We start from the raw sequence: 113,490 nt of genomic DNA, 5'->3' as shown, positions 1-113,490 counted from the left end.
GCCGCCAGGGCACGTATCAGGGAGCATGGGCACGTGTTGGATGAATGGATTTCCGCTGTCAAGGACGAGCTGGGGCTCGATCTGGACGTCGACACCGGCGTTCTGCTCGACCTCGCTCGTGATGCCGCCCACGGAGTGGCGAGGCCCGCGGCGCCGCTGACGACCTTTCTCGTCGGGTACGCGGCCGCGCAGGCCGGGGGCGGTCCGGAAGCCGTCGCCGAGGCCGCCCGCAAGGCCGTCGCGCTCGCCCTGCGTTGGGCCGAGGAGGACGACTCCGAGGCCAAGCCCGCCCCGGACGCCGGGTGACCGCCCGGACCGGTGGGAACGCCGAGGACACCGACTTCGACGTCGAGGAGGTGCTCGCGCTGGTGAGGGATCCCGGCAGTCGTACTCCTGCTCCCGCATCCGCTCCCGCTTCCGGCGACGGCGTGCCCGCCCCCGCCGGATCTGGCGCCTCGCGTGATCAGCACGCGGCTTCGCACAAGGCCACCGCCTGGGCCGAGGCCCGGGCGATCGCCGCGCGGGCCGCTCGGGCCGGTGGGCGGCGGGCTCCCGTTTCCGTGCGGATCGAGGGCGCGCTCGGGCTCACCCTGGCCGCCCCCCTCACCGCCCTCACCGACCTGCCCTCCTTCGACACCTCGGCGATGGACGGCTGGGCGGTCGCGGGGCCCGGTCCCTGGGACGTACGGGACGAGGGCGTGCTCGCCGGGCACGGGGAGCCGGCGCGGCTCACCGACGGGGAGGCCGTGCGGATCGCCACCGGTGCGCGGATCCCGTCGGACACCACGGCCGTGCTGCGCAGCGAACACGGTCGTACCGACGACAAGGGCCGCCTGTACGCCGGGCGGGATCTCCAGCACGGCCAGGACATCCGGCCGCGGGGGCAGGAGTGCCGCTCCGGGGATCAACTGGTCCCGCTGGGCACACTCGTGACCCCGGCGGTGCTCGGACTTGCCGCGGCCGCGGGGTACGACACCCTCACCGCCGTACCCGCTCCCCGCGCCGAAGTCCTCGTCCTGGGTGACGAGTTGCTCACCGAGGGGCTGCCGCGCGAGGGGCTGATCAGGGACGCGCTCGGGCCGATGCTGCCGCCGTGGCTGCGTGCGCTGGGCGCCGAGGTCGCGGCGGTTCGTCGGATCGGTGACGACGCCAAAGCCCTGCACAAGGCGATCACCGGCTCCGACGCCGATCTGATCGTGACCACCGGCGGTACCGCCTCCGGGCCCGTCGACCACGTCCACCCCACCCTGCAGCGCATCGGCGCCGAACTCCTCGTCGACGGCGTCAAGGTGCGACCCGGCCACCCCATGCTGCTGGGCCGCACCAAGGAGAACCAGCACCTCGTGGGCCTGCCCGGCAACCCCCTCGCCGCCGTCTCCGGACTGCTCACGCTCGCCGAGCCCCTGCTGCGGACCCTTGCGGCCCGCCCCGCACCCGAGCCGTACACGATGCCGATCCAGGACGCGGTGCACGGCCATCCGCACGACACCCGGCTGATCCCCGTCGTGCTGCGCGGTGACCACGCCGTTGCGCTGCACTACAACGGTCCGGCGATGCTGCGCGGCATCGCGGCGGCCGATGGCCTGGTCGTCGTACCACCGGGCGGTGCTCGCGCGGGTGAGGAGCTCGAACTGCTCGATCTGCCCTGGGCGTTCGCCGGGATCGGGGTGTGTTTCACGTGAAACTTCCGGGCCATGACGCGATCGCCCGGCAGGCGGACGAGCATCTCGTGACCCATCGGGTGAAACTCCCGAAGAAGGTCGTCGAGCGCCCCATCCAGCAGGTTCTGAGACGCCTGCTCATGGCTTTGCTGGTGCTGGCCGCCACCGCCCTGATCGTCTGGATCGACCGTGACGGCTACAACGACAACTCCGACGGGTCGGTCGACTTCCTCGACGCGGCGTACTACGCGACGGTCACCCTCTCCACCACCGGGTACGGCGACATCGCCCCCGTCAGCGACGGTGCCCGGCTCACCAACATCCTCGTCATCACGCCGCTGCGGGTGGTCTTCCTGATCATCCTGGTCGGCACCACGCTCGAAGTCCTCACCGAACGGACCCGGGAGGAATGGCGTCAGAACCGCTGGAGGTCCACCTTGCGCGATCACACCGTCGTCATCGGCTTCGGGACGAAGGGGCGTTCGGCGATCCAGACCGTCTGCGCGACCGGGCTGAAGCAGGAGCAGGTCGTCGTGGTCGACCCGAGCGCCAAGGTGATCGAGGCCGCGACCGCCGACGGGTTCGCCGGGGTGGTCGGGGACGCGACCCGCAGCGAGGTCCTGGTGCGGGCCGAGGTGCAGCGCGCACGGCAGATCATCATCGCGACCCAACGGGACGACACGGCCGTGCTGGTGACCCTGACGGCCCGGCAGCTCAACCGCGGCGCCAAGATCGTGGCCGCGGTCCGCGAGGAGGAGAACGCGCCGCTGCTCAAGCAGTCCGGCGCCGACGCCGTCATCACCAGCGCGAGCGCGGCCGGGCGGCTGCTCGGTCTGTCCGTGCTCAGCCCCGCGGCCGGCATGGTGATGGAGGACCTCATCCAGCAGGGCAGCGGGCTCGACATGGTCGAACGGCCCGTCATAAAGGCCGAGGTGGGCAAGAAGCCGCGCGAGACCGACGACCTGGTGGTGAGTGTCGTACGCGGGCACCGGGTGCTCGGATACGACGATCCGGCCGTCGGGACACTGCAGTTGACGGACCGGCTGATCACGATCGTGCGGGCGTCGCCGGGCGCGCAGATCGCACCCGACGTCCGCCCGATGCCCCGGCAGTGACCGTGACCATCTGGACCGCCCGGACTACTTGCGGTTGTACAGCCGCATCGTGATCGGGCCGAAGACCAGGACGAACAGGCCTGCCCAGCCCAGTGACCAGGCGACCTCGGCGGCCGGCCAGTCGCCGGCCATCAGGTCGCGCACCGCCGACGAGACGTGGGTGATCGGGCTGTTGTTGACGAAGGCCTGGAGCCAGCCCGGCATGGTGTGCGGGTCGACGAAGACGTTGGACAGGAAGGTCAGCGGGAAGATCACCATCATGCTGACGCCCATCACCGACTTCTCGGTGCGCAGCAGCAGCCCGAACATCGTCCAGATCCACGAGAACGCGAACGAGAAGACGACGAGCAGCACGATCCCGGCGAGCACTCCGGCGACCCCGCCGTCCGGGCGGTAGCCCAGGATCATGCCGACGGTGAGCATCACGACCGAGGCGATCGTGTAGCGCAGGGCGTCGCCGAGCAGATAGCCGACCATCACCGCCGGCCGCCAGATCGGCAGCGTGCGGAAGCGGTCGAAGACGCCCTTCTCGATGTCGGTGTTGACCGAGACGCCCGTGTACATGGTGATCATCACGACCGACATCACCAGGATGCCCGGCAGCAGGAACTGGATGTACTCCTTCGGCGACCCGGCCAGGGCGCCCCCGAACAGGTACGTGTACATCAGCACCATCATGATCGGGAACGCGGTGACGTCGAAGAGCTGCTCCGGCACGTGCTTGATCTTGAGCATGGCCCGCCAGCCGAAGGTCAGCGAGGCGGACAGGGCGCTGGGCCGGGGCGGTCGCTCCCCGCCGATCAGCAGCGCGGCGAGCGACTCGGCGCTGACCGGGGCGAGGTCCTTGGTCTCGGTGCTCGTGACGGTACTCATGCGACGGCCTCGCTCTTCTGGGTGCCCTGCTCCGCGGTGTCCTGCTTCGCCGAGTCCTGCGTGTCATGTCCGGTGAGGGCGAGGAAGACCTCGTCCAGGCTGGGCTGGCCCAGCGAGAAGTTGTCCACGGTGATGCCCGTGCGGGCCAGTTCGCCGAGCGCGCGGGCGGCCTGTTCGGCTGCCGTGTCGCTCGCCGCCGCGCCCACGCGGGCGGTCAGCGCGACCGGGTCGGGCTCCAGCTGCACCTGCGCGTCCAGGGCCCGCCGCAGCACCTCGGCCGCCTCGGGCCGCTGCCCCGCGTCCCTGAGGCGCAGGTGTACGGAACCGGCGCCGACGGACGCCTTGAGCTCGCCCTTCGTGCCCTCGGCGATCACCTTGCCGCGGTCGATGACGGCGATCCGGGACGCCAACTGGTCGGCCTCGTCCAGGTACTGCGTGGTCAGCAGCACCGTCGTGCCCTGCGCGACGACCGCGCGGACGATGTCCCACACCTGGTTGCGGCTGCGCGGGTCGAGTCCCGTGGTCGGCTCGTCCAGGAAGAGCAGGTCGGGGGTGTTGAGGATGGACGCGGCGATGTCGATACGCCGCCGCATGCCGCCGGAGTAGTGCTTGACCTGCTTTCCGGCCGCGTCCGTGAGCCCGAAGGCCTCCAGGAGCTGCGCCGAACGCTCCCGCGCGGCCTTCTTGGCCTGGCCGAGGAGGCGGCCCAGCAGGATCAGGTTCTCGGCGCCGGTGAGGTCCTCGTCCACCGACGCGTACTGGCCGGTGAGGCTGACGCGGGCGCGGACCTCGTCGGCCTCGCGCACGACGTCGTGGCCGAAGACGTGCGCCTCGCCGTCGTCCGGGCGCAGCAGCGTGGCCAGCATCTTGACTGTGGTGGTCTTGCCCGCGCCGTTCGGGCCGAGGAGGCCGTAGACCGTGCCGGTCGGGACGGCGAGGTCGACGCCGTCCACCGCCCTGGTGTCCCCGAACGTCTTCACCAGGCCCGCGGTCTCGATGGCCAGGCCGGTCGTGTGCTGGCTCATGGTGGGTTTTCCTTCCATGCACTTGGTTTCTGCATGGTGAGACCTTTACCTTCGCTGGAACTCATCGGTGATCACACACTTCTTTCGGTACGGACCCGGCGGACGGGAGCGGCGCGGTACCGAGGGGTAGCGTCCTTCACATGTATGCGATCACGATTCCCGAACCTGGTGGGCCCGAGGCGCTGGTGTGGGACGAGGTCCCCGATCCGGTGCCCGGCGAGGGCGAAGTGCTGGTCGAGGTGGTGGCCGGCGCCGTCAACCGCGCCGACATCCTGCAACGGCAGGGCTTCTACGACCCGCCGCCCGGCGCCTCTCCGTACCCCGGCCTGGAGTGCTCGGGCCGGATCGTCGAGACCGGACCCGGCGTCTCCGCCTGGGCGGTCGGCGACGAGGTGTGCGCGCTGCTCGCGGGCGGCGGATACGCCGAGAAGGTCGTCGTTCCGGCGGGCCAGCTCCTGCCCGTGCCCGAGGGCGTCGACCTCAAGAGCGCCGCCGCGCTGCCCGAGGTGGTCTGCACGGTCTGGTCGAACGTCTTCATGGTCGCCCACCTGCGGCCCGCCGAGACGCTGCTCGTGCACGGCGGCTCCAGCGGCATCGGCACGATGGCGATCCAGCTGGCCAAGGCGGTCGGCGCGAAGGTCGCCGTGACGGCCGGTACGAAGGAGAAGCTCGACCGGTGTGCCGAGCTGGGCGCCGACATCCTGATCAACTACCGCGAGCAGGACTTCGTCGAGGAGGTCAGGAAGGCCACCGACGGGGCGGGCGCCGACGTCATCCTCGACAACATGGGCGCCAAGTATCTGGACCGCAACGTCCAGGCCCTCGCCGTCAACGGGCGCCTCGCGATCATCGGCATGCAGGGCGGCCTCAAGGGCGAGCTGAACATCGCCGCGCTGCTCGGCAAGCGGGGCGCCATCAGCGCGACCTCGCTGCGCGCGCGTCCGCTCTCCGAGAAGGCGGCGATCGTCGCCGCCGTACGCGAACACGTCTGGCCGCTGCTTGCCGCCGGGCACGTCCACCCGGTCGTCGACCGCGAGATCCCGATGCCCGACGCGGCAGCCGCTCACCGGGTCGTGGAGGAGAGCGGTCACGTGGGCAAGGTGTTGTTGGTGGCGCCCTAGGGGCGGGGAACGCGGGCGGGCCGCGCGGCGCAGGACGGCCATGCCCGAGCCACGCTCCCTCGGCCGGACAGGCTCTACCCGCGCCGCAATCGCAGGCCCGCGAACGCCAGGCCCAGACCGAGGCCGATCAGGACCAGGCCGCTGCCCAGCGGCAGGATCCGCAGGACGGGCTCGGTCGGGGCCTCGGCGTGCGTGACGGGCCGGTGCGCCGGTCGGCCGAGGGGCGTGGCGGGTGGACGGGCGGCGAGCCCCGGCGTCTCGGAGGCCTGCACCGACTCGGTGGCGTCGGGTGAACTCCCGTCGTCGTCCTCCTCGACGTACCCCGAGTCCTCCTCTTCCGCGTCCCCGTCCTCGTCAGCAGGCGCCGACGTCTCCGCCCGCCCCGGCCGTTCCCGCCCTTCACCTGCAAGGCTTCCGGCGCGGGAGGGTTCGGCGGAGCCGTCGGGAGCCTCGGGAGACGGGGAACCGGACGCCTTCGTGCCCGTCACAGCCGCGGGCGCCCCTGGAACAGGGGCGTGCGAAGCAGTCACCCTGGGGGCAGGGGCATGCGAAGGGGTCACCCCGGGCGACGGCACCGCCCCATAAGACGGCGCAGCCGCCCCGCACCACAGGACGAGTACCCCCGTCCCCGTCCCCACCACCCGTCCCGTCGCCCGTAGCGTGCGTAGCCATGGAGTCACGTCTCCAGGCTCACACCGGCCTCGCAATCAGGCATTCCGGGTTCCGCCAGAGGGTCGAAGGGGCGCGGGGTGGTTGCACAATCCAGGTATGTCGATACGCCACGGACTGCTCGCGCTGCTGGACCGCGGCCCCCGCTACGGCTCCCGGCTGCGCACCGAGTTCGAGGCGCGTACCGGCGGCACCTGGCCGCTCAACATCGGGCAGGTCTACACGACCCTCGGCCGCCTGGAGCGGGACGGGATGGTCGTCCAGGAGGGCGCCGACGAGGCCGGCCGGGCGCTGTACGCGCTGACCGAGGCGGGCCGGGCCGAGCTGCGGGCCTGGTTCGCGGGACCGGTCGAGCGGGCCGGGGCGCCCCGCGACGAACTGGCGATCAAGCTGGTCCTCGCGGTCGGCGCGCCCGGCGTGGACGTACGCCGGGTCGTCGAGGCGCAGCGCCGGCACATGGCGGACGCGCTGCACGAGTACGTACGACTGCGGGCGCGGGCGTTGACCGGGGCGCCCGCCGAGCATCCGGACGAGCTGGCCCGGCTGCTGGTCCTGGAGCAGCTGATCTGTCACGCGGAGGCGGAGATCCGCTGGCTGGACCACTGCGAGACCCGGCTGCTGCGGATGGTCCGCGGCACGCGGCCGGAACCGCCGCCCCCCTGATCGGCGGGACCGACATCGGACAGTCCGCGGCGCGATTCCGCGAAATCCCCCGCACCGCCCCTGCGGAGTTCCCGCCCCGCAATCGTTGGATCACCTTTCACCGGGGGCGCCACGGTGATGAGATGCACGGGTGCGAGAGAATGGCGGCATGGAGATGCCGAGGAACGAACGGTCGCCGGACAATCCGCAGATCCTGGTCGTTGGCCAGGACGGTATGGCGATTGGCGGCGGCGGAGACGAGGACTCCCGCGAGATTCCGGTGACGGAACAGGTCGAGCAGCCGGCCAAGGTGATGCGGATCGGCAGCATGATCAAGCAGCTTCTCGAGGAGGTGCGGGCGGCTCCCCTCGACGAGGCGAGCCGGGTGCGGCTCAAGGAGATCCACCGCAGCTCGGTGAAGGAGCTGGAGGACGGGCTCGCGCCGGAGCTGGTCGAGGAGCTGGAGCGGCTCTCCCTGCCCTTCCGGGACGAGGGAACCCCCAGCGACGCGGAACTGCGCATCGCGCAGGCCCAGTTGGTCGGTTGGCTGGAGGGTCTCTTCCACGGGATCCAGACCACGCTGTTCGCCCAGCAGATGGCCGCGCGGGCCCAGTTGGAGCAGATGCGCCGCGCCCTTCCGCCGGGTGTCGGCGGCCAGGAAGCGGGCGAGGACGGTCATCCGGGCAGCCGGGTGGGCGGACCGTACCTGTAGACATCCGAATTCAGACACCCGAACGCGAAGGGGCCCGGCAGTTCGACTGCCGGGCCCCTTCACCTTCGGTCAGGACGGCGGGTTGCCCGTCGAGACGCCCAGCTCGATCTCCGGCATGTTCTTCGGGTCGACGTCCGTGTCCGCGGACGGGAACTGGTTGATGACCGCGCCCTGTCCGTACGTGTTCTCGTCGACGTTCTTGGTCGCGACCTCCCAGCCCGCCGCCTGGAGGCACTCCTTGACCGACTTGATGTACTTGAAGCGGAAGTCGGGCAGCCGGATCTTGTCGGGGTCGTTGTACGACTCCTGCGGTTCCGAGCACTCGGAGGAGTCGATCGTCTTCGAGGTGTCCGGACCGCGGTACCCCGACACCTTGGTCGCCGACGCGCTCGCGCTGCTGTCGCCACCCTTGCCCTCGTCGCCGCTGCCGCCGCCGTTGTTGAGCGCCAGCGCCGCGATCAGACCGCCGACGGCGAGCACGGAGACGACGATCGCGCCGATGATCACCGGACGGTTGCCCTTGCCGCCGCCCCCGGAGGCCGGGCCGGGCTGGGGCGAGAGGTTGTACGGCGGCGGGGTCTGCGGCTGCTGCCCGTACCCCGCGGGCGTCGGGTAGCCGCCCTGCTGCGGGTAGCCGTACGCCGGAGAGGGGGTGGGCGTGCCGTACGGGTTGGGGTTGGGGGTCGGCTGGTACGGCGTCTGGACCGGGCCGGGGGGCGCCGGGGCCGCCTGGTCGACCGGTGGGAACACCGCGGAGCCGACGCCGGCGCCGCTCGGGGTGGGCGCGCCGGGGACGATGCTCGGCGGGGTCGCGTGGAAGGACGCGGCCACGCGCAGGCACTCGTCGCGCATGGCGACGGCGCTCGGAAAGCGCTCGTTCGGGTTCTTCTTCAGCGCGCGGGCGACGAGCGCGTCCACCGCCGGAGGCAGCGCCCGGTTGACCGAGGACGGAGCGACCGGCTCCTCCTGCACGTGCGCGTACGCGATGGCCAGTGGCGAGTCCGCGTCGAACGGCAGCCGCCCGGTGACCAGTTGGAACAGCATGACGCCGACCGAGTAGAGGTCTGAGCGCGCGTCCACCCCACGGCCCAGCGCCTGCTCGGGCGAGAGGTACTGCGGGGTGCCGACCACCATGCCGGTCTGCGTCATCGAGGTGACGCCGGACTGCATGGCGCGCGCGATGCCGAAGTCCATCACCTTCACGACACCGCGCTTGGTCACCATCACGTTGCCCGGCTTGATGTCCCGGTGGACCAGCCCCATCTCGTGGCTGATCTCCAGCGCGGCCAGCACGTCCGCGGTGACCTTGAGCGCATGGTCGGCTGACATCGCGCCGAACCGCCGCACGTCCTCGTCCAGCACCGAGCCGAGCGGCCGGCCCTCGACGTACTCCATGACGATGTACGGCATCGTCGAGCCGTCCAGCTCGTCCTCACCGGTGTCGAAGACCGAGACGATGTTGGTGTGCGTGAGCTTGGCCACGGCCTGGGCCTCGCGGCGGAAGCGCTCGCGGAAGGCCTGCTCGCGGCCGAGTTCGGTGTGCAGTGTCTTGATCGCGACCTGCCGGTCGAGCACGGCGTCGTACGCCAGGTGCACCGAGGCCATGCCGCCCTCACCGAGCAAGTCGCGCAGCTGATAGCGGCCGGCGGCCAGCGCCCGCCCCGCGTACCGGCCCTGTGCGCCGTCCTGGCTCATGTTCCGTGTCCCCCATCGGCCTTCAGAAGCCGGCCCGACCGCCGTTGATCTACTGACTCATTACCGGCCAAGTCTGCCCGAGGGCACTGACACGTCAAGTTCGGTGCCCGATCCGTGACCGTACGCGAAAGAAGCAGCGCGAGAGCGTTACAGAGGCTGTACGGGCGGTACACACAAGTTGCACCACTGAACGGTTCGACGGTTGGATGGCCGGTCCGTCCTGATGCGGTTCGCGGCGCCCGTCCCGGACCGGAGGCTTGCGTTGAGGCTGTAGCGTGGCCGACGGAGACCGTAACAACACCGCGCGCACCGCGGGCAGAAACGACGGCGAGGACTGATGGCACAGCAGCACGCTCAGGGCCCGTCCGACCCCGAGGCGGCTGGTGGCGGCGGAATGTCGGACGCACCGGAGCTGTGGGGCAACGGCGGACTGGTCGGCGACGGCCGGTACCGGCTGACCCACAGACTGGGCCGGGGCGGTATGGCCGAGGTTTTCGCGGCCGAGGACGTACGGCTCGGGCGCACGGTCGCGGTCAAGCTGCTCCGTTCCGACCTGGCCGAGGACCCGACGTCCAAGGCCCGCTTCACGCGCGAGGCCCAGTCGGTTGCCGGCCTCAACCACCACGCGATCGTCGCCGTGTACGACTCCGGCGAGGACTACGTGGGCGGCATGTCGGTGCCGTACATCGTCATGGAGATCGTCGAGGGACGGACGATCCGCGACCTCCTCCTCAACGCCGAGGCGCCCGGCCCCGAGCAGGCCCTGATCATCGTCTCCGGGGTCCTGGAGGCGCTCGCCTACTCGCACCAGCACGGCATCGTGCACCGTGACATCAAGCCCGCGAACGTGATCATCACGCACAACGGCGCCGTCAAGGTCATGGACTTCGGCATCGCCCGCGCGCTGCACGGCGCGTCCACGACGATGACGCAGACCGGCATGGTCATGGGCACGCCCCAGTACCTCTCCCCGGAGCAGGCGCTCGGCAAGGCGGTCGACCACCGCTCCGACCTGTACGCGACGGGCTGCCTGCTGTACGAACTCCTCGCGCTGCGGCCCCCGTTCACCGGCGAGACGCCCCTGTCGGTGGTCTACCAGCACGTCCAGGACATCCCGACCCCGCCGTCCGAGGTCTCCGAAGCCTCGCCGCCGGAGCTCGACGGCCTGGTCATGCGCTCGCTGGCCAAGGAGCCCGACGACCGCTTCCAGACCGCCGAGGAGATGCGCGGCCTGGTCCAGTACGGGCTGCAGATGCTGTACGACCAGGGCGGCCACACCGGCACCTGGAACACCGGCCCGGTCGGCATGCACGACGGCCGGACCCCGGTGGCGGGCTACGGCGCCACGTCGGTGCTGCCCGCCGGCGACTCCTCCGGTACGACGCAGATCCCGCAGCCGATCCTGCCCGGCGGCTACGGCAACGGCGACGACGGCGGATTCGAGGGACACGGCAACCGGGGCGGCGGCCGCGGCAAGCTGTGGATCCTCGCGGTGCTCGCGGTGATCGCCATCGCGGCGGGCGTCGCGCTGGCGCTGAACAACGGCGGTTCGGGCGACGGCGGTTCGAGCCCCTCCAAGTCGCCGTCCCAGTCGGCGTCCACCGAGGACGACTCGGTCAGCGAGACGCCGAGCGACGACACGTCCGAGGAGCCGACCGACCAGCAGACCGACGACGGCAGCGGCACGAGCTCCGGCTCGAACTACACGCCGTCGTACACGCCCTCGTACACGCCGTCCCAGAGCGCGACGAACGAGCCGACCGACGAGCCCACGGACGAGCCCACCACCGAGGAGCCCACGGACGAGCCGTCCGCCACCGCGACCCAGCCCACGGGCGAGCCGACGGACCCGGGCACGGACGGCGGCGTGGAAGGCGGTGTGGGCTCGGGCGTTCTCGGCTGACCCCAGGATCACCACGGACACGGAAACGCGCGCGTAGAGCCGGAAACGGCCTCTACGCGCGCGTGCTGTTTTCCGGACGTCGGCTACGACGCCCAGGCGTACGGCGTTCCGGCTACGACGCGAACGCCTCGCACACCGTCTCGTACTCCCGGGTCCACCACACGGCCAGCGCCGAGGCGGCCGGGAACTGGGGATCCGCTCGGGTGTCGCCGCGCTCGTAGTGCCAGCGCAGCATCCAGAAGTCGTTGAGGCGCTCCCACCACACGCGGTGCACGGCCGCCGCGAGCTGGGAGGGCGTGGCGCCGGCCGTGCGCCGGTACGCGTGCGCGTACGCCCGTACCTTCGGCAGGTCGAGCGCGCCCGCGGGGCGTACGAAGAAGATCGCGGCGGCGCGTACGGCCTCCTCCGCGCGCGGGCGCAGGCCGAGCCGGTCCCAGTCGACGATGGCGGCGGGCGCGTCGCCCTTGTAGAGCAGGTTGAACGGGTGGAAGTCGCCGTGCACCCAGCCGACGCACGCGCCGTGCGGGGGGCGCCGGTCGGCGTGCTGCTCAAGCAGCGCCCGGCGTTCCAGGAGGCGGTGGCGGGCCAACTCGTCGAAGGAGTCCGCCGGATGGTGGCGCCGTACCCGGGTGAGCAGGTCGTCGATCAGGGTGAACGTGTCCTCGGGGTCGGCGCTGTCGGCCGGCTCGTCGCACGCGCGCGTGGGGCGCGGCATCACGCGCTCCAGGCTCGCGTGCACCACCCCGAGCAGCGCCCCGAGGCGCTCGCACTGGGTGGTGGTGAGCTGGCCGCCGTTGCGGTGCCGCCCCTCGATCCACGGGTGCAGGGCGTAGGCGTGGCCGCCGACGACGGCGACCGTACGTCCGTCCCGGCCGGTCAGTGGTGGGGCCACCGGGACGCCCAGGGCGGCCAGGCGCTGGGTGGCCCGGTGCTGGCGGGCGATGGCGACCGGGTCGGCGGTCTCGGGGTCGAAGTGGTGCTTGAGGAAGTAGCGGCCGCGGGTCGTGCGCAGCCGGTAACCACGGTTGAGCAGGCCCTGTTCGACGGGCTCGCAGGTGACGGCGGAACCGGCCGCGTACTGGCGCAGCAAGGGCTCCAGCGGGGGCGCGTGAGGCAATGGGGGTGGTAAAGGGGAGCGCGGCACGCGCCAGATGCTAGGGCACGAGCCGGTGCCTTGACCTGGGCTTTGTCACATTCAGTCGCAATCGGTCACAGTGTGTGATCGAAGTGGCGTTCAAGGCCGCCGCCGGTCGAGTGCACGGTACCGAACTGCGGCTCGACGCTCAGATAGACGGGCTCGTACGGCTCGCCGTCCACCAGGCGGGGCGCCGGCCCGAACCGCTCGGTCTCGGCGTCCGTCGGCTCGTACGCCTTGCAGGCGCCCACGACCTGCACGGTCCACAGGCTCTCGCCCGGCCGCGCGAAGCTCAGGTTGTCCGAGCCGTACGCCACCACCGCGCCGGCGCAGGCCCGGTCGTAGCCGCAGCTCCTGGGCAGTCGCAGCAGTACCCGGCCGTTCTCGACGATGTGCCGGGCGAAGGCGAGGAAGGGCAGGGCACGCATGCTGGTGGCGATCCGGCCGTAGTCGGTCCGGGCGAGCAGCTCGACGGCGAGCTTTTCGGCGGAGAGCACGTCGGTGGGCGCGTCGGAGGGCATGCGTTCACAGTGCGGGCGGGGAAACCGAGATAACAGGGACATAAGTCCTCAATGCGAGATCACTCATGTGCGATCACCGCTCGGCGGTTCTCCGCTCAGTGCCTCTCCGCCTGCATGCGCGCCACGTACGCGGCTGCCTGGGAACGCCGCTGCATGCCGAGTTTGGACAGCAGGCTCGATACGTAGTTCTTGATCGTCTTCTCGGCGAGGTGCAGCTGTTCGCCGATCTGGCGGTTGGTGAGGCCCTCGCCGATGAGGTCGAGGATGCGGCGCTCCTGGACGGTGAGCCGGGCGAGCCTTTCGTCGCCCCGCGCGGTGCCGCCGTCGCGCAGCCGCTCCAGCACGCGCGCGGTGGCGACCGGATCGAGCAGGGACCGGCCGGCCGCGACGTCCCGTACGGCGGTCAGCAGCTCGGCGCCGCGGATGGCCTTGAGGACGTATCCGGAGGCGCCCGCCATGATCGCGTCGAAGAGGGCCTCGTCATCAGCGAACGACGTCAACATCAGGCACCGCACCGACTCGTCCTGTGAGCGGATCTCCCGGCACACCTCCACGCCGCTGCCGTCCGGCAGTCGTACGTCGAGCACCGCCACGTCGGGCCGGGTGGCCGGAATTCGCACCAGCGCGTCGGCCGCCGTACCGGCCTCGCCGACCACCTCGATGTCGTCCTCGACCGACAGGAGCTCGTGGACACCGCGCCGGACCACCTCGTGGTCGTCGAGCAGGAATACTCGGATTTTTCCCTCTTCGCGCACATACGCAGTCTCACACGGGGCCTGAAGTCCCGCCCGAGGGGAACTCTTCCCGTGACCTGGGTCACCGAGATAACGTGCCGTTGTTCCGGCCCCCTGCAAGGCTGTGACCAGGAAGAGTTCCCGACTTTCGCGATTTACTTGGATATCCAAGCAAAATCGCAGGTCAGGAGGGGTTTCACAGAAATGTGGAGCACTGGGTAACGTGCCTTCTGCAGGGCGCTCGCCGGGGCACCTGTCACGCCTGTACCCCAGAAGGCCGCACCCACCCCGTGCGTCCGTGGGACACAGGTGAGCCGCACTGGCGCCCGGCGAACCCGGGTAGCCGGACCGACGGAGGAGCACACGTGACCGTGGAGAGCACTGCCGCGCGCAAACCGCGACGCAGCGCCGGAGCCAAAAGCACGGCCGGCAAGCGAACGACCGCAAAGAACGCGCCGAACGCCGAGCCGGAACTCGTCCAGCTGCTGACGCCCGAGGGCGAGCGCGTAAAGAGCACCGAGTACGACAAGTACGTCGTCGGCGTCACCCCCGAGGACCTGCGCGGCCTGTACCGCGACATGGTGCTCACGCGCCGCTTCGACGCCGAGGCCACCGCCCTGCAACGCCAGGGTGAGCTGGGCCTGTGGGCCTCGCTGCTGGGCCAGGAGGCCGCCCAGATCGGCTCCGGACGGGCGCTGCGCGACGACGACTACGTCTTCCCGACCTACCGCGAGCACGGCGTCGCCTGGTGCCGCGGCGTCGACCCGACCAACCTCCTGGGCATGTTCCGCGGCGTGAACAACGGCGGCTGGGACCCCAACGGCAACAACTTCCACCTCTACACGATCGTCATCGGCTCCCAGACGCTGCACGCCACCGGCTACGCGATGGGCATCACCAAGGACGGCGCCGACAGCGCGGTCATCGCCTACTTCGGCGACGGCGCCTCCAGCCAGGGCGACGTCGCCGAGTCGTTCACCTTCTCCGCGGTCTACAACGCCCCGGTGGTGTTCTTCTGCCAGAACAACCAGTGGGCGATCTCCGAGCCGACCGAGAAGCAGACCCGGGTGCCGCTCTACCAGCGCGCGCAGGGCTTCGGCTTCCCGGGCGTGCGGGTCGACGGCAACGACGTGCTGGCCTGTCTCGCGGTCACCCGGTGGGCGCTGGAGCGGGCCCGCAGCGGCGAGGGACCGACGCTCGTGGAGGCGTACACCTACCGGATGGGCGCGCACACCACCTCCGACGACCCGACGAAGTACCGGGCCGACGAGGAGCGCGAGGCCTGGGAGGCCAAGGACCCGATCCTGCGCCTTCGCCGGTACCTGGAGGTCTCAAACCACGCGGACGAGGGATTCTTCGCGGAACTCGAGACCGAGAGCGAAGCGTTGGGCAAACGAGTGCGCGAGGCGGTCCGTGCCATGCCGGACCCGGACCACTTCGCCATCTTCGAGAACGTGTACGCGGACGGGCACGCGCTCGTCGACGAGGAGCGGGCCCAGTTCGCCGCCTACCAGGCGTCGTTCGCGGACGCAGAAGGGGGCAAGTGACATGGCGGCCGAAAAGATGGCCCTGGCCAAGGCGATCAACGAGTCGCTGCGCCGCGCCCTGGAGACCGACCCCAAGGTCCTGATCATGGGCGAGGACGTCGGCAAGCTCGGCGGCGTCTTCCGCGTCACCGACGGTCTGCAGAAGGACTTCGGCGAGAGCCGCGTCATCGACACCCCGCTCGCCGAGTCCGGCATCGTCGGCACGGCGATCGGCCTCGCGCTGCGCGGCTACCGCCCGGTGGTGGAGATCCAGTTCGACGGCTTCGTCTTCCCGGCCTACGACCAGATCGTCACCCAGCTCGCCAAGATGCACGCCCGTTCGCTGGGCAAGGTCAAGATGCCGGTCGTCGTGCGCATCCCCTACGGCGGCGGCATCGGCGCGGTGGAGCACCACTCCGAGTCCCCGGAGTCGCTGTTCGCGCACGTGTCGGGCCTGAAGGTGGTCTCCCCGTCGAACGCGTCGGACGCGTACTGGATGATGCAGCAGGCCATCCAGAGCGACGACCCGGTGATCTTCTTCGAGCCCAAGCGGCGCTACTGGGACAAGGGCGAGGTGAACGCGGAGGCGATCCCCGGCCCGCTGCACAAGGCCCGGGTCGTGCGCACCGGCACGGACCTCACGCTGGCCGCCTACGGCCCGATGGTGAAGCTCTGCCAGGAGGTCGCCGACGCGGCCGCCGAGGAGGGCAAGTCCCTGGAGATCCTGGACCTGCGCTCCATCTCCCCGCTGGACTTCGACGCGATCCAGGCGTCGGTGGAGCGCACGCGCCGGCTGGTCGTGGTGCACGAGGCACCGGTGTTCTTCGGCTCCGGCGCGGAGATCGCCGCACGCATCACGGAGCGCTGCTTCTATCACCTGGAGGCACCGGTCCTCAGGGTCGGCGGCTACCACGCCCCGTACCCGCCGGCCCGCCTGGAGGACGAGTACCTGCCGGGACTGGACCGGGTGCTCGACGCCGTCGACCGCGCCCTGGCGTACTGAGGAGAGGGTCGTGACGACGATGACTGACGCGTCCGTACGCGAATTCAAGATGCCGGACGTGGGCGAGGGGCTCACCGAGGCCGAGATCCTCAAGTGGTACGTCCAGCCCGGCGACACGGTCACCGACGGCCAGGTGGTCTGCGAGGTCGAGACGGCGAAGGCGGCCGTCGAACTGCCCATCCCGTACGACGGGGTGGTCCGCGAACTGCGCTTCCCCGAGGGCACGACGGTCGACGTGGGCACGTCGATCATCGCGGTGGACGTGTCGGGGGGCGGGGCGGCTCCTACGGAGGCTCCGGCCGAGACTGTGGTCCAGGCCCCCGCCGAGATTCCGGCCGAGGTGACGGAGGAGGAGGCGAAGCCGGCGGCCCGCACGCCCGTGCTGGTGGGCTACGGCGTCTCCACGTCCTCCACGAAGCGGCGCCCGCGGAAGGGCGCGGAGGCCACGGTTCCGGAAGCCGCGGTCCCGGAGGTCACCGCCCCGCCGGCCACGGTCCCGGCGCCCGCCCAGGCGATCCAGGCCGAGCTGAACGGCCACGGGCCTGCCCCCACGGTCGAGGGGTCCCGCCCGCTGGCCAAGCCGCCGGTGCGCAAGCTGGCCAAGGACCTCGGCGTCGACCTGAACACGGTGACCCCGTCGGGCCCGGACGGCATCATCACGCGCGACGACGTGCACGCGGCGGTGGCCCCGGCCCCCGTCGCGCCGGCCGCCACCCCGGCTCCGGTCACCGTGCCCGCTCCCGCGCCCGTGGCGACGTACGACACGGCCCGTGAGACCCGTATCCCGGTCAAGGGTGTGCGGAAGGCGACGGCCGCGGCGATGGTGGGTTCGGCGTTCACGGCGCCGCACGTCACCGAGTTCGTGACGATCGACGTGACGCGGACGATGAAGCTGGTCGAGGAGCTGAAGCGGTCCGACGAGTTCGCGCTGGAGGGCCTGCGGGTCAACCCGCTCCTCCTGATCGCCAAGGCCCTGCTGGTCGCCATCAAGCGCAACCCGGACATCAACGCGTCCTGGGACGAGGCGAACCAGGAGATCGTGCTCAAGCACTACGTCAACCTGGGCATCGCGGCGGCGACCCCGCGCGGTCTGATCGTCCCGAACATCAAGGACGCCCACACCAAGACGCTCCCGCAACTGGCGCAGTCCCTGGGCGAGTTGGTGTCGACGGCGCGGGAAGGCAAGACGTCCCCCGCCGCGATCCAGGGCGGCACGGTCACCATCACCAACGTCGGCGTCTTCGGCGTCGACACCGGCACCCCGATCCTCAACCCCGGCGAGTCCGCGATCCTCGCGGTCGGCGCGATCAAGCTCCAACCGTGGGTCCACAAGGGCAAGGTGAAGCCCCGCCGGGTCACCACCCTCGCCCTGAGCTTCGATCACCGTCTGGTGGACGGGGAGTTGGGCTCCAAGGTGCTGGCGGACGTGGCGGCGATCCTGGAACAGCCGAAGAGGCTGATCACCTGGGCGTGAGCCGAGGATGATGCCGGGGCCGTCCGTCATGGCGGCCCCGGCATCGTCGTATCAGAGGCTCTACGAGTCAGAGGCTCGACGAGGGCTCTGGGACTCCAAGTCGAGCCGCAGCCGCAGCCGCAGCCGCACGTAGTCGGCGTCACGCGGACCTGGTCGGCGGTGACCGTCCGGCCGCCAACCGCGGTGGGCGTAGAAGGCCTGGGCCCGGCTGTTGCGCTCCCACGCTTCGAGCACGCCCACGCTCAGCGAACCCTCCCGCAGGAGCCGCACGAAGCGCTCGTGCAGCCGGCTGCCGATGCCCGCTCCCCAGCTGCCCGGCCTGACATGGATCTGGAACAGCTGGCCGACCGTCGTGGGATCGACGTCGGCGTCCGCGGGCGGGCCCATCGACACCACGCCCGTCACTTCGCCGTCCCGCACCGCACAGGACACCGCCCGGTCGTCGGCCTCGATCGCCCGCCGCCACGCCTGCCTCCGGCTCGCGCGGGCCTCGACGGAGGTGAGCTCGGACTCCCGCAGGCCACCTGCCCGGTAGTACTCGACACGGGCTCGGGTGTGGATGTCCGTGATGGCGTCGAGGTCGTCGAGAGTCGCGGTGCGCAGGATAGGAGGAGAGGTCATCACGGGCGTACGGACGCGGCGGTCGCGATCCGCAGTTCCCTGAGGCATGGGCCCGGACATGGAAGGGGCCCCGCCGTGAGCACGGCGGGGCCCCTTCTTCATGTCAGTGGTGCGTCAGCTGATCTTGGCGTAGCCGTAGTTGATCAGCTTCTTCACGTCCGCCGTGCGGTTGGCGGCGTTGGAGGACGCGAGGACCGCGCCCATCACCGACTCGCCGTTCTTCGTGGCGGCGAAGACGAGGCAGTACTTGGCCTCGGTGCCGGAGCCGGTCTTGATGCCGAGCGTGCCGTTCCAGCCGAGCAGGGTGTTGGTGTTGGTCCACGTCGCCATCGTGCGCGTGGAGCCGGTCTTCGTGATCGTCTTGGCCTTGTACGACTTGGTCTTGACGACGGACTTGAAGGTGGAGCTCTTCATGGCGCTGCGGGCGAGCAGCGTCAGGTCCCGCGGCGTCGAGCGGTTGGTGCCGTTGCTGATGCCGTCGAACGAGTCGAAGTGCGTGTTCGTCATGCCCAGGCTCTTGGCCATGGTGTTCATCTTGCCGATGAAGTTCGACACGCGCTTGGCGCGCGTGGAGCCGGTGCCGAACTTGTCCGCGAGCGCGTACGCGGCGTCGCAGCCGGACGGCAGCATCATCCCGTAGAGCAGCTGGCGGACGGTGACCTTGTCGCCGACGATCAGGTGCGAGGACGAGGCGCCCTTCGACACGATGTAGTCGCTGTAGGCCTTCTGGATCGTGACCTTGGTGTTGAGGTTGAGGTTCGACTGCGAGAGCACGACCTTCGCGGTCATGATCTTCGTGGTGGAGCCGGTGAGCCGCTTCGTGCTCGCGGTCTTGCTGAAGAGGCTCTTGCCCGTGGCGCTGTTCATCAGGTATCCGCCCTTGGCGGTGATGGTGGGCGTCGTGACAGCCTGCGCCGGTGCCGCGGTGAGGGCTCCGGTGGCGAGCACTGCGCCGGCCGTGACGGCGACGGCTGCGGCTCTGCGGACGCGGAGACCCTTGATGGCGGTTATCAACTGAAATACCCCGATACGTCGAATGCCCCTGAAGCGCGGCCGAGTTGGAGGGGGAAGCAAGTGAGGCCGCACGTGTCTGACACGTATGTAGCACGGATGGTTGTGCGACAGCTGGGGCGGGCCTGCTTCCGTGACGCGGTCATTACAGAAGTGCGGTCATTGCAGAAGCGGCGACTGCGCGCCGGTCCGCATGATGGACCCACGCTCCTCATGCGTACGTGTTGTATCTAAGATGTGCCCATGGCTTCCGCACCACCCGTCCCGTCCCCCACCGTCAAGCAGCCGCCCGCCGCCGACCGCGTCTACGCCCATGTCAAACAGGGCGTCCTGGAGCGCCGCTACGAGGGCGGCACCCTGCTCACCGAGGGCGAACTCGCCGAAGCCGTCGGGGTCTCGCGGACCCCGGTGCGCGAGGCGCTGCTGCGCCTGGAGGCCGAGGGGCTGATCCGGCTCTACCCGAAGAAGGGCGCGCTGGTCCTGCCCGTCTCCTCGCAGGAGATCGCGGACGTGGTGGAGACCCGGATGCTCGTGGAGCAGCACGCGGTCCGCAAGGCCGTACCGGCGTCACCGACCCTGATCGCCCGCCTTGAGGAACTCCTCGCCCGGCAGAAGGAACAGGCCGCCGCCGGGGACCTGGCCGGCGCCGCCGTCACCGACCGCTGCTTCCACGCCGAGATCGTCCGCAGTGGCGGCAACGAGATCCTCTCCCGGCTCTACGACCAACTCCGCGACCGGCAACTGCGGATGGGCGTCGCCATCATGCACTCGCACCCCGACCGCATCGCCAAGACGCTCACCGAGCACGAGGCGATCCTCGACGCACTGCGCAAGGGGGACGCCGAGGCGGCCGCCGGGATCGTCCACCGGCACGTCGACTGGTTCTCCCACCTGGCCCGGGGCGAGGTCCGATGAGCGGCGGCAGTTCGCGTTCCGCGCTGTCCCTGCCCGGTGATCCGCCCGGCGGCCGGCGCGCGATCGCCGTCTGGGGCATCGGCGTCTCCGTCTACTTCGTCGCCGTCATCTTCCGTACGTCGCTGGGGGTCGCGGGCCTCGACGCGGCCGAACGCTTCCACGTGGGCGCCTCGGCCCTGTCGACCTTCTCGATCCTCCAGCTGCTGGTCTACGCGGGCATGCAGATACCCGTCGGCCTGCTGGTCGACCGGCTCGGCACCAAGAAGGTGCTGGCCATCGGCGTGGTGCTGTTCACGGCGGGCCAACTGGGCTTCGCCTTCTCGCCCTCGTACGGCACCGCCCTCGCCTCCCGTGCCCTGCTCGGCTGCGGTGACGCGATGACCTTCATCAGCGTGCTGCGCCTGGGCACCCGCTGGTTCCCGGCCCGGCGCGGCCCCCTGGTCGCGCAGCTCGCGGGACTCGCGGGCATGGCGGGCAACCTGGTCTCCACGCTGGTGCTGGCCCGGCTGCTGCACGGCATCGGCTGGACGGCCGCGTTCGCGGGCAGCGCGTTCGCCGGTGTGATCGTGTTCGTGCTGCTGCTGCTCTTCCTCAAGGACCACCCCGAGGGCCACGAGCCGGAACCCTTCCCGCACCAGGGCGCCGCCTACGTCCGCCGCCAGATCGCCGCCTCCTGGCGGGAGCCGGGCACCCGGCTCGGCCTGTGGGTGCACTTCACCACCCAGTTCCCGGCGATGGTGTTCCTGCTGCTGTGGGGCATGCCGTTCCTCGTCCAGGCACAGGGCCTGTCCCGCGCCACGGCCGGCGAACTCCTCACCCTGGTCGTCCTGTCGAACATGGCCTTCGGCCTCGTCTACGGCCAGGTCGTCGCCCGGCACCACGCGGCACGGCTGCCGCTGGCGCTCGGCACGGTCGCGGCGACGGCGACGGTGTGGGCGGTGACGCTGGCCTACCCGTCCGAGCACGCGCCGATGTGGCTGCTGATCGTGCTGTGCGCGGTGCTCGGCGCGTGCGGACCCGCCTCGATGCTCGGCTTCGACTTCGCCCGCCCGGCCAACCCGCCCGAGCGTCAGGGCACGGCCTCCGGGATCACCAACATGGGCGGTTTCGTCGCCTCGATGACGACGCTGTTCGCGATCGGCGTGCTGCTGGACGCGACGGACGACGACTACAGCATCGCGTTCTCCGTGGTCTTCGTCCTCCAGGCCCTCGGCGTCAGCCAGATCCTGCGCCTGCGCAAGCGGGCGGCCCGTCTGGAGCGGGAGCGGCTGGTGGCCAGCCGGGTGGAGACGGTGCACGTACCGGCGTGAGCCGGGTGGAGACGGTGCGCGTGCCCGTCCGCCCGGCTCGCGGCATGCGGCTGTGGCTGCTGCTGTGGCCGACGGTTACTGCGTCACCGTGAAGTTCCGCAGGATCGCCCCCGTCAGCTCCGGATCGCCCTCCGCCTTCACCCGGTCCGCCGCCGCGTCCAGCGAGACCCGGCCGCAGGCCAGGCGGACGTACGTCTCCCAGTCGAGGGTGAAGGTCGCGGCGGGGCCGAGGGCGGGGGCCGTCTCCAGGGTGCCGCGGCCCTGGATGTCGACGCGGATGGTGCGCAGGAACTCGATCGGACCGTGCACGTCGAAGACGATCGCCGAACTGCGCGGCGCGTTCGCCTTCTCGGCCACGATCGCGGGGAGCGCGTCGAGCAGCACGTCCCGGGCGACCTGCGCGCCGGGGGAGTCGAGGTTGCCGGGCCGGCCGAGGGCGGCGCGCAGATCCTGCTCGTGCACCCAGACGGTGAACGCGTGGCCCCGCATGGACTCTTCGAGGGTGAGCTCGGTGCTGAACGGGGCGCGCACCTTGGTGCCCGGGTCGCGCGACTCGTTCCGCAGCTGCCGGTTGCGGCGGATGATCACGTACTCCAGCTCGGAGGTCATCTCCGGTGCCGTGTGGTGGCGGCGGACGTCGACCTGCATCTCCATGTAGCGCTGCTGGTCGTTGGTGACGTGGTACAGGTCGCGCGGCAGGGTGTGGATGGGGCGCGGGTCGCCCAGCATCTCGCAGTCCAGCCCGATGACATGGGAGACCACGTCCCGCACCGACCAGGCCGGGCATGGAGTCCGGCGGTTCCACTCGCCCTCGGCAAGCGGCTGGACCAGCTCGGATATCGCATCGATGGAGTGGGTCCAGGCGTCGGCGTAGGGCTGGAGAGTGGGATGCAGACTCACGGAAACGGGACCCCTCGGCGGTCGGTACACGGGCTGGTTGGCGTCGTTGCCAGTGGGAGGTGGCTGCTCTGGGCGGGTGTCTTGGAACTCCCCCAGTTCTCGACTGCGCTCGAGTCTGGGGGGACCCCCAAGTTACGCTGCTGTGAGGCACCCCGGCAGTGCTTTCGTGTGACGATCGTAGGCCCGTGTGAACGGCTCGAATGCCAGGACGGTGGTAGTGTGCGCGCCTCTCTGCTCCAAGTCGCCGTAGACCAGGGCGAATCGGTCGATTCACGCCGACGTCGAGTGGCGTCTCTGGTACGGGACCAGGCCGGGGCGGATCTCGTCGTACTGCCGGAGCTGTGGACCACCGGGGCGTTCGCCTACGAGGAGTTCGCGAGCGAGGCCGAACCGCTGACGGGACCCACGTACGAGGCGATGGCCAAGGCGGCGAGCGACGCGGGCGTGTGGCTGCACGCGGGCTCGATCCCGGAACGCGCCACGCCCGAGGGCGACTTCGCGGCGGCCGGCGGTGACTTGAGGGCCGGCGCCGACCCGGCGTCCGATGCTGACCCGGCGTCCGCCGAGGGGCCGCTCTACAACACGTCTCTCGTCTTCTCCCCCTCCGGTGAACTGGCCGCGACCTACCGCAAGATCCACCGCTTCGGCTTCGACAAGGGCGAGGCCGTCCTGATGGGCGCGGGGCGCGAGCTGGTGACGGTCCGTCTGCCGGACACGGTCCTTGGCCTGGCGACCTGTTACGACCTCCGTTTCCCCGAACTCTTCCGTGGGCTCGTCGACGCGGGCGCCGAGACCCTGGTGATCCCGGCGGGCTGGCCCGAGCGCCGCCGCTCCCACTGGACGCTGCTGGCTCAGGCGCGGGCGGTGGAGAACCAGTCGTTCGTCCTTGCGTGCGGAACGGCCGGGACACACGCCGGAGTTCCGCAGGCGGGTCACTCGATCGTGGTGGATCCGTGGGGCGAGGTCCTGGCGGAGGCGGGCGCCGGCGAGGAGGTCCTCACCGTCGAGTTCGACCCGGCGAAGGTGGGCGTGACGCGGGAGCAGTTCCCGGCGCTGAAGGACCGGTTGCTGGGTCTGGACCCGCCTCGACGCTGAACGGGCCTCGACGCTGACCGCGCCTGGGTTGGTGACCGGCCCTCGACGCACCCGGGCACCGAGCCCTCACACCCCGTCGAGCAGCGCGGCGAGCCCGTGCTCCAGGGCCGGTCCCACCGCCTCCGCGCCCGGCTCGGTCACGGTGTACGACCGCAGCAGGAACCGGTGCAGGTCGGCCTTCCTGAACCGCATCATGGCCACCCCGTCCGGCGTGTGCAGTTCCACGATCGTGTCCGTCGGCCCGCACGGCCAAATGTGCACGCTGCCAAGGCCGGTGGCGATGCCCAGCCCCTCCTCCAGCAGCGCGCGGGCGAAGGTCCACGTCACCGGCTCGCCGTCGAGCGCTATCCAGGCCGGGAACGCGAAGTGCACGGCGAGCGGGTCGTCGGAGCTGTAGCGCAGGGTGACGGGGACGGCCAGCTCCTGATCGCGGGTGATCAGACGGGCGCCGGTGGGCTGTTCCAGGGCGACGTACACAGGTGGTCTCCAAGGCGGGCGGTGGGTCGGCGAGTTGGTGGCGCCGATGGATGGCGCCGAATAACTGGTGCCGATGTCTTCTCGACCGTCAGGAGGGGCATCTGATTACGCGGTTTCACGAGTGACCGCTGTGACCTGCGTCACCTTTCATCTCGGCCGCAACTTTAATTGAAACTTCTGTCATCTAGGGTGACAAAACCTTTGGGCCATCCCCCAAGCAGGCAACTGGAGTTCCTGCCATGAACGACGGTTCCACCGCCGCGTACGCCCGCGTCTACGCGGAGCAGCAGCCTCGCCTCGTCGCCTACGCGCGCTCGCTCACCAGGAACTCCTGGACCGCCGACGACATCGTCGCCGAGGCCCACTTCCGGGTCTGGCGGCGGCTGTCCGCCGGGCACGAGATCGACAACGTGCCGGCGTACCTGATGACGACGGTGCGGCGGCTGGCCACCGCGGCCGGCGGCGCCGGCCGCGAGACTCCGCAGGATCCGCAGGCCGACGAGCGGGCCGAGGCGGGCGCGCACGGGCACGACCCCGCGGAGCGGGTGTCCTCCGTCGACCTCCTCACGCGCGTGCTGGGCGAACTCCCCGAACGCTGGGTCAAGGCGCTGTGGTTGGCGGAGGCGGAGGGCCAGCCGCTCGCCGCGATCGGACCGCAGCTCGGTACGCGCGAGGGGGCGACGGCGGTCCTGCTCCATCGCGCGCGTGAAGGCATGCGGCAGGCCTTCCTGCGCACCCAGACCGGCGCCCCCGACGATCCCGCGTGCCAGGTGCACTGGGCGCGGATGCCCGCGTACGTCCGCGGCAACGCGACGGCACGCCAGTCCGAACGGCTGCTCGGCCACGTGGACGCGTGCGACGACTGCCGCGAACGGCTCGCCCTCTTGATGCAGACCAACAGCAAGCTGCCCGCACTGGTCGGACCGGCGCTGCTGGTGTTCGTCGTGGGCGGGGCCGGCCGGTGGCTGCTTTCGGGTGCGGCGGGTGCGGCGGGTGCTGCGAGTGCGGCCGGAGCCGCGGTGGGGACTGCTTCGGGTGCCGGTGCCGGTAGCGGGGCTTCAGCGGGCGGGTCCGGTGCCGCGTCTGCGGGAGCGGCAGGTGGGCACGGTGGTGGGCTGTTGCACGGGGTGAAGTTGAAGTCCGCCGTGGCCGGAGGTGCGAAGACGCCGGTGGCGGTGGCTGCCGGGGCGGCGGTGGCCGGTGCCGTGGCGATCTGCATCGCGCTCGGGTCGGTCGACGCGGGTCCGGTCACCGTGGACAAGGGGGCGCGGCAGACGCCCGTGGCCCAGGAGCCGGTGGCGCAGCCGGAGAAGGACGGCGAGAGCGCCGCGCCCGGCACTGCGGAGGGCGAGCAGGCGCCGAGGGACGGTTCGGCGGCATCCGACGTGCCGGTCCTGGCCTCGTACGACGTCGACGACTCGGGACAGGGGGCTTCCACGCCGGTCCCGGTGCCGCCCCCGATACCGACGCCCATACCTACGCCGGAGCCTTCGGACCCGGGCACGCCGGCCCCCGAGCCGACGTCACCCGAGCCCACCTCCCCGGAGCCCTCGACTCCCGAGCCTTCGGCCCCTGAACCCACGTCACCCGAGCCCACCTCGCCCGAGCCCACGACCCCCGTCGACGAACCGACGGACCCCACGCCGTCCACGCCCCCTACAGACGACTGCGGGGACGAGAACGGGAACGGGAACGGGGCCGAGATCGGGAACAGGGACGAGAACGGGGACCGGACCGGCCAGAACCAGCCCGTCGGCGACGCAGCCCCCGGACAGACAGCCCCCGCACAAACAGCCCCCGCACCCGCTGCCTAGTCCTCCCGCTCCTTCTCCGCCAGGTGGATCACGCACACCGCCACCGCGATCAGCAGCGCCGGATCCGCGTCGTCGCGGACGACGTCGACGCCGTACGTCTCGCGGATGTGCATCCAGCGGCGGGAGATCACGGCCAGGAGTTCGTTGTCGTACTCGACGGCGAACTCGCGGTCCAGGATCTTGCCGCTGACGTCGAGTTCGGTGCCGTCCACGAGGGCCACGCGGTAGTGGTTGCGCAGGAGGGACAGGCGTTTTCGCTTGATGCGGGCGAGGGGCTCGCCGTCCCGTTCGATCACCATCGTGTCGCGCAGGGCGAGCATCTTCTTGTGGATGTCGATGAGGACGCGCCCCCGCGTGTCCTTCAGCTCGAAGGTGTCCCGCAGCCGCATGGCCTTGCCGTCTACGAGGAACACCTTGTTGCCGTGTTCGTCCTCGATCCAGTAGTCGTCACCGAAGCCGAGGAGCCGGTCGCGCACGAGGAATCTCATACCGTCACGGCTTCCCCGGTCGCGGCTCCGCGACGCCGCCGGTAGGCCGACGGGCTGACTCCGCCGGGGTGACTGTCAGTGGCGGGTGGCACTCTTGGCCCATGAGCGACTCCACTCCCCGACGCGTCCGCGTCCGCGCTCCCGAGCTGGTCGGCAAGGGCGGCTGGCTGAACACGGGCGACAAGCGGTACACCCTCGCCGACCTGCGCGGACGCATCGTGGTCCTGGACTTCTGGACGTTCTGTTGCGTGAACTGCCTGCACGTCCTCGACGAGCTGCGGGAGCTGGAGGAGAAGCACGCGGACACCGTCGTGGTGATCGGGGTGCACTCGCCGAAGTTCGTCCACGAGGCGGAGCACGCGGCGGTGGTCGACGCCGTCGAGCGGTACGGGGTGGCGCATCCGGTGCTGGACGACCCGGAGCTGGCGACCTGGAAGCAGTACGCCGTGCGCGCGTGGCCGACGCTGGTCGTGATCGACCCCGAGGGGTACGTCGTCGCACAGCACGCCGGCGAGGGCCATGCGCACGCCATCGAGCGGCTGGTGACGGAGCTGGCGGCCGAGCACGAGGCGAAGGGCACGCTGCGGCGCGGCGACGGGCCGTACGTGGCGCCGGAGCCGGAGCCGACGGTGCTGCGCTTCCCGGGCAAGGCGATCGTCCTGCCGGGCGGGACCTTCCTGGTCAGCGACACCACCCGGCATCAGCTCGTCGAGCTCGCCGAGGACGGGGAGAGCGTCGTACGGCGGATCGGCACGGGCACGCGCGGGTTCGCGGACGGCGGCCCGGACACCGCCGCCTTCAGTGAGCCGCAGGGGCTCGCGCTGCTCTACGACGGTTCCGTGGTCGTCGCCGACACGGTGAACCACGCCCTGCGCCGCCTCGACCTCACGACCGGCGAGGTCACCACCCTGGCGGGCACCGGGCGGCAGTGGTGGCAGGGGGCGCCCACCTCAGGTCCGGCCCGCGAGGTCGACCTGTCCTCGCCGTGGGACGTTGCCTGGTGGGACGGCAAGGTGTGGATCGCCATGGCCGGCGTGCATCAGTTGTGGGCCTACGACCCGGTGGAGCGGACCGTCGCCGTCACGGCCGGGACCACCAACGAGGGGCTGGTCGACGGGCCCGCTGCCGAGGCCTGGTTCGCGCAGCCGTCCGGGCTGGCCGCGACGCCCGAGCGGTTGTGGCTCGCCGACTCAGAGACGTCCGCCCTGCGCTGGGTCGGCCTCGACGGCACCGTGCACACGGCGGTGGGCACGGGGTTGTTCGACTTCGGTCACCGTGACGGGGCCGCCGAACAGGCGCTGCTCCAGCACCCGTTGGGCGTCACGGCGCTGCCCGACGGCTCGGTCGCGATCAGCGACACGTACAACCACGCGCTGCGGCGCTTCGACCCCGCGACCGGCGAGGTCACCACCCTGGCCACGGATCTGCGGGAGCCGAGCGACGCCGTGCTCGTCGGCGACGACATCGTGGTCGTCGAGTCGGCCCGCCACCGGCTGACCCGGCTGCGGCTGCCGGAGGAGGCGGTACGGGTGGCCGCGGTCGCCCATCGGACGCAGCGTGCCGCCACCGAAGTCGCCCCCGGCAAGCTGCGGTTGGACGTGATCTTCCAGGCGCCCACCGGTCAGAAGCTCGACACGCGCTACGGCCCCTCGACCCGGCTCCTGGTCTCGGCCACCCCGCCCGAGCTGCTGCTCGCGGGCGAGGGCGCGGACACCGACCTCGTACGGGACCTGGAACTCGACCCGGCGATCGGGGAAGGCGTCCTGCACGTCTCCGCGATGGCGGCGTCGTGCGACGACGACCCATCGAACGAGTACCCCGCCTGCCATGTGCACCAGCAGGACTGGGGCGTTCCGGTCCGCCTCACCGAGGGCGGGGCGGACCGGCTGCCGCTGGTCCTGGCCGGCATGGACGAGCGGGACGCGTGAGGGCCCCGAAAGGGCCTCTCAGGGCTCCGAATTCTTCACGCTATTCACACAACTGAACAAGCCGACTTCGATCGCAGTTGTTCGCGATTGCCCGTTACACGCCGTATCCGCCGCCGTAGCCGTCGCGGCGGCGGTTCGGGTCCTCGTCGATCACCGAAGTGGTCGGCGGTACCACCACGCGCCTGCGCCTGGCGATGCTGCTGAACGTGCTCACACCGATGAGTCCGACGGCCATGAGGATGACGCCGACCAGGTCGAGGTTCACGCCCTTCATGTGCCAGTCGGTCGCGAAGGTGAGGATGGCTCCCGAAGCGATCAGGATGATGCATCCACCGAGGCCCATGAGTGTCGCCTCCCGTCCGGCCCGGTCCTTCCGGTCCGGACTTCCGGGTACCCCGGCGTACAACACCCATGCGCCATCGCGCCGTTGACAACCCCGCCGGCTATCCCTCCAGGAACGCCACCAGCGCGTTGGCCAGCAGATGCGGGTCGTCCGCGCCGCACAGTTCGCGGGCGCTGTGCATCGACAGGATCGCGGCACCGATGTCCACGGTCTTGATCCCGTGCCGGGCCGCGGTGATCGGACCGATCGTCGTGCCGCAGGGCATGGAGTTGTTGGAGACGAAGGACTGGAAGGGGACGCCCGCCTTCTCGCAGGCGGCGGCGAACACCGCGCGGCCCGAACCGTCCGTCGCGTAGCGGTTGTTGACGTTGACCTTGAGGATCGGCCCGCCGTTGACCCGCGGGTGGTGCGTCGGGTCGTGCCGCTCGGCGTAGTTGGGGTGCACCGCGTGGCCGGTGTCGGAGGAGAGACAGACGGTGCCGGCGAAGGCTCTCGCCCGGTCCTCGTAGGAGCCCCCGCGGGCGAACACCGAACGCTCCAGCACACTGCCGAGCAGCGGCCCGTCCGCACCCGTGTCCGACTGCGAGCCGTTCTCCTCGTGGTCGAAGGCGGCGAGTACGGGGATGGAGGGCAGGTTCCCGACGGAGACCGCGGCGAGCGCGGCCACGCCCGCGTGCACGGAGAGCAGGTTGTCCATGCGCGGGCCCGCGACCAGGTCCTTGTCGCGCCCCAGGTAGGCCGGCGGTTCCACGGAGTGCACCATCAGGTCCCAGCCGGTGACCTCGCCGGCCGCGAGCCCGGCCGTCTCCTCCACGAAGGCGATCAGGTCGCCGTCGCGCACGTCGTTGCCGAGGCCCCACACCGGCTGCAGATGCCGCTGCTTGTCGAGCTTGAGACCCTCCGCGGACACCGAACGGTCCAGGTGGATGGCGAGTTGGGGCACCCTGAGCAGCGGCCGGTCCACGTTGACCAGGCGGGTCGAGCCGTCCCGCAGGGTCAGCCGGCCGGCCAGGCCCAGGTCACGGTCGAGCCAGGAGTTCAGCAGCGGTCCGCCGTAGATCTCCACGGCGACCTGGCGCCAGCCGTGCGCCCCGGTGTCCGGCAGCGGCTTGACCCGCAGGTTCGGGGAGTCGGTGTGCGCGCCGACGATGCGGAACGGCGTGTGGGGCGCCGCGCCCTCGGGGACGTACCAGGCCACGATCGCGCCGCCGCGCAGCACGTACTTGCCGCCGGTCGTCCCGTCCCAGGCGTCCGTCTCCACGACCTGCCTGAACCCTGCCTTCTCCAGCCGCTCGGCGGAGCTCGCCACCGCGTGGAACGGCGACGGGCTGGCGGTCAGGAAGGACATGAGGTCGTCGGTGTGGCCGCGGTCGAAGCGGGGGGGTTCGCTCATGGGGTTCACCTTAACGACGTACGAGGGCCCACTCCGCGTGCTGGGGAGCGGGCCCTCGGGAGGCGATGTGGAGTTCTGGCTACCCAGATCCCGGGCCGCTGGAACCCCGGCCGGGACCGGGTGACCGGTCTCTCATCGGAACGGGAACGCGGCCTCGTCGAACTCCGCGGAACGTGTGGATCTAGAAAGCTGCTTCGTCGAGCTCCATCACGTCCAGGTCGACGTTCTCGGCGAGCTTGCGGGCGCCGGTGACGCCGGGCAGGACGTTGGCCGCGAAGAACCTCGCCGCCGCGATCTTGCCCTGGTAGAACGCCACGTCCTTGGTGGACGCCGTCTCCAGCTTCTCGGCGGCGATCGCGGCGCCCTTGAGGAGCAGGTAGCCGACGATCACGTCGCCGGAGGCGAGCAGCAGGCGGGTGGTGTTGAGGCCGACCTTGTAGATGTTCTTGACGTCCTGCTCGGTGGCCGCGAGGTCGGTCAGCATCAGGCCGACGATGGCCTCCAGCTCGACGGCCGCCTTGGCGAGGTGCTCGCGGGCGCCGGCCAGCTGCTCGCCGCCGGTGCCGAGCGCGAGGAACTTCTTGATGTCCTCGGCAAGGGAGTTGAGGGCCGAGCCCTGGTTGCGGACGATCTTCCGGAAGAAGAAGTCCTGGCCCTGGATCGCGGTCGTGCCCTCGTACAGGGTGTCGATCTTGGCGTCGCGGATGTACTGCTCGATCGGGTACTCCTGGAGGAACCCGGAGCCGCCGAAGGTCTGCAGCGACTGCGCGAGCTGCTCGTAGCCCTTCTCGGAGCCGTAGCCCTTGACGATCGGCAGGAGCAGGTCGTTGAGCGCGTGCTCGGTCTTGGCGTCCTCGCCGTTCGTCTCCTTGACCTGGATCGCGTCCTGGACGGAGGCGGTGTACAGGACGAGGGCGCGCATGCCCTCGGCGTACGCCTTCTGCGTGATCAGCGAGCGGCGCACGTCGGGGTGGTGGGTGACGGTGACCTTGGGCGCGGTCTTGTCACCGAAGGCCGCGAGGTCGGAGCCCTGGACGCGCTCCTTGGCGTACTCCAGCGCGTTCAGGTAGCCCGTCGACAGCGTGGAGATCGCCTTCGTGCCGACCATCATGCGGGCGAACTCGATGATCCGGAACATCTGGCGGATGCCGTCGTGCCGGTCGCCGATCAGCCAGCCCTTGGCGGGGTGCTGGTCACCGAAGGTCATCTCGCAGGTGTTGGAGGCCTTCAGGCCCATCTTGTGCTCGACGTTGGTGGCGTACACGCCGTTGCGCTCGCCCAGCTCGCCGGTCTCGAAGTCGAAGAGGTACTTCGGTACCAGGAAGAGGGACAGGCCCTTGGTGCCGGGACCGGCGCCCTCCGGCCGCGCCAGCACGTAGTGGAGGATGTTCTCCTCCATGTCGTGCTCACCGGACGTGATGAAGCGCTTGACGCCCTCGATGTGCCAGGAGCCGTCCTCCTGCTGGGTCGCCTTGGTGCGACCGGCACCGACGTCCGAGCCCGCGTCGGGCTCGGTGAGCACCATGGTGGAGCCCCAGGTCTTCTCCACGGCGATCTTCGCGATGTGCTTCTGCTGCTCGGTGCCCTCGTCGAAGAGGATGCGGGCGAAGGCCGGACCGGAGGAGTACATCCACACGGCCGGGTTCGCGCCGAGCACCAGCTCCGCGTACGCCCAGATCAGGGACGGCGGCGCGGTCGTGCCGCCGATCTCCTCGGGCAGGCCAAGACGCCAGTACTCCGCGTCCATGAAGGCTTTGTAGCTCTTCTTGAAGGACGCCGGGACCGGTGCGGTGTTCGTCTCCGGGTCGAAGACCGGCGGGTTGCGGTCGGCGTCCGCGAAGGACTCCGCCAGCTCGTTCTCGGACAGGCGGGTCAGCTCGTCGAGGATGCTCTTCGCGGTCTCGGCGTCCATCTCCTCGAACGGCCCGGTGCCGTACAGCTTGTCGCGCCCGAGTACCTCGAAGAGGTTGAACTCGATGTCCCGAAGGTTGGACTTGTAGTGCCCCATGGCGACGGCTCCCGGCTCCGTAGAGAGATCGGCGAGGCACTGGATCCTCGCGCTGGTTCACGTATCAATACGTAGCTAAGATGATGCTACCCGTCGGTAATAAGAAGCAACCCCGATTGGGTCATCTGTGACTCAGTACTCTTTGGGGCATGTACGGCTACGACCAGGGTGTGGGCGCTCAGCAACAGCAGTACGCCCAAGGACAGCAGCAGATGCCGGGCGGGTACGGCCAGCAGCCGCCGCTGTACCCCGAGCCGTCCCCACCGTCCCTCGCGGACGCGGTGCGGGCGTTCACCACCGGCCAGTTGGCGGCGGAGGACTTCCAGCAGGTCTTCGCCACGTCGAAGGTCTACTGCCCACGGGGCGACAACCCCGGGTTCCTGGCTCTGCACAACACGCAGCAGCCGGTGATCCCGATGTTCACCTCGCTCAAGGAGCTGCGGCGGTACGCGGGCAAGGAGTCCAAGTACTTCGTGATCACCGGCGCCGAGGTGATCGACCTCCTGCCCACCGGCTACGGCTTCGTCCTCGACATGGAGGGCGAGCACAGGATGGTCTTCGACGCGAAGGCGGTCGAACAGATGGTCGACTTCGCCATGCGTCGCATGTACGGCTGATCCACATCCCGAACCTGGAGGCCCGGAGGGAATGCCCTCCGGGCTTTCTCTGTTAGGGGTGGCAGAAAGTTCAATGCTCAACTAAACTGGCCGCACAAGGAGGTACCGACATGCCTGCAGTGACCGTCGAGAACCCGTTGACGCTCCCGCGCGTGACCACCCCGGTCGATGCCGTGGCACGCCCCGTGCTCGGCGTCACGACCGCCCCGAGCGGATTCGAGGGCGAGGGCTTCCCGGTGCGCCGCGCCTTCGCCGGGATCCACTACCGCCACCTCGACCCGTTCATCATGATGGACCAGATGGGTGAGGTGGAGTACGCGCCGGGCGAGCCCAAGGGCACTCCCTGGCACCCGCACCGCGGTTTCGAGACCGTCACCTACATCATCGACGGCGTCTTCGACCACCAGGACTCCAACGGTGGCGGCGGCACCATCACCAACGGCGACACCCAGTGGATGACGGCCGGCGCCGGTCTGCTGCACATCGAGGCTCCGCCGGAGTCCCTCGTGGTGTCCGGCGGTCTCTTCCACGGTCTGCAGCTGTGGGTGAACCTCCCGGCCAAGGACAAGATGATGGCCCCGCGCTACCAGGACATCCGCGGCGGCAACGTGCAGTTGCTCACCACCCCCGACGGCGGCGCGCTCCTGCGGGTCATCGCCGGTGAGCTGGACGGTCACGCGGGCCCCGGCGTCACGCACACGCCGATCACGATGATCCACGCGACCCTGGCACCCGGCGCCGAGCTGACCCTGCCGTGGCGCGAGGACTTCAACGGTCTCGCGTACGTGCTGGCCGGCAAGGGCACGGTGGGCGCCGAGCGCCGGCCGATCCACCTGGGCCAGACCGCCGTCTTCGGCGCGGGTTCCTCGCTGACCGTCCGCGCGGACGAGCAGCAGGACTCGAACACCTCGGACCTGGAGGTCGTGCTCCTGGGCGGGCAGCCGATCCGTGAGCCGATGGCGCACTACGGCCCGTTCGTCATGAACAACCAGGCCGAGCTTCAGCAGGCGTTCGAGGACTTCCAGAAGGGCCGCCTGGGCACGATCCCGGCGGTGCACGGCATGTCGGAGAGCGGCCCCCAGGGCTGACCCTCCCGTCCAAGGGCCCTGCCCGGTCGCACCGACCGGGCAGGGCCCTTCCGTCTGCCCTTCCACCTGCCAAGGCGCCGCCGAATGCCCGGCAACCGCATGACCTGCTGACGGTCCGTCACCCGGACGGGGTGTTCGGGCGGGACGCGGGGTTCGGGGCGTGGTCGGCTGGGCGTGTGCAGCTGCTTCCCGAGCCCGTCCGCCGGTTCGCCGCCTGGTGTGCCGTCCTTCTGCTCCTCGCTGGGGTCGTCTACGTCGGGATCCGGCTGTGCGGGGAGCTCAAGACGGCCGTCACGCCCGTGCTGCTCGCGCTGCTGGGCACGGCGCTGCTCGGGCCGCTGTACCGGCGGCTGGTGAAGGCGCGGGTCAACCGGTCGGTCGCCGCCGGGCTCACCTGTGTCGCGGTCGTCGCCGTGGTCGGCGGGGCCGTCTACATCGTGGTCGCCGCGCTGATCGACACCGGCGACGAGATCGTCGCCTCCCTCAAGGACGCGGCCACTTCGCTGACCGAGCACTTCGGGGCCGCCGGGACCTCGCTGGACGACCTCGCCTCCAACGCCAAGGAACTGCTCACCAAGTTCGGCGGCACCGCCGCCTCCAACGTGATCAGCGGGGTCAGCGTGGTCGGCGAGGTCATCGCCATGGCCGTCCTCGCCCTGCTCCTGGTCTTCTTCTTCCTGCGCGACTCCGACCGCGCCGTCGGCACCCTGCGCTCCATCGCCCCGCGCGGCACCGCCGACATCGTCGAGGCCATGGCGCGGCGGGCCTTCGAGGCCGTCGAGGGGTTCATGCGCGGGACCACGCTCATCGCGCTCATCGACGCCCTCTGCATCACCGTGGGCCTGCTCGTGCTCGACGTCCCCGGCGCCGTCGGGCTGGGCGCGCTGGTCTTCGTCGGCGCCTACATCCCCTACCTCGGCGCCTTCCTCTCCGGCGCCGTCGCCGTCCTGGTCGCGCTCGCCGACCGCGGCTTCGTCATCGCCCTGTGGGTCCTCGGCGTCGTGCTCGCCGTGCAGGTCCTTGAGGGGCATGTGCTGCAGCCGATGATCCAGAGCCGGACGGTGCAGATGCACCCGGCGGTGGTGATGCTGGCGATCACCGCGGGCGCCTCCGTCGCCGGCATCCTCGGCATGCTGCTCGCCGTACCGCTGACCGCGGCCGCCTTCGGGGTCCTGCACGAGCTGCGGACGCTCTACGGGGCGCCGCCGGAGTCCCCCGGATCGCCGGGGCCGGCGGAGTCGCCGGCGCCCTCGGGTTCGTAGCCGCCGGTCCCGTACCCCTCGGCGTCCTTCGGCTCGGGCTCGTGGAGTTCGAACCAGATGCTCTTGCCCTCGCCCCGCGGGTCCACGCCCCAGGTGTCGGCGAGGAGCTCGATGAGGACCAGGCCGCGGCCGGAGGAGGCCAGCTCGCCGGGGCGGCGCTTGTGCGGGAGGTCGTCGCTGGTGTCGGTGACCTCGATGCGTATCCGGCGCCCGTCGACCTCGTCGCGGACTTCGGCCAGCAGCAGCGCGTCGGCGTCGGTGTGCACGAGGACGTTGGTGAGCATCTCGGACAGCAGCAGGACCGCCGAGTCGATCTGGTCCAGCGAGGTCCAGTCGTGCAGCAGCTCGCGCAGCTGCTGCCGGGCCACCGCCACCCGCTCCGGTTCCGCCTGCGCGACCGACATCATGGTGCGCCGGACCGTTCGCGCCGGTATCACCCCGGCCGGCGCGTTCTCGGAGCCTTCCGCCGCCGGGCGGGACAGCAGCAGCACCGCTATGTCGTCCTCGCGGCGGTCGGCGAGCGGGCCGGTGGTGTGGTGGGAGGAGGGCCCGTGCACGCCCTGCACCAGGGCGTCGGCCAGCTCCTCCAGATCGCCCTCGTGCTCTTCGAGGATCGTACGGATCCGCTGCCAGCCCGTGTCCAGGTCGTGGCCGCCGGTCTCGATCAGGCCGTCCGTGCAGATCAGCATGGTCTCGCCGGGTTCGAGGGTGATCCGCGTGGTCGGGTAGTCGGCGTCCGGGTCGATGCCCAGCGGCAGCCCGCCCGCCGTCGGCCGGGCCAGCACCGTGCCGTCCGCCATCCGGATCGCCGGGTCCGGGTGGCCGGCCCGGGCGATGTCCAGGGTGCCGGTGACCGGGTCGGCCTCGATGTACAGGCAGGTCGCGAAGCGCAGGTCGGAGGCGTCCTCGGGGGAGCCGTAGGTCATCCCGTGCAGGAAGCGGGAGGCGCGGGAGAGCACCGCGTCGGGGCGGTGGCCCTCGGAGGCGTAGGCGCGCAGGGCGATCCGCAGCTGGCCCATCAGGCCGGCCGCCCGCACGTCGTGGCCCTGGACGTCGCCGATGACCAGGGCGATCCGGCCGCCCCCCGCGGTGCTGCCGGGCAGCGGGATCATGTCGTACCAGTCGCCGCCGACCTGCAGACCGCCGCCGGTGGGTACATAGCGGGCGGCGACGTTCATGCCCGGTATTCGCGGGCCCAGGGTCGGCAGCATGGAGCGCTGCAGGCCGTCGGTCAGGGCGCGCTCGCTCTCGGCGACGCCGGCCCGGGAGAGGGCCTGGGCGAGCATGCGGGCGATGGTGGTCAGGACCGAGCGTTCGTCGGGGGTGAAGGCGACGGGATAGGCGAAGGACGCCATCCAGGCCCCCATCGTGCGGCCCGCCACCGTCAGCGGCAGATACGCCCAGGACTCGCGGCCGAGGTGCTCTATCAGCTGCCACATGGCCGGATAGCGGTTCTTGTAGTCGCCGGGGGACGAGAGGTAGACGGCTCGACCGGTGCGGATCACCTCGGCGGCCGGATAGTCCGCCTCCAGGGCCATGGGGGAGAACGGGTCCTCGTCGCCGGGCTGGTACCCGTGCAGGCCGATGATCGACAGACGGTCCCCCGCGACCTCGAAGACCGCGAGCCCGTCCGGGGAGAAGCCCGGCATCGACAGGCCCGCCGCGACCCGCAGCACCTCCGCCGTCGACCGCGCCTCGGCCAGCGCCCGGCCCGCGTCCAGCAGGAACGCCTCCCGGGAGCGCCGCCAGTCGCCCGTGACGGCACTGCGGCCCGCCGGGCTGCCCGGGGTCGGCTCGGTGACCTCCTGGAGGGTGCCGATCAGCTGGAAGGCATGCCGTTCGGGGTCGTACGACGGCTTGGAGCGGGAGCGCACGACGCGGATCACCCGGCCGTGCTCGTCCATGACCCGGACCCGCACCTCGGCGAGGGTGCCCTCGGCGACGGCGAGGCCGACGATGCCGGCGATCTCGTTCCAGTCGACGGGGTGCAGTCGGGCCCGGGTCTGGGCCTCCGTGAGGGTGGCCGCCTTCGCGGGCAGGCCGAGCAGACGTGCGGCCTCGGCGTCCACCGAGACCGCTTCCGTGGCGGTGTCCCAGAACCACAGGCCGGTCGCGAGGGCGGCGAGAACCTCCCCCACGGCGGGCAGAGGCTCACCAGTGCGCATTGCCCTACTTTAAGAAAAGGTGATCGATGAGTGCCACCGATCGGCATGTGAGAAGTGTTCCGGGAGCCGAAATGGTGGGGAGCCGATCTTTGGGTCCCCGGTAGGCTTGGCCGGGTGTTTCACGTGAAACACCCCGAAACTCAGACCCGCACAGCCTGACACAGCCCCACACAGACTCCGATTCGCGAAGACTGGATGAACGACGATGCATCGGTACAGGTCCCACACCTGCGGCGAGCTCCGCGCCTCTGACGTCGGCTCCGACGTCCGGCTGAGCGGCTGGCTGCACAATCGCCGAGACCTGGGCGGCATCCTCTTCATCGATCTGCGCGATCACTACGGCATCACGCAGCTCGTCGCCCGCCCCGGCACGCCCGCCTACGAGGCGCTGGACAAGGTCACCAAGGAGTCGACGGTCCGCGTCGACGGCAAGGTGGTCTCCCGCGGCACGGACAACGTGAACCCGGACCTGCCGACCGGTGAGATCGAGGTCGAGGTCGGCGAGGTCGAGCTGCTCGGCGCCGCCGCCCCGCTGCCCTTCACGATCAACACCGAGGACGGGGTCAACGAGGAGCGGCGCCTGGAGTACCGCTTCCTGGACCTGCGCCGCGAGCGCATGCACCGCAACATCATGCTGCGGTCCTCGGTGATCGCCGCGATCCGCTCGAAGATGGTCGCCCTCGGCTTCAACGAGATGGCGACGCCGATCCTGTCCGCGACCTCCCCCGAGGGCGCCCGCGACTTCGTCGTCCCGTCCCGGCTGAACCCGGGCAAGTTCTACGCCCTTCCGCAGGCGCCGCAGCAGTTCAAGCAGCTGCTGATGATCTCCGGCTTCGACCGCTACTTCCAGATCGCGCCCTGCTTCCGTGACGAGGACGCCCGCGCGGACCGCTCGCCGGGCGAGTTCTACCAGCTCGACGTCGAGATGAGCTTCGTCGAGCAGGAGGACGTGTTCCGTCCGATCGAGCAGCTCATGACCGAGCTGTTCACGGAGTTCGGCGGCGGCCAGGAGGTCACCTCCCCCTTCCCGCGCATCCCGTTCCGCGAGTCGATGCTGAAGTACGGCTCCGACAAGCCGGACCTGCGCGCCAAGCTCGAACTCACCGACATCACCGACATCTTCGAGGGCTCGGAGTTCAAGGCCTTCGCCGGCAAGCACGTGCGCGCCCTTGCGGTGCCGGACGTCTCGGCCCAGCCCCGCAAGTTCTTCGACCAGCTCGGCGACTTCGCGGTGACGCTCGGCGCGAAGGGCCTGGCCTGGGTGCGCGTGACCGAGGACGGTTCGCTGACCGGCCCGATCGCGAAGTTCCTGACCGAGGACAACGTCGCCGAGCTGACCAAGCGCCTGTCGCTGGCCGCCGGGCACGCCGTGTTCTTCGGCGCGGGCGAGTTCGACGAGGTCTCGAAGATCATGGGCGCGGTCCGCGTCGAGGCCGCCAAGCGCGCCGGGCACTTCGAGGAGGGCGTCTTCCGGTTCTGCTGGATCGTCGACTTCCCGATGTACGAGAAGGACGAGGAGACCGGCGCGATCGACTTCTCGCACAACCCCTTCTCCATGCCGCAGGGCGGTCTCGAAGCCCTGGAGACGCAGGACCCGCTGGACATCCTGGGCTGGCAGTACGACATCGTCTGCAACGGCGTCGAGCTGTCCTCGGGCGCGATCCGGAACCACGAGCCGGACATCATGCTGAAGGCGTTCGAGATCGCGGGCTACGACCGCGACACCGTCGAGGAGAAGTTCGCCGGCATGCTGCGCGCGTTCCGCTTCGGCGCCCCGCCGCACGGCGGCATCGCCCCCGGCGTCGACCGCATCGTGATGCTGCTGGCCGACGAGCCGAACATCCGCGAGACCATCTCCTTCCCGCTCAACGGCAACGCCCAGGACCTGATGATGGGCGCGCCGACGGAGCTGGAGGAGGCCCGCCTGAAGGAGCTGCACCTCCAGGTGCGCAAGCCGCAGGCGAAGTAGCGCAAGCGGTCTGAGCGGTAGCGAAGGGCTCGAAACCGGCGTCGGTTTCGAGCCCTTTCGTCTGCGCACCACGATTCACAGCTCTTTCAGATGTTCCTGCCAAGCGGCCCACGCCTACGTTCGGTGACCATGACGGACACTCAAACACCCGAAGACAGAGGGACGTTGGCCCGCCGTACGGTTCTGGTGGCCGGTGGCGTCGCGGTGACCGCGGCCGGCGTCGGCACCGCCCTCGCCACCGGCGCATCCGCCGAGGAGGGCGGCCCGAAGCCGGGCGCCCCGGAGGACACCTGCTACACGCTGACCTCGGAGCTGGTCGAGGGGCCGTACTACATCGACGCCGACAAGATCCGCCGGGATGTCACGGAGGACCAGGAGGGCGTCCCGCTCGCCCTCCGGCTCAAGGTGATCGACGCCGAGACGTGCAAGCCGGTCCGGAACGCGGCCGTGGACATCTGGCACTGCAACGCCACGGGCGTGTACTCCGGTTACGAGGACATGGGCAGCGGCGGCGGGGGCGGCGGCCCGACGGGTCCTCCGCCGACCGACACCCCGACCGGCACGCCCACCGGCACCCCGACCGGCGGTCCTCCCCCGGGCGGCGGCCACCAGGAGCCGACCGACGACGAGCGCTATCTGCGTGGGACCTGGCGCACCGACCGGCACGGCGAGGTCACCTTCCGGACCGTCTTCCCCGGCTGGTACCAGGGCCGTTGCGTCCACATCCACGTGAAGGTCCACGTGGACGGCACCTGGACCGACGCCGGCTACGAGGGCGGGCACGCCTGCCACACGGGCCAGCTGTTCTTCGACGAGAAGTCGGTGCTGCTGTCCGCCGAGGTGGAGCCGTACGCGAGCAACACCACTACGCGCGTCACGCTGGACGAGGACTCCATCTACCCGGACAACGGGCACGCGGGCGGCCTGCTGTACCTCAAGTACGACCGCAGGCACTTCGCCAGGGGCGTCCACGGCCGCCTGACCCTGGAAGTGGCCACGGACGAGACGAACGACGGCTGAGAAAGAACGACGGCTGAGAAAGAACGACGGCTGAGATACGAGGGTTGAGGGCGCCCGGGAACCTGGCAGTGAGGTTCCGGGCGCCCTCGGGCTGTGTGCGGGGGCACGTCAGTCGTTACTGGCCGGAGCCTTGCCGGGTGCCTTGTGGGTGCGGCGGCGCAGGGCCGGGCCGAGGCGGACCAGGAGGCGCCTGTCGATGCCGGTGACCCGGCGCTCCACCGCGCCGAGGCGCTTGGTGGCGGCGGCCAGTTCCTTGCGCAGGGCGTCGAGTTGGCGGGCGGTCTCGCTCGCGCGCTTCTCGGCGGCGGCGAGCTTACCCCGCAGTTCCTTGTTCTCCTTGGCCTGCTTGGCGGCACGTTCGCCGGCCCGGGTGTCGGCCGCGGTGATGCGCTCGCGGAGGCTGCTCATGCGGTAGCGCAGCTGGCCGTCGTCCGCGCCGTCCCAGACGAGCATCGACGCGGGGAGGTCGAGCGCGGCCATGCGGGCGTCGAAGGCGGCGCCGCCGTCGCCGTGGGTGTAGGTGTTCTCCAGGTCGTTGCGGTCGAGGAAGCCGATGATGCGCTCGAAGCGCTCGCCGTGGCCCTTGAGCATCGCGGAGAAGTCGGCGCCCTCGTACAGGTCCCGCGGGTCGGTGTCGGCGCTCAGTTCGGTGAGCGGGCGGTGCGGGATGTCGAAGTAGCGGCAGAGTTCGAGGGTGCGCGAGTCGTGGGTGAGGACCACGCTCGGGGTGCCGGCCAGCAGGGCGGCGACGTTGCCGTGGATACGGGTGCCGTAGGCGAAGTCGTACGCGCGTAGTTCGTCGATCCAGGTCGCCGGGTCCAGCGGCATGCGGACCTTGTTCTCCTGCAGCAGGGCGTGGCTGAGCTGGAGCGGGAAGGGGTCCTCGTAGCCGGACTCGGGGGTGGTGTCGCCCCACATCAGCAGTTCCGCGTCGGCGGTGTTCTGCGCGTAGTAGGTGAGGTCGGGGTAGCGCTCCCACGCGGTGCGGGCGATGCCCGCGATGTCGCCGACGGGTATCGCGTCCGGCGAGAGGTTCAGGGCTATGCGGGAGTCGGAGGTGAGCTCCGAGGCCCGTATCTCCGGGAAGGTCGCGCCGGACAGGAACATCGACGGGCAGCCGATGATGTCCACGTCGTGGAAGCCGAGGTCGCGCAGGTAGCCGGCGGTCAGTTCGCCGCGGACGCCGATGGAGGCGGAGCGCTCCAGGACGGCGCGGGCGAAGCGGCGGACGGAGTCCGCCATCGGCTTCAGCCACTCGGTGTCGTAGTCCGCGGGGGCCTGGGCGCCGACGCCGAACACCACGACGGGGATGGTGAGCTGTTCGATCAGCGTCGACAGGCGGTCGAGCGAGCCCCGGAAGGCGGGGCGGAAGGCGTTGGCGAGCGGGACGACGAAGACGTCGTACTGCTCGTTGATCTCCGCGGCGCGAGAGATTGCCCGTGTTCGTCCCGATCAGGTCCTGCTGGATGAACTCCGCCGGAGTGGCGACACGGTAGGGGCTCTTTCCGGAGCGGATCAGGATTCTTTTCACGAACAGAACCCCATAGCGAGGTAAATGTGGAGTGAAGAGAGTGCAAGAGATGGATCAGTGTGATGAACGGCAACCTTTCTTGACCCCGCGGCCACTCATGAGTCGAAGGAACCCTTCACCGGGGCTTCACACCCAGCACGTGTCTCTTCGCACCAGGTAAGGACTCATCCGTGGCCTCTGCCTCCCACCGCCGGTCCCTCCGCGCGCGGCGCACCGCCGTCGTCTCCGCGGCGGCCGTGGCCGCCGTCGTCGGCGCCGGTGTCGTCGTACTGAACGCGAACGCCGGTACGACCGCCGACCTCTACCACCAGACGCTCGCCGCCAAGGACGGCTGGGCGTCGTCCGGGACCGGCACGACCGGCGGCACGAAGGCGGACGCGGCGCACACCTTCACCGTCTCCACCCGCGCCCAGTTGGTGAAGGCGCTCGGCTCGGCCTCGGACACGACACCGCGGATCATCAAGGTCTCGGGCCCGATCGACGCCAACACCGACGCCGCCGGCAAGAAGCTGACCTGCGCCGACTACGCGTCGGGCACCGGGTATTCGCTGACCTCGTACGTGAAGGCGTACGACCCCGCCACCTACGGCCGCTCGAAGCTGCCCTCCGGCACGCAGGAGACGGCGCGGGCCGCGGCCCAGGACAGGCAGGCCAAGAACGTCGTGCTCAGGGTGCCGGCCAACACCAGCATCGTCGGCGTCCCCGGCACCAAGGCCGGCATCACCGGCGGCATGCTCCAGATCCAGAACGTCGACAACGTCATCGTCCGCAACCTCACCTTCGCCGCCACCGAGGACTGCTTCCCGCAGTGGGACCCGACGGACGGCGACGACGGCAACTGGAACTCGGAGTACGACTCCGTCACCCTGCGCGGCGCGAGTCATGTCTGGGCGGACCACAACACGTTCACCGACGCGGCGCACTTCGACAGCGCGAACCCGACGTACTACGGCCGCGAGTACCAGATCCACGACGGCGCCCTGGACATCACCAAGGGCTCCGACCTCGTCACCGTCGAGCGCAACCAGTTCACCAACCACGACAAGACGATGCTGATCGGCTCCAGCGACACCGACAGCACCGGCAAGCTGCGCGTCTCCATCCACCACAACGTGTGGAAGGGCATCGTCCAGCGCGCCCCGCTGGCCCGCCTCGGCCAGATCCACCTCTACAACAACGTCTACGACACGACCACGCTGAACGGCTACGCGCCGCAGTACAGCATCAACTCCCGCGCAGGCGCCCAGGTCGTGGCCCAGAACAACTACTGGAGGCTGCCGACCGGCGGCAAGGTGGCCAAGCTGCTCAGCGGCGACGGCACCGGCTCGGTCGCGGGCTCCGGCAACCTCGTCAACGGCACGGCGACGGATCTGGTCGCCGCGTGCAACGCCGCCGCGTCGAAGAAGATCAAGACGTCGGTGAACTGGACGCCGACGCTGACGGCCGGTCTTGAGACGTCGGCGAAGAACCTGCTGACGGAGCTGGCGTCGACGACGGGGGCGGGCGTGCTGTCGTAGGGCAGCCCCCAGGACAGGCGTGAGGCCCCGGGATGTTCACGGGTCCGGGGCCTCACGCCGCACATCAATACGCCGTCACGTTCAACACACCGTCACGTCGTCACGCGGGCTCGCCGCCGAAGCGCTCCTTGTAGTTCTCCAGGTCCTCGTCCGTCAGCTTGGCGAAGAGGACCGGGGGGACGGTGAAGGGGGTGCCGGTGGGGACCGAGTCGAGGGCGCGGGCCTCTTCGGGGGTGACCCAGGTCGCCGTGTCCTCGGTGAGGGCGAACGCCTGGCGCATGGCCTTCGACGTCGTCGGGATGAGGGGTTCCGAGACCACCGCGTAGAGATGGATCAGGTTCATCGCCGTACGGAGGGTGAGGGCGGCGGCGTCCTTGTCGGTCTTGATCTCCAGCCAGGGGGCCTTCTCCTCCAGGTAGGAGTTGCCGGCCGACCACAGGGCGCGGAGCGCTGCCGCGGCCTTGCGGAACTGGAGGGCCTCCATCTGGGTCTCGTACTCGGCGAGGAGTTCCGCGATCTGTTCGCCGAGCCTCGTCTCCGCCTCGCCCGCCGCCGCGCCCGCCGGGACCTCGTCACCGAAGCGCTTCTTCGAGAACGACAGGACGCGGTTGACGAAGTTGCCGAGGGTGTCGGCCAGGTCCTTGTTCACCGTCGCCGTGAAGTGCTCCCAGGTGAAGGACGAGTCGTCCGACTCCGGGGCGTTGGCGATGAGGAAGTAGCGCCAGTAGTCCGCCGGGAGGATGTCCAGGGCCTGGTCGGTGAAGACACCGCGCTTCTGGGACGTGGAGAACTTTCCGCCGTAGTACGTCAGCCAGTTGAAGGCCTTGACGTAGTCGACCATCTTCCAGGGCTCGCGGATGCCGAGTTCCGTGGCCGGGAACATCACCGTGTGGAACGGGACGTTGTCCTTCGCCATGAACTCCGTGTAGCGGACCGGGTTCTCGCCCGCGTCGGACTCGTACCACCAGGACTTCCAGTCCCTGTTCTCCGGGTCCTCGTCCGACCACTCCTTCGTCGCGCCGATGTACTCGATCGGGGCGTCGAACCAGACGTAGAAGACCTTGCCCTCCGCCGCCAGCTCCGGCCAGGTGTCCGCCGGGACGGGGACGCCCCAGTCCAGGTCGCGGGTGATCGCGCGGTCGTGCAGGCCCTCGGTGAGCCACTTGCGGGCGATGGAGGACGCAAGCTGCGGCCACTCCTCCTCGTGCGCCGCGACCCACTCCTCGACCTCGTGCTGGAGCTTCGACTGGAGGAGGAAGAGGTGCTTGGTCTCACGGACCTCCAGGTCCGTGGAGCCGGAGATCGCGGAGCGCGGGTTGATCAGATCGGTCGGGTCCAGGACTCGGGTGCAGTTCTCGCACTGGTCGCCGCGGGCCTTGTCGTAGCCGCAGTGCGGGCAGGTGCCCTCCACGTAGCGGTCCGGGAGGAAACGGCCGTCGGTCGGGCTGTAGACCTGGCGGATCGCGCGCTCTTCGATGAAGCCGTTCTCGTTGAGGCGGCGGGCGAAGTGCTGCGTGATCTCGCGGTTCTGCGGGGAGGAGCTGCGGCCGAAGTAGTCGAAGGCCAGCGCGAAGCCGTCGTAGACCGCCTTCTGCGCGTCGTGCGCCTGCGCGCAGAACTCCGCTACGGGGATGCCCTGCTCCTTCGCGGCCAGTTCCGCCGGGGTGCCGTGCTCGTCCGTCGCGCAGATGTAGAGGACGTCGTGGCCGCGCTGGCGGAGGTAACGGGAGTAAACGTCCGCCGGGAGCATGGACCCCACCATGTTGCCCAGGTGCTTGATCCCGTTGATGTACGGAAGGGCGCTGGTGATGAGGTGTCGAGCCATCGGGGGGCTGCTCCCAGGTCGGTCTGCTGGTGTGTTCTGTGTCTTGCGAACCTTGAAATCGTAGCCGACACGGGTGTGCCGCCCGCCTCCCGTTTTATGGGGTGGGAAGCGGGCGGCACAGGGAGGAGCGGTTACGGGCGCCAGTCGATCAGGACGCCGTCGTAGAGTTCCGCGTCCGTGAGTTCCAGGGGGGTCGGGCCCGCGTGGAAGAAGGCCGTGTTGGCGGTCTTCAGCTTGCGGAGGTAGTCGAAGGCCTTGTTGTCGTGGTCGCCGAACGCGACGAACGAGAAGAACACCGAGGCGTGGGACTTCGCGGCGTCCGTGAGGGACTGGGTGGCGGGGGTCTTCGCGTCCGGGGCGCCGTCGGTCTGGAAGACGACGAGGGCGGGGGTGCCGGGGGTGGCGTGCTCGTCGTAGTGCGCGAGTACGGCTTCCACGGCGGCGTGGTAGCTGGTGCGGCCCATGCGGCCGAGGCCGGCGTGGGCCTTGTCGATCGCGTCCTCGGGAGAGGTGGGGGTGAGGTCGGTGGTGCCGTCCACTTCCGTGGAGAAGAAGACGACGTGGACCTTGGCCTCGGGGTCCAGGGCGCCGGCCAGGGCTACGGTTTGGTCGGCGAGGGCCTGGGCCGAACCGTCCTTGTAGTACGGGCGCATGCTCGCGGAGCGGTCGAGGACCAGGTAGAGCTTGGCCTGGGTACCGGTGAGGTTGGCCTTGGCGAGAGCGGTCCCTACGGGGTCGTTCGCGTGGACCTCGGCCTCGGCCTCGGCTTCGAGGGTGTTCCCATCCGCACCACCCGTGACAATCTCGTTGTCGGGTGCTGGTGGCCCCTGTGGGGCGGATTCGCCGTCGGCGTCTGCCGGTTCGGGGGTGGCGGCCAGGTCGGTCGTGGGAGCCGTCGGGTCGGTGTCCGGTGCCGGTTCGAGCACGGTGATCACGATTGCCGGTTGGTCCACCGTGGCCGCGGCCGGTTCCGGAGTCGACTCGGACTCGACGGTCGGCTCGGGGGTCTCGGGTACGGGCTCCTCGACCACCGGCACTACGACGACGTCCACGACCTCGGCGACAGGCTCCGCCTCGGGCTCGGGTGCGGTCTCCTCGACCACTGCCACTGCTTCCACGACGACCGGCTCAGGCGTCGGCTCCTCAGCCACCGCCTCTTCCTCCGCCACCACCGGCGTCTCGACCGGCACCACCAGCGGCTCGGCCTCGGCAACCACCGGCTCGGGCTCCGCCACCAGCGGTTCCGGGTCCTCGGTCACCGCCTCCGCCGCGGTCGTCTCCTCCTTGCCGGAGACCTGCTCCTCGGCGGTCCGTTCCTGTGCGGCCCGTTCCTCCGCGACGACTTCCTCGACGACCCGCTCACCCTCCACCGGCGAGGCCGGCTTCGGGACGGCGACCTTGTTGAAGGCCGCGGCCACCAGGTCGTGTTCGTCGGAATCGGAATCGGAAGACGGCGCGGAAGTGGAGCCCGCCTCGTCCCTCGGTTCGGGGACCTGGGCGGTGGGGGACTGTGCGGGGACCGTCGGCTGCGGAGCGGGAGACGTCGGCTCCGGTGTGACCGGTGTCTCCTCCGTCCGCTGCGAAGGGGTTCGGTCCGCACCCTCTGCTTCGGCGGCACGCCCCTTGCGTGACCTGCCGAACGCGTTCCGCAGGAGAGTGAGAATGCCCATGTGCGCAACCCTTCGCGTGAGTTGAAGCCCGTCAATCCCTGGCCAGGACGGACACGTAAGGTTAGCGGCCCCGGGAGGCGATCTTGGGCAGGGTCGGTTTACGGCAACGATCCCCGCTCCAACGAGTACGTCGGTGACGTCATCGCCGGTGCCCTCGGGCGCCGTTCGATGATGCGGGCCGCCGCTGTCGTCACCGTCGCCGCCGCGGCGGGCTCGGCCGGCGTGGCAGGTGCCCGTCCCGCGCAGGCCGCTGTGGCGGAGTCGGCCACGGAGTCGTCCAAACACCGCAAACCCCAGGGCAGGGCCGCGCGCGGGCTGCGGTTCGGGGCCGTCGCCCCCAACACCGCCGACGCCGTCGTCATCCCCGACGGGTACGCGCAGAACGTCGTCATCCGCTGGGGCGAGCCCATCCTGCGCGGTGCCCCCGCCTTCGACCCGGAGAACCAGACGGCCGCGGCGCAGGCCGGGCAGTTCGGGTACAACAACGACTTCCTCGCGCTGCTCCCGGTGCCCGGTGAGCACCGGCGGCAGCTGCTCGTCGCCAACCACGAGTACACCGACGAGGTGTTGATGTTCCGGGGGTACGACCCCGCCAGTCCCACCCGTCAGCAGGTTGAGGTCGCCTGGGCCGCGCACGGGCTCGGTGTCGTGGTCGTCGAGGAGGACCGGCGCACCGGCGCTCTGAACCCCGTACCCCGGCATCCCCTCAACCGGCGCGTCACCGTCACCACCGAGTTCAAGGTGACCGGGCCCGCCGCCGGCAGCGAGCTGCTGAAGACCTCCGCCGACCCGACCGGCCGCAAGGTCCTCGGCACGCTCAACAACTGCTCGGGCGGCACGACCCCTTGGGGCACCACCCTGCACGGCGAGGAGAACTTCAACCAGTACTTCGCCAACGGCGCCCGGGCGACCGACAAGCGGTACGGGCTCGTCGCCGGGCCCACCGAGCGCAAGTGGGAACGGTTCGACAAGCGGTTCGACGTCCTGCAAGAGCCCAATGAGTCGCACCGCTTCGGCTACGTCGTCGAACTCGACCCTTACGACCCCACCTCCACGCCCCGCAAGCGCACCGCCCTCGGCCGCGTCAAGCACGAGGGCGCGACCGTGCGGCTCACCGACGACGGGCGTCCCGTCGTCTACACCGGGGACGACGAGCGGTTCGACTACTTCTACAAGTTCGTCGGCAGCAAGCGGATGAAGCAGGGGAGCAGCCGGGCCGCGCGCGAGCACAATCTCACTCTGCTCGATGAGGGGACCCTGTACGTGGCCAAGCTCACCGGTGACTCCCCCGCCATCGAGATCGACGGGACAGGGAAGCTGCCCGCCGACGGTGAGTTCGACGGGAGCGGTGAGTGGATTCCGCTGGCCACCGCCACCGCGAAGGGTGCCGTCTCGCATGTCGAGGGGATGACGGCCGAGGAGGTTCTCGTCTTCACCCGGCTCGCCGGTGACAAGGTCGGCGCGACCAAGATGGACCGGCCCGAGGACATCGAGCCCAACCCGCACACCGGCAAGGTCTACGTCGCCCTCACCAACAACACCAACCGCGGCGTCGGTGCGAACGCCCCCTCCGACGAGGCCAACCCGCGCAACGCCAACAAGCACGGGCACATCCTGGAGCTGACCGAGCGACGGAACCGAGCGGACAGCACGCGGTTCGCCTGGTCGCTGTTCCTCGTCGCCGGTGACCCGAAGGACCCCGCGACCTACTTCGCGGGCTTCCCCAAGGACGACGTCAGCCCGATCTCCTGCCCGGACAACGTGGCCTTCGACCCGCACGGCAACCTGTGGATCTCCACCGACGGCGCCCAACTCGGCTCGCACGACGGGCTGTTCGGCGTGGCGACCAAGGGCCCGCGACGCGGTGAGCTCAAGCAGTTCCTGACCGTGCCGAACGGCGCCGAGACCTGCGGTCCGCTGGTGCAGGACCGGCGCGTGCTGGTGGCCGTGCAGCACCCGGGCGAGATCGCCGGCGCGACCGTCGAGAGCCCGGCCAGCGTCTGGCCCGACGGACCCGGCAGGATCGTGCGCCCGGCCGTCGTCGCCGTGTGGCGCAAGGACGGTTGCGACATCGGCGTCTGATCCTTCTGCGCTAGGGGAGGGCTGGGGCGGGCTCGGGTCTCAGGCCCCCGCCGTCGGGCAGGGGTCTCGTACCCTCGCGTTCCAGCCACTCCCGGTACGCCGGTGCCTCCCGGGCCGCCTCCCAGTACGCCTCGCGCAGTGCGGGCAGGGCGCCGTCCAGGTCCGTCTCCGTGCGGGCCGCGAGGAGGAGCCGGACGCCCAAGGGGTCGCCGTGCAGGCGGCGTACGGCCATGTCGGGGCGGGGCAGGCAGGACGGCTGGCAGACGGTGACGACCTCGCCGGTGGCGACCAGGGCGGCGGCCGTGTGGTAATCGCCGTGCAGGACATGGGGGTTGATGCCCGCCGTGCGGAACATGTGCCGCACGGCGTCCCACTCGCCGTCCACCGTGGGGTCGATCATCCAGCGGTCCTGGGCCAGTTGGGAGACGTGCACCGCGGGGTGCGCGGTGGCCGGGTGGTCGACGGGCAGGGAGACGAACTGCGGTTCGCGCTCGATCAGGACGCGCAGGGGCAGGCCCTCGGGGATGCGCAGCGGGGAGCCCTCGACCTCGTGCACGAAGGCGACGTCGAGTTGGCCGTCGGCGACCATGCGCAGCAGGGCGTTCGGGGAGACGTTCATGTGCAGGGTGGGGTCCTGGCCGCGGGCGCGCAGCCGGCGCAGCCAGCCCGCCAGGGCCCGGCTCGCGGTGGAGCCGACGCGCAGTTCCTGGCCGCCCGTCGCGGCGGCCCGGGCCTCGCTGACCAGGGAGCGCATTTCGGCCACCAGCGGGCGGGCGCGGCTGAGCACAAGGCGGCCCAGCGGGGTGGGCCGGCAGCCGGTGCGGGCCCGGACGAAGAGCGGGCCGCCCAGCTCCTGTTCGATCCGGCGCAACTGGGTACTCAACGACGGCTGGGCGACTCCCAGTTGGCGGGCAGCCCGGTGCAGGCTGCCGGTGTCGGCTATGGCGCACAGTGCGCGGAGGTGCCTCACCTCTAGGTCCATGCAAACGGAGCGTAAAGCGGAATCACACGTTTCACCAGACGCACAAATCCCGCCTGTCGTACACGAATTGGGCTGCCGATAGGGCGGTGCTATCGGCAGCTGCCATCATCACAGCCGGGCCACAGACACAGAAACTCCTCGGTGACGACTCACCCCCACCTAGGAGTCCTCGATGAACAAGTCCATGTCCCTGCATGCCCGTTCGGCGGTCGCGACCGGTATCGGTCTCGCGGTCCTCGGTCTCGGTACGGCGGTTCCGGCCGCCGCCGCCGTGACGTCGGCGCCCGCCCCGCACTCCGGCGCCAGCGGCTACTCGGCCTACACCGGCTCGGCCGCCGAGGCCGACGCCAACCAGGCCTTCTTCCAGGCCGTCCTGAAATCGGTCGCCGAGAAGCGCGCCGCCCACCCGACCCTCGCCGCAGCCGTGACCGTCGTCTACGACGCCTCCCGCGCCCCCACGTTCAGCGCGCAGATATCCCGCAGCGCCCAGATCTGGAACAGCTCGGTGTCCAACGTCAAGCTCCAGTCGGGCACCGCGTCGAGCGCCGACTTCAGCTACCGCGAGGGCAACGACTCCCGTGGCTCGTTTGCCTCCACCGACGGGCACGGCAGCGGGTACGTCTTCCTCGACTACGCGCAGAACCAGCAGTACGACTCGACCCGCGTGACCGCCCACGAGACCGGGCACGTGCTCGGTCTGCCGGACCACTACACGGGCCCGTGCAGCGAGCTGATGTCCGGCGGCGGCCCCGGCACGTCCTGCACCAACTCGAACCCCGACGCCAACGAGCGGGCCAGAGTGAACCAGTTGTGGGCCAACGGCCTCGCGGGCGTCCTCGACGAGGTCACGACCGGCAAGGCCGCGAGCGACAAGGTCATGGAGAAGTCCGGGAGTTAGGACCTGACCTGACGCCCGCCGCCTGAGAACCACCACCCCACACCCACCACCCCCCACCCGGTGCGGGTCGCCTTCTGCACGAGGCGGCCCGCACCCACCTGTGTTCGGCAGGCGTGGGTAGGTCGGGTCAGTGCGGCGAGGCGATGGCCCGGGCCGCCGCCACCTCCTGGCGCAGCGGCTCCAGCACGCTGCCGGCCGGCCCGGTGAGGTCGGTACGGACCTCCACCAGCACCTCCGACTCCCGTACCCCCTCCGCCAACTCCCCCAGCTGAAGCGCCACTTGGCGGATCTCCGCGGCGGACGGCGGAGCCGCCCCGTGTCCGACCCGCACCCGGGCCGCGGTCGTCGCGTCCACGATCCGTTCCACGGCGACGACCAGTGGCCACCAGGCGGCGGCCCGGCGTCCGGTCGGCGGCGGTTCGGTGAGCGCGCGCTGGAACTCGGTGCGGATGACGGACAGATCGCGGTAGAGGCGGCGCCGCATCCGGGCCCGGGCGGCCGGTTCGGTGTCGTCGCCGAAGGCGGTCTCGACGTAGCGCGCGGTGTCGGTGACCGCGTCCGCGAGGCGGTCGCCGACGCGGGTGTGCCAGCTCTCCGGCCACAGCAGATAACCGGCGACCAGGGCGATGCCGCAGCCCATGAGGGAGTCCAGCAGCCGGGGCAGGAGCAGGGCGGTGCCCTGGTGGTTGAGGACGTCGGACAGGAGCAGGATCACCGGGGTGATGGCGGCGGTCTGATAGCCGTAGCCGCGTGGCGTGAGCAGCGGGATCAGCGGTGCCAGGCAGAGCAGTACGGCCACGTCCCACCAGCCGCGCGGTACTTGGGAGAGCACCGCCGCCGCGACGAGCAGCCCGGCGACCGTGCCGAGGGCGCGCAGCAGGGCGCGGGAGAAGACGGAACCGAAGTCCGGCTTCATCACGAAGGTGATGGTGAGCGCGACCCAGTACGAGCGCGGCACGGGCACGATCGAGACCAGCGCCTGGGCGATGCCGATGCACAGGGCCAGGCGCAGTCCGTAGCGCCAGGAGGCGGCGGAGAGGGTGACGTTGCGCAGGGCGCGGGCGGTGCGGATGCCGAGGGCGGCGGGCCGGCCGAGGCGGTCGTCGATGCCTCGCGGGTCGACGTCGGGCCGGGCGACGACCTCGGCCGCGTGGCGCAGGGCGTGGTCGACGGCGCGGGCGGTCTCCGAGGCGGGCGCGGGGAGTTGGAGCCCTGTCGGTCCGGTGTAGCCGGTCTCCACGGCGTGCGCGAGATGGCGGACCGCCGCCGGGATCTCCGGCGGCATCGGGCTGCCGCCGAGGTGGGCGGCGGGGGCGGCCTCCACGACCGGGGTGATCGCGTTCAACTGGGCCAGCAGCCGCGTCAGTTCGGTGCTGCGGCCGTGGTGGCGGGCCCGCCGGGCCAGGATGAGGTCGTACGACTGGTTCAGCGACTGGGTGACGGCGTGCCGAGCCTCGTCGTACTCCTCCCGCCCGCAGGCCGCCATCAGTTCGGCCACCTGCCGGTACGTCCCACCGACCGCCGCCCGCTCCGGCACCCCCGACCTCAACGGCCAGGCGAGCAGCGCGAGAAGCAGCACCAGCAGCCCGCCGCCGGTCATCAGCAGCGGCGCCAGCCACCACTCGCCGGGCAGCGGCAGGCCCGCGCCGATCACGCAGTTCAGGAGCAGCAGCAGTCCCGATACGGAGGCGACCGCGCCGATCGTCGAGATCATCCCGGAGGCCAGCGCGACAGCGGTGACGGCGGCGACCGCGAGCCAGCCGTGGCCCTGGACCAGAGAGCCCAGGGTGACGCCGATCGCGCCGAAGAGCTGCGGGATCGCGATCTTGAGCAGCCGCATGCGGTACGCGTCGGCGGTGTCGCTGATGACACCGGACAGGGCGCCCATGGACGCGAGCGCGCCGTACGCGGGCTGGTCCGCGGCGAGGCCGATCAACAGGGGCAGGGCCATCGCGATCGCGGCGCGGGCCACGGCGGGGCGGTTGACGGGGGTCTGCTGGGCTCGGAGGTTCCGCACCAGCCAGTCGGGAGGGGTGAGGCCGATGGGGAACTCGCGGTGCATGCGCCCATTATGGGCACCCCGCCTCGGTCAACCGCGCTGGTGGAGCGTGATGTCGACGACCAGGGCCCGGTGGTCGGTGTCGGCCGGCGTGAGGAACCTGGCCTTGCTCGCGGAGAAGTCCCGGGAGACCAGGACGTGGTCGATCTGCGCGCCGATCACCCCGGCCGTGCGCGAGGGCCAACTGGGCGTGCGGTCGTGACCGGCGAGCCGGGCCGCGTCGCGCAGCCCGGTCCCGAGGATGTCGCGGAAGGCCGCGTGGTCCTGGGAGGCGTTGAAGTCCCCGGCCAGGATGGTGGGGACGTCCCGGTCGGCGGCGGCCACGTCCCGCAACCGCCCCAGCTCCCGCTGCCAGACGTCGACCTGGCCGGGCAGCGGGGGCATCGGGTGCGCGAGTTGCAGCCGTACGGACTCGCCGCGCACCTCGGCGACGGCTCCGGGCATGCCCATCGTGCCGGGGACTTTGTCGGTCGCGCGGAGCGGGAAACGGCTGAGGATGATCGACCCCGTCGAGCCGCCGGCCCGGACGGCCTGGCGGTAGGGGTATTCGGTGCCGAAGGTGCCCTCCAGCGTGTCCTGACAGGTGTACTCGCACTCCTCCACGAACACGATGTCCGGCTGCTCGCGGCGCAGGACGGACACGAGGGAGCGGGCGCCCTGTCCGAACTCCACGTTCGAGGTGAGCACCCTGAGCTCGGCGACGGGTGTTCCGTCGGGCTCGTCGGCGCTTCCGTACGGCTCGATGAACCAGGCCAGCAGGCCGAGCAGGACGATTCCCCACACGAGCCCGATCCGCCAGCGGGCCAGCAGCGCGAGCAGCAGGGCGAATCCGGTGGGGGCGAGCAGCCAGGGCAGGAAGGCGAGGACCTGGGGGACGGGGGTGAAGCCGTCACTGTCCAGGACGCGACAGCCGACGACCAGGCTCAGGGCGGCGAACAGGAGCCCTGCGCACCAGGCAGCGAGGCGCCGACCGCCGTGCCGCTCGGGTGTGTCACCGGAGACCGTCCACTCCGCAGCCGCAGTGTCCAAGTCCCGGCCTTCCGCTCAGGGATGGGTTGTCCGAATCATCCCACGCGCGCCAGGAATCTCCCCAACGTCTCGTTGAACTCCCCGGGCCGCTCCAGGTTCGGCAGATGCGCCGCCCCCTCGATCACCCGCAACGTCGAGTCGGGCAGCGCCGCGTGCATCGCCTCCGCGTCGGAGACCGGGGTGTACCCGTCGTCGGCGCCCACGACGACCAGGACCGGGACGGTGACGCGGGTGAGCTGGTCGCGGCGAAGCGGGCGGAGGTGGGGCGTCGGCAGCGGCTGCTCGTCGAGGTGCTCGGCGGGTTCCGGGTGCGGTCGGATCCGCGGGCGTACTTCGCGTGGTGGGAGCTGCCGGCCCCCTGGCGCGCGGACACCTTCACGGCGGTCGCCGCTGCCCACGGCATCGCCGTCACCCCGGGTTCCGCCTTCGCCGTCGACCCGCGCCGCACACCGGACGCGGTCAGGCTTGGACTCGGGTCGGCCGGTTTGCCGGATCTGGAGCGGGCGTTGCGGGTGCTCGGCGGCGTCGTACGAGGGGCAGGACGAGGTGTCCCCAGCGGGCCGTCAGCCAAGTGATCGCGGCGACCGTCAGGCCCAACGCCAGCAGGAGCCAGGCCGTTTGGCGCAGTGTCGTGGTGAGGGCGTCGTAGATCGCGGCCGCCGCGGGGCGGTGGGTCTCGTCGGGGAGGTCGGTGAGGGTGAGGTGGCGGCCCAGGGCCACGGCGAGGCCGAGGGCGGCTCCGCCGAGGGCCGTGCCGAGGGCGGTCGCGGTGAGGGCGCGGCGGCGGCAGGCGGCGAGGGCGATGCCGGCCACGGCGAAGACGACGGCCGCCAACGGCAGCCAGAAACCGGCGACTTCCAGCACGTGGAAACCCTTTCGGAGCCGGTCCAGTTCCTGGGCCGGGAGGACGGCGACTCGGGTGTGCTCGACGGGGATGCCGGCCGCCAACGGCACGTGGTCGGCGGAGAGTTGGCGCTTGAGCTGGGCGGTGACCGGCGCGAGGTCGACGGTCACGTCGTCGCGGTCGGCCTGGTCGCGCAGGGCGGTCAGTACCGCGTCGTGGACGGTCCGGTTGCCGGTGTCCCAGGCCGTGCGGAAGGCCTCGGTCCTGGTGAACGAGCGGACCGCGTCCCGTACGAAGGGGCGTACCGCGGCGCGCACCGGGCCGACGTCGGTCCGGTCGTCGACCTCGTGCATGATCCCGGCCCCGACGGAGTCGGCGATGGCGTCGCGCACCGCCGGGTCCGCGGCCAGCGGCGCCATCGTGGTGACGTACCGGCCGGTGTCGGCGAGCCCGTACGCGGCCCAGGCCGCCAGCGCGCCGAACGGCGCGAACAGGCAGGCGAGGGCGATCAGAGCGGCCGACAGGGCGCTCCTGAGGCGTGAGGGCACCCTTTCAGGCAAAGGGCTCGGGGCCGGGGGCGCGAGCGCGGTGACTGCATATGGGTGCACGCTGCAAGCCGAACGGGCGCTGTGCGTCGGAAACCGTGGCGGAGCTGGGCATTCCGCTCTCCGGTGGAGGGTTCACCCGAACGGGTGTTTCCTGGTGCTGGGGAGAAGGAGGCCGATCAATGCGCACCACTCCGGCCCTGCGGACCCTGGCCGCGGTACTGCTCACCGGTGGCACTCTCGTCGCCGCGGCGGCGGGTACCACGGCTGCAGCCGCTACCTCGCCGACGTACGCCGACGGTCATGGCGGCGGTGGCGGATCCGGCGGTCCGATCTGGGGCACCATCGTCTCCCGCTCCGCACTGAACGTGCGGTCGGGTCCCACCGTCAACTCCTCCGTCGTCGACCAGCTCTCGCCGGGCAGTCAGGACCGTGTCGAGTGCATGGTCCAGGGCCAGAGCGTCAACGGAAATCCGTACTGGTACTGGCTCGTCGGCGCCCAGGGCTGGGCGAGCGCCGCCTTCGTGGACACCGCCGGGCAATGGGTGCCGACCTGCGCGGACCCGTGTCCGCAGTGGCGGGACGGCAACTGGTCCAACGCCGACTGGAACGACCCGAACTGGAACGACGGCTCCTGGGCCACGTCGAGTTCCGGTTCCTGGAGCGCCTCGGGCTCGTGGAGCTTCAGCGCCTCTGGATCCTCGTCGTCGGCCTGGGACTGGCTGCCTTGGTGAGCCTGCCTCGGTGAGGTGAGGGAAACCGAGGGAGAAACCGAGGGAGTCAGAGAGAACGCGTGGGCCCCGGCGGATTTGCTCGCCGGGGCCCACGCGTGTGCCGGTGCCGTCCGTCAGCGCAGGCGGTTTCCCGCGCCGTCCTCGCGCGTGTAGTAGCGGTAGAAGAAGACGCCGAAGACGGCCGCCGTGACGACGATGCCGAGCGCCACGGACCGGTAGACGGACTCGCCGGTCTGGCTGTAGAGGAAGCCGACCGCGGCGCCCGCGAAGCCGGACTTCACCAGCGAGTGCAGTTCGCGCTTCAGCAGCGGGGCGAACGTCGCGACCGCCAGGCACAGCACGATGAACGCGGCCGCGGTGACGAAGCCGAACAGGATGTTCCAGCCGGTGATCTCGCCGCCGCCGCGCCGGTTCGCCGCGGCCCAGTAGCCGTAGACGAGTCCGAGGATCACCGGGATCCCGTAGCGGGCCGCCCTGTGCACGCGGTCGTCGAAGATGTCGGGCGTGTGGATGGGCCGGATCGTCCTGCCCCGCATGCCGGCCGTCCTGCCCCGCGTCCCGCCGGGCGTGGGTGCCGCTTGAGCCATGAGAGTGCTCCTCTCTCTCCTCGCCCCCGACTTCCAGAGCACACCTGGGGAGGGGGGCTGGCAAGTCGGCGGACAGTGTCTGTAGAGGTCTTTCGGGCCGCCGGTGCCCGGATGCGGGTGGCGTGGGGCCGTGTTTCGCTGGGCCGCATGAAACTCGTACTGTTCGGCGCCACCGGCATGGTCGGCAGCCGGGTCGCCACGGAGGCGTCGGCGCGGGGGCACCAGGTGCTGGCGGTGAGCCGTTCCGGGCAGTCGCCGATCCCCGGGGTCACGGCCGCGGCGGCCGACGCGGCGGATCCGGCGAAGGTCGCGGAGCTGGCGCGGGGCGCCGACGCGGTCGCCTCCGCGTGCGTGCCGCCGCGCGACGGCAGCGACCCGCGCGAGCCCTTCCTCGCCCTGAACAAGGCGCTGGTGGAGGGCGTGCGGGCGGCCGGTGTCGGACGGCTCGTGGTGGTCGGCGGGGCGGGCGGCCTTGAGGTGGCGCCCGGTCAGGCGGCGGCCGACCAGCCCGGCTTCCCCGAGGCGTACCTCCCCGAGGCCCTGGCCCACCGAGACGTCCTCGCCTTCTACCGCACCCTCGACGACCTCGACTGGACCTACGTCTCCCCGGCCGCCGAGATCGCCCCCGGTACCCGCACGGGCCGCTTCCGCACGGGCGGCGACGCCATGCTCACCGACGCCGACGGCCGCAGCCGGATCAGCGCCGAGGACTACGCCATCGCCTTCGTCGACGAACTCGAACAGGACGCCCACCCACGCAGCCGGATGTCGGTCGCGTACTGAGGCCGTGGACGACGGCGGTCGGGGCGAGGGGGCTGGGTGGCCCGAGGACGGCGGGTGGTCCGAAGACACCGGTGGCCCCCAGGACGTCGGCCGGCCTGCCTTGCTCGGACGGTTGTCGCGGGTGGGGCACGGGGATGACGCGGTCGCTCGGCATCAGGTGTTGCGGGTGCGCGGGCGGAGCGTGGCCTGGGTTCCGCCCCTCGTCCTGTTGCTCGCGATCGCCGCCGTGGACTGGAACACCACCGGCGAGTTCCGGATCATCTCCTGGATCGTGCTCGTGCCCGGGATCGCCGCCGCGATCTGCGGGGTGTGGGGCACCGCCGTCATCTCCGTACTGGCCGTCCTGACCTACGTCATGGTCGACAGCGCCTGGCCCGGCGAGTACCAGGCCGGCTGGCCCGACTTCGTGCTCGTCGTCATCGGCGGCATCCTCGCCACCCTCGCCTGCGCGGTCCGCCTCCGCGGTGAGCGCCGCATGCTGCACATGCGGGACGTCGCCGACACCACCCGCCGTACCGTGCTGCGCCCGCTGCCCCCGCACTGGGGCGGCCTCGACCACGCCGCCGTCTACCTCGCCTCCGACGTCGAGGCGCGCGTCGGCGGCGACTTCTACGACATCCAGCCCGGCCCGCACGGCACCCGCGTCCTCGTCGGTGACGTCCAGGGCAAGGGCCTGGGCGCGGTGGAGGCGGCGGCCGCGCTGCTGGGCACGTTCCGGGAGGCCGGATATCACGAGGCGGACCTCGGCACGGTCGCCGAGCGGCTGGAGATACGGATGCTGCGGCATCGGCGTCGTACCGCTGCCCTTGGTTTGGGCCAGGGGGCGGCTGCCCTCTCCGAAAGGGCGCCCGGCACTCCTCCGGACAGCGACCGTTTCGCCACCGCCGCCCTGGTCGGCTTTCCCGACGACGACCCCTGCGCCGTGGACGTGATCCTTTTCGGCCACGAACCCCCGCTGCTCGTCGGCCCCTACGGCGTACGTCCCCTGCCGCCCGGCGACGGCCTGCCGCTCGGCCTCGGTGAACTCGCCGTCGACGGGCCGCCGTCCGTGCACCGCGTGCCGCTCGCGCCCGGCGAGACGCTCCTGCTCACCACCGACGGAGTGACCGAAGCCCGGGACGCCCAGGGGGAGTTCTACCCGCTCGCCGACGACGTGGCCCGCGCCGTCGCCGCCGACCTCCGCACCGCCGAACCCCGGCGCCTGGTCGCCTTCGTACGGGACCGCACACTGCGCCACTGCGGCGGGCGCCTCGTCGACGACACCACGGTGTTCGCGGTGCGGCGTGGCGGGGAACAGGGGGAACGGGTGGTCAGAAGCGGACGTTTGCAGTCCTGAGACCCACCTTTGCAGCCGCAGCGGTTACGGTGCTGCGTACGTGATCGTCGGGGGATGGGGAGGGAACGATGCCCGGAACCGTGCTGCTGCTGGCCGCTTCACCGGTCGGCAAGGGGTGCCTGGTGGACGCGGCCTCGGTGCTCCCGGTCCTCGCCGCCGTCCCGCCCGCCGTGCTGTCCGGCACCGACACCGCCAACGTCGTCGAACTCGCCGACCCGCTGGAGCCGCAGGCCGTCCTGACCCGGCTGCGCGCCGCGGCGACCGCGCCGGGTCCTTTGACCCTCTTCGTCACCGGCCAGCTCCAACTCGACCGCCGACAGCGGCTGCCGCACCTCGCGCTGGCCCGCACGACTCCGTCCACGGTCCGTTACACCGGACTGCCCTGGCAGTGGATCCGCGAGGAACTGCGCCTGCGGCCGCCCGGTGCGACGACGATTCTCTTCGATCTGCACGCGGACGTGGAGACGTGGGAGTGGTTGCGTTCGGCCCCCCTCGACTGCGGGCGCAACAACGCCGTCTACGGTCGTATCGCGCCGCCACCGGGTCGGCGCACCGTGGCTGTTCCTACGTACATGAAGGCCGTGGCGACGATTCTGCGCAGTGGGTTTCGGCCTGCGGTGGAGCAGTTGCACCAGCAGGCGTTGGCCAGGGTGGGACCGGACGGCTTCGCCGACCTGCTGTTCTCGATGGAGCCCGGGGTGTTGGGCGCCGTCCCCGGGGGCTTCGCCCCCAGACCCCCGTATCGGCCTGAACGGCCTCGTCCTCGAACGCCGGACGGGCTGGAAGGTGAACGGAGTTACGGCCGCGTCCCCCATTCCGGCAGAACCCCCGATCCCGCCAGGGTCCCCGATCCCCACGCCGAGATCTCCGCCGCCGTCCGGTCCGGCCGGCACCCCGACGCCGACGCCCTCGCCGCCACGCACGAGCAGCTCGCCGTAAAGGCGTTCGGGCCCGGTTCCGAGGCGGCGCTGCACTGGGCCGAGGTCCGGGCGGATCTGGCGATGTTCGCGGGGGATCCGGTGCGCAGTTGCCGGACCTGGCTGGCGGTGGCCGGGGCGCGGCTGACGGCCGGGCAGGCGGCGGACGCGCAGGACGTGGAGGCGGCCGTGGACCGGGCGCACCATCAGTGGGGGCAGGTCGTCGATCCGGTCGCCGCGCGTGAACTCGGTTCGGAACTGGCCGACTTGAGGTCCCGGGTGCCGGGTCGGCGCGAGGGCGCCCTGGATCATGTGCAGCGCCAGTTGCGGCAGTTGCAGACCCAGGGCTAGTCGATCCCGTCAGAACCAGAGGGTTGTCAGCTGCGCCTTCGTGATCGGATGCGCGGGCGTGATCACATCGTCGATCTGCACTGTCGCGGGGCCCGAGAAGTGCGGGCAGGCCATGGTGGTGAACGTCTCGTAGGCATGGGCCGAGCTGAGAGCCCAGCTGACGCAGCCGCCGTCCGGCCCGCCGAACGCGCCGTCCCCGGGCAGCAGGTCCTCGACCCACCCGGTGGCTCTGTAGGTGCCGTCTCCCTGCGGACAGACCGAGATCTCGCCGCGGCCGAAGTCACGGGTCTCACTGGCGGTGACGCAGTCGGTCGTGGCCGTCGACCCGGCGGCGTGCGAGGTCGCGGCGGTCATGGGCAACAGGGCGCAGGTGATGCCGAGCATGGTCAAGACGCGAAGGGGAGCTTTCATGCCGGTGCCTTTCTCCTCGGGATGACGAGCAAAGCACAGGGCCCTCCCGGACCACCAACAGTGTTCAACTGCTCCCATTCGGCTCCCCGTTGAGGGAATCGGACGGGTCGTCTAGGCCGCCAGACACGCCAACGCCCCCGACACCAGCGTCCGTACCCCCGGCGCCACCGTCGACAGGTCCGGCGCGAAGTACGGACTGTGGTTGCTGGGGACGGCGTCGAACTTCTCCATCAGGTCCGTGCCGGGAGCCGCGTCCCAGGTGTCGGCGGAGGTGGAGGTCACGAACCAGTAGGCGTACGGGAGTTCGTCGAGCGCGAGGCGGGAGAAGTCCTCGCTGCCCATCGCCGGGCCGGGGTCGAAGACGGTGGCCGCGCCGAAGACCTCGCGGTGGACGGCGGCCACGCGCTGGTCGGTGTCGGGGTCGTTGACGGTGACCGGGAACTCGTCGCCCAGGATCAGTTCGGGCTCGCGCGGGCAGCCCGCCGCACGGCACTCGCCCTCGGCGATGCGGCGGATCGCGGTGACCATCCGGTCCCGTACCGCCCGGGACTGGGTGCGGAGGTTGAGCCAGATACGGGCGGTGGCCGGGATGATGTTCGGGGCCGTGCCGGCCTCGATGCGGCCGACGGTCAGGACGGCGGACTCGCGCGGGGCGATCTCCCGGCTGACGACCGTCTGCAGGCGGGTGACGATGTACGCGGCCGTGACGATCGGGTCGACCGTCGTCTCCGGACGGGAACCATGGCCGCCCTGTCCGTGCACCACGATCTCGACGTCCGTCGACGCCGACATGATCAGTCCGGGCACGTGCGCGTACAGGCCCGCAGGGCCCGGTGCCACATGCTGGCCCAGCAGTACGTCGGGGCGCGGGAAACGGTCGTAGAGCCCGTCCTCGATCATCGCGGCGGCGCCGTTGCCGGTCTCCTCGGCGGGCTGGCCGACCACGAGCAGCGTGCCGGACCAGGTGTCCCGGCCCGCGGACAGGGCCGCGGCGGCGCCCGCGAGCCAGGTCACGTGCAGGTCGTGGCCGCAGGCGTGCATCAGGCCGGGGGCCGTGGAGGCGTAGGGCAGGCCGGTCTGTTCCTCGACCGGCAGGGCGTCCATGTCGGCGCGCAGCAGGACGGTCGGTCCGTCGCCGTTGCGCAGCAGGCCGGCCACGCCGGTGCCGCCTATGCCCTCGGTGGTCTCGTAGCCGGCCGAGGTGAGGCGCTGCGCGAGTACGCCCGCCGTGCGGTGCTCCTTGAACGCCGGCTCCGGGTGGCGGTGCAGGTCCCGGTAGAGGTCCTCCAGGGCCGGGACCGCGAGATCGGCGGTGAGATCCAGGGCGGTGCGGGCGGCGGCAGAGGTCATGCGGGCAGCGTATGGGGCCCGGCTGTCACCCGCATGGGGGCGTTCGCGCGGCCGGATGCCGGGGGCACTGCTATCCACGAAGGAGGGGGACGGTTACCCACGGAGTCCACCGAAGGAAGGCCCTCATGGCCACCATGCCCAGCACGCAGACCACGCTGTCCATAGATTTCACGCAAGGCCTCAACGACGCCTGGTCGAAGGTCGCCCAGTTCGTGCCGAAGCTCATCGGCTTCCTGGTCGTCCTGGCCATCGGCTGGTTCGTCTCGAAGCTGATCGCCCGCGTCCTGGACCGGGTGCTGCGCAAGGTCGGCTCGGAGCGGCTGTCCGAACGGGCGGGCACGCAACGCCTGTTGAGCGACTCCAAGTACGACATGACGGGCATCGTCTGCAAGATCGTCTACTACGCGCTGATGCTGATCACCCTCCAGCTCGCGCTCGGCGTCTTCGGCGCCAACCCGGTCTCCACGATGATCAACGGCATCGTCGCCTGGCTGCCGCGCGGCATCGTCGCGGTCGTCCTGATCGTCGTCGCCATGGCCATCGCGAACGCCGTGCGCACCATCGTCACCGGCGCGCTGTCCTCGGTCTCCTACGGCCGCACGGTCGGCACCGTCATGTGGGCCTGCATCCTCGCCCTGGGCGTCATCGCCGCCCTCGGCCAGGCGGGCATCGCCACCACGGTCACCCAGCCGGTCCTCTACGCCGCGCTCGCGACCGGCGCCGGCATCCTGATCGTCGGCGTCGGCGGAGGCATGATCGGCCCGATGCGCCAGCGCTGGGAGCGCATGCTGACCACCGTCGAGACGGAGTCCACCCGGGCCAAGGGCAGCATGGCCGCGTACCAGGCGGGCCGCGAGGACGCCCTCGGCAACCAGCCGGTGCGGGAGCGCACGGACCTGCGGGGCGGCGGCGACATGGGTATGCGGGACGGCGGCAACGACATGCGGGGTCCCGGCGAGATGTGACCCGTCGGGCAGAAGCCGGCGGCCGTCGGAGCGCAAGGGGGAGTGCGCGCCGACGGCCGTGGCGGGAGAGGCCGGGCCGCCCTAGGTGATGTCGGCCAGCAGATCGTGCCGGTGGACCAGCCAGCTGATGGCGGTCAGCCGGCACACCGCGTAGTCGTGCCCGACCGGCTCGCGCCAGTCGATCTCGTCGAGCGCGTCCAGGAAACCGAGCGCGTAGTCGGCGAGGACCTCGCGGTGCGGGGGCCGGGGGACCAGTCCCGGGTGATTGGCCGCGAGCCGTTCCCTGAGCTCGGCCACGTGCTGATCGACGGCGGCCACGAAGCCGGGCTCGAACGCGAACTCCGCGAAGCGGGGCGCGAACGAGCTGGTGATCCTGGCCAACGGGGACATTCCTCCACGGTAAGGGGGTTTGGGATGGTTGATTACGTGATTTCCCTCACCGGGTCGGGGCCGTGTGGCTAGCCTCGGCACGTTGATTGTGGAGATCTAGGAGTGTTGGTGAGTGGTGTGTTGTGCCTGCTCCCGGATGGGGTCGGGGACCTGGGCGCGGGCCGGGCCCGCGTTCGCCGCGAGGATCAGGGTCACCACGGTGACCACGGCGGCGGTCAGGCCCCTGGCGTAACGCTGGACGGTGCTGGTGCGTTCGAGCACGGCGACCTCGCAACAGCCATATGTTGAACGAAAGCCAATGGTTAAACACGTTTACTGTGCGGTTTAACCTAGGGCCAGACAGAGCCGAACGGCAAGGGGCACAGGGGGAGTTGGGCGATGACGGACCGCGATGACCCGGGCACGATCGGGCGAAGAGTGCAGCATCTGCGGGCCGAACGGGGGCTGACCCAGAAACAGTTGGCCGAGCCCGCGTACACCCCCGCCTATATCTCCACCCTGGAGGCGGGCCGGGTGCGCGCCTCCGACGAGGCGCTGCGGCACATCGCCGAGCGGCTCGGAGTGGCGTACGACGAGCTGGCGACGGGGCGGCCGGCCCACCTCGCGACCGATCTGCGGCTGCGCCTGACCGAGGCGCAGCGCACGCTTGCCACCGGTGCGGCCGAGGAGGCGGCGGGGCAGTACGCCGCGCTGCTCGTCGAGGCCGAGGGGCACGAACTTCCCGACGTGCAGGCCGTCGCCCTGCTCGGGCTCGGCGAGTGCGCCATCGACACCGGCGAACTGGCCGCCGCCCGCCTGTACTTCGAGCGCTCCGAACAGGCCCTCGCCGACGCGCCGCTGCCCGCCCGCGTGCCCGCCCTCCGTGGCCGTGCCGTCTCCCACTACCTGGCCGGCGAACTCCGTTACGCGGTCTACCTGTTGGAGTCCACCCTCGACGAACTCAACCGCGGTGGACTGCACGACCCCGACGCGCTGCTCCTCCTCTACGCCAGCATCATCGGCCCCTACATGGACATGGGCGCCCAGGCCCGGGCCGCCCAGGCCGCCGAGTTCGCGCTCGCCCTCGCCCCGCAGTCGCAGGACCCGGCACTGGTCGCCCGTATGCACCGCTCGGTCGCCCGCACCCTGCTCGCCGAGGGCCGCATCGCGGAGGCCGACGCCTCCCTCGTCAAGGCCGCCGAGCTCTACCGCACCCTCCAACTCCGCACCGAGCTCGCCAACTGCCACTGGATGCGCGGGTACGTCTCCGCGCAGAACGGCGAACTGGAGCGCGCCGAGGGCGAGTTGCGCGAGGCCCTGGCCATGCTCACCGCGAAGCGCGCCGCGCTGTACAGCAGCCAGGTCGCCGTGGAGCTGGCCGACGTACTGCACCGGCGCGGCAAGTCCGACGAGGCCGCCGCGATCCTGGAGGACGTGCTCAACGACCTCAGCTCCGAACGCGGCGCCCTCCACTCCGCCGCCGCGCACCGCCTGCTCGGCATCATCGCCGAGGACGCCCGCGACACCGACGCCGCCGAGGAGCACTACGTCCGCGCCCTCAGCCTGCTGGAGCGGGCCGGCGCCGCGGGCGACCTCGCCGACCTGTGCCGCCTCCTCGGCGACCTGCTGCGCCGCACCGGCCGGGTGGAGGCCGCCCTCGACGCGTACCGCACGGGGCTCGGCCACCGCACGTCGCCGGGCACGACGACCCTGGGCCCGGCCCCGGCGCAGCCGCCCCTGTGACCCACAGGGCGCTCTCCGGTGAAGCCGGGGTGGTGCACAGCGGCAGCGGCTAGCCTGCGCGGGACGTTCACGGCACTACTGGGACAGGCGCGTGCAAAATCAGCGGACGGTGGTCGACGGGGTGCGCCTCGTCGTACGCGCGCTGGTGTACGCCGTGCTCGGCGGCGCCGCGCTGATCGCCATCGCGACGGTCTTCTCCGTGCTCGGGCCGACGCTCGCGCTCGACCTCTACACCCCGCCGGTCGCCGCCTGGTGGACCGTGTTCACCGCGATCGCCGTCCAGGGCGTGCCCTTCCTGCTGCTCGGCACCGTCGTCTCCGCGGCGATCGGCGCCTTCGTACCGGAACGCGTCTTCACCAGGCTCCTCCCCCGCAACCCCGCCCTCGCCGTGCCCGTCGCGGGCGCCGCCGGAGTCGTCCTGCCCGGCTGTGAGTGCGCGTCCGTGCCGGTGGCCGGGAGTCTGATGCGGCGCGGGGTCGCGCCCGCCGCCGCCCTCGCCTTCCTGCTCTCCGCGCCCGCCATCAACCCGGTGGTCCTGGTCGCGACCTCGATCGCCTTCCCCGGCCAGCCCAAGATGGTTCTCGCCCGGCTCGTAGCCTCGCTCGCGACCGCCGTGGTGATGGGCTGGCTGTGGGCCCGGTTCGGGAAGGACGAGTGGCTGCGGATGCCGGCGTCGAGGGGCGGCGACGGCGGCCCGGACGCCTCCGGCCCGCGCGCCTTCCTCGCCGGTCTCCAGCACGACTTCCTGCACGCCGGCGGCTTCCTCGTGCTGGGCGCCGCGGCCGCCGCGACCTTCAACATCGCCGTACCCCGGTCCGTCCTCGACCTGTTCACCGGTACCGCCCTGGCCGCCGTACCGCTGCTCGCCGTGCTCGCCGTCGTGCTGTGCGTGTGCAGCCAGGCGGACGCCTTCGTGGCCGCCTCCCTCAGCGCCTTCCCGCTCACCGCGCGGCTGGCGTTCATGGTGGTCGGCCCGATGGTCGACCTGAAACTGATCGCGCTCCAGGCGGGCACGTTCGGCCGCGCCTTCGCGGTCCGCTTCTCCTCGGCGACCTGGGTGGCGGCCGTGACGAGCAGCGTCCTGGTGGGGTGGTGGCTGCTGTGAGAGGCCGACGGTACGGGCCTGCCGTACTCCTGGTCCTGACGGGCGCCGCGGTCCTGCGCGTGACGCTCTTCAGCGACCTGTATCTGAGGTATGTGCAGGCGGGTCTGCGGCCGTATCTGATCGTCTCGGGGGTGGCGTTGGTGCTGCTCGGGGTGACGACGGCTGCGCTGCGGCGGGAGGCGTACGAGGATGAGGGCCAGGGGCACGTCGAGCACGAAGGGCATGGCGGGCCCGACGAGCACGACGGACACAGTCACGGCGCCGCCGGTCCCCGGGTCGCCTGGCTGCTCACTCTCCCCGCCGTCGCCCTGTTGCTCTTCCCTCCGCCCGCCCTCGGCTCCTACAGCGCCGGGCGTGAGGCCGCGCAACGGGCGGCGCAGGGGGTCGGGAGCTTTCCCGCGCTGCCGGCCGGGAACCCCGTCGAGCTGAGCGTCGCCCAGTTCGGCTCGCGGGCGATCTACGACAGCGGGCGGTCGCTGAAGGGCCGGACGGTCCGGATGACCGGGTTCGTCACCCATGGGGACGACGGCACCTGGTACGTCACCCGGCTCCTGGTCTCCTGCTGCGCCGCCGACGCCACCACGAGCAAGGTCGAGGTCCGCGGCGACGACGCCCCGCCCACCGACACCTGGGTCACCGTCACCGGCGCCTGGCACCCCAGGGGCAAGCTGGGCTCGGACGCGGCGTGGCCGCCGGTGCTGGACGCGACGTCGGTCCGGCAGGTGAAGCAGCCGGCGGACCCGTACGAGAAGCGGTAGGTGTTTCGGTCCTTGGGGCACGGGTAGTCGGCCGGGGTCCGGTGCCGTGACGGCGTCGGCCGCTTCGGCACCGTGGCCGCGCCCGAACCAAGGAGGCGGTGGCTGTGCGGCCCAGGCGAGACGGCCGGGAGGCCCACGGCGATCCGGCGGGCGCACCTGGCCCGGTGACCGCCGCCGTGGCCGTCGCCGAGTGGCTACGGACCACCGGCCCCCGTGACGTACCGGAACTGCTCTGCGGAGTCGCGGTCAACCTGCTGCCGGTGACCGGCGCGAGCATGTCGCTGTACAGCTACGGCGTGCCGGTACGGCTCGGCGCGAGCAACGCGCAGGCATCCTCCATGGGCGACCTCCAGGCCACGCTCGGCGACGGGCCCTGCCGGTCCGCCGTCCGGGCCTGCGCCGCCGTCCTCGCCGACGACCTGAGCGGCCCCGAGGACGCCGGTCGCTGGCCGGTCTTCGCCGAGCAGGCCATGGCGGCCGGGGTGCGGGCGGCGTACGCGATTCCGCTCGGCAACGACAGCGTGTGCGTCGGCACGCTCGACCTGTACCGGGACACCCCGGGCGCGCTCACCGGCCGCGAACTGGACACCGCCCGGCTGCTGGCCGCGCTCATGACGGCCGCGCTGATGACGCTGCCCCACCGGGACGACGAGACCACCGCCCGTTCGCCGGAGCACTGGCTGGGCGGCCTGACCCACAGACACGACGAGGTCCACCAGGCCACCGGCATGATCATGGCCCAACTCGGCGTCTCCGACGACGAGGCCCTCGCCCGCCTCCGGGGTCACGCCTTCGCCCACGACCGCACGGTTCTCGACGTGGCCAGGGAGGTGGTGGGGCGGCGGATGCGGTTCGAGCGGGAGTAAGCGGGAGTAGTCGCAGGGCCCGAGTGCCTCAGACCTGCGCCCGCCCCTGCTTCCGTACGTCCGCCAGGCGCTGTGCCCCCACCTCCAGCGTCGCGTTCGTGATGTCCGGGGAGACCTCGCCCAGGCCGCCGTTGGTGACGGCGATGGTGTCGTCGCCGGTGCGGGCCGCGGCGACGTCGAGGGTGAGGACCGTCGGGTCGCCCTCGGGGGTCGCGGAGGTCAGGGTGACGCGCAGGCCCTGTCGGGTGTCGCCGACCTCCGGCAGGGCGGCCTCGGTGACCTGGACGGTCTGGACGGTGCCGCGTTCGGTCACCGCCGTGAACCGGGAGCACTTCTTCGGCAGCGACTTCAGCCAGGTCAGCGTCCGGTCGACGTCGGCGGGGGGCAGGGCGAGTACCTGGTACCGCAGTTGGGCCTCGTCCATGGTGTCGTCGAGGCCGGTCGCGGCCCGGGGCCGGGCGTCCTTGCCGAACAGGTCGTCGGCGTACAGCGCGTCGAGCAGCCGGCGGCAGTCGGGCGCGTCGGTGGTCGCCTTGAGCAGGGCGTCCCGCCAGGTCGCCGCGCCCTGGGTCGGCGCCCACGGGTCGCCGAGGTCCGCCTCGGTGACCAGGGCGGCCTGGGCCTGCGCGGCGGTGAGGCCGCGGGGTGTGGTCGCCGCGGCCGGGGCGGACGGCGCCGCCGAGGAGGGGATCGTGGGCAACGGCGCGTGCGCCTGCGGCGGCGTACTGATGCAGGCCGACGCCGTGAGAAGGGTGCCCGCCGAGAGCGCGGAGGCGACGAGGACGCGGGCCGGGGGACGGGGCAACGGAGCCTCCTGGGAGAGGGGCGGGGGATGCACGGGAGGGTCATTTGGGCGGGGGCCCGGTACGTCTCCAAGGGATCACCGCGTACGGCACTCCACCAGCGAGCCGGGCCGTCCGGGTTACCCGAGCCGCCCCGCCGCTCGGCCCGGATATCGCGTGGCGCCGGGATCCCGCACCCGGCTACCGTGGCTCGTATGAAGCGCGCCCAGCCGTCTCGTACGACGACGCCGGAGAGTGTCCCGGCGCGCTGATCCACGACTGGATGACAAAAGCCCCGGGGCGAGTGCCCCGGGGCTTTTCGTCGTCCCCGGCCCCCCGCCCCGCACTTGAACGAGGGAGCCGTCATGTCACACGAGCCCACCACCCCCGCACCCCTGCCCCACGACCCCCCGTCCCACGACCACCGTCGTCTCGGACGCGAGCTGGACCTCTTCGACACCGACCCCCTGATCGGCGCGGGCCTGCCTTACTGGCTGCCCGACGGCGCCCTCGTGCGGCACACCCTGGAGGAGTACGTCCGGGAGGCGGAGCGCGCCGCCGGCTACCGGCACGTGTACTCGCCCGTCCTCGGCAAGCGGGAGTTGTACGAGATCTCGGGCCACTGGTCGCACTACAGCGAGGACATGTTCCCGCCGATGAAACTCGGCTCGGAGGAGGTCGTCCTGCGCCCCAGCCTCTGCCCCCACCACGCCCTGATCTACCGCTCCCGCTCCCACAGCTACCGCGAACTCCCGCTCCGTATCGCGGAGTTGGGCGGCATGTACCGCTCCGAGCCGTCCGGCGTGCTGGGCGGTCTGACCCGGGTGCGGGCCATCCAGCTCAACGACGCCCACATCTTCTGCACCCTGGACCAGGCGGTCGAGGAGGCGGCGTCGGCCCTGCGGCTGATCGCCCGCGCCTACGACGATCTCGGCATCCGCGCCCACCGGTACCGTCTCTCCCTCCCCGGCGAGGGCGGCAAGTACGTCGCCGACCCGGAGCTGTGGGCGCGGGCCACCGCCCTGCTGCGGGAGGTGCTGGACGGCGTCGGCGTGGACCACGAGGAGGCCGAGGGCGAGGCCGCCTTCTACGGTCCCAAGATCGACGTGCAGATCGCCGACCCGGCCGGCCGCGAATCCACTCTCTCCACCGTCCAGATCGACTTCCACCAGCCCGAACGCTTCGACCTGCACTACATCGGCGCCGACGGTGCCAAGCACCGCCCGGTGATGGTGCACCGCAGCGTCATCGGGAGCGTGGAGCGGGCGGTGGCGCACCTGATCGAGGAACACGGCGGGGCGTTCCCCGTCTGGCTGGCGCCGGTCCAACTGGTGGTGCTGCCGGTGTCGGAGGAACAGCGACCGGCGGCCGAGCAGCTGATGCGAGCCGCGGTCGCGCAGGGCCTGCGGGCGGAGATCGCCGCCGACGGCAGCCTCGGCGCCCGGATCCGCGCGGCACGCCTCGTGCCGTACCAGGCGGTGATCGGGGCGCGGGAGGCCGAGGACGGACTGACCGCCGTACGACTGCGGGACGGCCGTCGGCCGGGGGTGCTGCCCGGCGACGAACTGCTGCGCCGGATCGGGGAGCGGGCGGCGGCCCGCGGAACCGGCCTGTGGGAGTGACCATGGACGCTTAGGGTCGAGACGACGACGGTGTCGAGACGACGGCTCTGTCCGTCCAGGTGACGGCTCTTACGGAAGGACTCCCGAGGTGACCGACCAGCCCATCCCGGTGATCATCGACTGCGACACGGGGGTCGACGACGCGCTCGCCCTGCTGTTCGCCGTCCGGCACCCGGGCCTCGACCTGCGGGCGGTGACCTGCGTCGCCGGGAACACGGACGTCGACGGGGTGGTCCGCAACACGCTGACCGTGCTGGAGATCGCGGGCGCCGGGCACGTCCCGGTGGCCCGCGGCGCCGAACGCCCGCTGATCGAGCCGGCCCGCTCGGCCCGGCACGTGCACGGCGCCGACGGCATGGGCGACCTTCCCGGCCTGCCCACCCCGACCCGCGCCCCCGCAGACGTGGACGCGGTGACCCTGCTGCACCGCGAGATCCTCGCCTGCCCGCGCCCGGTCACGCTGATCCCGACGGCGCCCCTCACCAACATCGCCCTCCTGCTGCGCACGCACCCCGATGTCGTCCGCAACATCGAGCGGATCGTCTTCATGGGCGGCGCGGTGGCGACCGGGAACGCCACGGCGGTCGCCGAGTTCAACGTCTGGCACGACCCCGAGGCGGCGGCGGTCCTGCTCACCGCCGGGGTGCCGATCACGATGTACGGCCTCGACGTGTTCCAGCGGGTCGTCGTCCCCGGCCCGGACGTACGGCGCCTGCGCGCGAGCGCCGACCCCGCGGCCCGCCTCGCCGGCGACCTGCTCGCGCACCGCCCGGCCACCCCCGACGCCGACGGCGACGACCCGGGCGGCGGCATCGGCGACGCGGGCGCGGTCTGCACGGTCGTCGACCCGGCCGGCATCACCACGCTCCCCCTCCCCGTCGAGGTCTCCCTCGCCCCCGGCCCCACCCGAGGCCAGACCGTCGTCGACCGCCGCCCCCGCCCCGGCGAATCCGAGATCCACGACGGCCTCCGCCCACGCCACCTCGTGGACGTGGCCCTGGACGTGGACGTGAACCGCTTCGTGAAGCTGTACCTGGACACGGTGGAGGGCACTGCGCAGAAGCCTTCCCGCTGAGCACGAGTGCGGGGGATACTATTAGGGGTATACCCCTTAGGGGCGTAGTCCTTATCGCTGCCCCCCAGGGAGCGCACCGTGGAACGTCACGTCAGGCCCGAGAAGCCGTCACGCGTTTTCGATCGCGGCGGCGAATGGGCCGCGCTCACCGCGTTCGTGAACCGGCCCCTGCCGCACGCCATGCTCGGGATCGTCAGTGGCAGGCGGCGGATGGGGAAGACCTATCTTCTGCGGGCGCTCGTCGAGCAGCGCGGTGGCTTCTACTTCGGGGCCACCGCGGGGACCGAGGCGGAATCCCTTCGTCAGTTCAGCGCCGCGCTGGCCGAGTACACCGGCTCTCCGGTCGCGTTCTCCTTTGCCACCTGGGACGACGCGATCTCCTATCTCTTCGGGCAGGCGGCCGCCGGCAACCCGACGGGCCCTCCCTTCCTCGTAGTCGTCGATGAGTTCCCGTATCTGGTGAAGGTGGCTCCGGAGCTGCCCTCGCTCATCCAGCGGGTGATCGACCGCTTCCAGGTGGAGGAGAGCCGCGTACGCCTCCTGCTGTGCGGTTCGGCGATGTCCGTCATGGGCGGGCTGCTGGCCGGCACCGCTCCACTGCGCGGTCGAGCCCAGCTCGAACTCGTCGTACGCCCCTTCGGCTACCGGGCCGCGGCGGATTTCTGGAGCGTCGCCGACATGCCCGCACTCGCCGCACGGCTGCATGCCGTCGTCGGCGGTACCCCTGCCTATCGTCGGCAGTTCCTGGGGGACGACGTCCCCGCGAGCATGGCCGATTTCGACGCATGGGTGTGCCGCACGGTCCTGTCGCCGTTCAGTCCGTTCTTCCGGGAGGCGCGGTACCTGCTCGCCGAGGAGGCCGACATTCGGGACACCGCCCTGTACCACTCGGTGCTCGCGGCCGTCGCGCAGGGCAACACGACACGCGGTGGTATCGCGGGCTACATCGGCCGCAAGTCCGTGGACATCTCGCATCCGCTCAACGTGCTGGAGGACAGCCACCTGTTGGCGCGGGAGACCGACATCTTCCGGGCGGGCAAATCCCGGTACCGCATCACCGAGCCGCTGATCAACTTCTACGAGGCGGTGATGCGTCCGGCCTGGGCGCGGCTGGAGAGCGGGCAGGCCGCCGAGGTGTGGGCACGGTCGGCGGAGCGGTTCGCGGCGCAGGTGGCCGGGCCGCACTTCGAGGCGGTGTGCCGGGACTATGTCCTCGGGCCGGGGCGGTCCCTGCTCAGCACCTCGCTGGGCCAGGTCGGCAGCGGTGTCGTCACCGACCCGAAGGAGCGCCGGCAGATTCAGATCGACGTGGCCGTGGTCGAACCGGGGTCCGGCGGGAGCAGGCCAACAGTGGCCCTGCTGGGTGAGGCGAAGTGGGGAACCGTCATGGGGGTGAACCACCTGGGACGACTGGAGCGGGCCAGGGAGATCCTCACCGGCCGGGGGATGGACACGACGAGTTGTGGCCTTGCGTGCTTCAGCGCCGCCGGCTTCAGCGACGCGCTGCGGGCCGAGGCCGAGCGAGGCGGTGTGCTGCTGGTCGGCCTCGACGAGCTCTACGGCCGCACGATGCCGACGACGGTCCTGCCCTAGCGGTCCTGCACCCGGCCGAGCCGAACGCCCCGGAGAGAGAAGGACTCCGGGGCGTTCGTCATGGGGACGGGGTCAGAAGGGCGTGCGCCGGGGTGAGGTCAGGCGCGGGTCGTGCGGCGGCGCTTCGTCGCCACCACGATCGCCGCACCGGCCGCGAGGAGCGCGGCCGCGCCGCCCGCGATGATGCCGCTGCTGCTGCCGCCACCGGTCTCCGCGAGGTCACCGCCGCCGTTCGGCGTGGGGGCGGCGGGGGAGGTCGACTCCGAGGCGGACGGGGTGGGGGACTCCGAGGCCGGCGGAGTGGACTCCGAGGCAGGCGGGGTGGATTCCTCAGCCGGCGGGGTGGTCTCCTCGGCCGGCTGGGACGGGGTCGCCGGGGGCGTCGCCGGCGGGGTGGACTCCGGGGTCTTCGTGCAGTCCTTCGTGCCGCCGTTCCAGGCCGCGATCAGCTTGTCCTTGATGACCGGGTGGTCGGGGCCGACCGGCACGTCGCCGTGCTCGAAGCCGTCGTTCGCGTCCTTGGCGCCGTCGAACTTGACCGCCCCGCGGTACAGGTCGATCTGCGCGAAGCAGCCCGCGTCCGGCACCGCGATGTCGAGCGAGTCGGTCTGACCCTGCTTGACCGTCACGGTGTCGAAGTCGACGAAGACCTGCTCGCCGGAGGTGGCGAAGGTGGGGCCGTGGGCGACGTAGGAGGCCAGCGAGGCGGTGCAGGTGGCGGCGTCACCGGCGGCGCGGACCTTGATGTGGATCTTGCCGTCGTCGGTGGGCTTGAGGTTCTGGTCGTCGACCTTCACCGAGGGGTAGTAGCTCGTGCCGTCGAGCGAGAACTCGCAGCGGTCGGTGCCGGTTTCGGTGCCGGCGCCCGTGCCGGGCCTGTAGCTGCCGCCGGACTTCCAGCCGTCACCGCCGGGCGTTCCGCCGTGGGCCCAGGCGCCGGAGGCGGCGGCCACGGAGGCGGCACACAGAGCGAGCGAGGCGGCGCCCGTCCCCAGCAGGCGGCGCGCGGTGACACGTCTGGCTATAGACATGGATGTCCCATCTCAGGAGCTCAGAGAGAGCAGAGGAAAGGCAGAAGAGAGACACTGGCCCCATTGGTCACTTGCGGCACAGCGTGTCCTCATGGTGGTTCGCGCCGCTGAGGCCTGTCAACCTGCGGTGACGCAGGGAAAGTTCAAGAGTCATCACAAATCCATCACACAGGGAATCTTCTACTCCGATCTCCCTCCGTCGAGTTCAAAGCGTTATCCCGAGCACTGCCGAAGGGAAACCGTGACCGACCTTTCCTCCAGGAATCCCGACTGGTGGCGCCAGGCCGTCGTCTACCAGGTCTATCCGCGCAGCTTCGCCGACGCCGACGGCGACGGGTTCGGTGACATCCGGGGCGTCACCGAACGCCTGACCCACCTGGCCGGGCTGGGTGTCGACGCCCTGTGGCTCAGCCCGTTCTACCCCTCCGAACTCGCCGACGGCGGCTACGACGTGGCCGACTACCGCGACGTCGACCCGCGCCTGGGCAGCCTCGCCGACTTCGACGCGATGGCCGCCGAGGCCCACCGGCTGGGTCTCAAGGTGATCGTGGACCTGGTGCCCAACCACACCTCGCATCTGCATCCTTGGTTCCAGGAGGCCCTGGCCGCGGGTCCCGGCTCCCCCGCCCGCGCCCGCTACGTCTTCCACGACGGCCGCGGCGCGCACGGCGAACTCCCGCCCACCGACTGGCAGTCCGTCTTCGGCGGCAGCGCCTGGCGCCGGGTGCCCGACGGGCAGTGGTACCTCCACCTCTTCACCCCCGAGCAGCCCGACCTGAACTGGGACCACGAAGAGGTCCGCGAGGACTTCCGCACCACCCTCCGCTTCTGGTCCGACCGCGGCGTCGACGGCTTCCGCGTGGACGTCGCCCACGCCCTCGCCAAGGACCTGGCCGAACCGCTGCGCGACCTCGGCGCCCCCGACCTCAGCGGCGAGGCCACGCTCGACCGCTTCCCGCCCGGCACCCACCCCTTCTACGACCGCGACGAGGTCCACGCCATCTACCGCGACTGGCGCCGCATCCTCGACTCCTACACCCCGCCCCGCATGGCCGTCGCCGAGGCCTGGGTGCCGGGCGCCCGCCGCGCCCTCTACGCCCGCCCCGACGAACTCGGCCAGGCCTTCAACTTCGAGTACCTGCAGGCCGGTTGGGACGCGGACGAACTGCGCGAGGTCATCACCGGCTCCCTGACGACCGCGCGCACCGCCGGCGCGTCCGCCACCTGGGTGCTCTCCAACCACGACGTCGTACGCCACGCCTCCCGGCTGATGCTCCCGCCCGGCACCGACGACAACGCCTGGCTGCTGTCCGGCGGCCACGCCCCCGGGATCGACCCGGTCGCCGGCCTGCGCCGGGCCCGCGCGGCGACGCTGCTCATGCTGGCGCTGCCGGGATCCTCGTACGTCTACCAGGGCGAGGAACTCGGCCTGCCCGAGGTCGCCGACCTGCCCTTCGAGGTGCTCCAGGACCCGGTCTGGGAACAGACGGGCCATGTCCGCAAGGGCCGCGACGGCTGCCGGGTGCCCCTGCCGTGGACGCGGACCGGACCCTCGTACGGCTTCGGGGCGGGCGCGGCCTGGCTGCCGCAGCCGGAGAGCTTCGCCGGGTACGCCGTCGAGGCGCAGGACGGCGCGGAGGGTTCCACGTTGGAGCTGTACCGGGCCGCCCTGAAACTGCGCCGCAAGCTGCTCGCGGGTGAGTCGCTGACCTGGGCCGGGGACGCCCCCGCCGGGGTGCTGGACTTCGTGCGCGCGGACGGCTGGCGGTGTGTCACCAACGTGTCCGGGGCGGCCGTACCGCTGCCGGCGGGCGAGGTGCTGCTGAGCAGCGGCCCGTCGGCAGCGGGGTCGATCGACCCGGACACGACCGTCTGGCTGGGCTGAGTCGGACGTAGCCGAATCGGATGTGACTGACTCGGACGGGGCCGACTCGGACGCTTCCGGGTCAGCCCACCGTCGGGGTGGGGCTGGGGGCCGCCGCGCCGCCCGAGATGCCGTTGATGTCCACCGGGGTGGAGGTGGCGTTCGGCGGCGGGGTGAGCACGACCTCCGGCTGGCCCGCGGGCGGCGCCGGCGGGGTCAGGTCCACCTTGGGCAGCTTCGGCGGGGTGGTCTGGGTGAACAGGGCGGTGTCGAAGTTCACCAGGCCCGTCTTCTCCATGACCGTGATGTGGTCCAGGACCGTGTTGTTGGCCTGGTCGGCCAGGGCGCGCACCAGGCTGTTCTTGGTCGTGGACCGGATCTTCGCCACCGTGTTGAAGATCGAACCGTGCGTGACCCGCAGGATGTTGGCGAAGTCGTTGTCGAACTTCGCGCCGCTGTCCGAGTTGAGAGTGTTGACGAAGCCCTGCTGCTGGGGACTGGCCAGGTTGGGCAGCGTGATGCCCAGCATCGGGGCGATCTTGCGGCACGTGGTGTCCAGCGCCGAGTGCCCGTCGATCAGGTGCTGCGAGGCGATCAGCACCCCCTTGTTGGTGCCCTTCTTCAGGCCGATCTGGCCCACCGGGTACTCCCACAGGCCGGCGGCGCGCACTTTGACCACGAAGTCCCGGTCGGACTCCGTCAGCGGTCCCCACTGGGTGTTGGCGATGACTCTGTCCGGTGAGGTCGTGACGGTGCTCACTCCGAGCATCGACGGGTAAGCGAGGGCGGCGAGGGTCAAAGTCAGGGCACCGCCCACAAAGAGAGTTCCCGTCGCATTCCGCGAAAAGCGCACCGTGCCTCCTGCCCGGTCGGGGGTCCCGCCGAGCACGGCGGGGTCGGACGAGGAGAAGTACGGACACGGAAGCTGTGTGACTCTCTAGTTTTGGTAAAGCCGAGGGAAAGGGGACGTGTCCTCGGTCACTCACCCGACGGCGGGTTGACGGTCTGTTGACCAACTCACGGGAGAGTCCGCACGAGTTCGCGGGAGAGTCCATACGAACCCCCGCCCTAGATTCGCGACATGCCCCCACAGCATCCCCCCAGGGTTCCCGCCGGCCGCCCCGCTGCTCTCCCCAGCCTCCCCGTCCTGCCCTACCGCAAGCCCACCAAGGGCCGCGACTACTGGGTCCTGGACGACGTCCTGCCCGAGGTGGACGCCGTACGGGAGCGCGTGCTGGCCAAGGACGACTGGGTCAAGGGGTACCCGTACACCTCGGAGACCTGGCCCGGGCTGCGCACCATGCCGGGCCTGGCACCGGCCGAACTCGCCCGCGTGGAGCGGCTGGTGAAGCAGGCCACCGGTGCCAAGGAACTGTGGGTGCAGCGGGCGCCCGGTGGCGGCACCCTCAACCACAACTGCGTCCAGGTCGTCGGCGAGGGCGAGAGCGAGCCCCGGCCGCACACCGACTCGCGCGCGCTGTGCCGGTACGCGGCGGTGCTCTACCTCAACCCCGCGGTGCCCAAGGACTGCGGGACGAGCTTCTACCGCCAGTCCATGCCGGGCGGCCGGCTCGGCGGCAACGTCGTCCAGGCCCCGCACAACAACCTCGTCGAGGCCCTCGGCACCCGCTTCGTGGCACCGGACGCCTTCGAGGAGGATGTACGCGTCCCGCACAAGTACAACCGGCTGCTCCTCTACAACGCCAACCTCGTGCACAGCGCCACCGGTTACTCCGGTAGGACGCTGGAGGAGAAGCGGATGACGGCCGTCTTCTTCTGGATGGCCTGAGCCGCCCCCGCAGTCGGAGTTCGGCCGACGACCCCGTGGCTCGGCCGACGGCCCAGTGGCTCACACGTGCCCGATGCCGCCCCCGCCGAAGGATCCGCTGGACCCGGGCAGCCAGCGTCGGCGCCGCTGGTCCTTTCCCGTCCTGCTCCCGGAGTGGTGGAGGTCGTACGGCATGAGCCGTTCCCGGCCCTCCCCGTGCGGCATCTCGTCCGGTTCGCGGATCTCGCTCTGCTCCCGGACCGGACCGGTGGCGGGAAGGTGGGGATGGTCGCCCGGGACGGGCCGCGGCAGCTCGCGGTCCCGGACCCTCATACCGAACTGCACGGCCCAGACCAGCGCACCGGCGATGATCAGGCCACCGACGAACGCGGCGACGACGTCGAGTACTCCACTCGACGTGGCCGCCAGGACAAACGTGGCAGTACTCATGCAGCAATTATCGCCGAGAACAAAGCAAAAGGGGAATATCGCTCCGTATCCCCGTCCCTACGGAACGTGCGATACGTCTCCTCCGGGTTACGTGCCCCTCAATCCCTGGTGGCCGGGCAGTGAGCACCGCACCATGGATGCCATGACCCCGGCCCAGAAAGCCATGGACCAGCTCGTGAAGTGGCCCGACCTCAGTCCGTGTCCGGCCGCCTGTGGCACCGGCCGGGCGCTGCGCTCCACCCGTGACGAGATCGTCCACTTCCACTCGGACCGCGATGTGGACCTCCATCTCACGTCCCGGGCGATCCAACGGCTGCACTACGACTTCGCCGAGTCGAGCGCGATCCGCATGGTCCCCGGTTCCCGCTGGGTCACGATCCACCTCGACTGCGACGGCGACGTCGACCTGCTGCTCAGCCTGGTGAGCGTGGCCCTCAAGGCCCACCAGAGCGGGGCGGGTCCGGAGACCGCCCCGATGATCGGGTGCAACTATCACCGGGTGACGGTGCTCCAGCGGGACGGCGCCGAGGACGCGTGACGGTGCCGGCCGGCGACGAGTGACCGTTTCGGCCGACGGCGCGTGATCATCACTTCCTTCAAACCCCTTTCACAACTGTCACAGCCATGACATAAGCTGCGGTCAGGCAGCCGCGCCCCGTGCGTCACCGCAGTCGACAGCACAGACAGCACACGCACCACAGGGGGCATGTACGGGCGTTGCGCGGCGCTCTCAACTCCCCGGTGACACACCGGGTTTCTTCGTGGGGGTATCAGTACTGTGCGCACGCGCAGCATCTCGACCGCGACGGCGCTCGCGGTCCTCTTCGGCTCGGCGGCGCTCGCCGTGGGCACGGCCGGACCGGCGTCGGCCGACTCCGCCAAGGTCCTGCCGGTGAAGTCGGTCGGCGACGTCGTCGTCGACGGCCTGCACCAGCGGGTCTACGTCTCCGACCCGACCAGCGGCAAGATCCTCATCACCGACTACGCGGGCACCGTCAAGGCGACCCTCACCGGGATGCCCGGCGTGACCGGCCTGGCGCTGTCCGCCGACTCCGGCCTGCTGTACGGGGCGGTCAAGGGCGGCGACAGGATCGTCACTGTGGACACCCAGACGGCCACGCCGACCCTGAGCTACCCGCTGGGCGACTCGGTCGACCCGACCGACCTGGAGGTCGTGGACGGTCGTATCTGGTTCTCCTACGACGGTAACTTCGGCTCGCTGGACACGTCCGGTGCCGAGCCCGTCGTCCACCTCGACCAGCGCGGTGACGCCGGCTTCTACGGGTCCGGTGCGGTCCTGGCCGCCGACCCGTCCGTACCGGGCGTCCTGGTGGCGAGCGACGGCAACGCGCTCGCGGTGTACGACGTCACGGCCGACGGCGCGACGCTGCGCACCAAGGGCAGCACGGGCTCCGCCGTGAAGCAGATCGACCTCACGCCCGACGGCCAGCAGATCCTCACCTCCTGGGGCGGGTCCGGCGGTTACGGCGTCGGCGTCCTCTCGGCCACCGACCTCTCCGTGCAGCCGAACTACCCGACCGACCCGTACCCGAACGCCGTGCGGGTCGCGCCGGACGGCTCCGTCGCGGGCGGCAGCGACTCCTGGTACGACCCCGACGTCCACATCTTCAAGCCCGGCGACCTGAAGCCGACGCGGGAGTACGACTTCCCCAACACCGGCAACAGCAGCGGCTCCGACACCCTCGTGGACGGCGCGCTGGCCTGGGCCCCGGACAGCAGCCGGATCTTCGCCGTCTCCGTCAACGACTCCGGCGTTTTCACCCTGCGCGCGCTGACCGACCCGACCAAGGAGCTGCCCGCCCTCACGGTGTCGGCCCCCACGAAGTCGGACCGGGCCAAGAAGCTGACGGTCACCGGCAAGCTGGCGTCGAAGACGCTGCTCCCGGCGGGCACGGCCCTCAAGGTCACCCGCACCGACCTCGACTCGCCGAACGGCAAGACGCTGCCCGTCGTCAAGACGAAGGCGAACGGCACCTTCTCCTTCACGGACACCCCGTCGGCCGGCGGCAAGGTCACCTACAAGGTGGCCTTCGCGGGCGACAAGACCCACTCGGCCGCCTCCGGCTCCGACGCGGTCACGGTCTCCCGCGCCTCGACCAAGCTGAGCCTGAACAACAAGGGCAAGGTCTACTCGTACGGCAAGGACGTCAAGTTCACGGCGCACCTCGGTACGACGTACAAGAACCGCTCGGTGGAGCTCTGGGCCAACCCGTTCGGCGCCGACAAGCCCAACAAGCTGATCAAGTCCGGCAAGGTCAACTCCCACGGTGACATCGCCGCGTGGGTCGACATGACCCGCGACACCGACGTCACCGCCGTCTTCAAGGGCGACGCCCGCTACGCCCCGAAGACCGTCAAGGTCACGGCCTTCGCCAAGGTCAAGGTCTCGGTCGCCGTCTCCAAGCACTACAAGACGGGCAAGATCGGCTCCCGCACGTACTACTGGTTCCACAAGAACAAGAGCCCTCTGCTCACCACGACCATGTCGTACTACCCCGGCCGCCAGCAGCGCTTCGACCTGGAGGTCTACTACCAGGGCACCTGGTACGACGCCGGCTCCGAGTACTTCTCCCTCGGTACCAACGGCAAGTCCGCGGTCACCCTGGAAGCAGCGGGCGAGTCCGGTATCAAGGCCCGCATGCGCTCGGCGTACATCAACGGCTCGTCGGGCGACTCCGTCAACTCGACGACGTACACGGGGTGGAAGTACCTGTACTTCTCCAACTGATGTGTACGGGTAGGCCGTAGAGGTTGTTGCGCTGTGCAGCAGGGGCGTCTCCCAATGGGGGCGCCCCTGCTGCATGTCTTCCGGGGACAGCGCATCACCCGGCGTTTGCAGCAGCCGGTGGAGGAAGTAGGCCGAGGCCGGGGGCAGTACGGGCGTGCGGGGTGTGTAGACCGCCAACTTCCGTACCGTGCCGGGGGAGTTCAGCGGGCGGGTCGTCAGGTGGCCGAAGGACATCAGGGGCAGCACCAGGCGGGGGACGGCGCTGACGCCGAGGCCGGCGGAGATCATGCCTGCCGCCGTGCCCACCTCGCGGGTCTCGATGACGTTCGTGGGACGGACACCGGCCTGGTCGAAGGAGAGGTCGGTGAGGCGGCGCACGCTGCTGGAGGGGGTGAAGGCCACGAAGGGCTGTTGGGCCAGGTCACGGACGCGCGCTCGGTGAGCGGGTGGTCCGCCGGGAGCACGGCGAGGACCGGTTCCTCGCCGAGGGGATGCCTGTATCTGAACGTGTGGACACCCGAACTGCACGGCGACGGCCACCGACCGGTTCTGGTGTGGATCTACGGCGGCGGCTTCGAACTGGGCACCGCCTCACCTCCGTTGACCGACGGCGCCGCACTCTCCCGCCTGACCGGCGCGGTAGTGGTGGCTCCCAACTACCGTGTGGGCGCGCTCGGTTGGCTGTTCCCCGCCGGCCCGGACGCGGACCGCTGGGCGGACAGCGCCAACCTCGGCCTCCAGGACCAGACCGCCGCGCTGCGCTGGATCCACGACAACATCGCCTCGTTCGGCGGCGACCCGGCCAACGTCACCGTCGCCGGCCACTCGGCGGGCGCCTTCTCGATCGGCGCCCTGCTGACACACCCCGCCGCCCGGGGCACCTTCCACAAGGCGATCCTGCACAGCGGCAGCATCGGCCGCCTCTACCCACCCGACCTCGCCGCGTCCCTCACCGAGGCCCTCCTGACGGAGGTCGGCGTCAAGGACCTGACCGAGCTCCAGTCCGCTCCCCTCGACCGCATCCTCGCCGCCCAAGACACCGTGATCAACCACGACTTCGGCGTCCGCAACCTGCCCGGTGGCCGCGCCTGGGGCCTCGTACACGACGGAACGGTGATCACCGAGGACCCGGCCGAGGCCATCGCCGCGGGCGCCGCGTCCGACATCCCCCTCCTGATCGGCGCCAACCGCGACGAGTTCCGCACCTTCCAGTACATCTACGCCAGCGAGTCGTACCGCCACCCGGCAGACGAGGCGGCCCTCCTGTCCGAGATGGAACTGGCGGGCGTACAAGACCCAAGCGCTCTGTTGGCGGCGTACAGAACTCACCGACCACCGAGCACCACAGCAGGTACCGAAGACCTCTCCGTCGAACTCTCGGACCTACGAAGCCGCTTCCTCAGCGACGCCGTCTACCGCCGCCGCGCAACGCGCCTCGCCCAACTCCAGACCACCGCAGGCGGCACAGCCCACACCTACCTCTTCGCCGCCGAACCCCTGGGCCCCCAATACGGCGCCTTCTACGGCTCCGAACGCCTCTACGCCTTCGACCAACTCACGTCCGCGAACATCGCCACCCCGGCAAACCTCGCCGCCAAGGACTCCTTGACCGGCGCATGGTCGGCCTTCGCCGCACACGGCAACCCGGGCTGGCCGCCCTACAACCCCAACGCGCCTCGCAGCACCCGCCAGATCGGTGCCGCCGAACCCTTCGTCGAGGAACCTCCGGCTTACGTGTCAGCATGTTGGACCTCCGCACCATGACGATGAGCACAGCGTGGAGGCCAAGGGGGAGCCATGGCACTGGGCCGCAAGGGCGCACGGCGGATCGTCGTGGAAGGCACGGCCTACCGATGGCGGCTACGACGTAGACCGACCTACTTCCAGGCGCTGGCGTGGACGCCGTGCACGTTCGCGGTCGAGCACGCGGACGAAGGCGGGTCGATCCTCGTGGTCACCACCAACCACCCGCACGCGAGCAACTGGTTCGGCCGCGAGGCCAAGCCCGTACTCCCGTCCGACGTCACCCAAGCCGTCCAACTCGCCCTCCGCGAGGGCTGGACCCCGACAGAGCCGGGCTCCCCGTTCCACCTCGACCTGTCGGCGGGCTTTACGCCGTCGCCCTGAGCTTGGGCAACCGCGATCTCCGCCTTCGGATGTCAGGGTGGGTATGAACGGCACCCGTTCCTACCGTGTGCCGCTGCCGGGGTGCTCGTGCGGGAGCGGGGCACGCACGAGCGGAATGCGTCGCTCGTCGGACGCGCCGATCTCCTGGAAGTTCCGACGAGCCTCGCTGAGGCTTACACCGCGGTTCGGCCCGCCCCGGGCCTCATCCGCGTCGTGATCGTCCTGGCCGTCGTCCTCCCAGAAACAGACTGGGCAGAGCTCATACATCCCGCGCTCGGCGAGGGTGACGAAGCCACAGCAGGGACAGGGATACGGCCCGTCTGCGGCGCCACCTTGAACGTTGACGTAGACCACGGCTCCATCTTTGCCGACCGCGGTCGGCAGGGCCCACCCCTTCTTTCAACCGCTGGGGTCCCTCAGACCTGGCATGTCGCGGTAGAGCCGACTCCGGGTTCCCTGCTGTCGACGTCGTCAGGGGACGGGGTCATGCGCATGCGCCGCACAATAACCCCAGTGCTACTCAAGCGGCGCCCCTGACCAGTGCAGCCGAACTCTCAACTGGTGGTTGTACTCAACGTGGTCGATGACCTCGCCGCGGACCTGCGTCCCGAGGACCGGCAGTCCCATCCCGTCGGGCATGGCATCGATCTCGGCGAGCGCCACGGCGTTCGGAACTCCGTCGACGCGGATGAAGACGCCGAAGGGCTGACGTCCGATCACCTCTCCTGCGACGGCGGCGCCAGGCGGGAGAACCGCACGCGTCGCCGTCCAGACTTCCTCCGGCGACTGCCCCGGCACGTCGGGGCGCGTTGGCCAGTTGTACTCGTCCATGGACGGATCATGCCGGGTGGTGAGCGCGGGCGCCCCTGGCCCTCGTCGGCCGGTATCCGCGAGGATGACCCGGTGAACGATCATCAGACATCCCCCCAGGCAGATCCCGCCCCTCTACCCCACCTACGCCCCGTCCGCGGCGTTGCTCTGTACGCCACCCTCGCCCTCGCCCTGGCCGGTGTCGCCTGGGTCGCTCGGGCGGTGTGGCACGTCAGGCTTGCGGTTGCCGGGGAGCCGGCGTCCGGGCCGCCGGATCAAGGTGAGGGTGTGCATCGGACGCTGACCTCGTTGGAGGACTCGTATCACCTGGTGTCCTCGGTCGGCGGGTTCGCGGTCGTCGTCTGTGTGCTCGCCTTTCTCAGCTGGTTGAACCGGATGCGGGAGAACGCCCGCCTTCTGTCCGGTACCCCGCCCCACTACGCCGGCATCTGGGTCTACGCCAGTTGGATCGTCCCCATCGCCAACCTGTGGATACCCCGCGGCCTGATCGCCGACGTCCATCAGAAAAGCGCGCCCGGCGAGCGGCTGCCCTGGGTCGTGAACGTGTGGTGGGGGCTGTGGCTCGTCGGGTTGTTCAGTGGGGTGGGGCTTGTGTACTCCGACTCCACGGACGAGGTCATCGCCCGTGCCTACAGCGAGGTGTGGCCGCTCCTCGCCTCCGACCTCGCCGTCGTCGGTGCGGCGGTGGCCGCGATCTTCGTGGTGCGTGCGGTCACCGCCGCGCAGGAGAGGCGGATGGAGGTTGGCGGGCCCGTCAGTCCGTGAAGCGGGCGAAGGTGTGGCTGAAGTAGTAGAGGTCCTGGGCGATGCCGGAGCAGGCGTTGGCGCCCTTCGTCCCCACGCAGCCGCCGTTGTCACGCTGGAGGGCCCAGAAGGAAAGGGTGTTGATGCCCTTGGCCTCGGCCCAGCGCTCGACCTTGACGGCGTCCTGCGTGGTGAAGGTCTCCTCGGGGCCGAAGTCGTCGATGCCGGGCATCTCGGTGACGCCGATCATGTGCCACAGGCGGGACGAACTCTTCTTCGGGTAGAGGGCGGCGAGTTGGGCGTGCAGCCCGGCCGCCGCCGTCTTGGTGTCGGCGGCCATGTCGTGCACGAGGCCGTCCCAGTAGTCGAAGGTCATGATGTTGACGACGTCCACGCGGGCGCCGTTGTCGACGGCGTTCTGGAGAAGAGCGACGCCGTTGGGCGCGAGGCCGTTGGTGAAGGACGGGAGGGTGTACGAGAACTGGACGCGGTGGCCCGTGCGTTCGGACCAGCGCTGCACCTGCGCGATGGCCTTGTTGCGCCGGTCGATCCCGGCCGTGTTGTTGATGGAGTCGGCCTCGATGTCGAGGTCGATCCGGCTGATCCCGTACGTCGTCACCAGGCCCTCGTAGACCTTCGCGATGGCGTCGACGCTCGTGCAACTGTCGGCCAGTTCGGTGTTCGTCGTGTCGGCCGCGTAACCGCCGAAGGACGGGATGACGTTGCCGCCGCGAGCCTGGATCTTCGCGATGTCGGCGCCGAACGAGGCCTTCGTGAGCGGGAGTTTGGTGTCGCCGTTCCAGTAGGTGTTGCACGAGCCCGCCGCGTCCGTCTGGAGGAAGGCCATCGTCAGGTACTTGTTGTGGGACGCGGCGGCCAGCGCGGCGGGGCTCTCGCCGGTCCACGCCTCGAAGTACGGCGCCGCCACATGCGCCGGCATCGGCTTCACGTGATGCGTGGGGTGTCCGGAGTGCGCGGGCGTCTGCTGGGCGGCCGTCGCCCCGCCACCGCCCAGCGCGACGAGTCCGGCGGACAGGGCGGTGACGGCGGTGCAGGAGAGAAGAGCACGGACTCGAAGTGCTCTAAGTAGCGGACGCTGTCTTCTCATTGGCGCTCCCGAGGAGGACGGGGTGGAGACGGGCAGCGCCCATCGTTGGACTAGACCAATTGACTGTCAAGGTTCTTTACCATCACCGGACCTATTTGCCGTCATCAGGCCCGGTGCCGGCGCCACGCCCAAGGCTCGGTGCCGGCGCCACACCGCCCTGCCTCCATCCGTCCTCACCTGACCGCACTCGCCGGCGGCGTCCGCAGCGCCCGCCTCGTCGGGAACTCGATCGTCACGAACGCGGTCACCACCACCGTCGCCGCGATCGCCGGCAGCAACCACACCGGACCCGCCGGCCAAGGACGCCCGAGGAACCCCTGCCCCAGCAGCGCGAGCGGCACCGCGGACAGCACCAACCCCGTGACGAGCGCGGTCGCGGCGATCACCGCGGCCTCGCGGCGCATCATCGCGCGGACCTGCCGCGGAGTCGTACCGACCAGGCGTAGTGCGCCAATCTCCCCGCGCCGCTGGGACGTTGCCGCGACCAGCTTGTTGGCGATGCTGAGGAGGAGATAGCCGAGGAGCACGACGACCACCGCGAGGTTGACCCAGACCTGGGGCGGGGTGTCCTGACCGGTGTCCGCCCCATCGGTGGGCGCGAACGTCAACCCGGGCCGCGAGGCGACGAGTTGGGCGATCCGGTGTTCGGCGGCGGCGCTGCCGTCTGTGCGTACCAGGACGCTCGGGTCCAGGTTCGTGGACGTGTGACCGGCGGCGAGATCCCGGGACAGCACCACCGGGCCGAACCCGAGTCCCCGGTCGTACACCGCAACCACCTTCGCCTGCACCGGCGTTCCGTCCCCGAGCACCAGCCGCACCCGTTCGCCCACCCCGGCTCCGAACGAGCGCGCGGCCTCGTCGCTGAGGGCGACCGTGGCACCGGTGAGCCGGTTCGGGTCGCCTTCCTTCACCCCGAGGTCGATCACACCCGCCGCACCCGGCGAGAGGATCTGCGCGTCGGCCTCCTCGGTGGTCGGCGCGCTCCCGAACTCCTTGTACTGCACCACCACGGTGGTCGACCCGACGGCCGCCGCCGCCCGCACCCCCGGCACCTTCCGCACCGCGTCCGCGGTCCCCGTCGGCAACCCGCCGAGACCGGGCGCGCTCACCCGGTACTGGGCCAGCGTTCCGGTACGGGTGTCGTCCGAGGTGGCGGCCATGACGGTGGTCTGCGCGAGGGTGTACGTCAGCACGAACACGACCGCCATCGCCAGCGGGCTGACCACGCCGGACAACCGCTGCGCGTACCCGCGTATGTTCGCCACCGCCAGCCACGTCGGCGCCGCGACCCTCGGCCGCAGCCGTCGCGCCATCGCGTTGCCCATGCCCTTGACCAGGGCGGGACCGGCCAGGGCCAGGCCGATCGCGGCCAGGATGCCCGCCATGGACGTCGTCGAGGCGCCGATCGCGGTGCGTGCGAAGAGCGGTGTCACCGACAGCGTGAACGCGCCCAGGATCAGCACCAGTCCGCCGCTCGTGCGGGCCTTCGACGGCTTGCGGGGTTCGACGCGCGACTCGGCGACGGCCTCGGTGGCCGGCATTCGCGAGGTGCGCCAGGCGGCGCAGCGGGCCGAGACCTGCACGGCCGCGCCCATGAGGAGGAGGGTGGCGAGGGCCGGCAACGGGCTCACCGTGAGGGGGAGTTCGGCCGGCAGTACGTCGTGGGCGGTCAGGATCGTGCGGAACTGGCCGGCGAGTACGTAGCCGAGACCCACCCCGGGCACCAGCGCCACCGCCGCCACGACCGACGACTGCGCCGCCGCAAGTCGCCTGATCTGCCTGGGTGTTGCCCCGACCGCCCGCATCAGCGCGAGGTCACGTCGCTGTCCGGCGATCGTCACACCCAGCGCGCCCGCCGTGACGAAGCCGGTGATCAGCAGCACGATGCCGGCGAGCGAGGTGGACAGGAGGATGAGGAGGGAGCGGGCGGAACCGATGCCGGGGGCCACCGCGTCGCCGCGGTCGGCGCCGGTCAGGACCTTGAGGCCGGTGCCTTCGAGACGGTTCTGGACGGCGGAGACGACCCACTTCTCGGTGCCGGGTTTGGTGCGCAGGCCGATGAGGTCGACGGTGCCGGCACGCGGGCCGGTCTTGTCGGTGGAGGTGGCGGTACCTGAGGCGGTCCCGTCCGCGGTCGTCGTAGCCCCGCCGCTGTCCTCACTCCCGCGCCCGGACAGTCGTACGGCCGTCTCGTCCGCGAAGTAGACGCCCGCGCCCGGCGCTTGGACCACCGCGGAGACCCGGTAGGGGGTCGCGGCGCGTCCGTTGGCGATGACCTCGATACGGTCGCCGACCCGGACGCCCGTCCCGGCGGCGACCGCGACCTCGCCCGAGCCGGTCGGGGCGTGGCCCTCGACCTGGGGGTGGGAGAGCAGCTTCGTGGAGGACCAGCCGTGGCCGGCGGAGGTGGGGTCGTCGTCGACGGGTACGACCGTACCGTGGGAGTCGAGGAGTCCGGTGGGGAAGCCGATGTCGCCGACGGCGGCGGTGACGCCCGGCAGTTGGGCCAGTCTGCCGACCAACTCGGCGGGGACGGTGGCGCGTTCGGGGAGGGCGATCGGCATCTCGCCGCTGGAGTGGAACTCCTGGTCGGCGGCGACGACGACGTTCGCGCCGCCGAGCCGGCCCGGCGGGAGCTGGGAGCTGAATCCCGACTCGGCCAGTACGCCGGTCGTGGTGATGAGGGCGGCTCCGCCCAGCACCGCGCACGCCACGGCGAGCAGGGAGGTGATGCGGTGGGCGGCCATGCGCCAAGCGAAGTGCAGCATGTCTGTGTCTCCCCGTTCTCTACTTCTCGCCCAGGGCGACGAGGCGGTCGGCCAGTTCGGGGGCGGTCGGGTTGTCCAGGGACTCGACGACCTGGCCGTCGGCCATCACCAGGGCGCGGTGCGCGCGGGCCGCGGCGGCCGGGTCGTGGGTGACCATGACCACCGTCTGACCCAGCTCGTCGACGAGGTCGCGCAGCAGGTCGAGGACCTGGTGGGCGCTGCGCAGATCGAGCGCGCCGGTCGGTTCGTCGGCGAACACGACGGCGGGCTTTGCCGCCAACGCCCGTACCACGGCGGCGCGTTGCTGCTGGCCGCCGGAGAGTTCGGCGGGACGGTGGGTGAGGCGGTCGGCGAGGCCGACCCGGTTCACCAGGGTGTGCAGCCACTGGTCGTCGGGGCGGCGGCCCGCGAGGCGCAGCGGCAGCGTGATGTTGTCGGCGATGCTGAGGGAGGGGATCAGGTTGTAGGCCTGGAAGACGAAACCGACGCGCTCGCGGCGCAGTTCGGTACGGCGGGTCTCGTTCAGTCCGGCGATCTCGTGGCCGTCGATGCGGATGCTGCCCGAGGTCGGCGAGTCGAGGCCGGCGGCGCAGTGCATCAGGGTGCTCTTGCCGGAACCCGACGGCCCCATCACGGCGAGGAACGTGCCGCGCGGGACGGTGAGCGAGACGTCGGCGAGGGCGTGGACGCCACCGGCGTAGGTCTTGGCGACGTGGTCGAGGGCGATGGCGGGGGTGGTGGGGGAGGCTGCTGGGCCCGCCGCGAATCGAGTGCTCACTTGCGTCGACCTCGCAGTCTGCGCACGACCAGGGTGCCGGCGGACAGGACGGTGACGATGCCGGCCGCCAGGTGCGGCGCGGTGGCCGAACCGCCGTAGGACAGCGCCATGTTGGTGACCGCGCTGATCACGACGACGGCCCACAGCAGGGTCCGTGCCACGTCGGCGCGGGTGATGCCGTCCGAGGTGTCGGCCGAGGTGGAGGCGGAGCCGTAGGTGGGGGTGGAGGAGGGGGCTGTGGAGGTGAAGCGGTAGGGGTCGGTGTCCGGCATCGGAAGCTCCTGCGGTCGGGGTTGCTGACGTGCCCAAACGCTATGGATCGGGACCCCTCGCGGCCGATCCCGTGGGCCGCCGGGTTCGAGGTACAGCAGGCTGTACTTCCCGCCCGGGAGGGCGACGGCGAACTCTTTTCCCTCATAAGGTCGTTCGCGACGAGAGGAGAGCCGAGCCGATGACAGACGCGCCCGCGATATCGAAGTCGAAGTCGACGTCGACTTCGACACCGCCATCCGTACCGCCTTCGCCTCCGAGGGCGACCGTCCGGGAGACCGTCGTACGCACGGTGAAAGCCGCCGGCGCCGCGATCGCGCAGCTCGCCGGCGGGTTCGCCACGGCGCTCCTGGCGCTGGGCGTGCTGGCCCTGCTGGCGGCGACGGCGCTGACCGCGCCCATCGGTGTGGGCCTGCTCCTCGCCCCCCTGTCGCTGCGCGCGCTGCACGCGCTGGCCGGTCGCGAACGCGCCCGCCTGGACCGGGTCGGCCCCGAGGTGATCGCCCCCGAACCACCCCCCACCCGCCTACGGCTCGCCCTCACCGACGCCACCACCCGCCGCGAACTGCGCTGGGCGGCCCGACACGCGAGCCTGGGCCTGCTCCTCGGCTTCCTGGGCGTCCTGCTCCCGCTGTCCGCCGTACGCGACAGCACGTTTCCGCTGTGGTGGCAGTTGCTGCCGAAGGGCGGGACGAGTACGTCGATCGGGATCGGCAGCGCGCACTCCTGGTTGGACGCGCTCGCCGTGCTGCCGCTGGGCGTGGGCTGGATCGCGATCATCCTGGGCCTGAGCCCGGCGATGGCGCGACTGCAGGCGGAGCCGGGTCGTCGCCTTCTCGCCGCGGGCCCGGACATCGATCTCTCCCTGCGGGTAGCGGAGTTGACGGCGACCAGGGCCGCCGCACTGGACGCCCACGCCACCGAACTCCGCCGTATCGAACGCTCCTTGCACGACGGCACCCAGAACCGGCTCGTCACCGTCACCGTGCTGCTCGGCGCGGCCCGTCGCCAGGTGGCCCGCGATCCGGACGCCGCCGACGAACTCCTCGAACGCGCCCAGTCCGCCGCCGAACACGCCCTCGCCGAACTGCGCAGCGTCTCCCGCAGCATCCTCCCGCCGGTCCTGGACGACCGGGGTCTGGCGGGCGCGCTGTCGGGACTGGCGGCGGAGTGCGCGGTGCCGTGCCGGACGGACGTGGACGTACCGCAGCGCTGCGCTGCCTCCGTGGAGGCGACGGCGTACTTCGTGGTGGCGGAGGCGCTGACCAACATCGCCAAGCACAGCGGTGCGACCCGGGCGACGGTCACGGTCCGCGCGCGCGGCGGACGCCTCCAACTCCTCGTAGAGGACGACGGCCGCGGGGGCGCCGACGAGGACGGCGGCTCCGGTCTGACCGGCATCCGCCGCCGGATCGCGGCCCTCGACGGTACGCTCCGCGTCACGAGCCCGAAGGGTGGTCCGACCCGGCTGGAGGCCGAACTCCCTTGTGGGTGAAGGGAATCGGGTTCAAAGATCGACGGACGGCGACGGACGGCGACAACGTGCCGACATGACTGAGGACTGGATACCGACATGCGCGTGGTGATGGCCGAGGACGACCCGTTGCTGCGGGAGGGCGTGGCCCTGTTGCTGGGGGCGGAGGGTCTCGACGTGGTGGCGAAGGCCGGCAACGCCGAGGAGGCCCTGGACGCCATCGACACGCACAAGCCGGACGTGGCGATCCTCGACGTACGGATGCCGCCCACGCACACCGACGAGGGCATCCGTGCGGCGGTGGAGGCCCGGCGCAGGCATCCCGGCCTGGCGGTGCTCGTCCTGTCTGCCTACGTCGAACAGAGCTTCGCCACCGAGCTGTTGAGTGGCGGGGTGAACGGCCTCGGCTACCTCCTCAAGGAACGGGTCGGCCGGGTCGAGGAGTTCCTCGACGCCCTGCACCGCGTCGCCGCCGGCGGTACGGCCATCGACCCCGAGGTCGTCGCCCAACTCTTCACCCGCTCCCACCAGGACACCCGCCTCGACCGCCTCAGCCCCCGCGAACGGGACGTCCTGACGCTGATGGCCGAAGGCCTCGGCAACTCCGCGATCGCCGAACGCCTCGTCGTCACCGACGGCGCCGTCCACAAACACATCCGCAACATCTTCGCCAAGCTGGACCTGTCCCCGACGGACCAGGTGGACCGCCGGGTGGCAGCGGTGTTGCAGTACTTGGAGGAGTCACGCCGGGCCCGCTGAACGGGGGGCTGGGCCGGAGAGCGGTCCGGCGACGGGAACGCGGCGCGAGAGCAGCTCGGTCCGTCACTCCACGTAGGAGCCCATGACGATATCGGAAATGAAATCGCTCCAGAATGTGCCTTCGTCGACTGCCGGACGATCAATCGCGCCAACGAGGTTTTCCAGATTCCGGCCGGCCTCGTTCAGTTCATCCTGGTCGGGGTCGTCGCTGTAATACGGGAAGTGTTCGGCAAGGCTCAGCACGCATTCCCGGAACTTTTGGATGGTTGAGTTGGCGAACACCCGCCGGTCCAGTCGTGAGCCTGCGACGACAGTGCCGGACTTCCAGTGCAAATACACTCCCAGATGGTGGCCGAGGTGCCAAATCTGGTAGTACTTCTCACCGTCTTCGGAGACTACTGGTTCCAGGCGCTCGTTCGCGCTGAACTCGAAGAAGTTATCCGGAATTTCGAGACTGACGCCGTTGTCGCCGGTCACGGTCACCAAGCTGACATCCATCGACCTTCTTCTCTCTGTACAGGGTCGGTGAGCATTGCGGCGGTGTCCGGCCGGCTCGGGTGCTCTTCCTCACCGCCCCCACCCCATCCCCCGCCGATACACACCCGAAGACCGCGGATTCCCCCCGCACCCCCACACCCCGTGCGGGCAGTAGTCGGTGATCGACTGGTAGACGGGTCGTACCCGGGCGATCCACGTGAGCATGCCGCGGACGTACACCGGATTGTCGCCGTTCCTGTACAGGCCCCATTCCGGATACGACACCGGCTTGCGGTGTGTGCGAGCGAACCGGACCTGTGCCGCCAACCCGTACGGTTCCCGGAGTTGGGTGGGGAAGGACATGCCGTGCGGGGAGTCGTAGGTGTCCATGCCGATGATGTCGACGTAGCGGTCGCCGGGGTAGCAGTGGGTCCAAGGGACGGCGTCCCGGCCCCGGTTGGGGGCGAAGTCGAAGCGGAAGTGCTGGCCGGGGACCGAGCGCATCGACTGGACGATGCGACGCCAGTACGCCCGCCACGCCGCCGGGTCCGGACCGCAGCGGTGGGTGTATGTGATGCCGTTCATCTCCCAGCCGACGACCAGTACGGCGTCCGGCAGGCCGAGGCGGACCAGGCGTTCGGCGAGGGCGCGGAAGTGGGTGTCGTAGCGGCCTTGCGCGCCGCGTCGGAGTTCCGTGCGGACCGTGGCGTCGGGGAGGTGGGCCTCGTTGCGGGGCAGCATCGGGACGTTGAGGACGAAGAGCCGGTCCGGGCGGGCCCGGCGCCAGTTCCCCCAGTCCGCCAACTGGCCGTCGGATCCCTCGATGCCGGTCCAGCGGTCTCCGGACAGGTACTCCCGGCCGACCCGGGGGGCCGGGGAGGTCCGCCCGAGCCATCCCGCCAGGCCGGCGATCCGCCGGACGCCTGCGGGGCCGTATCCGAGATACGCGCCGAAGGGGGCCGCCGTGGGACGGGGTGCCGGAGCGCCGGACGCGTACATTCCGCCCTCGCCCAGGGGCACGCTCGCCGGTCCCGTCAGGGTGGCCAGGGCGAGGAGCGCGGCGCCCAGGGTCAGTGCCAGGCGGCGTATTCCGCGGGTGCCGTCCGGGGTCACTGATCCGTCTCCTGTCCTGGGCGGCGTAGGGCCAACGGCGTCATGGCGGCGGCCGCGCCACCCCGACGGAAACGACGTACCGCCGATCGGGGTAACGCGGTGCCGGTCCACCAGCGATTACCGCCTGCCGGCTCCTCCGTCGGGGCGGGCGTCAAGACCGTGTCAATGTCCCCTCACCCCGCGCCAAGGAACCGCTAACGCGGCCCCCACCCCGCCCCCCGAAGGGATTCCGTAGGAGGAGTAACCCTCCTCCCCGTCGGCGTCGAACCGTCGAAAGCGGCGGAACCGTCGAACCGATGGGGGCCGAGCCAGTGAGCGGAGCGCGTCGGCGGCGATGAGCGATGTACGGGCCGGACGGCTGAAGGTCTACCTCGGGGCGGCCCCGGGGGTCGGCAAGACCTACCGGATGCTCGACGAGGGGCGGCGACGTGCCGCGCGGGGGGCGGACGTGGTGGTGGGGTTCGCCGAGTGCCATGGGCGTCCGCGGACCGAGGCGATGCTGGAAGAGCTGGAGGTCGTGCCGCGCGCCCGGCGCGCTTACCGCGGTGGGCAGTTCGAGGAGATGGATCTCGCCGCCGTGCTCGCGCGGCGGCCCCAGGTGGCGATCGTCGACGAGTTCGCGCACACCAATGTGCCCGGCGGGGGTCGTAATCCCAAGCGGTGGCAGGACATTGAGGTGCTGCTCGCCGCCGGCATCGACGTCGTCACCGCCCTCAACATCCAGCACCTCGAATCCCTCAACGACGTCGTCGAGCGGATCACCGACTTGCCGCAGAACGAGACGGTGCCCGACGACGTCGTACGCCGGGCCCACCAGGTCGAGTTGGTGGACATGCCCCCGGAGGGGCTGCGGCGGCGGATGGCGCACGGCAACGTGTACGCGCCGGAGAAGGTCGACGCCGCCCTCGCCAACTACTTCCGGACCGGGAATCTGACCGCCTTGCGCCAACTCGCGCTGCTCTGGGTCGCCGACCGCGTCGACGAGGCGCTGCAGGACTATCGGGCGCGGCACGGGATCGGGCGGGTGTGGGAGACGCGGGAGCGGGTCGTCGTCGCGCTGACCGGCGGTACGGAGGGGGACACGCTCGTACGGCGGGCCGCGCGCATCGCCGCCCGTTCGGCCGGCGGCGATCTGCTCGCCGTGCACGTGGCCCGCAGCGACGGCCTCGCCGCCGGCGTCTCGCACGCCTCGCTCGCCCGCCAGCGGCGCCTCGTGGAGGACCTCGGCGGCAGCTACCACTCGGTGGTCGGCGACGACATCGCCACCGCGCTCGTGGAGTTCGCGCGGGCCGAGAACGCCACCCAGCTGGTGCTCGGTACGAGCCGCCGGGGTCGTCTGGAGCGGTTTCTGACCGGGCCCGGTACGGGAGAGATCGTGACCGCGCTGTCCGGCGACATCGACGTCCACCGGGTCACCCACGAGCGGGCGGGACGCGGCACGCTGCTGCCGTCCCGGCGCCGCACCCTCTCCCCGCGCCGGATGGTCGCGGGACCGGTGGCGGGGCTGGTGCTGCCGGTGCTGCTCACCGTCGTCCTCGCCCAGGTGCGTGGGACGGTCAACCTCACCAGCGAGGCCCTGCTGTTTCTGCTCGCCGTGGTGGGCGTCGCCTGCATAGGAGGGGTCGCGTCAGCCCTGATCGCCTCGGTCACCGCGTCCCTGCTGCTCAACTACTGGTTCATCCCGCCCGTCGGCTCCTTCACGCTCGACGATCCCAACGCCCTGCTCGCCCTAGGGGTTTTCGCGGTCGTCGCCGTCACGGTCGCCGCCGTCGTCGACCGCTCCCTCAGACTGTCCCGCCGCTCCGCCCGGGCCACCGCCGAGGCCGAGACCATGTCCTCCCTGGCCGGCAGCATCGTGCGCGGCGGCGCGACCATTCCGGCCCTGCTGGAACGTACCCGCGAGACCTTCGGCATGGACTCCGCCGAACTCGTCGACGAGCCGCCGGACGGTCCGGACAGCGAGGGCGCCACCGTCGTACCGGCCGGCCCCGGCGCCCATCTCGCGCTGCGCGGACGCACCCTCTCCTCCTCCGAGCGGCGCGTCCTGGCCGCGTTCGCCGCGCACGTGGGCTCCGCCGTGGAACGGGCCCGGCTCGCCGAGGCCGCCGCCGAGATCGAGCCGGTGCGGGCCGCCGACCGGATGCGTACGGCGCTGCTGCGCGCCGTCAGCCACGATCTGCGCACCCCGCTCGCCGCGGGCTGGGCGGCGGTGACCTCGCTGCGCAGCCGGGACGTGGAGTTCTCGGCGCAGGACCGGGACGAACTCCTCGCCGCCGCCGACGAGTCCATGGCCAAGCTCAACCGGTTGGTGGAGAACCTCCTCGACCTCAGCCGCCTGGAGGCCGGCGCCCTCACCCTGAACCTACGGGCCACCGCCCTGGAGGAGGTGCTGCCGATGGCGCTCTCGGAGGTGCCCGAGGTGGTGGTCGCGGACGTGGAGGCGATCCCGGCCGTGCTCGCCGACCCGCCGCTCCTGGAACGCGTGATCGCCAACCTGGCCGGGAACGCGGCCCGCCACACCCCACCCGGGCGGCCGGTGCTGGTCACCGCGAGTGCGCTGGCGGGGAGAGTCGAACTGCGGGTCGTGGACCGCGGTCCCGGGCTTCCGGCGGCCGGCCGCGACCGGCTCTTCGAACCCTTCCAACGCCTCGGCGACACCGACAACACCACCGGCCTCGGTCTCGGCCTCGCCCTGGCCCGGGGCCTGACGGAGGCCATGAACGGCACGCTCACCCCGGAGGACACCCCGGGCGGCGGCCTGACCATGGTCGTCTCCCTGCCGTTCGCGGAACGGACGACGGGGACGACCACCTACCCGATGGACCAGCCGCACCCCATAGACCACCGGCACCCCATAGACCACCAGCACCCGCACCCGCGAGGTGCCCGGACGTAAACGGACGTAGGAGGTTCCATGAGCACCGAGATCCACACCGGCACATGGAGAATGCCGCAGATACGCGGGCGCACGGGCAGCTGGCCGCCCCGCGGCCGACTCGCCCTCGCCGCAAGCCTGTTGGCCCCCTTCCTCGTGGCCCTCGCCCTCGTCCCCCTCCGCACCCACCTCTCGTCCACGAACGCCGCGCTGATCCTCGTCGTCGTGGTCGTCGCCGTCGCCGCGCTGGGCAGCCGTACGGCGGGCGTGGTCGCGGCGCTGTCGGCGGCGGCCTGGTTCGACTTCTTCCTCACGCGGCCGTACGAGACCTTCGACATCACCGCGTCCGGAGACGTCGAAACGGCCGTACTACTGCTGGTCGTAGGCGTGATCGTGGCCCAACTGGCCGCCCACGCCCGCCGGTTGGAGGTCGTCACGGTGACCGACGCGGCCCAGCTGGCGCTCATCCACCGGATCGCCGCCCTGGCCCGGACCCCGGGTTCCGCCGACACCGTCGTCGACCAGGTCCGGGGCGAGTTGATCGACCTCCTCGGCCTGCGCGCCTGCCGCTTCGAGTACGGCACCCTGCTGGGCCGGCCACCCCGGCTACGGGAGGACGGCAGCGTGAGCGGCGGCCACGGCTGGGCCGGAGACGAGGTCGAGCTGCGCTCCTACGGCAACGGCCACTACGTCGGCCGTTTCATGCTCACCCCGGGCCCGGGCCCCGTACCGCCGTTGCAGGCAAGGCTGGTCGCGGTGACGCTGGCGGAGCAGGCGGGGGCGGCGCTCACTCCTGGCCGGAGTTGAGCGGCGACCACCTCAATGCCGGGTGGGTCACCGACCTTCTGGACCTGCCGCCGCCGGTCCGTCAGTGCTCGGGTCAGTTCGGCGTCGTACACCGGGCCTACGCCCGGCTGGGTGACCGGCTCGGTCTGGGGCGGATGCCCGAGGCCCGGCACCGCGAGCGCTCCCTGGTGATCGTGCCCGTCTCCTCGCTGTCCCGGCTCACCTCCGAGGCGCTGACCGCCGCCGCCTCCCTCGGCGACGAGGTCCGCGCGGTGACCGTCTGCTACCCCGACCCGGAGGACCGCGCCCAGCTGCACGCCCTGGAGCGCGCCTGGGCCCACTGGGACCCGGGCGTGCCGCTGGTCCGCCTGACCTGCGACCACCGCACGCTGGGCCGCCCCCTCGCCGCCTACGTCCGTGAGGTCGCCGCCACCGAGCCGGCCACCCGCGGCACCGTGCTCATCCCCGAGACGGAGCCGGAGCGGCTGTGGCTGGGGGAGGCTGCTGCAAACCAGCGGGGCGCGGTCGTCGCGCACGCCGTACGCGGAGACACCGATGCAGTCATCTGTCGGCTGCGGTTACGGCTGCCGTGACGCAGCCTCGTAAGAGTCCCGTCAAGGGAGCGCCGCCCGCCGTAAGGGAGGCGTCAACAGGTGGCCGAAACCGGTCTGGCAGGCGTTTTGCTCTAAGCGTCCTTCAACTTTCCGAACCTCATCCCAGGAGTCAGCGATGGCCGATCTGGCCTTCGTAGTCATCACGCTCGCGGTCTTCGCGCTGGTGGCCCTCGTCGCCAAGGGGGTGACCAAGCTGTGATCGCCGAGGCTGTATTCATCGGCGGCGTCGGCTTCGTTGCGTCCGCCGCCCTGCCGGGCTATCTCGTCCTCGCTCATGGGCGCCAGGAGGTGTCGCTGTGACCGCCGAGAACATCGTCGGCCTCGTCGTGGCCGTCGCCCTGCTGGGCTATCTCGTCCTCGCCCTGATCTTCCCGGAGAGGTTCTGAGACGCCATGGGTCCCGTACTCGCCGGCGTGCTCCAGCTGCTCGCCCTCATGGGCGCGCTGGCGCTCGCCTACATCCCGCTCGGCAACTACATGGCCCGGGTCTACACCTCGGACAAGCACCTGCGCGTCGAGAAGTGGATCTACAAGGGCATCGGTGCCAACCCCGACACCGAGATGCGCTGGCCCGCCTATCTCCGCGGTGTCCTCGGCTTCTCCGTGGTCGGCGTCCTCTTCCTCTACCTGTTGCAGCGGATCCAGGGCGTGCTGCCCGGCTCGCTCGGCTTCTCCTCGATCGAACCGGCGCAGGCGTTCAACACCGCCGCGTCCTTCGTGTCCAACACCAACTGGCAGTCGTACTACGGCGAGCAGGCCATGGGCCACGTCGTGCAGACCGCCGGCCTGGCCGTGCAGAACTTCGTCTCCGCGGCCGTGGGTATCGCCGTCGCGGTGGCGCTGGTGCGCGGCTTCGCGCGCTCGCGCACCGGTGAGCTGGGCAACTTCTGGTCGGACCTGGTGCGCGGCACCGTCCGCATCCTGCTGCCGCTGGCCTTCGTCACGGCGATCGTGCTGGTCGCCTGCGGTGCCATCCAGAACTTCTCCGGCATCCACGAGGTCGGCCAGTTCATGGGTGGGCAGCAGCAGTGGAACGGCGGCGCGGTCGCCTCGCAGGAGGCCATCAAGGAGCTGGGCACCAACGGCGGCGGCTACTTCAACGCCAACTCCGCCCACCCCTTCGAGAACCCGACGCCCTTCACCAACCTGTTCGAGATCTTCCTGCTGCTGGTCATCCCGTTCGCGCTCACTCGCACGTTCGGCGTCATGGTCGGCTCCGTGAAGCAGGGCTACGCGATCCTCGCCACGATGGCCACCATCTGGGTCGGCTTCGTCGCCCTGATGATGTGGACCGAGTTCGCCCACCACGAGGGCGCGCTGCAGATCGCCGGCGGCGCGCTGGAGGGCAAGGAGACCCGCTTCGGGGTCGGCGCCTCGTCGATCTTCGCGGTGTCCACGACGCTCACCTCGACCGGTGCGGTGGACTCCTTCCACTCCTCGTTCACCGGCTTCGGCGGCGGCATCACCATCCTGGGCATGCAACTGGGCGAGATCGCGCCGGGCGGTACCGGCTCCGGGCTCTACGGCATCCTGATCATGGCGATCATCGCGGTGTTCATCGCCGGTCTGATGGTCGGCCGCACCCCCGAGTACCTGGGCAAGAAGATCGGCTCCCGCGAGATCAAGCTGGCCGCCGTCTACATCCTGATCACCCCGGCCCTGGTGCTGGTCTTCACCGCGATCTCGATGGCGCTGCCCACCCCGCCGGACTCGATGCTCAACTCGGGGGCGCACGGCTTCTCGGAAGTCCTGTACGCCTTCACCTCGGCGGCCAACAACAACGGCTCGGCCTTCGCCGGTCTGAACGCGAACACCGACTGGTACAACACCATGCTCGGGCTCGCGATGCTGCTGGGCCGCTTCCTGCCGATGGTGTTCGTCCTCGCGCTGGCCGGCTCGCTCGGCCAGCAGAAGCCGATCCCGGTCACCGCGGGCACCCTGCGCACCGAGAAGCCGCTGTTCACCGGCCTGCTGGTGGGCGCGATCCTGATCATCGTCGGTCTGACGTACTTCCCGGCCCTGGCGCTGGGACCGCTGGCCGAGGGGCTGGCGTCATGAGCACCCGTATAGAGAACCAAGAGGACTCGATGTCCACTGCCACTCCGACCCGGGCGCCGCACAGCGACGTACCCACCGGGCACAAGCCAGCCGAGAGCCGAGTCGGCGCGGGTCTGTTCGACCCCAAGCAGCTCGTCCGGTCGCTGCCGGACGCGGTCCGCAAGCTCGACCCGCGGGTGATGGTCAAGTCGCCCGTGATGTTCGTGGTGTGGGTCGGGTCCCTGCTGACCACCGTCTTCTCCTTCAAGGACCCGGGCGACTGGTTCGGCTGGACGATCAGCGCCTGGCTGTGGCTGACCGTGATCTTCGCCAACCTGGCGGAGGCGGTCGCCGAGGGCCGCGGCAAGGCGCAGGCCGACACCCTGCGCAAGGCCAAGACCGACACCGTCGCGCGGCGGCTGGTGGACGGCCGTGAGGAGCAGGTGCCCGGCACCGAGCTCAGGATCGGCGACCTGGTCGTCTGTGAGGCCGGCGACATCATCCCCGGCGACGGCGACGTCGTCGAAGGGGTCGCCTCCGTCGACGAGTCGGCGATCACCGGCGAGTCCGCGCCCGTCATCCGTGAGTCCGGCGGCGACCGCTCGGCCGTCACCGGCGGTACGAAGGTCCTCTCCGACCGCGTCGTCATCAAGATCACGACGAAGCCCGGCGAGACCTTCATCGACCGCATGATCAGCCTGGTGGAGGGCGCGGCCCGGCAGAAGACGCCGAACGAGATCGCGCTGAACATCCTGCTGGCCTCGCTGACCATCGTCTTCCTGCTGGCCGTCGCCACGCTGCCGCCGTTCGCGGACTACGCGGGCACCCACCTGACGATGATCGTGCTGGTCGCCCTGCTGGTCTGCCTCATCCCGACCACCATCGGCGCCCTGCTCTCCGCGATCGGCATCGCGGGCATGGACCGGCTGGTGCAGCGCAACGTCCTCGCCATGTCGGGCCGTGCGGTCGAGGCCGCCGGTGACGTCTCCACGCTGCTGCTCGACAAGACCGGCACCATCACGCTGGGCAACCGCCAGGCCTCGGAGTTCGTGCCGGTGCGCGGCACCACGGAGGCCGAACTCGCGGACGCCGCCCAGCTGTCGTCGCTGGCCGACGAGACGCCCGAGGGCCGCTCCATCGTCGTACTGGCGAAGGAGAAGTACGGTCTGCGCGAGCGCCACCAGGGCGAGTTGGCGCACGCCGAGTGGGTCGCGTTCACCGCGCAGACCCGGATGTCGGGCGTCGACGTGGACGGGCGCAAGATCCGCAAGGGCGCGGCCGGTTCGGTGATCACCTGGGTGCGCGAGCGGGGCGGCGATGTCACCGCCGAGGCGCAGGAGTTGACGGAGCGGATCGCCGGGGCGGGCGGCACGCCGCTGCTCGTGGCCGTCGAAGACACCGAGGGCGCCCGGGTGCTGGGCGTCATCCACCTCAAGGACGTCGTCAAGGACGGCATGCGTGAGCGGTTCGACGAGCTGCGCCGCATGGGCATCAAGACCGTCATGATCACCGGCGACAACCCGCTGACGGCCAAGGCGATCGCCGAGGAGGCGGGCGTCGACGACTTCCTCGCGGAGGCCACGCCCGAGGACAAGATGGCCCTCATCAAGCGGGAACAGGCGGGCGGCAAGCTGGTCGCGATGACCGGCGACGGCACCAACGACGCGCCGGCCCTCGCGCAGGCGGACGTCGGCGTGGCGATGAACACCGGTACGTCGGCCGCGAAGGAGGCCGGCAACATGGTCGACCTCGACTCGAACCCGACCAAGCTCATCGAGATCGTCGAGATCGGCAAGCAACTCCTCATCACCCGGGGCGCGTTGACGACGTTCTCCATCGCCAACGACGTCGCGAAGTACTTCGCGATCATCCCGGCGCTGTTCGCGGCGGTGTACCCGGGCCTGGACAAGCTCAACATCATGGACCTGTCCTCGCCGGACTCCGCGATCCTGTCGGCCGTCATCTTCAACGCGCTGATCATCATCGCGCTGGTGCCGCTCTCCCTGCGGGGTGTGCAGTACCGGCCGGTGAGCGCGGACAGGATGCTGCGGCGCAACCTCGCCATCTACGGCATCGGCGGACTGATCGCCCCGTTCATCGGCATCAAGATCATCGACCTGTTCATCTCACTCATCCCCGGAATCGGCTGATCGCCATGAACAACTCCGTATCCAACACAGCCCGGTTGCTCGGGGCGGGCCTGCGCGCCCTGCTCCTGCTGACCCTGGTGACCGGCGTCATCTATCCGCTGGTCGTCACCGGCATCGCCCAGGGGCTGTTCAACAACAAGGCGAACGGTTCCGAGATCAAGTCCGAGGGCAAGGTGGTCGGTTCTTCCCTGATCGGGCAGTCCTACAACCTCCCGCTGAAGAAGGGGCAGGAGACCCCGGACGCGGATCTGCGGTGGTTCCAGGGCCGCCCGGCCAACGGGCTCGGCGCCAACAGCGTCAACACCCGGTACAAGCTGATCCTGTCCGGTGCCACCAACCTCTCCGCCGACAACAAGGACCTCATCCAGCAGGTCAAGGACGCCCAGGCGGCGGTCGTCAAGGACAACTCGGTGCCCGGCTACACCGTCAAGGTCTCCCAGGTGCCCGCCGACGCCGTCACCTCCTCCGGCTCCGGTCTGGACCCGGACATCTCCCCGGCCTACGCCGAGCTCCAGGTGCACCGGATCGCCGAGAAGAACGGCCTCTCCCTCGCCCAGGTGGACAAGCTGGTGAAGAACCACACCGAGGGCCGCACCCTCGGCTTCATGGGCGAGCCCCGGGTCAACGTCCTCGAAATCAACATCTCCCTCAAGGACCTTGTGGCCAAGGGCAATTGATGACCCGGGTGCTGGTCGTGGAAGACGACCCCCAGCTCGTACGAGCGCTCGCGATCAACATGCGGGCCCGCCGGTACGGAGTGGACGCGGCGCCCGACGGCGCCACGGCCCTCCGGCTGGCGGCCACCGGCCGGCCCGACGTGGTGGTCCTCGACCTCGGCCTGCCCGACATGGACGGGGTCGAGGTCATCAGAGGCCTGCGGAGCTGGACCCGGGTACCGATCCTGGTGCTGTCGGCCCGGCAGGCCTCCGACGAGAAGGTCGCGGCGCTCGACGCGGGCGCCGACGACTACGTCACCAAGCCGTTCAGCATGGACGAACTCCTCGCCCGGCTGCGGGCGGCGGTGCGCCGCACCGAGGAGGTCCCGGCCGACACCGGACCGACCCTGGTGGAGACGGCCGACTTCACCGTCGACCTGCTCGCCAAGCGGGCGGTGCGGGACGGCCGGGACATCCGGCTCACGCCCACCGAATGGCACCTCCTGGAGATCCTGATCACCAACCCGGGCCGCCTGATCACCCAGAAACACCTGCTCCAGGAGGTGTGGGGCGTGACCCGCGGCAACAAGACCAACTACCTGCGCGTCTACATGGCCCAACTCCGGCGGAAGCTGGAGACGGATCCCTCGCATCCGCGCTATCTGATCACCGAGCCGGGGATGGGGTATCGGTTCGAGGGCTGAGCCCCGACGGCCCCGGTTTCACGGCCCTGAAGCCGCCGCCCGGCCCGCTGAAACCGCACTGAAGCCGTTCTGAACCGCCCCGGCCGCAAGCTCTGCGCCATGACGACGAACCAAGAACCCGCGATCGTGGCCACCGGGCTGCGGAAGTCCTACGGGGACAAGACGGTCCTCGAAGGTATCGACATCAAGGTGCCCGCCGGCACGATCTTCTCCCTCCTCGGCCCCAACGGCGCCGGCAAGACGACGGTGGTCAACATCCTGTCCACGCTGATCTCCGCCGACGGCGGGCAGGCGCGGATCGACGGGCACGACATCGCCGGCGAGGCGCAGGCCGTGCGGGCCGCGATCGGGGTCACCGGTCAGTTCTCCGCCGTGGACGGGCTGATCACCGGCGAGGAGAACATGCTCCTCATGGCCGACCTGCACCACCTGTCCAAGGCCGAGGGCCGGCGCGTCACCGCCGAACTCCTGGAGCGCTTCGACCTGGTGGAGGCGGCGAACAAGCCCGCGTCCACCTACTCCGGCGGCATGAAGCGGCGCCTCGACATCGCCATGACCCTGGTCGGCAGCCCGCGGATCATCTTCCTCGACGAGCCGACCACCGGTCTGGACCCGCGCTCCCGGCACACCATGTGGCAGATCATCCGCGAGCTGGTCTCCGGCGGCACCACCGTCTTCCTCACCACCCAGTACCTGGAGGAGGCCGACCAACTCGCCGACCGCATCGCGGTGTTGAACGGCGGCAAGCTGGTCGCCGAGGGCAGCGCCGCCGAGCTCAAGCGGCTCGTCCCCGGCGGTCACGTACGGCTGCGGTTCGCCGACCCGATGGCGTACGAACGGGCCGCGACCGCCCTGCGCGAGACCACCCGCGACGACGAGGCGCTCACCCTGCAGATCCCCAGCGACGGCAGCCAGCGCGAACTGCGCGCCGTTCTCGACTGGTTGGACGCGGCCGGCATCGAGGCCGACGAACTCTCCGTGCACACCCCCGACTTGGACGACGTGTTCTTCGCCCTGACCGGCAACCCCGTCAGCGCCTCCGGCGACACCACCGCTTCCACCGACACCGCCGCATCCACCGACTCCGCCGCCGACAAGGAGACCGTCCGATGAGCACCGCCACCTACGCCTTCCGCGACAACATGACCATGCTGCGGCGCAACCTCCTGCACGCGCGCCGCTACCCCTCCCTCACCCTGAACCTCCTGCTCACCCCGGTCATCCTGCTGCTGCTGTTCGTCTACGTCTTCGGCGACGTGATGAGCGCGGGCCTCACGGGCGGTCACGCGGACCGTTCCGAGTACGTCGCCTATCTCGTGCCCGGCATTCTCTGCCTGACCGTGAGCATGACCTCGCTCGGTACCGCGGTAGCCGTGTGCACCGACATGACCGAGGGCATCATGGCCCGGTTCCGCACCATGGCGATCTCCCGCGCCTCTGTGCTGATCGGCCACGTCATCGGCAGCGTGATCCAGACGATGATGGCGCTGGTGCTCGTCCTCGGCATCGGACTGGCCATCGGCTTCCGGCCCGACGCCTCGCCGGTGGAGTGGATCGCGGCGGCCGGCCTGATGGCCCTGATCAGCCTCGCGCTGACCTGGCTCGCGGTCGGTATCGGCCTGATCAGCCCCAACCCCGAGGGCGCCAGCAACATCGGTACGCCGCTGGTGATGCTGCCCTTCCTGTCCAGCGCGTTCGTGCCGGTGGACGCCATGCCGGGCTGGTTCCGCTGGTTCGCCGAGTACCAGCCCTTCTCGCCGGCCATCGAGACCCTGCGCGGGCTGCTCCTCGGCACCGAGATCGGCACCAAGAACGCACTGCTGGCCGTCGGTTGGTGCCTGGGCATGACCGTCCTTGGCTACCTGTGGTCCAAGGCCAAGTTCAACCGCGAGCCGCGGCACTGAGCTCGTGCAGTGCGGCGGCCCGCAGCTCCTCCCGGTTCAGGGTGGCGTACGTCGACATCGCGTCGTCGTAGGCCGCCCTGTCGGCGTTCTCGGCCACCTGCCGGGACCGCGTCGAGGACAGGGTGGGGAACTCCCGTACCGCCGGCATCCGTCCCGCCAGTGCCAGCAGCCGTACGGCGGCCGGGTCGCCGCCGGCGAGTCCGGCGAAGCCGAGGGCGGTCAACACCGTGCCGTAGACCTGGAGTTCAAGGGGGGAGCTGTCCGACAGGGAGCCGGTCTCCGAAGTGCCGTTGCCCGAGGAGCCGTCCTCCGAGGAGCCGTTCTTCGAATAGCCGGAGGAGCCCGAAGTGCCGGAAGAACCGGCCGAGTTGGACAGCATGCCGAGCATCCGCTCCCGCAACCGCCCCGCCAGCGCCGCCACCGGCTCCAGCCGCCCCTGCTGCGCGTGCGCGGCCACCGCGGCCGACTGCACCTCAAGGACCCACGGGTCGACGAACGGATCGCCGTCGCGCAGGGCGAGCAGCGCGCTGTCCTCCCGGATCCGGTCCACCGCCCGGCGCCACAGCCCGAGCCCGACCTCGGACAGCCCCCGGGCCAGCGCGATCTCCGCGCGGGCGGCCAGATCGGGGGCGTAGATCCGGGCGGACTCCGGCTGTTGGTCCAGGGCCGCGAGCCCGAGCCAGTACTCCGCCTCGTCGACCTGCCCGCGCTGCAGACAGGCGAGCACCAGGCCCCAGCGGACGCCGATCGAGTCCGGCCAGCCGTCGAACTCCTCCAGCGTGCGCAGTGCGGCCCGCAGATGGTCGTACGCCTCCGCGCCCCGCTCGGCCTGCATGCACAGTTCGCTGATCCGCCCGTGGCTGAGCAGCTGCATGGCCGGATTGGCCAACTTGCCCAGGGTGTCGGGCATCCGGCGGGCGCACTCCAGGGCGCGCTCGGTCTCGTGCTCGGCTTCCCAGACGTAACTGAGGACGCCCCAGGCCATGCCCGACAGCAGGGGCGCGTCGGACGCGCACAGTTCCTGGAGGCGCTCGTAGTGGGGCGGGCGCATGTCCGGGGTGGCTCTCAGCACTACGGCCATCGCGCGCACGACCGTGTCCGGCGGGGCGGGCGGCAGCCGGCGCACGGTGACGAGTTGCCGTATTGCGTGCGGGCCGAGGCCCATGAAGAGGGCGCCCGCGCACATCGTGGCCGCGGTGCGGGCGGTCTCCATGTCCTCGGGGCTGTCGGGGTCCGGACGGAAGTGGGACAGGGGGCCGCCGGTCTCGGCGCACAGGGTGACGACCCGGGCGTAGCTGGAGTCGGTGACCCACAGGGAGGCCAGTACGGCGGTGACGGCCGCGGTGGTGGGGCCGTCGGCGCGGGCCAGCGCGTACCGCAGGGCCAGGACGAGGTTGTCGCGCTCGGCGCGGATGCGGTTCCAGGCGGGCAACGGCTCGGCGCCGAACAGGACGTCGTGGTGGGCCCGCCCGAAGTCCCGGGCCCAGAGCAGGAATCGGTCGGTGACCACGTCCTCCTCGCCGGCCTCGGCGCGGCGGGAGGCGCTGAACTCCCGTAGCGTCTCCAGGAGATGGAAGCGGACGCCGGCGGGGCTGTCGCCCACCTTCAGCAGGGACTGGCCGGCGAGCTGCTCCAGGAGGAACAGTGCGTCGCCGCTCTCGCCGAGCACGTACTCGGCGGCCTCCTCGGAGAAGCCGCCGGGGAACACCGACAGGGCGCGCAGCGCGGCCCGGCCGTCGGGCTCCAGAAGGTTCCAGCTCCAGTCGACCACGGCCCGCAGGGTGCGATGCCGTTCGGGAGCGTCCCGGGCGCCGCCGCGCAGCAGCGCGAAGCGGTCCAGCAGCCGGCGCGAGATGTCGGCCACGGACAGCACCCGCACGCGGGCGGCGGCGAGTTCGACGGCGAGCGGCAGCCCGTCCAGGTGCCGGCAGATCTCGGCGACCCGCTCGGGGTCCAGCTCCACACCGGGCCGCGCGGCCCGCGCCCGCTGCTCGAAGAGCTCGACGGCGGTGGCCAGGGACAGCTCCGGCAGCGCGTACACGGACTCCGAACTCAGCCCCAGCGGCGCCCTGCTGGTGGCCAGGATCCGCAACTCCTTGGACCGCGACACCAGTTCCTGTACGAGGTCGGCGGCGCCGTCGACGACGTGCTCGCAGTTGTCCAGCACCAGCAGGGCGGGGCCGGTGCCCAGTGCGGCGACGATGCCGCTCACCATGTCCCCGCCCCCGGCGAACCGCCCGCCCTCCCCGGCACCGACGGCCGAGGCGACCTCACCGGCCACGTCGGCGTCGGAGGTGACACCGGCCAACGGCACGAAGTGCACCACCGGTTGCGCGGCGGCCCGGCTCACCGCGTGCGAAAGACGGGTCTTGCCCAGCCCACCCGGTCCGACGACGGTGACCACCCGGGCCTCCCGCAACAGCGCGCCGACGGCGGCGATGTCGGCGTCCCGGCCGAGCAGGGGATTCGGCTCGTGCGGCACGTCGTGCCGGACCGGCGGCGCGTCCGCGCGGAGCAACTCCTGGTACACGGACCGGAGTCCAGGCCCCGGATCGGTCCCCAGTTCCTCCCGCAACCCGCGCCGATAGGCGTCGTACCGCCCCAGCGCCGCGGCCCGCCCGGCGGTCACCGCCTCGCACCGCAGCAACTCGGCGAGCACTTCCTCGTCCCGAGGCACCTCCAGCGCCAACTCGTTCAGCGGGGCGACCGCTTCCTCCCGCCGCTCCAACCGGGCCAAGGCGAGCGCCCGGGACCGCACCAGCGCACGGAACGTCCGAACCCGGGCGACGCGCAGCGCGACCACCGGATCATGCAGATCCTCCCCGGCCCCGGCCCCCACACTCCCGTCCCACAGCGCCAGCCCGGCCTCGGCCTGCGCCAACGCCCCCGCGTGATCCCCACCCCGCGCCCGCTCGGCACTCCCCGCCTCGAACAACACCAGCGCGGAGCTGTCGACCTGCCCCGCGTCCAGCCCGAGCCGATACCCGGCAGGCGTACTGAGGACGACGTCGGCCCCCAACTGCCCCCGAACCCGCGACACCAGCACCTGCACGGCCTTCCCCGGCCGCTCCGGCACCCCGTCGTCCCCCCACAACCCCTCCGCCAACCGCCCCGTACTGCACCCACCCCGCAAGTCCTCCGCCAACAACGCCAACAGCCCGCGCAGCCGGGGCGCGGTGATCTCCCGGCCGCGAAAGGCGACGCGGGACAGGAGGGCCAGGTCGGTGGTCATGCGTGCAGGTTATCCACAGGGCGAAGCCCCGGCACCGGCGTGCTGCCGATACCGGGGCCGGGGCGCTGCCGTCAGGTCAGCCCTTCATCTCGAAGGTGGCCGCGTCCGGGACGTGGAGCGTGTTTCCGTCCTTGGCCGTGAGCAGCGCGGAGACGTTCCAGGTGCCCTTGGCCGCCTCGGCGGCCTCCTTCTTGGTGACCTTGAAGGTGTAGGCGCAGCGGGAGGTCTCGTCCGAGGTGCGGGTGCACTTGGCGGCGTCCACGTACCGCAGGTCCGCCTCGGTCGGGGCGAGTTCCGAACTCGCGGGCCAGGCAACGACGTTGAGGCCGCGGATGCCGGAGTCGTCGCTGACGTCCGCGGTGTAGGTGAAGGTGCCGGCGCGGCTGTCAGTCGGGGGGACGTAGCGGGCGGAGCCGTGGGTGAGGGTCGGTTCGGTGGCGGCGGAGGCCATCGCGACACCGCCGGCGGTGATGCCGCCGACGGCGACGACGGCGAGGAACGAGGAGACGAGAACGCGCTTGGTCATGGGAGATCCCCCTGTGTGTATGTGGGTGAGTCACGCGGCAGGAAGCCGCTGGTGGAAGCGCTGGTCCGGCGCTTCCTCGATGTGATCGAGCCTAGGTCCGGGGGCCTGCCCCGGTCCTCGGGCGCTGGGACGATTGGCGTCTGGAACCGGAGGTAGAGAGCGCCGCCGGCCGTCCACCCAGGGACAGTCGGGACCGGCCGCGGGCCGCGTCTGCAACCCAGGTAAGAGACGCGAATCCCCCCTCAGCCTGAGCCGGGCCCCCTGCCCACGCCCATAGCCTTGATCCGTCATGAATCGAACCGACGACCGGCTGCTCCCGGTCCTGCTGATCTGCGCCCAGGCCGCGGTCTGGCCCGGAGCCGCGCTCGCACGGGGGACCGTCCCGGACGGGTCCGCCCTGCTGGTGGCCGCCCTGGTCGCCGGCCCGGTGACGGCCGCGCTCGCGCTGCGCCGTACCTACCCGGTGGTCGCCCTGATGGTGATCGCCGTCGCCTGCGCGCTCGGCGCCGGGCCGCTGCCCACCGGCGGTACGGCGGTCCTGGGCACCGCGGGGGTCGCGCTGGCCCTGTTCACGGTGGCGACCGAACGCGACACCTTCACGGCCGTGCTGTGCGTGGTGACCCTCGCCGCCTGGCAGCTCGTCCAGGGCATCACCCTGCACGGCCTCAGCGACCGCGACGGACTCGACCTCGCCCTGACGGCGGTGCTGTACGCCGTCGCGTGCGGCGCGGGCCTGTTCGTACGACGCCGGCGGCACGCGCGGCAGACGGCCGACGCCCTGCTGAAGCGGGCCGAGTCCGAGCGGCACCGGCTCCCGGCGGTCGAACGGCGCCGGATGGAACGGGAGTTGCACGACGTCAGCGCCCACCATCTGACCGCCGTGGTGGTCACCGCGGGCGCGGCCTCCGGACTGCGCGAACGGCGCCCCGAACTGGCCGACGAGGCCCTGGAGTTCGCGGTCGAGACCGGTCGTGAGGTCACCCGGGCCCTCGGCGCGGTACGGGCACCGGCCCCCTCGCGGGAGGAACTCCCCTCCCCGGAGGAGCGGTTGAGGGCCCTCGTCGCCGGGTTCCGCCGACTCGACCAACCCGTCGACTTCGAGATCGACCCCCTCCCGGACGGCGCCGTCGCGGACGCGGCGTACGGCATCGTGCGCGAGGCGCTCACCAACGTGGCCCGGCACGCCCCGGGCGCCCATACGACGGTGCTGTGCCGCTACGGCGACACCCGTACCGACATCGTCGTCACCAGCGCGCCCTCGCCGGCCGGTGCGGCAGCGCACGGCGCGGGGCTCGGCGGCGGACGCGGCACCGGCTTCCTGCGCTCCCGAGCCCGGGAGGCGGGCGGCACCCTGACCAGCGGCCCGACGGCGGAGGGGGGTTGGGAGGTGAGCGCCGTCCTGCCCGGCCGCACCACCGCCCCGATCGAGCCGACCGTGCCCCGGGGCTACCGCCTGGCCCAAGTGATCGCTGCCTTCGGCCTGTTCGCCCAGCCCCTGCTTCCGGTACTGGTGATCCGGGACGAGACGACGTCATCCGGCTCGCACGTCTCGGCGGGCGTGCTCTTCGCCCTGTTGGCAGCGGCCCAGGCGGTCGCCCTGCTGTGGCTGCGCCGGGCACCACGGTTCGCGCAGGGTGCGCTGTTGGGCCTGGCGCCGCTGTGGCCGATGGCGATGGCCGTGGGCGACTACAGCGGCCGAGTGTTGCTGCCACCAACGCTGAGCATGGTGCCAACCTGCGTTGCGCTGGCGGCTCTCACGGGGCGCGGGGCCGTATCGATCTGCGGCTCCGCCGCGGGGCGCGACCAGCCCCCACCGGCTCGCAGGTACGCACTGCCTCAAGTCCCTGTCTCCGCCTTTCTCATCGCCGCCGCGGTCTTCCACACCACCGCCCTGACCATCGCCGTCCTCCACCGCGGCACAACCCTCCCCACCTGGGCGGTGATCCTCCTCGCGACAACCGGCGTGTCCTTGGTGATCGTCGCCGCCCACTGGATCGGAACCCTGAAACGGCAGCGCGAGAGGGCAGCTCAGGACACGCAGACGCAGCGCCTCGCCACCTGGACGGAGGCCGCCGTGAGGGACGCCTGGGCCGAGCGCCGGCGAATCGCCGCCGGCCTGGAGACCACCGTGCTGGCCCGCACCGCCGACATGATCGCGGAGGCACAGGCGGGCCGGCTCGACGCGACAGCGACCCGTGCCCGTGAGGCACTGGCCGCGATGTGCGCCCTGCTCGACACGGTCCGGGACGGCGAGCGAGAGCCGGAGCTGCGCCCGCAGCCCACCCTCCAGGCCCTCGACCTGCTCGCCCACCAGTGCCGGGCCACCGGCCGTGACGTCGAGATCCGGCTCACCGACCGGGTGCCCGAACGGCTGCCCGCCGCCGTCGACCTGGCCGCCTACCACGCCGCCGAGACGGTCCTCGCGGCCGGCGGCGCGGAACCGGCGCTGCTCGAACTGGACGCGGCCGACGGTACGTTGACGCTCACGGCCACCGGGGTGCCGGGCGCCGCCGTACGAGAGCGGCTGACGGCGCGGATCGCGCCGCTCGGCGGCACACTGACCGCCGGGCCGCCCGGCACGGTCGGCCTGCGGCTGCCGCTCGCACCGGCCGACGAGGAGAGGGAACGATGAGCCTCAAGGTGCTGGTCGTCGACGACCAGGGCATCGTCCGGGCGGGGTTCGCCGCCGTGATCGACGCCGAGGACGACATGACGGTCGTCGGCGAGGCCGCCGACGGTGTCGCCGCGGTCCGGCTCGCCGAGCAACTGGCGCCCGACGTCGTCGTCATGGACGTACGCATGCCCGAACTGGACGGCATCGCCGCCACCCGGATCATCACCGGCCGCGAGAACGCGCCCCGGGTCCTGGTGCTGACCACCTTCGACCTCGACGCGTACGTCTTCGACGCGCTGCGCGCCGGTGCCTCCGGGTTCCTCCTCAAGGACGTGCACGCCTCCGAACTCCTGCACGGCATCCGGGTGGTGGCCACCGGCGAGAGCGTCCTCGCCCCGTCCGCGACCCGCCGACTCATCGGCCACTACGCGGCCGGCCCGGTCACCGGCGCACGGCCCGGCAGCGGCCCCCGCGAACTCGACACCCTGACCGGCAGCCAGCGCAACGTCCTCGCCCTGCTCGCGACCGGCCTCAACAACGCGGAGATCGCCGAGCAACTCGGCATCACCGTAGGCACGGTGAAGTCCCACGTGAACGCGCTGCTGCGCAAGCTCGGCCTGCGTGACCGCGTCCAGGCGACGATCCTCGCCTACGACCTCGGCCTGACCCGCCCGAACCCACCCGGCCCGCACCTCTGACCCGGCCTCCAGCTCTGATCAGCCCCCGACTCAAGGAGACCCCTGTGACCGGCACCGGTACCGGCCGATCCGGCCTGCCCCCGTCCCCTTCCCTGCCCCGACGGCTGCGCCACTACCTCGGTGACGTCGTCGCCCTCGGCTACCTCGCCCTCTGCGCCGTCCTGCTCGCGTGGGCGCTCATCGTGAGCCTCACCGACAGCTCGGACGAGTCGATGGCGGGTGTCATCCCGCTGCTCGCCACCGCACCGCTCAGCTTCGTGCTGCTCGTACTGCCGGACGGCGTCGCGATGGTCGTCGTCGCCGTCGCGCTCGGGGCACTGGTCAACGCTCTGATCATCGGCTGGTGTTCGCGTGCGCTGCGGCGCGGCTGACGGCTGGGCCGACCCGGCTTCCTGAACCGCGAATATCTCCTCGCCCTGTAATAACCCGGCCGCCCCACCCATTCCTCGGTGACAGAGCCGACACGAAGGGACGGCGCGTGACTCAAGCCCAACGCTTCCGGGACGTCTACGAGGAGTGTTATCCGCGCGTACTCGCCTACGCCACGAGCCAGGTGGGACGGCAGGTCGGGGAGGACATCACCAGCGAGACCTTCACCGTGGCGTGGAGACGGATGCGGGATCTGCCGCAGCCGGAGTTGCCCTGGCTGCTCGGCGTGGCCCGCAATCTGGTGCGGGAGCTGCGGCGCCGCGACAGCCACCAGTACGCCCTGGCCGCGCGGGAGGCACAGCGCATCGGCAGCGGCGGCGGGGCCGAGGCGGCGGACGTGGCGACCGGCGTGATCGACCGGCAGGCCGCGTTGCAGGCCCTGGCGAGTCTGTCCGAGGCCGACCGCGAACTGCTGACGCTGATCGCCTGGCACGGACTGAGCCCCAAGGACGCCGCGCGCGTCCTGGGCTGCGCCACCGCCACCCTGACCGTCCGGCTGCACCGGGCCCGCCGTCGGCTGGAGCGGGCGCTGGACGCCCTGCCCGTTCCGCCCGCCCCGGCAGCGCGCCGCACCGACCCCGAAGGAGTACTCGCATGAAGAACACGAAGGAACGCTCCGCGCGGCGCGACGTCATGAAGACGCTCGCGGACGCCCGCCCCGACGAACTGGACCCGGTGCTGCTGGCCGGCTCCCGGCGCCAGCGCGAGGACCTGGCCCGCATCACGGCCGAGGCCCGCGAGGGGACCGCGGGACCGCACCCCCTGGCCTGGCTGCGCCCCCGGCTCCTGCCGCTCGGCGCGGTCGCGACCGTCGCCGCGTCGGCGATCGTGGTCGTCTCCCTCGTACAGCAGCAGTCGGACGGAACGGCGAGTGCCCGCGCGGACACCCGGTCGCCGTCCGCGAGCGCTACGGCGGTGAACGGTCGTATGGAGCTGCTCGGTGTCGCGAAGGCGGCGGGGAGTCCGGCCGCGGAGGGCACGTACTGGCAGGTCACCACCCAGACGGTGAACGTGGACGTCGTCGGGGACAAGGGCCGGCGCTACACCCTGCGCAGCACCGCGGGCGGTGAGTGGTCGGTGGGGGTCCGGCCGGGGACCGAGAGCCTGATGCTGTCCGGGCTCGACGCCAGGACGGAGCCGCGTACGACGGCGGACAAGAAGGCGTGGGCGGCGGCGGGTTCACCCCGCCAGGTGGAGGGTCCGGCGAGCGCCGACGGGCGGATGCGGCTCGGCTACACCGTCGGGTCCGGCACGCCGACCGTCATGCACACCAACGCCGACGACAAGATCTACGCGCTCGGCCCGAAGAACGTCTCCTACCAGGAGCTACGTCAACTCCCGACCGACGCCGACAAGTTGAGCGCCGAACTGGAGCGGTTGTACGCACAGGAAG

Annotated in this window: 102 protein-coding genes and 3 pseudogenes (2 of these 105 only partly in view); 60 read left to right on the top strand and 45 right to left on the bottom strand. The window is 71.1% G+C overall.

The genetic code is table 11. The features are described 5' to 3' along the window. The 3 genes in view from M2283_RS11295 to M2283_RS11285 are tightly spaced (each overlapping or abutting the next) and all read left to right on the top strand, a layout consistent with a single transcriptional unit that may run on beyond the window. A protein-coding gene (locus tag M2283_RS11295; protein ID WP_280876003.1) for an NTP transferase domain-containing protein crosses the window boundary here: on the top strand, window positions 1-306 show its 3' end. It extends 615 nt beyond the left edge of the window; the window shows 306 of its 921 coding nt (coding positions 616-921); the start codon falls outside the window, past its left edge; the stop codon is at window positions 304-306. Continuing rightward, complete coding sequence (locus M2283_RS11290) at window positions 303-1,682, top strand: molybdopterin molybdotransferase MoeA (RefSeq protein ID WP_280876002.1); 1,380 nt, start codon at window positions 303-305, stop codon at window positions 1,680-1,682. Before M2283_RS11295 ends, M2283_RS11290 begins: the two co-directional genes overlap by 4 nt. Then, complete coding sequence (locus tag M2283_RS11285; RefSeq protein WP_280876001.1) at window positions 1,679-2,776, top strand: potassium channel family protein; 1,098 nt, start codon at window positions 1,679-1,681, stop codon at window positions 2,774-2,776. The genes M2283_RS11290 and M2283_RS11285 overlap by 4 nt, the downstream gene beginning before the upstream one ends. A gap of 24 nt (window positions 2,777-2,800) precedes the next feature. Here the strand turns inward: M2283_RS11285 and M2283_RS11280 are convergent, their stop codons facing one another. Both M2283_RS11280 and M2283_RS11275 read right to left on the bottom strand, forming a co-directional pair. Next, entirely contained in the window at window positions 2,801-3,649 is an 849-nt protein-coding gene (locus M2283_RS11280) for an ABC transporter permease (RefSeq protein ID WP_280876000.1), read from the bottom strand. Then, window positions 3,646-4,674 carry an ATP-binding cassette domain-containing protein gene (locus M2283_RS11275; RefSeq protein WP_280875999.1) on the bottom strand — a complete coding sequence of 343 codons (1,029 nt, stop codon included), beginning with the start codon at window positions 4,672-4,674 and terminating at the stop codon, window positions 3,646-3,648. The genes M2283_RS11280 and M2283_RS11275 overlap by 4 nt, the downstream gene beginning before the upstream one ends. Before the next feature lie 140 nt (window positions 4,675-4,814). Here M2283_RS11275 and M2283_RS11270 point away from each other — a divergent pair, with 140 nt between their 5' ends. Continuing rightward, window positions 4,815-5,795, top strand: a complete 981-nt coding sequence (locus M2283_RS11270; protein ID WP_280875998.1) for an NAD(P)H-quinone oxidoreductase — start codon at window positions 4,815-4,817, stop codon at window positions 5,793-5,795. Between the two features lie 74 nt (window positions 5,796-5,869). Here the strand turns inward: M2283_RS11270 and M2283_RS11265 are convergent, their stop codons facing one another. Beyond that, complete coding sequence (locus M2283_RS11265; RefSeq protein WP_280875997.1) at window positions 5,870-6,283, bottom strand: hypothetical protein; 414 nt, start codon at window positions 6,281-6,283, stop codon at window positions 5,870-5,872. Window positions 6,284-6,563: 280 nt separating this feature from the next. Here M2283_RS11265 and M2283_RS11260 point away from each other — a divergent pair, with 280 nt between their 5' ends. Continuing rightward, entirely contained in the window at window positions 6,564-7,127 is a 564-nt protein-coding gene (locus M2283_RS11260) for a PadR family transcriptional regulator (RefSeq protein ID WP_280875996.1), read from the top strand. Window positions 7,128-7,275: 148 nt separating this feature from the next. After that, window positions 7,276-7,818 (top strand): bacterial proteasome activator family protein, encoded by a 543-nt coding sequence (locus M2283_RS11255; protein ID WP_280875995.1) that lies wholly within the window; start codon window positions 7,276-7,278, stop codon window positions 7,816-7,818. 69 nt (window positions 7,819-7,887) lie between these two features. Here the strand turns inward: M2283_RS11255 and M2283_RS11250 are convergent, their stop codons facing one another. Further along, on the bottom strand, window positions 7,888-9,513 hold the full coding sequence (locus M2283_RS11250) for a protein kinase domain-containing protein (protein ID WP_348538908.1): 1,626 nt from the start codon (window positions 9,511-9,513) through the stop codon (window positions 7,888-7,890). A gap of 394 nt (window positions 9,514-9,907) precedes the next feature. On the opposite strand from M2283_RS11250, the gene M2283_RS11245 reads away from it, so the two are divergent. Continuing rightward, entirely contained in the window at window positions 9,908-11,416 is a 1,509-nt protein-coding gene (locus M2283_RS11245; RefSeq protein ID WP_432423064.1) for a protein kinase domain-containing protein, read from the top strand. 112 nt (window positions 11,417-11,528) lie between these two features. On the opposite strand, the gene M2283_RS11240 is transcribed toward M2283_RS11245, so the two are convergent. The 3 genes from M2283_RS11240 to M2283_RS11230 all read right to left on the bottom strand — a co-directional run bounded on the left by M2283_RS11240 (window position 11,529) and on the right by M2283_RS11230 (window position 13,827). After that, a complete protein-coding gene (locus M2283_RS11240) occupies window positions 11,529-12,533 on the bottom strand; it encodes a phosphotransferase (protein WP_280875994.1) in 1,005 nt (334 codons plus the stop codon). A 92-nt stretch (window positions 12,534-12,625) separates the two neighbouring features. Beyond that, a complete protein-coding gene (locus M2283_RS11235; RefSeq protein ID WP_280875993.1) occupies window positions 12,626-13,072 on the bottom strand; it encodes a pyridoxamine 5'-phosphate oxidase family protein in 447 nt (148 codons plus the stop codon). 95 nt (window positions 13,073-13,167) lie between these two features. Continuing rightward, on the bottom strand, window positions 13,168-13,827 hold the full coding sequence (locus M2283_RS11230; RefSeq protein WP_280875992.1) for a response regulator transcription factor: 660 nt from the start codon (window positions 13,825-13,827) through the stop codon (window positions 13,168-13,170). 344 nt (window positions 13,828-14,171) lie between these two features. Here M2283_RS11230 and pdhA point away from each other — a divergent pair, with 344 nt between their 5' ends. Genes pdhA through M2283_RS11215 form a run of 3 tightly spaced genes read left to right on the top strand, consistent with a single transcriptional unit; the run spans window position 14,172 to window position 17,809 of the window. Beyond that, a complete protein-coding gene (pdhA, locus tag M2283_RS11225) occupies window positions 14,172-15,353 on the top strand; it encodes a pyruvate dehydrogenase (acetyl-transferring) E1 component subunit alpha (protein ID WP_280875991.1) in 1,182 nt (393 codons plus the stop codon). A 1-nt stretch (window position 15,354) separates the two neighbouring features. Further along, window positions 15,355-16,335, top strand: coding sequence for an alpha-ketoacid dehydrogenase subunit beta (locus M2283_RS11220; protein ID WP_280875990.1), 981 nt, complete (start codon window positions 15,355-15,357; stop codon window positions 16,333-16,335). 10 nt (window positions 16,336-16,345) lie between these two features. Continuing rightward, window positions 16,346-17,809 carry a dihydrolipoamide acetyltransferase family protein gene (locus M2283_RS11215; RefSeq protein ID WP_280875989.1) on the top strand — a complete coding sequence of 488 codons (1,464 nt, stop codon included), beginning with the start codon at window positions 16,346-16,348 and terminating at the stop codon, window positions 17,807-17,809. Between the two features lie 60 nt (window positions 17,810-17,869). Here the strand turns inward: M2283_RS11215 and M2283_RS11210 are convergent, their stop codons facing one another. Together M2283_RS11210 and M2283_RS11205 are read right to left on the bottom strand one after the other, a co-directional pair. Continuing rightward, the gene (locus M2283_RS11210; protein WP_280875988.1) at window positions 17,870-18,430 is read right to left on the bottom strand and encodes a GNAT family N-acetyltransferase; all 561 of its coding nucleotides are present in this window, start codon (window positions 18,428-18,430) and stop codon (window positions 17,870-17,872) included. Window positions 18,431-18,544: 114 nt separating this feature from the next. After that, window positions 18,545-19,444 carry a D-alanyl-D-alanine carboxypeptidase family protein gene (locus M2283_RS11205; protein WP_280875987.1) on the bottom strand — a complete coding sequence of 300 codons (900 nt, stop codon included), beginning with the start codon at window positions 19,442-19,444 and terminating at the stop codon, window positions 18,545-18,547. Between the two features lie 240 nt (window positions 19,445-19,684). Between M2283_RS11205 and M2283_RS11200 the strand changes: the two genes are divergently transcribed. Next, on the top strand, window positions 19,685-20,356 hold the full coding sequence (locus M2283_RS11200) for a GntR family transcriptional regulator (protein ID WP_280875986.1): 672 nt from the start codon (window positions 19,685-19,687) through the stop codon (window positions 20,354-20,356). Then, window positions 20,353-21,666, top strand: a complete 1,314-nt coding sequence (locus M2283_RS11195; protein ID WP_280875985.1) for an MFS transporter — start codon at window positions 20,353-20,355, stop codon at window positions 21,664-21,666. Before M2283_RS11200 ends, M2283_RS11195 begins: the two co-directional genes overlap by 4 nt. 75 nt (window positions 21,667-21,741) lie before the next feature. Here M2283_RS11195 and M2283_RS11190 read toward each other — a convergent pair whose 3' ends face one another. Beyond that, window positions 21,742-22,566, bottom strand: coding sequence for a maleylpyruvate isomerase family mycothiol-dependent enzyme (locus tag M2283_RS11190; RefSeq protein ID WP_280875984.1), 825 nt, complete (start codon window positions 22,564-22,566; stop codon window positions 21,742-21,744). A 219-nt stretch (window positions 22,567-22,785) separates the two neighbouring features. On the opposite strand from M2283_RS11190, the gene M2283_RS11185 reads away from it, so the two are divergent. Next, window positions 22,786-23,661: a carbon-nitrogen family hydrolase gene (locus M2283_RS11185; protein WP_280875983.1), complete on the top strand. Its 876-nt coding sequence runs from the start codon at window positions 22,786-22,788 to the stop codon at window positions 23,659-23,661. Window positions 23,662-23,727: 66 nt separating this feature from the next. Here the strand turns inward: M2283_RS11185 and M2283_RS11180 are convergent, their stop codons facing one another. After that, window positions 23,728-24,138 carry an SsgA family sporulation/cell division regulator gene (locus M2283_RS11180; RefSeq protein WP_280875982.1) on the bottom strand — a complete coding sequence of 137 codons (411 nt, stop codon included), beginning with the start codon at window positions 24,136-24,138 and terminating at the stop codon, window positions 23,728-23,730. A 239-nt stretch (window positions 24,139-24,377) separates the two neighbouring features. On the opposite strand from M2283_RS11180, the gene M2283_RS11175 reads away from it, so the two are divergent. Further along, window positions 24,378-25,952: a sigma-70 family RNA polymerase sigma factor gene (locus tag M2283_RS11175; RefSeq protein WP_280875981.1), complete on the top strand. Its 1,575-nt coding sequence runs from the start codon at window positions 24,378-24,380 to the stop codon at window positions 25,950-25,952. Here M2283_RS11175 and M2283_RS11170 read toward each other — a convergent pair. Further along, a complete protein-coding gene (locus M2283_RS11170) occupies window positions 25,949-26,440 on the bottom strand; it encodes an LURP-one-related/scramblase family protein (protein WP_123998894.1) in 492 nt (163 codons plus the stop codon). The two genes, M2283_RS11175 and M2283_RS11170, sit on opposite strands and share 4 nt — an antisense overlap. A 101-nt stretch (window positions 26,441-26,541) precedes the next feature. Here M2283_RS11170 and M2283_RS11165 point away from each other — a divergent pair, with 101 nt between their 5' ends. Further along, window positions 26,542-28,368, top strand: coding sequence for an NHL domain-containing thioredoxin family protein (locus M2283_RS11165; RefSeq protein WP_280875980.1), 1,827 nt, complete (start codon window positions 26,542-26,544; stop codon window positions 28,366-28,368). 94 nt (window positions 28,369-28,462) lie between these two features. Here the strand turns inward: M2283_RS11165 and M2283_RS11160 are convergent, their stop codons facing one another. From M2283_RS11160 to M2283_RS11150, 3 genes are all read right to left on the bottom strand, one after another. Then, the gene (locus M2283_RS11160) at window positions 28,463-28,711 is read right to left on the bottom strand and encodes a DUF6458 family protein (protein WP_280875979.1); all 249 of its coding nucleotides are present in this window, start codon (window positions 28,709-28,711) and stop codon (window positions 28,463-28,465) included. A gap of 100 nt (window positions 28,712-28,811) precedes the next feature. Further along, on the bottom strand, window positions 28,812-30,104 hold the full coding sequence (locus M2283_RS11155; protein WP_280875978.1) for a M18 family aminopeptidase: 1,293 nt from the start codon (window positions 30,102-30,104) through the stop codon (window positions 28,812-28,814). A 181-nt stretch (window positions 30,105-30,285) separates the two neighbouring features. Next, window positions 30,286-32,112 carry an acyl-CoA dehydrogenase gene (locus M2283_RS11150; RefSeq protein ID WP_280875977.1) on the bottom strand — a complete coding sequence of 609 codons (1,827 nt, stop codon included), beginning with the start codon at window positions 32,110-32,112 and terminating at the stop codon, window positions 30,286-30,288. 149 nt (window positions 32,113-32,261) lie between these two features. On the opposite strand from M2283_RS11150, the gene M2283_RS11145 reads away from it, so the two are divergent. From M2283_RS11145 to M2283_RS11135, 3 genes are all read left to right on the top strand, one after another. Continuing rightward, on the top strand, window positions 32,262-32,729 hold the full coding sequence (locus M2283_RS11145) for an SseB family protein (protein WP_123998889.1): 468 nt from the start codon (window positions 32,262-32,264) through the stop codon (window positions 32,727-32,729). A gap of 110 nt (window positions 32,730-32,839) precedes the next feature. Further along, window positions 32,840-33,817 (top strand): pirin family protein, encoded by a 978-nt coding sequence (locus tag M2283_RS11140; protein ID WP_280875976.1) that lies wholly within the window; start codon window positions 32,840-32,842, stop codon window positions 33,815-33,817. 176 nt (window positions 33,818-33,993) lie between these two features. Next, on the top strand, window positions 33,994-35,079 hold the full coding sequence (locus M2283_RS11135; RefSeq protein ID WP_280875975.1) for an AI-2E family transporter: 1,086 nt from the start codon (window positions 33,994-33,996) through the stop codon (window positions 35,077-35,079). Here the strand turns inward: M2283_RS11135 and M2283_RS11130 are convergent. Then, on the bottom strand, window positions 35,010-37,244 hold the full coding sequence (locus tag M2283_RS11130) for an ATP-binding SpoIIE family protein phosphatase (RefSeq protein WP_280875974.1): 2,235 nt from the start codon (window positions 37,242-37,244) through the stop codon (window positions 35,010-35,012). The genes M2283_RS11135 and M2283_RS11130 overlap by 70 nt on opposite strands. A gap of 205 nt (window positions 37,245-37,449) precedes the next feature. Here M2283_RS11130 and aspS point away from each other — a divergent pair, with 205 nt between their 5' ends. Continuing rightward, entirely contained in the window at window positions 37,450-39,213 is a 1,764-nt protein-coding gene (gene aspS, locus M2283_RS11125) for an aspartate--tRNA ligase (RefSeq protein ID WP_280875973.1), read from the top strand. Window positions 39,214-39,342: 129 nt separating this feature from the next. After that, window positions 39,343-40,233 carry an intradiol ring-cleavage dioxygenase gene (locus M2283_RS11120; RefSeq protein WP_280875972.1) on the top strand — a complete coding sequence of 297 codons (891 nt, stop codon included), beginning with the start codon at window positions 39,343-39,345 and terminating at the stop codon, window positions 40,231-40,233. Window positions 40,234-40,341: 108 nt separating this feature from the next. Here the strand turns inward: M2283_RS11120 and M2283_RS11115 are convergent, their stop codons facing one another. After that, window positions 40,342-41,535 carry a polysaccharide pyruvyl transferase family protein gene (locus M2283_RS11115; protein WP_280875971.1) on the bottom strand — a complete coding sequence of 398 codons (1,194 nt, stop codon included), beginning with the start codon at window positions 41,533-41,535 and terminating at the stop codon, window positions 40,342-40,344. A 399-nt stretch (window positions 41,536-41,934) separates the two neighbouring features. Between M2283_RS11115 and M2283_RS11110 the strand changes: the two genes are divergently transcribed. Beyond that, complete coding sequence (locus M2283_RS11110; protein ID WP_280875970.1) at window positions 41,935-43,281, top strand: pectate lyase family protein; 1,347 nt, start codon at window positions 41,935-41,937, stop codon at window positions 43,279-43,281. 100 nt (window positions 43,282-43,381) lie between these two features. Here the strand turns inward: M2283_RS11110 and metG are convergent, their stop codons facing one another. Then, the gene (metG, locus tag M2283_RS11105) at window positions 43,382-45,106 is read right to left on the bottom strand and encodes a methionine--tRNA ligase (RefSeq protein WP_280875969.1); all 1,725 of its coding nucleotides are present in this window, start codon (window positions 45,104-45,106) and stop codon (window positions 43,382-43,384) included. 131 nt (window positions 45,107-45,237) lie between these two features. After that, window positions 45,238-46,776, bottom strand: a complete 1,539-nt coding sequence (locus tag M2283_RS11100) for a VWA domain-containing protein (RefSeq protein WP_280875968.1) — start codon at window positions 46,774-46,776, stop codon at window positions 45,238-45,240. 171 nt (window positions 46,777-46,947) lie between these two features. On the opposite strand from M2283_RS11100, the gene M2283_RS11095 reads away from it, so the two are divergent. Further along, the gene (locus tag M2283_RS11095; RefSeq protein WP_280875967.1) at window positions 46,948-48,858 is read left to right on the top strand and encodes a PhoX family protein; all 1,911 of its coding nucleotides are present in this window, start codon (window positions 46,948-46,950) and stop codon (window positions 48,856-48,858) included. Window positions 48,859-48,868: 10 nt separating this feature from the next. On the opposite strand, the gene M2283_RS11090 is transcribed toward M2283_RS11095, so the two are convergent. Next, a complete protein-coding gene (locus M2283_RS11090) occupies window positions 48,869-49,840 on the bottom strand; it encodes a LysR family transcriptional regulator (protein WP_280875966.1) in 972 nt (323 codons plus the stop codon). A gap of 172 nt (window positions 49,841-50,012) precedes the next feature. Between M2283_RS11090 and snpA the strand changes: the two genes are divergently transcribed. Next, window positions 50,013-50,738: a snapalysin gene (gene snpA, locus M2283_RS11085; protein WP_280875965.1), complete on the top strand. Its 726-nt coding sequence runs from the start codon at window positions 50,013-50,015 to the stop codon at window positions 50,736-50,738. Window positions 50,739-50,865: 127 nt separating this feature from the next. Here the strand turns inward: snpA and M2283_RS11080 are convergent, their stop codons facing one another. The 3 genes from M2283_RS11080 to M2283_RS11070 are packed head-to-tail and all read right to left on the bottom strand — an operon-like array spanning window position 50,866 to window position 54,146. Beyond that, window positions 50,866-52,800, bottom strand: a complete 1,935-nt coding sequence (locus M2283_RS11080) for an FUSC family protein (RefSeq protein WP_280875964.1) — start codon at window positions 52,798-52,800, stop codon at window positions 50,866-50,868. Window positions 52,801-52,827: 27 nt separating this feature from the next. Then, window positions 52,828-53,826 carry an endonuclease/exonuclease/phosphatase family protein gene (locus M2283_RS11075; RefSeq protein WP_280875963.1) on the bottom strand — a complete coding sequence of 333 codons (999 nt, stop codon included), beginning with the start codon at window positions 53,824-53,826 and terminating at the stop codon, window positions 52,828-52,830. Between the two features lie 35 nt (window positions 53,827-53,861). Further along, on the bottom strand, window positions 53,862-54,146 hold the full coding sequence (locus M2283_RS11070; protein ID WP_348538909.1) for an alpha/beta fold hydrolase: 285 nt from the start codon (window positions 54,144-54,146) through the stop codon (window positions 53,862-53,864). Here M2283_RS11070 and M2283_RS51630 point away from each other — a divergent pair. Further along, window positions 54,045-54,401: pseudogene (locus tag M2283_RS51630) on the top strand (PLP-dependent aminotransferase family protein); the annotation flags it as partial. The gene M2283_RS11070 and the pseudogene M2283_RS51630 overlap by 102 nt on opposite strands. On the opposite strand, the gene M2283_RS11065 reads toward M2283_RS51630, so the two are convergent. After that, complete coding sequence (locus M2283_RS11065) at window positions 54,286-55,218, bottom strand: hypothetical protein (RefSeq protein WP_280875961.1); 933 nt, start codon at window positions 55,216-55,218, stop codon at window positions 54,286-54,288. The pseudogene M2283_RS51630 and the gene M2283_RS11065 overlap by 116 nt on opposite strands. A gap of 179 nt (window positions 55,219-55,397) precedes the next feature. Here M2283_RS11065 and M2283_RS11060 point away from each other — a divergent pair, with 179 nt between their 5' ends. Then, window positions 55,398-55,949 (top strand): SH3 domain-containing protein, encoded by a 552-nt coding sequence (locus M2283_RS11060; protein WP_280875960.1) that lies wholly within the window; start codon window positions 55,398-55,400, stop codon window positions 55,947-55,949. Window positions 55,950-56,062: 113 nt separating this feature from the next. Here the strand turns inward: M2283_RS11060 and M2283_RS11055 are convergent, their stop codons facing one another. Further along, the gene (locus tag M2283_RS11055) at window positions 56,063-56,536 is read right to left on the bottom strand and encodes a hypothetical protein (RefSeq protein WP_432423051.1); all 474 of its coding nucleotides are present in this window, start codon (window positions 56,534-56,536) and stop codon (window positions 56,063-56,065) included. Window positions 56,537-56,683: 147 nt separating this feature from the next. Here M2283_RS11055 and M2283_RS11050 point away from each other — a divergent pair, with 147 nt between their 5' ends. From M2283_RS11050 to M2283_RS11040, 3 genes are all read left to right on the top strand, one after another. Beyond that, entirely contained in the window at window positions 56,684-57,319 is a 636-nt protein-coding gene (locus M2283_RS11050) for an NAD(P)-dependent oxidoreductase (protein WP_280875959.1), read from the top strand. Window positions 57,320-57,419: 100 nt separating this feature from the next. Further along, entirely contained in the window at window positions 57,420-58,655 is a 1,236-nt protein-coding gene (locus M2283_RS11045; RefSeq protein WP_280876258.1) for a PP2C family protein-serine/threonine phosphatase, read from the top strand. A 68-nt stretch (window positions 58,656-58,723) separates the two neighbouring features. Beyond that, entirely contained in the window at window positions 58,724-59,923 is a 1,200-nt protein-coding gene (locus M2283_RS11040; protein ID WP_280875958.1) for a hypothetical protein, read from the top strand. Window positions 59,924-59,932: 9 nt separating this feature from the next. On the opposite strand, the gene M2283_RS11035 is transcribed toward M2283_RS11040, so the two are convergent. Together M2283_RS11035 and M2283_RS11030 are read right to left on the bottom strand one after the other, a co-directional pair. Beyond that, a complete protein-coding gene (locus tag M2283_RS11035; protein WP_280875957.1) occupies window positions 59,933-60,334 on the bottom strand; it encodes a hypothetical protein in 402 nt (133 codons plus the stop codon). A 111-nt stretch (window positions 60,335-60,445) separates the two neighbouring features. After that, window positions 60,446-61,684 carry an amidohydrolase gene (locus tag M2283_RS11030; RefSeq protein WP_280875956.1) on the bottom strand — a complete coding sequence of 413 codons (1,239 nt, stop codon included), beginning with the start codon at window positions 61,682-61,684 and terminating at the stop codon, window positions 60,446-60,448. 134 nt (window positions 61,685-61,818) lie between these two features. Here M2283_RS11030 and M2283_RS11025 point away from each other — a divergent pair, with 134 nt between their 5' ends. Beyond that, on the top strand, window positions 61,819-62,649 hold the full coding sequence (locus M2283_RS11025; protein ID WP_432423063.1) for a mechanosensitive ion channel family protein: 831 nt from the start codon (window positions 61,819-61,821) through the stop codon (window positions 62,647-62,649). A gap of 81 nt (window positions 62,650-62,730) precedes the next feature. On the opposite strand, the gene M2283_RS11020 is transcribed toward M2283_RS11025, so the two are convergent. Together M2283_RS11020 and M2283_RS11015 are read right to left on the bottom strand one after the other, a co-directional pair. Further along, the gene (locus tag M2283_RS11020; RefSeq protein ID WP_280875954.1) at window positions 62,731-63,039 is read right to left on the bottom strand and encodes a DUF6401 family natural product biosynthesis protein; all 309 of its coding nucleotides are present in this window, start codon (window positions 63,037-63,039) and stop codon (window positions 62,731-62,733) included. Window positions 63,040-63,135: 96 nt separating this feature from the next. Beyond that, window positions 63,136-63,300 (bottom strand): hypothetical protein, encoded by a 165-nt coding sequence (locus tag M2283_RS11015; RefSeq protein ID WP_280875953.1) that lies wholly within the window; start codon window positions 63,298-63,300, stop codon window positions 63,136-63,138. 117 nt (window positions 63,301-63,417) lie between these two features. Between M2283_RS11015 and M2283_RS11010 the strand changes: the two genes are divergently transcribed. The 4 genes from M2283_RS11010 (at window position 63,418) to M2283_RS10995 (ending at window position 67,490) form a co-directional block, all read left to right on the top strand. Then, window positions 63,418-64,761 (top strand): helix-turn-helix domain-containing protein, encoded by a 1,344-nt coding sequence (locus M2283_RS11010; RefSeq protein WP_280875952.1) that lies wholly within the window; start codon window positions 63,418-63,420, stop codon window positions 64,759-64,761. A 91-nt stretch (window positions 64,762-64,852) separates the two neighbouring features. Continuing rightward, complete coding sequence (locus M2283_RS11005) at window positions 64,853-65,866, top strand: permease (RefSeq protein WP_280875951.1); 1,014 nt, start codon at window positions 64,853-64,855, stop codon at window positions 65,864-65,866. Then, a complete protein-coding gene (locus M2283_RS11000) occupies window positions 65,863-66,624 on the top strand; it encodes a TIGR03943 family putative permease subunit (RefSeq protein WP_280875950.1) in 762 nt (253 codons plus the stop codon). Before M2283_RS11005 ends, M2283_RS11000 begins: the two co-directional genes overlap by 4 nt. Window positions 66,625-66,728: 104 nt before the next feature. Then, window positions 66,729-67,490, top strand: coding sequence for an ANTAR domain-containing protein (locus M2283_RS10995; RefSeq protein WP_348538907.1), 762 nt, complete (start codon window positions 66,729-66,731; stop codon window positions 67,488-67,490). A gap of 28 nt (window positions 67,491-67,518) precedes the next feature. Here the strand turns inward: M2283_RS10995 and M2283_RS10990 are convergent, their stop codons facing one another. Beyond that, window positions 67,519-68,295, bottom strand: a complete 777-nt coding sequence (locus tag M2283_RS10990; protein ID WP_280875948.1) for a hypothetical protein — start codon at window positions 68,293-68,295, stop codon at window positions 67,519-67,521. A gap of 342 nt (window positions 68,296-68,637) precedes the next feature. On the opposite strand from M2283_RS10990, the gene thrS reads away from it, so the two are divergent. From thrS to M2283_RS10975, 3 genes are all read left to right on the top strand, one after another. Next, window positions 68,638-69,894 (top strand): threonine--tRNA ligase, encoded by a 1,257-nt coding sequence (gene thrS / locus M2283_RS10985; protein ID WP_280875947.1) that lies wholly within the window; start codon window positions 68,638-68,640, stop codon window positions 69,892-69,894. 88 nt (window positions 69,895-69,982) lie between these two features. Then, entirely contained in the window at window positions 69,983-70,969 is a 987-nt protein-coding gene (locus M2283_RS10980; protein ID WP_280875946.1) for a nucleoside hydrolase, read from the top strand. A 78-nt stretch (window positions 70,970-71,047) separates the two neighbouring features. After that, window positions 71,048-72,562: an AAA family ATPase gene (locus tag M2283_RS10975; RefSeq protein WP_348538906.1), complete on the top strand. Its 1,515-nt coding sequence runs from the start codon at window positions 71,048-71,050 to the stop codon at window positions 72,560-72,562. A 98-nt stretch (window positions 72,563-72,660) separates the two neighbouring features. On the opposite strand, the gene M2283_RS10970 is transcribed toward M2283_RS10975, so the two are convergent. Further along, the gene (locus M2283_RS10970) at window positions 72,661-73,593 is read right to left on the bottom strand and encodes an LAETG motif-containing sortase-dependent surface protein (protein WP_280875945.1); all 933 of its coding nucleotides are present in this window, start codon (window positions 73,591-73,593) and stop codon (window positions 72,661-72,663) included. 241 nt (window positions 73,594-73,834) lie between these two features. Here M2283_RS10970 and M2283_RS10965 point away from each other — a divergent pair, with 241 nt between their 5' ends. After that, window positions 73,835-75,478, top strand: a complete 1,644-nt coding sequence (locus tag M2283_RS10965) for a glycoside hydrolase family 13 protein (protein ID WP_280875944.1) — start codon at window positions 73,835-73,837, stop codon at window positions 75,476-75,478. Window positions 75,479-75,539: 61 nt separating this feature from the next. Here M2283_RS10965 and M2283_RS10960 read toward each other — a convergent pair whose 3' ends face one another. Then, complete coding sequence (locus M2283_RS10960) at window positions 75,540-76,226, bottom strand: DUF4142 domain-containing protein (protein ID WP_432423062.1); 687 nt, start codon at window positions 76,224-76,226, stop codon at window positions 75,540-75,542. A 312-nt stretch (window positions 76,227-76,538) separates the two neighbouring features. Here M2283_RS10960 and M2283_RS10955 point away from each other — a divergent pair, with 312 nt between their 5' ends. Further along, window positions 76,539-77,246 carry a DUF6445 family protein gene (locus M2283_RS10955; protein WP_280875942.1) on the top strand — a complete coding sequence of 236 codons (708 nt, stop codon included), beginning with the start codon at window positions 76,539-76,541 and terminating at the stop codon, window positions 77,244-77,246. Window positions 77,247-77,306: 60 nt separating this feature from the next. On the opposite strand, the gene M2283_RS10950 is transcribed toward M2283_RS10955, so the two are convergent. Next, entirely contained in the window at window positions 77,307-77,675 is a 369-nt protein-coding gene (locus tag M2283_RS10950; protein WP_280875941.1) for a DUF6479 family protein, read from the bottom strand. A gap of 142 nt (window positions 77,676-77,817) precedes the next feature. On the opposite strand from M2283_RS10950, the gene M2283_RS10945 reads away from it, so the two are divergent. Then, window positions 77,818-78,213 (top strand): luciferase family protein, encoded by a 396-nt coding sequence (locus M2283_RS10945; protein ID WP_280875940.1) that lies wholly within the window; start codon window positions 77,818-77,820, stop codon window positions 78,211-78,213. A gap of 240 nt (window positions 78,214-78,453) precedes the next feature. Beyond that, a complete protein-coding gene (locus tag M2283_RS10940) occupies window positions 78,454-80,424 on the top strand; it encodes an Ig-like domain repeat protein (protein ID WP_280875939.1) in 1,971 nt (656 codons plus the stop codon). Between the two features lie 165 nt (window positions 80,425-80,589). Here the strand turns inward: M2283_RS10940 and M2283_RS51910 are convergent. Continuing rightward, window positions 80,590-80,826: pseudogene (locus tag M2283_RS51910) on the bottom strand (LysR substrate-binding domain-containing protein); the annotation flags it as partial. 9 nt (window positions 80,827-80,835) lie between these two features. Between M2283_RS51910 and M2283_RS10935 the strand changes: the two are divergent. Together M2283_RS10935 and M2283_RS10930 are read left to right on the top strand one after the other, a co-directional pair. Next, on the top strand, window positions 80,836-82,188 hold the full coding sequence (locus tag M2283_RS10935) for a carboxylesterase family protein (protein ID WP_280875938.1): 1,353 nt from the start codon (window positions 80,836-80,838) through the stop codon (window positions 82,186-82,188). A gap of 33 nt (window positions 82,189-82,221) precedes the next feature. Further along, window positions 82,222-82,551: a hypothetical protein gene (locus tag M2283_RS10930; RefSeq protein ID WP_280875937.1), complete on the top strand. Its 330-nt coding sequence runs from the start codon at window positions 82,222-82,224 to the stop codon at window positions 82,549-82,551. A 60-nt stretch (window positions 82,552-82,611) separates the two neighbouring features. On the opposite strand, the gene M2283_RS10925 is transcribed toward M2283_RS10930, so the two are convergent. Both M2283_RS10925 and M2283_RS10920 read right to left on the bottom strand, forming a co-directional pair. Continuing rightward, window positions 82,612-82,905, bottom strand: a complete 294-nt coding sequence (locus M2283_RS10925; protein ID WP_280875936.1) for a CPCC family cysteine-rich protein — start codon at window positions 82,903-82,905, stop codon at window positions 82,612-82,614. 162 nt (window positions 82,906-83,067) lie between these two features. After that, window positions 83,068-83,382: a hypothetical protein gene (locus M2283_RS10920; protein ID WP_280875935.1), complete on the bottom strand. Its 315-nt coding sequence runs from the start codon at window positions 83,380-83,382 to the stop codon at window positions 83,068-83,070. Window positions 83,383-83,454: 72 nt separating this feature from the next. Between M2283_RS10920 and M2283_RS10915 the strand changes: the two genes are divergently transcribed. Further along, window positions 83,455-84,147: a DUF4328 domain-containing protein gene (locus M2283_RS10915; RefSeq protein ID WP_432423050.1), complete on the top strand. Its 693-nt coding sequence runs from the start codon at window positions 83,455-83,457 to the stop codon at window positions 84,145-84,147. Here M2283_RS10915 and M2283_RS10910 read toward each other — a convergent pair. The 4 genes from M2283_RS10910 to M2283_RS10895 all read right to left on the bottom strand — a co-directional run bounded on the left by M2283_RS10910 (window position 84,137) and on the right by M2283_RS10895 (window position 89,052). Next, a complete protein-coding gene (locus M2283_RS10910; RefSeq protein WP_348538905.1) occupies window positions 84,137-85,234 on the bottom strand; it encodes a chitinase in 1,098 nt (365 codons plus the stop codon). The two genes, M2283_RS10915 and M2283_RS10910, sit on opposite strands and share 11 nt — an antisense overlap. A gap of 173 nt (window positions 85,235-85,407) precedes the next feature. Further along, entirely contained in the window at window positions 85,408-88,002 is a 2,595-nt protein-coding gene (locus tag M2283_RS10905) for an FtsX-like permease family protein (protein ID WP_280875934.1), read from the bottom strand. A gap of 19 nt (window positions 88,003-88,021) precedes the next feature. After that, on the bottom strand, window positions 88,022-88,780 hold the full coding sequence (locus M2283_RS10900) for an ABC transporter ATP-binding protein (protein ID WP_280875933.1): 759 nt from the start codon (window positions 88,778-88,780) through the stop codon (window positions 88,022-88,024). Continuing rightward, window positions 88,777-89,052 carry a hypothetical protein gene (locus M2283_RS10895; RefSeq protein ID WP_280875932.1) on the bottom strand — a complete coding sequence of 92 codons (276 nt, stop codon included), beginning with the start codon at window positions 89,050-89,052 and terminating at the stop codon, window positions 88,777-88,779. The genes M2283_RS10900 and M2283_RS10895 overlap by 4 nt, the downstream gene beginning before the upstream one ends. 179 nt (window positions 89,053-89,231) lie before the next feature. Here M2283_RS10895 and M2283_RS10890 point away from each other — a divergent pair, with 179 nt between their 5' ends. Then, a complete protein-coding gene (locus tag M2283_RS10890) occupies window positions 89,232-90,545 on the top strand; it encodes a sensor histidine kinase (protein ID WP_280875931.1) in 1,314 nt (437 codons plus the stop codon). 78 nt (window positions 90,546-90,623) lie between these two features. Then, window positions 90,624-91,283: a response regulator transcription factor gene (locus M2283_RS10885; protein WP_280875930.1), complete on the top strand. Its 660-nt coding sequence runs from the start codon at window positions 90,624-90,626 to the stop codon at window positions 91,281-91,283. Window positions 91,284-91,346: 63 nt separating this feature from the next. Here the strand turns inward: M2283_RS10885 and M2283_RS10880 are convergent, their stop codons facing one another. After that, complete coding sequence (locus M2283_RS10880) at window positions 91,347-91,781, bottom strand: SUKH-4 family immunity protein (protein ID WP_280875929.1); 435 nt, start codon at window positions 91,779-91,781, stop codon at window positions 91,347-91,349. A 69-nt stretch (window positions 91,782-91,850) separates the two neighbouring features. Beyond that, window positions 91,851-92,873, bottom strand: coding sequence for a glycoside hydrolase family 26 protein (locus tag M2283_RS10875; RefSeq protein WP_432423049.1), 1,023 nt, complete (start codon window positions 92,871-92,873; stop codon window positions 91,851-91,853). A gap of 334 nt (window positions 92,874-93,207) precedes the next feature. On the opposite strand from M2283_RS10875, the gene M2283_RS10870 reads away from it, so the two are divergent. The 3 genes and pseudogenes from M2283_RS10870 to M2283_RS10860 all read left to right on the top strand — a co-directional run. Continuing rightward, complete coding sequence (locus M2283_RS10870; protein ID WP_280875928.1) at window positions 93,208-95,769, top strand: sensor histidine kinase; 2,562 nt, start codon at window positions 93,208-93,210, stop codon at window positions 95,767-95,769. An 18-nt stretch (window positions 95,770-95,787) separates the two neighbouring features. Then, on the top strand, window positions 95,788-96,555 hold the full coding sequence (locus tag M2283_RS10865) for a DUF4118 domain-containing protein (RefSeq protein ID WP_348538904.1): 768 nt from the start codon (window positions 95,788-95,790) through the stop codon (window positions 96,553-96,555). A 77-nt stretch (window positions 96,556-96,632) separates the two neighbouring features. Beyond that, a pseudogene (locus M2283_RS10860) lies at window positions 96,633-97,127 on the top strand (amino acid permease); the annotation flags it as partial. 21 nt (window positions 97,128-97,148) lie between these two features. Here the strand turns inward: M2283_RS10860 and M2283_RS10855 are convergent. Beyond that, the gene (locus M2283_RS10855) at window positions 97,149-97,424 is read right to left on the bottom strand and encodes a hypothetical protein (RefSeq protein WP_280875927.1); all 276 of its coding nucleotides are present in this window, start codon (window positions 97,422-97,424) and stop codon (window positions 97,149-97,151) included. A 20-nt stretch (window positions 97,425-97,444) separates the two neighbouring features. On the opposite strand from M2283_RS10855, the gene kdpF reads away from it, so the two are divergent. The 7 genes from kdpF (at window position 97,445) to M2283_RS10820 (ending at window position 104,598) form a co-directional block, all read left to right on the top strand. Next, window positions 97,445-97,534: a K(+)-transporting ATPase subunit F gene (gene kdpF / locus M2283_RS10850; RefSeq protein WP_016434100.1), complete on the top strand. Its 90-nt coding sequence runs from the start codon at window positions 97,445-97,447 to the stop codon at window positions 97,532-97,534. A gap of 6 nt (window positions 97,535-97,540) precedes the next feature. Further along, window positions 97,541-99,205 (top strand): potassium-transporting ATPase subunit KdpA, encoded by a 1,665-nt coding sequence (gene kdpA, locus M2283_RS10845; protein WP_280875926.1) that lies wholly within the window; start codon window positions 97,541-97,543, stop codon window positions 99,203-99,205. Then, complete coding sequence (gene kdpB / locus M2283_RS10840) at window positions 99,202-101,334, top strand: potassium-transporting ATPase subunit KdpB (RefSeq protein WP_280875925.1); 2,133 nt, start codon at window positions 99,202-99,204, stop codon at window positions 101,332-101,334. The genes kdpA and kdpB overlap by 4 nt, the downstream gene beginning before the upstream one ends. 5 nt (window positions 101,335-101,339) lie before the next feature. Then, entirely contained in the window at window positions 101,340-102,011 is a 672-nt protein-coding gene (locus tag M2283_RS10835) for a potassium-transporting ATPase subunit C (RefSeq protein ID WP_280875924.1), read from the top strand. Next, the gene (locus tag M2283_RS10830) at window positions 102,011-102,694 is read left to right on the top strand and encodes a response regulator transcription factor (RefSeq protein ID WP_280875923.1); all 684 of its coding nucleotides are present in this window, start codon (window positions 102,011-102,013) and stop codon (window positions 102,692-102,694) included. Before M2283_RS10835 ends, M2283_RS10830 begins: the two co-directional genes overlap by 1 nt. A gap of 99 nt (window positions 102,695-102,793) precedes the next feature. Continuing rightward, complete coding sequence (locus tag M2283_RS10825; protein ID WP_280875922.1) at window positions 102,794-103,807, top strand: ATP-binding cassette domain-containing protein; 1,014 nt, start codon at window positions 102,794-102,796, stop codon at window positions 103,805-103,807. Then, window positions 103,804-104,598: an ABC transporter permease gene (locus M2283_RS10820; protein WP_280875921.1), complete on the top strand. Its 795-nt coding sequence runs from the start codon at window positions 103,804-103,806 to the stop codon at window positions 104,596-104,598. Before M2283_RS10825 ends, M2283_RS10820 begins: the two co-directional genes overlap by 4 nt. Here M2283_RS10820 and M2283_RS10815 read toward each other — a convergent pair. Then, window positions 104,576-107,830 (bottom strand): ATP-binding protein, encoded by a 3,255-nt coding sequence (locus M2283_RS10815; protein WP_280875920.1) that lies wholly within the window; start codon window positions 107,828-107,830, stop codon window positions 104,576-104,578. The two genes, M2283_RS10820 and M2283_RS10815, sit on opposite strands and share 23 nt — an antisense overlap. A 76-nt stretch (window positions 107,831-107,906) precedes the next feature. After that, window positions 107,907-108,356 carry a DUF5707 domain-containing protein gene (locus M2283_RS10810; protein ID WP_280875919.1) on the bottom strand — a complete coding sequence of 150 codons (450 nt, stop codon included), beginning with the start codon at window positions 108,354-108,356 and terminating at the stop codon, window positions 107,907-107,909. 289 nt (window positions 108,357-108,645) lie between these two features. Here M2283_RS10810 and M2283_RS10805 point away from each other — a divergent pair, with 289 nt between their 5' ends. From M2283_RS10805 to M2283_RS10785, 5 genes are all read left to right on the top strand, one after another. Then, window positions 108,646-110,988: a sensor histidine kinase gene (locus M2283_RS10805; protein WP_280875918.1), complete on the top strand. Its 2,343-nt coding sequence runs from the start codon at window positions 108,646-108,648 to the stop codon at window positions 110,986-110,988. Then, window positions 110,985-111,668 (top strand): response regulator transcription factor, encoded by a 684-nt coding sequence (locus tag M2283_RS10800; protein ID WP_280875917.1) that lies wholly within the window; start codon window positions 110,985-110,987, stop codon window positions 111,666-111,668. Before M2283_RS10805 ends, M2283_RS10800 begins: the two co-directional genes overlap by 4 nt. Before the next feature lie 44 nt (window positions 111,669-111,712). Further along, complete coding sequence (locus tag M2283_RS10795; protein WP_280875916.1) at window positions 111,713-112,039, top strand: SCO4225 family membrane protein; 327 nt, start codon at window positions 111,713-111,715, stop codon at window positions 112,037-112,039. Between the two features lie 107 nt (window positions 112,040-112,146). After that, complete coding sequence (locus M2283_RS10790) at window positions 112,147-112,695, top strand: RNA polymerase sigma factor (protein WP_280875915.1); 549 nt, start codon at window positions 112,147-112,149, stop codon at window positions 112,693-112,695. Next, window positions 112,692-113,490, top strand: the 5' portion of a protein-coding gene (locus M2283_RS10785) for a CU044_5270 family protein (protein WP_280875914.1). The gene runs 404 nt beyond the window's last position; the window shows 799 of its 1,203 coding nt (coding positions 1-799); its start codon is at window positions 112,692-112,694; its stop codon lies off the right edge, out of view. The genes M2283_RS10790 and M2283_RS10785 overlap by 4 nt, the downstream gene beginning before the upstream one ends.

This window comes from Streptomyces pseudovenezuelae, from assembly GCF_029892565.1.
GTDB classification, from domain to species: domain Bacteria; phylum Actinomycetota; class Actinomycetes; order Streptomycetales; family Streptomycetaceae; genus Streptomyces; species Streptomyces pseudovenezuelae_A.
The sequence above is the reverse complement of the archived record's forward strand: the minus strand, read 5'-3'. Positions and strand labels throughout refer to the sequence as shown.

Excerpts from the sequence above, each read along its gene's own strand:
- M2283_RS11280 (WP_280876000.1), bottom strand. The coding sequence starts at position 3,649 with ATGAGTACCGTCACGAGCACCGAGACCAAGGACCTCGCCCCGGTCAGC.
- M2283_RS11275 (WP_280875999.1), bottom strand. The coding sequence starts at position 4,674 with ATGAGCCAGCACACGACCGGCCTGGCCATCGAGACCGCGGGCCTGGTG.
- M2283_RS11270 (WP_280875998.1), top strand. The coding sequence starts at position 4,815 with ATGTATGCGATCACGATTCCCGAACCTGGTGGGCCCGAGGCGCTGGTG.
- M2283_RS11260 (WP_280875996.1), top strand. The coding sequence starts at position 6,564 with ATGTCGATACGCCACGGACTGCTCGCGCTGCTGGACCGCGGCCCCCGC.
- M2283_RS11255 (WP_280875995.1), top strand. The coding sequence starts at position 7,276 with ATGGAGATGCCGAGGAACGAACGGTCGCCGGACAATCCGCAGATCCTG.
- M2283_RS11250 (WP_348538908.1), bottom strand. The coding sequence starts at position 9,513 with ATGAGCCAGGACGGCGCACAGGGCCGGTACGCGGGGCGGGCGCTGGCC.
- M2283_RS11245 (WP_432423064.1), top strand. The coding sequence starts at position 9,908 with ATGTCGGACGCACCGGAGCTGTGGGGCAACGGCGGACTGGTCGGCGAC.
- M2283_RS11235 (WP_280875993.1), bottom strand. The coding sequence starts at position 13,072 with ATGCCCTCCGACGCGCCCACCGACGTGCTCTCCGCCGAAAAGCTCGCC.
- M2283_RS11220 (WP_280875990.1), top strand. The coding sequence starts at position 15,355 with ATGGCGGCCGAAAAGATGGCCCTGGCCAAGGCGATCAACGAGTCGCTG.
- M2283_RS11210 (WP_280875988.1), bottom strand. The coding sequence starts at position 18,430 with ATGACCTCTCCTCCTATCCTGCGCACCGCGACTCTCGACGACCTCGAC.
- M2283_RS11200 (WP_280875986.1), top strand. The coding sequence starts at position 19,685 with ATGGCTTCCGCACCACCCGTCCCGTCCCCCACCGTCAAGCAGCCGCCC.
- M2283_RS11195 (WP_280875985.1), top strand. The coding sequence starts at position 20,353 with ATGAGCGGCGGCAGTTCGCGTTCCGCGCTGTCCCTGCCCGGTGATCCG.
- M2283_RS11175 (WP_280875981.1), top strand. The coding sequence starts at position 24,378 with ATGAACGACGGTTCCACCGCCGCGTACGCCCGCGTCTACGCGGAGCAG.
- M2283_RS11170 (WP_123998894.1), bottom strand. The coding sequence starts at position 26,440 with ATGAGATTCCTCGTGCGCGACCGGCTCCTCGGCTTCGGTGACGACTAC.
- M2283_RS11165 (WP_280875980.1), top strand. The coding sequence starts at position 26,542 with ATGAGCGACTCCACTCCCCGACGCGTCCGCGTCCGCGCTCCCGAGCTG.
- M2283_RS11160 (WP_280875979.1), bottom strand. The coding sequence starts at position 28,711 with ATGGGCCTCGGTGGATGCATCATCCTGATCGCTTCGGGAGCCATCCTC.
- M2283_RS11155 (WP_280875978.1), bottom strand. The coding sequence starts at position 30,104 with ATGAGCGAACCCCCCCGCTTCGACCGCGGCCACACCGACGACCTCATG.
- M2283_RS11150 (WP_280875977.1), bottom strand. The coding sequence starts at position 32,112 with ATGGGGCACTACAAGTCCAACCTTCGGGACATCGAGTTCAACCTCTTC.
- M2283_RS11145 (WP_123998889.1), top strand. The coding sequence starts at position 32,262 with ATGTACGGCTACGACCAGGGTGTGGGCGCTCAGCAACAGCAGTACGCC.
- M2283_RS11140 (WP_280875976.1), top strand. The coding sequence starts at position 32,840 with ATGCCTGCAGTGACCGTCGAGAACCCGTTGACGCTCCCGCGCGTGACC.
- M2283_RS11130 (WP_280875974.1), bottom strand. The coding sequence starts at position 37,244 with ATGCGCACTGGTGAGCCTCTGCCCGCCGTGGGGGAGGTTCTCGCCGCC.
- aspS (WP_280875973.1), top strand. The coding sequence starts at position 37,450 with ATGCATCGGTACAGGTCCCACACCTGCGGCGAGCTCCGCGCCTCTGAC.
- M2283_RS11120 (WP_280875972.1), top strand. The coding sequence starts at position 39,343 with ATGACGGACACTCAAACACCCGAAGACAGAGGGACGTTGGCCCGCCGT.
- metG (WP_280875969.1), bottom strand. The coding sequence starts at position 45,106 with ATGGCTCGACACCTCATCACCAGCGCCCTTCCGTACATCAACGGGATC.
- M2283_RS11100 (WP_280875968.1), bottom strand. The coding sequence starts at position 46,776 with ATGGGCATTCTCACTCTCCTGCGGAACGCGTTCGGCAGGTCACGCAAG.
- M2283_RS11095 (WP_280875967.1), top strand. The coding sequence starts at position 46,948 with ATGCGGGCCGCCGCTGTCGTCACCGTCGCCGCCGCGGCGGGCTCGGCC.
- M2283_RS11090 (WP_280875966.1), bottom strand. The coding sequence starts at position 49,840 with ATGGACCTAGAGGTGAGGCACCTCCGCGCACTGTGCGCCATAGCCGAC.
- snpA (WP_280875965.1), top strand. The coding sequence starts at position 50,013 with ATGAACAAGTCCATGTCCCTGCATGCCCGTTCGGCGGTCGCGACCGGT.
- M2283_RS11080 (WP_280875964.1), bottom strand. The coding sequence starts at position 52,800 with ATGCACCGCGAGTTCCCCATCGGCCTCACCCCTCCCGACTGGCTGGTG.
- M2283_RS11060 (WP_280875960.1), top strand. The coding sequence starts at position 55,398 with ATGCGCACCACTCCGGCCCTGCGGACCCTGGCCGCGGTACTGCTCACC.
- M2283_RS11055 (WP_432423051.1), bottom strand. The coding sequence starts at position 56,536 with ATGGCTCAAGCGGCACCCACGCCCGGCGGGACGCGGGGCAGGACGGCC.
- M2283_RS11050 (WP_280875959.1), top strand. The coding sequence starts at position 56,684 with ATGAAACTCGTACTGTTCGGCGCCACCGGCATGGTCGGCAGCCGGGTC.
- M2283_RS11040 (WP_280875958.1), top strand. The coding sequence starts at position 58,724 with ATGCCCGGAACCGTGCTGCTGCTGGCCGCTTCACCGGTCGGCAAGGGG.
- M2283_RS11035 (WP_280875957.1), bottom strand. The coding sequence starts at position 60,334 with ATGAAAGCTCCCCTTCGCGTCTTGACCATGCTCGGCATCACCTGCGCC.
- M2283_RS11030 (WP_280875956.1), bottom strand. The coding sequence starts at position 61,684 with ATGACCTCTGCCGCCGCCCGCACCGCCCTGGATCTCACCGCCGATCTC.
- M2283_RS11025 (WP_432423063.1), top strand. The coding sequence starts at position 61,819 with ATGCCCAGCACGCAGACCACGCTGTCCATAGATTTCACGCAAGGCCTC.
- M2283_RS11020 (WP_280875954.1), bottom strand. The coding sequence starts at position 63,039 with ATGTCCCCGTTGGCCAGGATCACCAGCTCGTTCGCGCCCCGCTTCGCG.
- M2283_RS11010 (WP_280875952.1), top strand. The coding sequence starts at position 63,418 with ATGACGGACCGCGATGACCCGGGCACGATCGGGCGAAGAGTGCAGCAT.
- thrS (WP_280875947.1), top strand. The coding sequence starts at position 68,638 with ATGTCACACGAGCCCACCACCCCCGCACCCCTGCCCCACGACCCCCCG.
- M2283_RS10970 (WP_280875945.1), bottom strand. The coding sequence starts at position 73,593 with ATGTCTATAGCCAGACGTGTCACCGCGCGCCGCCTGCTGGGGACGGGC.
- M2283_RS10960 (WP_432423062.1), bottom strand. The coding sequence starts at position 76,226 with ATGCTCGGAGTGAGCACCGTCACGACCTCACCGGACAGAGTCATCGCC.
- M2283_RS10955 (WP_280875942.1), top strand. The coding sequence starts at position 76,539 with ATGCCCCCACAGCATCCCCCCAGGGTTCCCGCCGGCCGCCCCGCTGCT.
- M2283_RS10950 (WP_280875941.1), bottom strand. The coding sequence starts at position 77,675 with ATGAGTACTGCCACGTTTGTCCTGGCGGCCACGTCGAGTGGAGTACTC.
- M2283_RS10945 (WP_280875940.1), top strand. The coding sequence starts at position 77,818 with ATGACCCCGGCCCAGAAAGCCATGGACCAGCTCGTGAAGTGGCCCGAC.
- M2283_RS10930 (WP_280875937.1), top strand. The coding sequence starts at position 82,222 with ATGGCACTGGGCCGCAAGGGCGCACGGCGGATCGTCGTGGAAGGCACG.
- M2283_RS10920 (WP_280875935.1), bottom strand. The coding sequence starts at position 83,382 with ATGGACGAGTACAACTGGCCAACGCGCCCCGACGTGCCGGGGCAGTCG.
- M2283_RS10910 (WP_348538905.1), bottom strand. The coding sequence starts at position 85,234 with ATGAGAAGACAGCGTCCGCTACTTAGAGCACTTCGAGTCCGTGCTCTT.
- M2283_RS10905 (WP_280875934.1), bottom strand. The coding sequence starts at position 88,002 with ATGCTGCACTTCGCTTGGCGCATGGCCGCCCACCGCATCACCTCCCTG.
- M2283_RS10895 (WP_280875932.1), bottom strand. The coding sequence starts at position 89,052 with ATGCCGGACACCGACCCCTACCGCTTCACCTCCACAGCCCCCTCCTCC.
- M2283_RS10890 (WP_280875931.1), top strand. The coding sequence starts at position 89,232 with ATGACAGACGCGCCCGCGATATCGAAGTCGAAGTCGACGTCGACTTCG.
- M2283_RS10885 (WP_280875930.1), top strand. The coding sequence starts at position 90,624 with ATGCGCGTGGTGATGGCCGAGGACGACCCGTTGCTGCGGGAGGGCGTG.
- M2283_RS10880 (WP_280875929.1), bottom strand. The coding sequence starts at position 91,781 with ATGGATGTCAGCTTGGTGACCGTGACCGGCGACAACGGCGTCAGTCTC.
- M2283_RS10870 (WP_280875928.1), top strand. The coding sequence starts at position 93,208 with ATGAGCGATGTACGGGCCGGACGGCTGAAGGTCTACCTCGGGGCGGCC.
- M2283_RS10865 (WP_348538904.1), top strand. The coding sequence starts at position 95,788 with ATGAGCACCGAGATCCACACCGGCACATGGAGAATGCCGCAGATACGC.
- M2283_RS10855 (WP_280875927.1), bottom strand. The coding sequence starts at position 97,424 with ATGAGCGAGGACGAGATAGCCCGGCAGGGCGGCGGACGCAACGAAGCC.
- kdpA (WP_280875926.1), top strand. The coding sequence starts at position 97,541 with ATGGGTCCCGTACTCGCCGGCGTGCTCCAGCTGCTCGCCCTCATGGGC.
- kdpB (WP_280875925.1), top strand. The coding sequence starts at position 99,202 with ATGAGCACCCGTATAGAGAACCAAGAGGACTCGATGTCCACTGCCACT.
- M2283_RS10835 (WP_280875924.1), top strand. The coding sequence starts at position 101,340 with ATGAACAACTCCGTATCCAACACAGCCCGGTTGCTCGGGGCGGGCCTG.
- M2283_RS10830 (WP_280875923.1), top strand. The coding sequence starts at position 102,011 with ATGACCCGGGTGCTGGTCGTGGAAGACGACCCCCAGCTCGTACGAGCG.
- M2283_RS10825 (WP_280875922.1), top strand. The coding sequence starts at position 102,794 with ATGACGACGAACCAAGAACCCGCGATCGTGGCCACCGGGCTGCGGAAG.
- M2283_RS10820 (WP_280875921.1), top strand. The coding sequence starts at position 103,804 with ATGAGCACCGCCACCTACGCCTTCCGCGACAACATGACCATGCTGCGG.
- M2283_RS10815 (WP_280875920.1), bottom strand. The coding sequence starts at position 107,830 with ATGACCACCGACCTGGCCCTCCTGTCCCGCGTCGCCTTTCGCGGCCGG.
- M2283_RS10810 (WP_280875919.1), bottom strand. The coding sequence starts at position 108,356 with ATGACCAAGCGCGTTCTCGTCTCCTCGTTCCTCGCCGTCGTCGCCGTC.
- M2283_RS10805 (WP_280875918.1), top strand. The coding sequence starts at position 108,646 with ATGAATCGAACCGACGACCGGCTGCTCCCGGTCCTGCTGATCTGCGCC.
- M2283_RS10800 (WP_280875917.1), top strand. The coding sequence starts at position 110,985 with ATGAGCCTCAAGGTGCTGGTCGTCGACGACCAGGGCATCGTCCGGGCG.